Source organism: Morganella morganii (assembly GCF_019243775.1).
In the GTDB taxonomy this organism is placed as follows: domain Bacteria; phylum Pseudomonadota; class Gammaproteobacteria; order Enterobacterales; family Enterobacteriaceae; genus Morganella; species Morganella morganii.
Map to the genome: position 1 here is coordinate 1 of NZ_CP069157.1, position 115,343 is coordinate 115,343.

The window sequence follows — 115,343 nt, forward strand, 5'->3', positions numbered from 1 at the left end:
GGAGTTCACCGTGTCTCTTTCGCTTTGGCAGCAATGTCTTGCCCGTTTGCAGGATGAATTACCTGCCACAGAATTCAGTATGTGGATACGCCCCCTTCAGGCTGAGCTGAGTGATGACACTCTGGCGCTCTATGCCCCAAACCGGTTTGTGCTCGACTGGGTACGGGAGAAGTACATTAATAACATTAATGCGCTCCTGTCCGATTTCTGCGGCAACGAAATTCCGCAACTGCGCTTTGAGGTCGGTAATAAGCCGGCCGGCGCTGTCAGCACACCGGAAAGAAGTATTCCCCCGTCACGGACGATGAAACAGCCGCCTTCGCGGGAAAAAGCCCCCGCACTGCGCCCGAGCTGGCATGATAACAGCGCGGAACCGGATGTGGCTTACCGTTCCAACGTTAACCCGAAGCACACCTTTGACAGCTTTGTGGAAGGTAAATCGAACCAGCTGGCGCGCGCAGCCGCCCGTCAGGTGGCGGATAACCCGGGTGGCGCATACAACCCGCTATTCTTATACGGCGGAACCGGTCTGGGTAAGACCCACTTATTACATGCCGTCGGCAACAGCATTATGGAAAGCAAAGCCAACGCCAAAGTGGTCTATATGCACTCAGAACGTTTTGTGCAGGATATGGTCAAAGCCTTACAGAACAACGCGATTGAAGAGTTCAAACGTTACTACCGTTCTGTCGATGCCTTACTGATAGATGATATTCAGTTCTTTGCTAACAAAGAGCGTTCTCAGGAAGAATTTTTTCATACCTTCAATGCCTTACTCGAAGGTAATCAGCAGATAATCCTGACCTCCGACCGCTACCCGAAAGAAATTAACGGGGTGGAAGATCGCCTGAAATCGCGGTTCGGCTGGGGATTAACCGTTGCCATTGAACCGCCGGAACTGGAAACGCGGGTCGCCATCCTGATGAAAAAAGCCGATGAAAACAACATCCGCCTGCCGGATGAAGTGGCTTTCTTTATTGCGAAACGTCTGCGCTCCAATGTCCGTGAACTGGAAGGTGCACTGAACCGGGTGATTGCCAACGCCAACTTTACCGGGCGGGCGATTACCATCGATTTTGTGCGTGAAGCACTGCGGGATCTGTTAGCACTGCAGGAGAAACTGGTCACCATCGATAATATTCAGAAAACTGTTGCTGAGTATTATAAAATTAAAGTGGCTGATCTGCTCTCCAAACGCCGTTCGCGCTCTGTCGCCCGGCCGCGCCAGATGGCGATGGCACTGGCAAAAGAGCTGACAAACCACAGTTTGCCAGAAATCGGGGATGCTTTTGGCGGCCGTGACCACACGACCGTTCTGCACGCCTGCCGTAAGATCGAGCAGCTGCGTGAGGAAAGCCACGACATCAAAGAAGATTTTTCTAACTTAATCCGGACATTATCATCATAGCGCTATGAAATTTATCATTGAACGTGAGCAATTGTTAAAACCCTTACAACAGGTCAGCAGTCCGTTGGGCGGTCGCCCGACCCTACCGATTCTGGGTAACTTACTGCTGAAAGTCTCTGATGGCGTACTGCATCTCACAGGGACAGACCTTGAGATGGAAATGATGGCCGCCGTTCCGCTGGACCAGCCGCATGAAAACGGCGAAACCACGGTACCGGCCCGGAAGTTCCTGGATATCTGGAGGGGTCTGCCGGACGGCGCGCAAATCAGTGTTGAGCTTGACGGTGACCGTCTTCTGGTCCGCTCCGGGCGCAGCCGCTTCTCGCTGTCCACTTTACCGGCCTCGGATTTCCCGAATCTGGATGACTGGCAGAGTGATGTCACTTTCTCTCTGCCGCAGGCAACATTGAAACGCCTGATTGAATCCACCCAGTTCTCCATGGCACATCAGGATGTCCGCTATTACTTAAACGGCATGCTGTTTGAAACCAGCGGCTCTGTGCTGCGTACTGTCGCCACAGACGGGCACCGCCTGGCGGTCTGCTCGCTGGATATCGGACAGGAACTGCCGGACCATTCGGTGATCGTGCCGCGTAAAGGGGTTATCGAACTGATGCGCCTGCTCGACGGCGGCGATGCCCTGCTGAAACTCGAAATCGGCAGCAACAACATCCGCGCCCATGTCGGCGGGTTTATTTTCACCTCCAAACTGGTGGATGGCCGCTTCCCGGACTACCGCCGTGTCCTGCCGAAGAACCCGGACAAAACGCTGACGGCAAATTGTGATATGCTGAAGCAGGCTTTTTCCCGTGCGGCGATTTTATCGAACGAGAAATTCCGCGGCGTGCGGATTTACCTGAGCAACAATCAGCTCAGAATTACCGCCAATAACCCGGAGCAGGAAGAAGCCGAAGAGATCGTGGATGTCACCTATGACGGAACGGACATGGAAATCGGGTTCAACGTCAGCTATGTCCTTGATGTTCTTAACACACTGAAATGCGAAGATGTCTCGGTGAAACTGACCGATGCCACCTCCAGCGTGCAGATTGAAGATGACGCCAGTGATGCAGCCGCTTACGTTGTGATGCCGATGCGCCTGTAACACGATGATCCTCTCGCGTTTACTTATCCGTGATTTTCGCAATATCGAAAATGCGGATTTACCGCTGGCCACCGGGTTTAACTTTCTGGTCGGTCCGAACGGCAGCGGTAAAACCAGTGTTCTGGAAGCCATTTACACACTCGGCCACGGCCGGGCATTCCGCTCAGTACAGGCGGGGCGTGTTATCCGCCATGATAACGACGAATTTATCCTGCACGGCAAACTCGGGCAGGAACAGACAGACCGGGCCACCAGCGTCGGCCTGAGTAAAAACCGCCAGGGTGACAGCAAGGTCCGCATTGACGGCACTGACGGCCATAAAATTGCCGAGCTGGCAAAATTACTGCCGATGCAGCTTATCACCCCGGAAGGCTTTACCCTGCTCAACGGCGGGCCGAAATTCCGCCGGGCTTATATTGACTGGGGCTGTTTCCACAATGAACCGCAATTTTTTGCGCTGTGGAGTGATTTAAAACGTCTGGTGAGACAGCGCAATGCCGCCCTCCGCCAGGTATCGAATTACGGTCAGATCCGCCACTGGGATCAGCAGCTGATTCCGGTTGCTGAGCAGGTCAGTCAGTGGCGGGAGAATTATGTGACAGCGATTGCTCAGGATATTGAGCAGACCTGTCAGCAGTTTTTACCTGAATTTTCGCTGAGTGTCTCTTTCCAGCGCGGATGGGATAAAGAGACCGATTATTCAGAGCTTCTGCAGCGCCAGTTTGAACGGGACCGCGCACTGACCTACACCGCCTCCGGCCCGCATAAAGCGGATTTACGGATCAGAGCGGACGGGGTGCCGGTGGAAGATTTACTTTCACGTGGTCAGTTAAAACTGCTGATGTGCGCGCTGCGGTTAGCACAGGGTGAATATTTCACCCGTCAGAGCGGGCAGCAATGCCTGTATCTGCTTGATGATTTTGCCTCCGAACTGGATGCCGGGCGCCGTCTTTTACTGGCTCACCGGCTGAAAGCCACACAGGCACAGGTTTTTGTCAGTGCCATCACCCCTGAACAGGTCAGTGATATGGCGGATGAAAACAGTCGCCTCTTTGTCGTGGAAAAAGGTAAAATACAGGTTCAATAATCAGGATTAGATGAGCGGGAAACGTTGATGTCGAATACCTATGACTCCTCAAGTATCAAAGTATTAAAAGGGCTGGACGCGGTGCGTAAACGCCCGGGAATGTACATTGGTGATACCGATGACGGAACCGGTTTACACCACATGGTCTTCGAGGTTGTTGACAACGCTATCGACGAAGCCCTCGCCGGTTACTGTAAAGACATCATTGTGACCATTCACAATGATAATTCAGTCTCCGTACAGGATGACGGTCGCGGTATCCCGACCGGGATCCATGAAGAAGAAGGCGTCTCCGCCGCAGAAGTTATCATGACTGTTCTGCACGCCGGCGGGAAGTTCGATGATAACTCCTATAAAGTCTCAGGCGGCCTGCACGGCGTCGGGGTCTCTGTTGTTAACGCCCTGTCTGAAAAACTGGAACTGGTTATCCGCCGTGACGGCAAAGTTCACGAGCAGATCTACCGCCACGGTGAACCGCAGGATCGCCTGACTGTTGTCGGCGAAACTGACAAAACCGGGACACGCGTGCGTTTCTGGCCGAGCATGGACACCTTCAAAGGCGAGACTGAATTCCAGTACGACATTCTGGCAAAACGCCTGCGCGAACTCTCCTTCCTGAACTCCGGTGTATCGATCCGTCTGATCGATAAACGCGACGGCAAAGAAGATCACTTCCACTACGAAGGCGGTATCAAAGCGTTCGTGGAATATTTAAGCCGCGCCAAAACTTCGATTCATAACAACGTTTTCTATTTCTCCACTGAGAAAGACGATATCGGCGTGGAAATCTCCATGCAGTGGAATGACTCCTTCCAGGAAAACGTATACTGCTTCACCAACAACATTCCGCAGCGCGACGGTGGTGCTCACCTCGCCGGTTTCCGCGCCGCCATGACCCGTACCCTCAACAGCTATATTGAGAAAGAAGGGCTGAATAAAAAATCCAAAGTCAGCACCACCGGGGATGATGCCCGTGAAGGGCTGGTGGCGGTAATTTCCGTCAAAGTGCCGGATCCGAAATTCTCCTCTCAGACCAAAGACAAGCTGGTCTCTTCCGAAGTGAAAACGGCGGTTGAAACCCTGATGAACGAAAAGCTGTCTGAATATCTGGATGAGAACCCGAACGACACCAAAATCATTGTCGGCAAAATTATTGATGCCGCACGTGCCCGTGAAGCCGCACGCCGTGCCCGTGAAATGACCCGCCGTAAAGGCGCGCTGGATTTAGCCGGTCTGCCGGGTAAACTGGCGGACTGTCAGGAACGCGACCCGGCATTCTCCGAACTGTACTTAGTGGAAGGGGACTCTGCGGGCGGCTCTGCAAAACAGGGGCGTAACCGTAAGAACCAGGCTATCCTGCCGCTGAAAGGTAAAATCCTGAACGTTGAGAAGGCGCGTTTTGATAAAATGCTGGCTTCTCAGGAAGTTGCCACACTGATCACCGCACTCGGCTGCGGTATCGGCCGCGATGAATACAACCCGGATAAACTGCGCTATCACAGCATCATCATCATGACCGATGCCGACGTCGATGGTTCACACATCCGTACCCTGTTACTGACTTTCTTCTACCGTCAGATGCCGGAAATCATTGAGCGCGGTTATGTGTATATCGCACAGCCGCCGCTGTATAAAGTGAAAAAAGGCAAGCAGGAACAGTATATTAAAGATGACGAAGCGATGGAGCAGTATCAGGTCTCTATCGCACTGGATGGCGCGGCACTGTATGTAAACGAAAATGCAGCTCCGATTCAGGGCGAACATCTGGAAAAACTGCTGCACGAATACAACGGCGCACACAAAATTATCCGCCGTTTAGAGCGTCTCTATCCGCTGGCACTGTTAAACAGCCTGGTCTACCAGCCGAAACTGGAAGAATCCGCACTGCTGAACAAAACCGAGGTGGAAGCCTGGGCACAGAGCCTGACAGAGCGCCTGACCCGTCATGAAGAGCACGGCAGCACCTACAGCTACCGTATTGCGGAAAACAAAGAGCGCCAGCTGTTTGAGCCGGTACTGACTATCCGTACCCACGGTGTGGATACTGACTACAATCTGGATTTCGATTTTGTTCACGGCAGCGAATATGCCCGTATCTCCAAACTGGGTGAGCTTATCCGTGGTCTGATTGAAGAAGGTGCTTATGTTGTCCGTGGTGAACGCCGTCAGAACGTCAGCAACTTTGAGCAGGCACTGGACTGGCTGATGAAAGAATCACGCCGTGGTCTGGCTGTACAGCGCTATAAAGGGCTGGGTGAAATGAACCCGGAACAGCTGTGGGAAACCACCATGAACCCGGAAACCCGCCGTATGTTGCAGGTCACGGTAAAAGATGCAATTGCAACGGATCAGTTATTCACCACACTGATGGGTGATGATGTTGAACCGCGCCGTGCCTTTATCGAAGAGAATGCCCTGAAAGCGGCAAACATCGACGTATAATTTTTTCCTCTCTCTGAGACCCCATAAAGCCCGGTTTTCCGGGCTTTATTTTTTATCACCCCGTAAGATGCTTCAGATTCGTGGTGATAAGACCGACCATTCCCGAAACCAGTAACTGAATCGCCAGTGTAACCAGAATAATGCCGGAGATCCGCGCCAGGGTGTCCATCACCCCCGGGGATAAACGCCCGTGCAGCGGCCCGGTTGCGAGAAAAGTCAGCGCAATAGTGGGCAGCATCAGCAGGATCACAACAGAAAGCTGTATCAGCCCGGACAGGGAATCACTGTGTCCGGCCAGCGAAATCCCGACCGCTATCGTGCCGCCGCCCATCGACAGCGGAAAAAGCAGCGGTACCATTGCCAGCCGCATGATATCTTTCGGCGGGGTCACACTGACCGGAATATCACTGTGCTCCTCTTTCACCCCGCGGATAAGCATCGGCCATCCCTGTGCCAGTAACGCAATACCGCCGGTGACGGTCAGAGCATCCGCACTCAGCCCGAGAGCCGTCAGCAGCCAGTTCCCCAGCCAGATAACCACCAGCATGACCAGCGTGTATCCCGCCGCAATTTTCCAGGCAATTTGCCACAATATGTTCCGGTCAATCCGGCCAAGGATAATCGTGGCGGCGGTGATAGTTGCCGGGGGACTGAACAGCGACACAAAAGTCACATAATTAAGAAGAATATTATCGAGCCATTCATTCATCTTTCCGGCTCCGTTTCCGCAGATAACCGGCAAACAGACAGAGAATAAGGGCCCCGGCAATCACACTGACAGAAATAAATCCTCCGCTCAGCAACGTCACCACAAAACCAGCCAATACAGCGGTGACAAGGACAATCCCGGTCCCGGTAATGAGTTTTGATGCCCGGATAACTGCGCTCTGACGCCACGCCACCACCAGCACCATCAGATAGCACAGAAGAAACGTAAAACTGGCGACATTGGCCAGATCACTGAGATTCAGGAACAGCGCCAGCAGCAGTGTCAGCAGAATGAGCAGAATATTTACTGTTGTTCCCTGCCGGAATACCGTTTTGCCCCAGGAATCCGGCAGAATACCGGTGCTGCACATTCTGTCGGTGATATTGAAGGCGGAAAACAGGGTGGCATTAATGGCGGATGTTGTCGCCAGCAGCGCGGCGGCGGCCACAATCACAAAACCGGTTTTTCCCCATACGGGATAAGCCACCTGAGCCACAGCGGTATCCGCATAACGGACCAGTTGAGACGGCGAGAGATTACCGAGCAATACCAGCGCCAGGCTGATATACAGTACAATCGTGAATAAAATGGCGATCATAAATGCCCTCGGCATCACCCGGCCGGGGTCTGCCACTTTGTCTGAGGCATTTGCCATCATGCCGAACCCGGCATAGGCGAAAAACGTCAGCCCGACGGCGGAAAAAAGGGTATCTCCGGAAAACGAGCTGATATTCAGCAGTGTTGTATCCACAGTAAATACGCCCGTCGCCACCAGGGCGATAATAATCACCAGTTTGGTGCCTACCAGAAGGACTTCCACTTTACCGACAGCATGGCTGCCGGTGATATTCATCAGACCAACCGCGATGATAATAAACGCGGTATACACTTCCGGTAATAAGGCCGATTCATTTCCCTGATGAAAAAGCTGAACGGCGTAAGCCCCGAACGCCCTTGCCACCATCGCCACCGTCAGGATCAGCGTGACAAGATACAAAAAGGATAAGGCGATCGTCAGCACGGCGGGCAATGACAGCCGGAAGAAATCAATAATACCGCCCGGCGAGGGATAACAGGCGGATAACCGGGCATAGGCATAACCGGCAAATAACGCAACCAGACCGCCGCAGGCAAAGGCAATCCATGTTGCAGATTGCATAATCAGTGCCGTCTGCCCCAGCAGGGCAAAAATCCCGGCACCTACCATTGCGCCGATCCCCAGCGCAATAACCTGTAACAACGTTAACGGCTTTTCTGATGACACTGGCTTCATAACCCGCTCCTGAAATAAAACATGTGCTGCCGCTGGTGTTTATTTATATCTGATAACGCCCGGAAGCCCGGGCGTTATCGTTATCAGCGGGATCACCGGTAAAGGTTATATCCCAGTGCGGCGGCAACCGAAGCCACCATTTTCTGGCCTCTGACACTGTTTCCGTCATCATCCAGCGGCGGTGAAAATGCCGCTATCCCCATCACACCCGGTACCACTGCGAGGATCCCCCCCGCCGACCCCGCTTTTGCCCGGTAACCCGACTGTGTATGCCCAGTCACCGGAGCGGCCGTACAGCCCTTCCATGGTCATTTCTGCCAGGATAAACGGAGTATGTGCCGGGTTCAGCACCTGCTCACCGGTTACCGGGTTTTTGCCGTGTCCGGCCAGTGTCGCGCCCATTGTGGCCAGCTCTTTGGTGGTCAGCAGTGTGGAGCACTGGCGGGTATACACATCACAGGCCTCCATCGGGTCACAATAGAGGTTTTGAGCCGCGTAAAGCAGCCAGGATATGCCCCGGTTATGGAAATTGGTGGTCTGCTCTGACTGATTCAGTTCGTCCGACAGAGCAATATTCTCCGACCCGAGACGGCGCTGCATGGTCAGGATGCGCTGCCAGCGTTCATCGGCAGATTTTGCGGTGACCGCACTGACGGTCGCGATCGCACCGGCATTCACCAGCGGCGACAACGGCTTGTCGTTATGCAGCTCCAGCGCCATCACAGAGTTAAACGGCAGCCCGGTCGGATCCGCACCAATCTGATCCTGAACCGCCTGCGGGCCGATATCCTCCAGCGCCAGTGCCAGCGTGCAGACTTTGGAAATTGACTCGATGGCAAACCGGTAATCAGCATCACCGCTGCTGATAATATCGCCCTGAGCAGTGACTACCGCAACCGCCGCCAGGTCGGACGGGATATTAGCCAGGAACGGAATATAATCCGCATTCGCACCGCCGGGAGCCTGATGAAACTGCTGCCAGGCATTGGTCACTGCCTGTTTGATTGCTGTTAAATCTGTCATGATGCTTTTCCTTTGTTTTCCCATGTAAACGGTGCGAAATCACTGTCCGGATCACGCCAGCCGGGTTTACGGATCTGATAAACAACAAACGGAAGAAGAACGAACAGAACGGTCAGTCCGATCAGCGCCCCCACATACACTTCCGGGCTGCCGACCGCAATCTGAGCCGGCGGGATAAAGCTGAACAGAAACGCGGTTAATGAGCCGAGCAGCCCCATACCGCCGAGGATAATCATCCCCGCATTACCGCCCGGGATCCGGTACGGACGCGCACGCTGCGGCTGACTGAAGCGCAGGTAAATCGCGGCGCTGAACATCAGCATATACATAATCAGATAGAGAATAACCGTCAGCTGACTGAGGATCTGATAGGCCGCCTGCACGGACGGCAGCACCACAAACAGCACCGCCAGCAGAGAGACCAGCACAGCCTGTACCAGCAGGATATGTGTTGCCATCCCGTTCTTGTTGGTATGCTGGAACCAGTGCGGCAGATAGCCCGCTTTCGCCACTTCCAGAAGACCGGAGGACGGCCCGGCAACCCAGGTCACCACACTCGCCAGCACACCGATAGCCAGCATGACGGCGACAATCGGCCCCATCCACGGAATATGTGCCCATTTGAACATGTCATCGTAAGCCACCAGCAGACTCTGGGTCAGACTGATATCGGACTGAGGAATGATAAAGGCGATCGCCAGTGTGCCCAGCACAAAGATAGCCACCGTACCCGCCGCCGCCAGAATGATGGCTTTCGGGTAGTTTTTTGTCGGGTTATCAATGTCTTTTACGTGAATGGCGTTCATTTCCATACCTGCATAGAACAGGAAAATACTGGCCGCCAGCACAATGTTATCGAAGTTTGAGAAATCCGGCAGAACCTGATCCCACGCCAGGTCAATCTGCGGCGTCTGACCGCTGAACAGGTAGGAGAAACCAAGTACAATCAGAATGATCGCCGGAACAATCGTCCCGATAATCCCGCCCCATTTTGATACCCGGGCAAACGCGCCCACGCCTTTAAAGGCAATAAAGGTCGCCAGCCAGTAGATAAACAGGACAATACCTAGCACAAAGAATTTATTTGCCGCCAGCGCTTCATCGAATGTCTGATGCGGATCGATAAAGGCGAGTGATACCGCCCCGAATGTCAGCCCGGTCGGGAACCAGACCGTCACCTCAATCCACAGCATCGCCATCGCCAGAAACGCCAGACGCGGCCCGAACGCCTCGCCGACCCAGCGGAACACCCCGCCTTTCTCTGACCAGCCGGTGGCCAGTTCAGCAGCAACCAGTGATACCGGGATCAGGAAAAACACCGCAGCAAACAGATAATAGAAAATCGCACTGAGACCGTATTCCGCTTCGGCAGGCAAACCGCGCAGGCTCACCACCGCCACAATATTCATGACGATAAGTGTGCCGACAGTTAGTTTTGCTGCACCGGAAGACGGTTTTTTGGTTGAAGTATCAGTCATAAAAGCACCCCGGAGGATAATGAGTGAGATCCTCCGGCCGCTGATACCGGCCGGAGGTCATTGTATGAAAATTAACCGTGATGGAAGGTGGCTTTGGCAGTCGAGTTCACTACCGGATTTTGCCTGAAGTGATCGATAGCCCGCTTAATATCATCCAGCAGCAGTGCAGCCAGGTCGCGGCTGACGCCGTGACGGATCATAATGCGCTGAACAACGGTTTTCTCTCTGTCCGCCGGGAGCGGATAAGAGGCTATCAGCCAGCCGCGTGTGCGGATGCGGTCGGAAAGGTCATACAGATTGAACTGTGTCACGCCCGGTTTCAGCTTGTAAGCCACCGCCGGCAGTGCACCGCGGCCGTCATACACCAAGTCGAAAATCCCCAGCTTGTTCAGTTCATCCGCAAGCCATTGCGCAGTATCTGCACACGCCTGCTGAATTTTGGTATAACCGGCGCGTCCCAGACGCAGGAAATTATAATACTGTGCAATGATCTGCCCGCCGGGACGGGAAAAGTTCAGTGCAAATGTCGGCATATTGCCGCCGAGATAATCCACATTGAAAACCAGCTCTTCCGGCAGGTCTTCTTTGCTGCGCCAGACCACCCAGCCGACACCCAGCGGTGACAGGCCGTATTTGTGTCCGGAGCTGTTAATGGATTTCACCCGCTCAATCCGGAAATCCCACACCAGTTCCGGCTGGATAAACGGCGCGATAAACCCGCCGCTGGCACCATCAACATGCAGCGGAATATCAAGGCCGGTATCCCGTTGTATTGCATCAAGTTCTTTTGCCAGTTCCGCCACCGGTTCATAAATCCCGGTAAACGTGACCCCCAGTGTCGCCACCACACCGATGGTGTTTTCATCGCAATATTTGCGCAGGTCAGACGGCTGCATACCGAGGGCATCACCTTCCAGTGGGATCTGCCGCAGTTCCACATCAAAATAGCGGGCAAATTTTTCCCAGCACACCTGTACCGGGCCGGTTACCAGGTTTGGCTTACCGGTCTCTTTCCCCTGTTTTTCTCGGTTTTTACGCCAGCGCCATTTCATTGCCAGCCCGCCGAGCATTGCCGCCTCACTGGAGCCGGTGGTAGAGCAGCCGATAGTTTCCTGTGCCTGCGGGGAATTCCACAGGTCGGCAATAATATGCACACAGCGGCTTTCAATTTCTGCAGTTTGCGGATATTCGTCTTTGTCGATCATGTTTTTATCGACACTGTCGGTCATCAGCTGTTTGACTTCATCCTCAACCCATGTTGTACAAAATGTCGCCAGATTCTGACGGGAGTTACCATCCAGCAGTAATTCGTCACGGACCACGCTGTAAATAATTCGCGGGTCACTGCTGTCGTCCGGCATTTTGTATTTAGGGAGTTTTGCATCCGAGTCCGTTGATGCGTAAATATCAATAAATTCTGAACTATTTTTACCTTTCACTGCATGAAGAGACATAAAACCTCCTTCTCAGATCACTTATTGATAGTTAAAATTAATTAACGCTGCTGTCATTCTGAACACGGGAATTTACGGAAAAACAGGATATCTCCTGCCGAAAATGTGCATTCAGTGAAGCAACCTAAGTATATTAGCTTATGAAATGCGCAATTTTCAAACCCGTAAAACAGGTTAATAATTATGTTTTCTTATGTGATCTGATTTAACCATTGCGATAATAAATAAATTTCGTTAATAAAAAACCGGATTAACACAAAAGAAACATTTATTTATTTCGTTACGGTTTTGTGAAACCCGGATCTGTTTATATAAGAAACTTACAGACTAAAATTAACGAAAGAAGAATGAATGACAGGAAAAAGCGGGTGGTACGAAAGATCAGAAATCAGCGCCTTTTTTTATTACCCGAATCAAGCCATTTTTACAGCGCCGGGAACAGCAGACAAAAAAAACAGGAAAGGGACAGATACAGCGGGTGATTTAAAACATACAACTAAATATAAACATTAAGTCAGTCTCTCCGGCTGCTGACGCGGATTTTAATTCTCAGAAAGATTAAATAGCTGCTATAAAACAGCACCGGGGATATACAACATATTATGTGTACAGTTTTAACAATAAAATAAAAACGGGACAGGAACGAAATGTTACCGGTGCATTTTGCGCAAATAACAAACAATAAACGGAGTGTATCAATAATTCCGGTAATATAGACCTGACAGACATTTTTCAGCTGCAGAAAACACACACATCCGGTTATTTAACCGGTTCAGTCAGTGAGAAGATGCAGATTCTGCAAAAAAAGCAAAACACAAACAAAAAAAATGACCCATGCGAAAAAATCAACACATGGGCCTGCTTTATTATCTGTATTTAGATTATTGTCGTTATTTCAGTAAAATATTCAGCATTCTGCGTAACGGCTCTGCGGCACCCCACAGAAGCTGGTCACCCACAGTAAACGCAGATATATAATCCGGTCCCATATTCAGTTTACGGATGCGCCCGACCGGCGTTTTCAGTGTGCCGGTAACCGCCGCCGGGGTCAGCTCACGCACGGTAATATCGCGATCATTCGGCACCACACGAACCCACTCATTATGAGCTGCCAGCAGAGACTCAATCTCCGCAACCGGCAGATCTTTCTTCAGTTTCAGGGTAAATGCCTGGCTGTGGCAGCGCAGAGCGCCTATACGGACACACAGGCCATCCACCGGAATAATATTCTGGCCGCGTGACAGGATTTTGTTGGTTTCCGCCTGCCCTTTCCACTCTTCGCGGCTCTGGCCGTTATCCAGCTGCTTATCAATCCACGGGATCAGGCTCCCGGCCAGCGGTACACCGAACTGTTCCGCCGGTAATGCACCACTGCGGGTAAATTCAGTGATTTTGCGTTCAATATCCAGAATCGCGGAGGCCGGGTCCTGTAACTCTTTCACCACATGGGCATTCAGTGCCCCCATCTGCACCAGCAGTTCACGCATATGACGCGCACCGGCACCGGATGCCGCCTGGTAGGTCGCCACAGAGGCCCACTCCACCAAATCAGCCTCAAACAGGCCGCCCAGGGACATCAGCATCAGGCTGACCGTACAGTTACCGCCGACAAATGTTTTAATGCCGCGGTTCAGCCCTTCTTCTATATGCTTACCGTTCACCGGGTCGAGAATAATAATGGCGTCATCATTCATCCGCAGTGCTGATGCCGCATCAATCCAGTAGCCGTCCCAGCCGCTCTGACGCAGCTTCGGATAGACATCATTGGTGTAATCGCCGCCCTGGCAGCTGATAATAATGTCGAGCGCGCGCAGTGCATCAATATCAAATGCATCCTGTAACGTGCTGCAGTGTCCGCCAAATGACGGCGCTTCCCCGCCGCTCTGCGAGGTTGAGAAAAATACCGGACGGATCCCGTCAAAATCCCGCTCTTCTGTCATGCGCTGCATCAGCACAGACCCCACCATCCCGCGCCAGCCGACAAATCCCACATTTTTCATCGTGATGTTTCCTTTTATTCTCATCTGAACTGCGTTTGCAATACTCTTAACCTGACAAAATATAGATAACGGTGCAAGTGAATTTATTGATGATCCCCCGCTGTTCAGAAGCGGGACTTATATCAGACGACGGGTTCTCATCCGGCCGCCGGTGCTTTATGCTGGGGATAACACAACAGTGATCAGAACAGGGCGGAATCATCATGTATTACGGTTTTGATATGGGCGGGACAAAAATTGAGCTTGCCGTTTTTAATGAAGCACTGGAACCGGTCTGGCAAAAGCGTATTGCGACACCGAAAGAGAGCTACGCCGCGCTGCTTGAAGCACTCAGACAACTGACAGAACAGGCGGATAGCGAACTCGGATGCAAAGGAAAAATCGGCATCGGCGTTCCCGGCATTGTGAATCATGAAAAAGGAACGGTGTTTACCACCAATGTGCCTGCCGCTCAGTATCAGCCGCTGCGTCATGATCTGGAAACCATATTGCAGCGCCCGGTAAAAATTGAAAATGACGCCAACTGCTTTGCACTCTCCGAAGCCTGGGATCCGGCATTCCGCCACTATCCGACAGTACTGGGGCTGATCCTCGGTACCGGTGTCGGCGGCGGCTTTGTGATTAACGGCACCGTGTTACCGGGGAAAAACGGGATCGCCGGTGAAATCGGCCACATCAATATGACGCTGGAAGGGGATAAGCTTCTCGGGCATCAGGTTCCGGAGACCCTCTGCGGCTGCGGAAAAACCGGCTGTTTTGAAACTTATCTTTCCGGCCCCGGATTTGAGCGGATTTTCACGGCATTTTACTGCGAAAAGCTCAGTGCAGTTGATATTATCGCCCGTTACTACGACGGTGATCATAATGCAAAACTGCACGTTGAGCGGTATATGTCGCTGCTCGCGCACTATCTGGGAAATGTGCTGAGTGTCTTTGATCCTGATTTGCTGGTGATCGGCGGCGGATTATCACAGTTTGAGGATATTTACCGCCTGCTGCCGGAATACCTGCCGCAGTATATCTATGGCGTTGCCTCACTGCCCGCCATTCATAAAGCCCGCTACGGAGATTCCGGCGGCGCCGGGGCGCAGCCTGTCTCAATTTTTCCGGCTGATAAACCTTTATTTACCGCCTGCGGTGCGGGCGGTAAATAATAAAAAGAATATCGGCTAACTCTTATATTCTTTTCCCGGAAAAAGACTACATTAGCGATATTAAAAACCGGCTGAATCCGTAAAAATATCGTGTTTATACATAGGATATTATTATATCTGCCTTGTATTACATCAGCCTGAGGGAAATTGCGTATTTTTGTGATTTTTTATCTGTTATAAAGGCTAATGTCATGAATTTTATCAACCACACTATTTTTCCGGCGCTGAATTATGACAGCGATAATCAGCAACATGATACATTTCATATCGTTGCATCACGTATTACCTATGATATCCGGATAAATAACCGTGACGGACAGAGCCAGCTTGTTATTTCCCCGGAACAATCCCTGCTGAATTATACGGATGTCAGCTACAATGAAATGGTTGATACCAGTATTGAATACGAAAGTGATTTAGCCCCTTATAAACCAAAAACTGATATTGTCATTAACGCCACAGCATTTGTCCCGGAAAATAATCCGGTTCCGGTTTTTGATGTCGGTATTCAGATCGGAAAATATCAGAAAGTCCTGCGCATATTCGGTCCCCGTTACTGGGTAAAGGAGGATGACGAGTGGTTTCTCACAGAATCTGAACCGATCAGTTATCTTGATATCCGTTATGAGCATGCCTCCGGCGGTACATACAGCGCCGGTGATACGGTTTTTACCTCTCCGGCAAACCCGGTTGGTATGGGCTGGTATCCGGCGGAATTTCTGGCTCAGTGTGATAAAACACAGTTACCGACGCATCAGATAGAATCCCCGGATATCCCGGCAGAGCATATCAGTCAGATACTCCGCCCGGACGGTTTCGGTTTTTTTCGGCCGGACCTGGCAGGGACGGGCAGAGTACGCCGGGGATAATGACCCGGTGTCATCACACCCGCCGCAGACACCGGATAACCTCAATTACTGGTGTGGTGCCCACCCGACACCGTCGTTGTGGACATGAACCTGAGAAAAGTGTTCTGCACTTACCGTATCGCTCTGCCGGAATCACTGAATATCGCCGAAATGACGCTGCGCCACATTCCGGATCATCCGGCCAGATAACCGGTACACATTTACCTTAAAAATGCCGCCATTGTCTTGACTGAAAATTACGGTTAAGTAATGATTTAAAAATTCCGAAACTGAGATTTATTTAAATTTAAAATTCCTATCCGATATAAAAAACGAATAACATAAAAACCGTTGTCACATCAATAAAAAAGAACAACCATAATATTAATTTAATAATTAAAGATCGCTTAAATTGTTTCATTTTCATGACAAAAAATAATTTTTAAAAATAAAAAAATCTATATTTCCCGGTCAATTGCTAATATATTAGCCAAAAAATAAAACAACCATTCTGTACTGTTTTTTTACAGTGCGGAGGGCTATTTGTTAATTATTTTATATCACCCGGGGTTATCATGAAAAACAACATGCCTGTCACACAGCATGAATACTCGCTTAACGATAATGCAATATTAATGTCAACCACTGACACTCAGAGCCATATAACCTATGCAAACTCTGCATTTATTACCGCAAGCGGGTTTGAGGAAGGGCAATTAACCGGACAGCCTCATAATATTATCCGCCACCCGGACATGCCCCCGGCAGCCTTTGCCGATATGTGGTATACCCTGCAGCAGGGTGACAGCTGGACAGGTATTATCAAGAACCGCTGCCGTAACGGCGACCATTACTGGGTGCGGGCAAATGTCACCCCGGTCTGGCACGATAAAAAACTGACAGGCTATATTTCTGTCCGGACAGTACCAACCCGTGATGAAATAAAAAAAAAGCGCCTCACTTTACAGCAGGTTAAAGAGTAATAAATTAAACGGATATCGTCTTTTTAAAGGTATTATTATCCGCAAAGGTAAACTGGCATTTTTATCATTACTGAAATGGTTGCCGGTCGGGCAGCGGATTAATTATTCCTTATTAACTGTAATGTTATTAACCCTGGCTCTGGTATTTTCACCGTTAAATCCGTTTATTCAGGCGGGCGGTGTGGCGGCTTTATTTATTCTGCTGTCGGTTTACCTTCAGTCACAAGTCTCTCAGCCGGTTAAATTACTGCTGTCACAGATGAAAAAAGTCGTTTCCGGACGGAAACCGGATCCGGTGCATATGGACAGGGTTGATGAGATCGGATTACTGATGCGCCTGGTGAATCAATCCGGGTTTAATCTGAACTCGCTGGTGGATGATGTCAGCACACAGGTTGCCGGGATCCGCGCTATCAACCAGCGGGTTTCACAGGAAACCACCGCGCTGCATACCCGCTCTGAAGAGGCATCCGCCCATCTGCAGCAAACCGCAGTCGCCATTGAGGAAATCAGCAGTGCGGTGCAGCAGACTGCCGAGAGTGTTTATCTGACGATGAATATCGCCGGTAATGCGAGTAACAGCGCAACACAAAGCAACGAAACTATGCAGAAAACCATCGATATGATGCATACCATTTCTGCGGATAATAATCAGATTGTTGATATCATCGGTGTGATTGACCGTATTGCTTTTCAGACTAACATTCTGGCGCTGAATGCGTCGGTGGAAGCCGCCCGTGCAGGGGATGCCGGACGGGGCTTTTCTGTTGTGGCCGCAGAGGTGCGCAACCTGGCGCTGCATTCCGCCTCTGCCGCCAAAGAGATAAAAACCCTGATTGAGAAAAACGCGGCCAATGTCCGCACCGGCGTGACAATGGCAGAGCAGACCGAAACCCAGCTCGGGGAAATGGTCACCGATGTGCTGAAAATGTCATCCATGATCAATGAAATCGGTCTTGCCACCAAAGAACAGACTCAGGCACTGGAACTTATCAATGAATCCGTCGCCCGTATCGGCACCATGACCGGCAACAATACTGAAATGGTCAATAATGTCACCGGTGCCACCTCTGAACTGACACGGCGCTCCTCGCGATTACAGCAGGCAATTCAGGTTTTCGGCAATCATGCCTGAGCTGATGCGGCAAACCGCGCAACCCGTTTACCGGTGTTTAATGCCGGTTTGCTGTGTGACTGAGCAGCGGCGTGATCCGTCAGGCGGAAATCCCGTGTCCGTGACTGTAAATCCGCAACCTGAGCCTTAAGCGCATCAGAAGAACCGGCAAGCTCATCGGCGATCATCACACTGCCCTGAGTTGCCTGTTCCAGCTCGGAAAGGGCCGTTGCTATCTGCTCAATCCCCTGCTGCTGCTGTTGTGTGGAAACAGAGATCTGCGCCATCAGGCCGTTTACCCGCTCCGCACCCTCAACAATCTTATTCATATTCACTTCGGCGCGGTGAACAATATCCTCTCCCTGCTTAACATTATCGGTTGTCACCGCAATCAGGGATTTAATATTTTTCGCTGATTCTGAACTGCGGTGAGCCAGATTTCTGACCTCACCGGCCACAACAGTAAACCCTCTGCCGTGCTCACCGGCACGGGCGGCCTCTACAGCGGCATTCAGCGCCAGAATGTTGGTCTGGAAGGCAATGGAATCAATCAGGGTGATAATTTCAGTCATCTTATTGGTGCATTCATTAATAGAATGCATATTGGTGGCCACTTCCTCCATCAGCTTACCGCCATGTCCGGCAAACACCGTTGCTTCCTGTGCATGCTCACTGACCAGCACCGTATTCTCCGCATTATTTTTAGTCCCGGCGGCAATCTCCTCCATATTGGCCGCTGTTTCCACCAGCATGGCTGATTGCTGCTCCGTCTTGGCAGACAGCTCAAAACTGCGCATTGCCAGTTGCTCAGACAACACAGATGCAGAATCTGATGAGCTGCGAATTTCACTGACCAGCAGAGAAAGGCTTTCCGCCAGCTGATTCACCCCGGGGATCAGGCGTCCGGCACAGTTATTACCAAATACCGGGATCCGCACCGACAAGTTACCGGCGTTAACCTCATCAATACTGTTTTTCACGGCATTGATCGGCATAACCAGATACTTCGTAATGTAAAACCATGAGCAGGCGAACGTAAAAACACTAACAATATTAAGCATTACTAATTTAATTAGTGCGGACAGGGGCAAGAGAAAGATAATATTAATTGTAGTGAAATTACAGATGAGAAAGACGACAATGACGGTTCTTATACTGATATGTTTAAGCATAACTTACTCCAGTATTGGTATTTTGCGATATTTTTAGTGCCTGAATCTTAATTTATTTTTTCTTTTGGCTTTCTATATAATTGGTTATTAAAGAAATAAATTCAAATTCTATTACTGATAAGTAAGTGAACCTAATCACATTTAGTTTATAAATATGATTATTAGTCAAATAATGATGTTGTTTTTCTTAAGGATGAGAATGGCGGGATAGAAAAAGCCCGGCGTGTATCACGGTGATACGCGCCGGGCTTTACTAATTAATTATCTGAAACTAAATCAGGCTCAGCTTATTCAACCGTCACTGATTTCGCCAGGTTACGCGGCTGATCCACATCAGTACCTTTAATTAAGGCAACGTGATAAGAGAGCAGTTGTAACGGGATGGTGTAGAAGATTGGAGCAATAAGCTCTTCCACATACGGCAGCGGAATAATTTTCATATTTTCGCTGTCGCTGAAACCGGCGTCTTTATCTGCGAAGACATACAGCAGACCACCACGGGCACGGACTTCTTCAATGTTGGATTTCAGTTTTTCCAGCAGTTCGTTGTTTGGTGCCACGATAATGACCGGCATATCCGCGTCAATCAGTGCCAGCGGACCGTGTTTTAATTCACCGGCGGCATAGGCTTCTGCGTGGATATAGGAGATCTCTTTGAGTTTCAGCGCGCCTTCCACCGCGATCGGGAACTGATCCCCGCGGCCCAGGAACAGTGCGTGGCTCTTGTCTGAGAAATCTTCCGCCAGCTGCTCAATGACTTTATCCTGAGACAGCATACTCTCAATACGGCTCGGCAGCGCATGCAGTGCAGTCACAATACTGTGCTCCAGCGCTTCACCTTTGCCTTTCAGGCGGCCGAGGTAAGCCACCAGCATCAGCAGAACAGTCAGCTGAGTAGTGAATGCCTTGGTGGAGGCCACACCGATTTCAGTCCCGGCTTTGGTCATCACAGCAAAATCAGATTCACGCACCAGTGATGAACCGGCAACGTTACAGATAGCCAGAGAAGTCAGATAGCCCAGCTCTTTACCCAGACGCAGTGCCGCCAGGGTATCTGCGGTTTCACCGGATTGTGAAATGGTGATCAGCAGGCTGTTCTTACGGCAGGCCGGTTTGCGGTAACGGAATTCAGAGGCGATTTCCACATCACACGGAATACCTGCCAGAGCTTCAAACCAGTAGCGGGAGACCATCCCGGCGTTGAATGACGTACCGCAGGCAACAATCTGGATATGCTCAATACCGGACAGCACATCACGGGCTTTTTCACCCAGCTCGCTGAATTCGACCGTTTCATTGCGCAGACGCCCTTCCATCGTGTTTTTGATGGCCAGCGGCTGCTCATAGATCTCTTTCTGCATATAATGACGGTAAATACCTTTATCACCGGCATCATACTGAACGTTGGATTCAATCACATCGCGTTCTGCTTCATCACCATTGCGGTCAAAAATATGAACATGACGGCGGGTAATTTCGACGATATCCCCTTCTTCCAGGTAGATAAAGCGGCGGGTAACCGGCAGCAGCGCCAGCTGATCAGAGGCGAGGAAGTTTTCACCGACACCCAGGCCGACCACCAGCGGGCTGCCTGAACGGGCAGCAACCAGCAGTTCCGGTGTGCGGGAATCCATAATCACCGTACCGTATGCACCGCGCAGTTGCGGGATAGCGCGCTGTACGGCTTCACGCAGCGTACCGCCCTGTGAATGTTCCCAGTTCACCAGGTGTGCGATAACTTCAGTGTCAGTGTCGGAAGTGAACTGATAGCCGCGGCCTTTCAGTAATTCCCGTAATTCACTGTAGTTTTCAATAATACCGTTATGAACAACGGCGATATTTCCGGAAACATGCGGGTGTGCGTTGCGTTCCAGAGGCTCGCCATGCGTTGCCCAGCGTGTGTGCGCGATACCGGTGCCGCCGGAAACCGGCGTTTTTTCTGCTTCTTCCGCCAGCATTTTCACTTTACCGACTTCACGCAGGCGGGTCAGGTGCCCTTCGCTGTCCACAACCGCCATACCGGCAGAGTCATACCCGCGGTATTCCAGACGACGAAGCCCTTCTAACAGAATTTCAGCGATATCACGTTGTGCTACTGCACCAACAATTCCACACATAGTTGTAAATTCCTGATTTAACGATGTCCTGCCTGATTGTTTTTACGGCGTTGCCGTGTCCCCGGGCTGTGTAGATATGGGGTTATTATTGTATTTACTTTTTCATTTTTACCGGACGTTTCCAGCCGGAAATCTGGGTTTGTCTGACCCGGCTTATCACCAGTTCATTATCACCCACATCTTTTGTTACGGTTGTACCGGCACCGACGGTCGCGCCTTTCCCGATAGTGACCGGTGCCACCAGCTGAGTATCAGAGCCGACAAAAACATCATCGCCGATTACCGTTTTGAATTTGTTTGCACCATCATAGTTACAGGTGATGGTTCCGGCACCGATATTCACATCGTTACCGATTTCCGCATCCCCCAGGTAGCTGAGATGTCCGGCTTTGGAGCCGACGCCGAGTGTCGCTTTCTTCATTTCAACAAAGTTGCCGACATGGGCTTTGTCTGCCAGCACAGAGCCGGGACGCAGACGGGCAAACGGACCAACAGTACAGTCGCGGGCCATTTCAGATGATTCCACCACGGTATACGGGCTGAGCACCGAGCCATCACCGATAACGCAATCTTTCAGCACACAACCGGCGCCAATTACCACATTATTACCGAGAGTCACATTGCCTTCGATAATGACATTCACGTCAATGATGACATCTTTGCCGTGTGTCAGAGTGCCGCGCAGGTCAAAACGCGCCGGATCCAGAATCATCACACCTTCGAGCAACAGACGATCAGCCTGTTCACGCTGATAAATACGCTCCAGCGCCGCGAGCTGAAGGCGGTTATTCACCCCTTCCATTTCACTCAGTTTTTCCGGATGAGCCGTCTCAATACGACGTCCTTCCTGATGCGCAATGGCAATAATATCGGTGATATAAAATTCACCCTGCGCATTATTGTTGTTCAGTTTTGCTAACCAGCGTTTGAGATCACCACCATTGGCAACCAGAATACCGGTATTGATTTCTTTGATTTTCTGCTGCTCTTCAGAGGCATCTTTCTGTTCGATAATCCCGGTCACCAGTCCGTTTTCACGGATGATGCGGCCGTAACCCGCCGGGTTATCCAGGATCACCGTCAGCAGGCCAATGCCGCCTTCCGGTTTGACCGCCATCAGGCGTTCCAGGGTTTCAGCCGCGATCAGCGGAACATCGCCGTACAGCATCAGAATATCTTCGTCATCGGCAAAGTGAGGTGCAGCCTGCTGCATCGCATGCCCGGTTCCCAGTTGTTCTGCCTGTAAAACCCAGTTCAGATTCTGATCCGACAGCGTATTCTGTAATAAATCACCGCCGTGTCCGTAAACCAGATGCACATTCTGTGCGCCCAGTGAAAGGGCAGTATCAATCACATGCTGAACCATCGGTTTACCCGCCAGGTGATGTAACACCTTCGGCAGCGCGGAGTACATCCGGGTACCTTTACCCGCAGCGAGAATTACCACACTTTTAGCATTCGTAGACATAAGAAATCTGATCGCTCCTCTTTTAGAGTGCCAAGTAAACCTGTTTACACACGAAAATACCACATATTTCGCAACGCAAAAAAGCCAGTCAGCGGATACTGACTGGCTTTTATATTTTAACTGCCTCGGTTACATCATCTTCTTGGCTAATTCGTCAATTACACGTAATTTTGCAATTGCTTTTGCCAGTTCGGCTGATGCCTGAGCATAATCCACGTCACCATGTGCTTTCCGGATGTTTTCTTCCGCGCGGCGTTTTGATTCCATCGCCAGTGCAGCATCCAGATCGTTTGCACGGATAGCCGTGTCCGCAAGTACGATAACGCCGTTTGGCTGTACTTCGAGCATTCCGCCTGAAAGGTAGATAAGCTCTTCTTCGCCAAATTGCTTAACAATCCGTACCATGCCCGGTTTTATGGCAGTCAGCAGCGGGGTATGCATCGGGTAAATACCCAGCTCACCTTCACTGCCTGTCACCTGAATCTTCTGGACTAAGCCCTTAAACAGTTGTTTTTCGGCACTTACTACCGTCAGGTGAAACGTCATTGCAGACATATCAGCCTCCTGTCAACCGGATTAAATCTTCTTCGCTTTTTCCACAGCTTCTTCGATGGTACCAACCATGTAGAACGCCTGCTCCGGCAGATGATCGTAATCACCTTCCAGGATACCTTTAAAGCCACGGATAGTGTCTTTCAGGGAAACGAACTTACCCGGTGAACCGGTGAAGACTTCTGCCACGAAGAACGGCTGAGACAGGAAGCGCTGGATTTTACGGGCACGTGCAACAACCAGTTTATCTTCTTCTGACAGCTCATCCATCCCGAGGATTGCGATGATATCTTTCAGTTCCTGATAACGCTGGAGGATTGACTGTACGCCACGGGCAACATCGTAGTGCTCCTGACCAACAACGAGCGGGTCAAGCTGACGGCTGGTGGAATCCAGCGGGTCAACCGCAGGGTAGATACCCAGAGACGCAATCTGACGGCTCAGAACGACGGTCGCATCAAGGTGGGCGAACGTGGTTGCAGGAGACGGGTCAGTTAAGTCATCCGCAGGGACGTAAACGGCCTGTACAGACGTGATAGAGCCTGTTTTGGTCGATGTGATACGTTCCTGAAGCACACCCATTTCTTCCGCCAGTGTCGGCTGGTAACCTACCGCTGAAGGCATACGGCCTAACAGCGCGGATACTTCAGTACCGGCCAGGGTATAACGGTAGATGTTATCAACGAACAGCAGTACATCGCGGCCTTCATCACGGAATTTTTCCGCCATGGTCAGACCGGTCAGAGCAACGCGCAGACGGTTTCCCGGTGGCTCGTTCATCTGGCCGTACACGAGTGATACTTTGTCCAGAACGTTGGAGTCTGTCATTTCATGATAGAAGTCGTTACCTTCACGGGTACGCTCACCGACCCCTGCGAATACAGAGTAACCGGAGTGCTCGATCGCGATGTTACGGATCAGTTCCATCATGTTTACGGTTTTACCCACACCCGCACCACCGAACAGACCGACTTTACCACCCTTCGCGAACGGGCAGATCAGGTCCATTACTTTGATACCTGTTTCCAGCAGTTCCTGGGAGTTAGACAGTTCTTCGTATGTTGGTGCAGCACGGTGAATAGACCATTTTTCTTCTGCGCCGATGTCACCTTTCATATCGATCGGATCACCCAGAACGTTCATGATACGTCCTAAGGTTTTCACGCCGACAGGGACTTCGATCGGGTGGCCTAAATCGGTTACTTCCAGATTACGGCTCAGACCATCAGATGTACCCATAGCGATACAACGGACAACCCCGCCGCCTAACTGCTGCTGAACTTCCAGCACCAGTTTTTCTTTACCATTTGTTACCTCAAGCGCATCGTACACTTTCGGTACTGCATCCTGAGGAAATTCGACGTCCACAACGGCGCCGATAACCTGGATGATTTTTCCAGTAGCCATCTTGAATCCTCTACGTAATTCGTAAAACCCGGGTGTTAAACCGCGGCAGCACCGGACACAATCTCGGTGAGTTCTTGTGTAATGCTTGCCTGACGCGCTTTGTTGTAAACTAAATTCAGCTCTTTGATCATGTTACCGCCGTTATCAGTTGCAGCTTTCATTGCAACCATACGGGCGGCCTGCTCACTGGCCAGGTTTTCCACAACGCCCTGGTATACCAGCGCTTCGATGTAGCGCCGTAAAAGGGAATCCAGTAACGCTTTAGGATCAGGTTCGTATAAATAATCCCAGGTTTTCTTCTTCAGGTTTTCGTCATCGCTTGGCGGTAACGGCAGAACCTGAACAATGGTCGGAACCTGAGACATGGTATTCACAAACCGGTTAGTTACAATGTACAGCTTGTCAAGACGACCTTCGTCGTAGGCCTGAAGCATGACTTTTACCGAACCGATAAGGTCAGCCAGCGACGGGTCATCCCCCATGCCGGTTACCTGAGCAACCACATTCCCGCCCACAGAGGAGAAGAATGATGTTGCTTTGGACCCGATCAGAGCCAGATCAGTCTGAACACCTTTGTCAGACCAGTCTTTCATTTCGACAATCAGCTTCTTGAACAGGTTAATGTTCAAACCACCACACAAACCACGGTCGGTAGAAACAACCAGGTACCCGACACGCTTAACCTCGCGTTCTTCGAGGTATGGATGTTTATATTCCAGATTACCTAATGCAATGTGACCAATCACACTGCGGATGGTCTCTGCATAAGGACGGCTGGCCGCCATGCGGTCCTGCGTTTTACGCATTTTGGACGCCGCGACCATTTCCATCGCTTTAGTGATCTTCTGCGTATTTTGTACGCTGGCGATCTTAGAACGTATCTCTTTTGCGCCGGCCATTTGCTCTCCTCATGAACCAGACGGCCTGTACTGTTCACACAGGCCGTTTAGTATTACCAGGACTGAGTCGCCTTGAAGGTATCGAGCACGTTTTTCAACTTCGCTTCGATATCATCGTTATAGCTACCCGTCTGGTCGATTTCTTTCAGAAGATCAGCATGTTCACGAGTGGCGTAGCCAATCAGAGCAGCTTCAAACGGCACGACTTTCGAAATTTCGATATCTTCCAGGTAACCACGCTCAGCTGCATACAGTGACAGAGACTGTTGTGCCACTGACATTGGTGCATACTGTTTCTGTTTCAGCAACTCGGTAACTTTCTGACCGTGGTCAAGCTGTTTACGGGTTGCATCATCAAGGTCAGATGCGAACTGTGAGAACGCCGCCAGTTCACGATACTGTGCCAGAGCGGTACGGATACCACCGGACAGTTTTTTCATGATCTTGGTCTGTGCTGCACCACCCACACGGGATACGGAGATCCCCGGGTTAACCGCAGGACGGATACCGGCGTTGAACAGCGCGGATTCCAGGAAGATCTGACCATCAGTGATGGAGATAACGTTAGTCGGAACGAACGCTGATACGTCCCCTGCCTGAGTTTCGATGATTGGCAGCGCGGTCAGAGAACCGGTTTTGCCTTTCACTTCACCCTTGGTAAACGCTTCCACATATTCCGCGTTAACACGCGCAGCACGTTCCAGCAGACGGGAATGCAGATAGAAAACGTCACCGGGATATGCTTCACGTCCAGGCGGACGACGGAGCAGCAGGGAGATCTGACGGTAAGCAACCGCTTGTTTTGACAGGTCATCATAAATGATTAACGCGTCTTCACCGCGGTCACGGAAGTATTCACCCATTGCACAACCGGAATACGGAGCCAGATATTGCAGTGCCGCAGATTCAGACGCACTCGCGACCACAACGATTGTGTTGGCCAGCGCATTGTGCTCTTCTAATTTACGGACAACGTTAGCAATAGTGGACGCTTTCTGACCAATTGCGACGTAAATACATTTGATGCCGGAATCACGCTGGTTGATGATTGCATCGATTGCCAGTGCGGTTTTACCGGTCTGACGGTCACCGATAATCAGCTCACGCTGACCACGGCCGATTGGAATCATCGCATCGACAGACTTATAACCGGTCTGTACAGGCTGATCAACGGACTGACGGTCGATAACACCCGGTGCGATAACTTCGACAGGTGAGAAACCATCGTGCTCAACCTGGCCTTTACCATCGATAGGCTCACCCAGGGTGTTGACCACACGGCCTAACAGGCCACGGCCAACCGGCACTTCCAGAATACGACCGGTACATTTGACTTTCATGCCTTCTGCCAGGTCGGCATAAGGACCCATCACAACCGCACCAACAGAGTCGCGCTCCAGGTTCAGTGCGATAGCATAACGGTTGCCCGGCAGAGAGATCATCTCACCCTGCATAACTTCGGCTAAACCGTGGATACGAATGATACCGTCGTTGACGGAGACAATCGTACCTTCGTTGTGAGCTTCACTCACGACATTGAACTGAGCAATGCGCTGCTTGATCAGTTCGCTGATTTCGGTGGAATTCAGTTGCATATGCTCCAGTCCCCTTAAGACTGCAAGACGTCGGTTAAACGCTCGAGTCGATTGCGAATGCTGTTGTCGATGACAAGGTCACCGGCGCGCAATACAAACCCCGCGATAACTGACTTATCAATTTTGCAATTCAGCTTAACTTTGCGTGACAGACGTTTTTCCATCGCTGCAGAAATTTTCGCCAGCTGCTGTTCATTGAGTTCGCCGGCTGAAGTGACTTCAACCTCAACAGTTGACTCCAGCGCAGCCCGCAGTGTTGCGAACTGACGGCTAACTTCCGGCAGGGTCACTAAGCGACCATTCTCAGCCATGATACGAACCAGGTTCTGAACATGCTCGTCAATCTGCTCACCGCAAACAGTGATAAACGCCTGAGCCAGGGTTTCCGGAGCAAAAGAACCGGAAATCAGATCGTCGATCTGCTCATTGCGTGTCACTTCAGCGGCAAATGCCAGCATATCCTGCCATTTTTCAACGGCCCGGTTTTCCACAGCAAAGTCAAAAGCTGCTTTGGCGTAGGGGCGAGCTACAGTAACGATTTCTGACATGCCCCACCCTCCTTACAGTTCAGCGACAAGTTTATCAACGATGTCGCTGTTAGCAGCTTCATCCACGGAACGTTCAATAATTTTCTCGGCACCCGCGACAGCTAAAATGGCGACCTGTTTACGTAACTCTTCACGAGCACGTTTGCGTTCGGCGTCAATTTCCGCCTGCGCCTGTGCTATGATTTTGCTACGCTCAACTTCCGCTTCTGCTTTTGCCTCATCGATGATCTGAGCGCGTTGTTTATTCGCTTGATCGATCAGGGCAGATGCTTCCGCTTTCGCTTTTTTCATTTGGTCGGTCGCATTGGCTTGCGCTAAGTCCAGGTCCTTTTTAGCACGTTCTGCGGAAGATAAACCGTCAGCAATTTCTTTCTGACGTTTTTCAATGGCCGCCATGATCGGTGGCCATACATACTTCATACAGAACAAAACAAACAGGACAAACGCGATGGCCTGGCCGAGGATTGTTGCGTTAAGATTCACAGCACAATACCTCTTTATCTAATTGAGTTGATGTAAATATCCGGGAGTGGCCGTATCACTACGCAACCGCAAACATTACATACAAGCCCAGACCCACAGCAATCATCGGGATGGCGTCAACCAGACCCATTACGATGAAGAACTGAGTACGCAGCAGAGGGATTAAATCCGGCTGGCGTGCAGCGCCTTCTAAAAATTTCCCACCGAGGATGCCGATACCGATCGCAGCACCGATAGCCGCCAGGCCCATCATTACAGCGGCAGCCATGTACAGCAGATCCATATTCAGGTTTTCCATGACAGTCTCCAGTTTGTTTCAGTTAAATCACAGTTATTGGTAATAAAATTAATGCTCTTCAGACGCCATCGACAGATAGACGATCGTCAGAACCATGAAAATAAAGGCTTGTAACGTAATAATCAGTATGTGGAAAATCGCCCACGGAAGGCTCAGTAACCATTGTGACCACCACGGTAGCAGACCTGCAATAAGAATGAAGATCAGCTCACCTGCATACATGTTCCCAAACAGTCGCAGACCGAGGGAAACAGGTTTTGACAGCAGGCTTACCCCTTCCAGAATCAGGTTGACAGGAATGAATAACGGATGATTAAAAGGCTGTAATGTCAGCTCTTTTGCAAATCCTTTCACGCCTTTCATCTTGAAGCTGTAAAAGAGGATAAGAACGAATACACCAATCGCCATCGACAGTGTGATACTTACGTCTGCGGTCGGAACGATACGCAGCGCAGGTAAACCGAGGATGTGTTCACCGATATACGGAATGAAGTCGATTGGTAATAAGTCCAGTGCGTTCATCAGCAGCACCCACACGAACACAGTTAATGCGAGAGGTGCAATAACCTTGCTCTTGCCGTGATACATATCACGGACGTTGCTGTCAACGAAGCCGATAAGCATTTCTACCGCAGTCTGAAATTTCCCGGGAACGCCACTTGTCGCTTTCTTTGCCACCCTTCTGAAAAGCCATAAAAAGAAAATACCTAATACGACTGAGAAGAAAAGGGAGTCAATGTTCAGCGTCCAAAAAGATGGAGTCGCGTTCGCATGGGGATTGACCAACTCGAAAGTATTCAGGTCCAGCTGAAGGTTATTCAGGTGGCCACCGATATACTCTTTTGTGGTTAAACTTTCTCCTGATGCAGACATGATGCCTCTTACCCTTTGTTGTTAAAACCGCTAACCGCTTAGCACGGCCGGTGCGATAATCTGCACGAAAAGCACCGCTAAATAGGTCAAGACCAGTGGTGCAACTGCCGCTTTAAACACTCCTAAAGCAATCATCAGTATCGCTATCGCGAAGATAACTTTAAACCCTTCCCCTACCACAAAAAACCATGCAATCCGGTACGACTGCGGTTCCTCATGCGCTTTCTGCCGGTTACTGATCAGCAAAAAAATCGCATTCGGTATCCATGCGGCAACTCCCCCGGCCAGCGCGGAAGCACCCCACTCGATACTTTTTATGCAAAAAAGCGCACTAAGAACAACAAACGTCATAAACTGCAAAAACAACAGTTTTTTGGTCAATTTTCCGTTGAAAAGGGAGACAGACATGACATTTAGTTTCTCCGTGTGCACCTTCCGGGGTCAGGCTTACTGAATGATGTATAAAACTGCCTTTGAGCGAGAGTGTCAAGAGACAAAAACGTGCAAATTATACGGGCAGCCAGATTGTTTTCAATCAATAAGTAGCGAAAAAGTGAATAAAAATTTAATTTCTTTGCCGCCGCCACAAATCGTACAAAAAATAGAGTCTACCCTACCTCGGAATACGACGTGCAACTCATTTCTGAAACGTGACAAAAATCACATAACATAAAATACATTAGTTGAATTAACATTTTATAGCGATCAGCGGTTGTAAAAATAGCAATATCTATCAACCAGTTAATTAAAAAAATAAACATTTAACTGATATTTACAGATTAATTTTAAATAAAATAAATAATTTTGAAATAATGCGTTATCAGTAAAAACGATCCGGCATGAAATTTTTCGCAGATAAACTTACCGGAAAGTAACCAATCTGCCGTTGTCACTTTGTAACGGCCCCGTTACGCATTTTATTTTCGTCTCCGGCAAAACAAAGGGACGGTGCAGAAAATGCGCTGACTCCGTCCCCTTAAAAATATTTCTGTTTTTTGACGTACAGCAAACTCAATTTGCTTTAAGAATCACCAGATGGCGCTGCTCGTCAAGTTGCGGCACGACCAGTTTTTCAACACTGACGAGAGAAATCCCCTCCGGTAACCGGGTTAATTCCTCTTCCGGCACACTGCCTTTCAGTGCAAAAAAGCGCCCGGTTTCCGGTACCGGCAGGTGATGACACCAGCTGAGCATATCATCCAGTGATGCAAATGCACGACTGATAACCCCGTCAAATGGTTCGCCCTGATACTCTTCCACGCGGCTCTGAACCGGTTCGATGTTGCTCAGCCCCAGTTCATGCTGTACCTGTTTCAGGAAGCGTACACGCTTACCCAGGCTGTCGAGCAGGACAAAGTGAGAGTCCGGGCGGACAATCGCCAGCGGCACGCCGGGAAGCCCGGGGCCGGTGCCGACATCAATAAACCGGCGGCCGGTCAGATGCGGTTCGACCACGATACTGTCCATGATATGACGCACCAGCATCTGTTCCGGCTGGCGGACAGACGTCAGGTTATAGGCTTTGTTCCATTTGTGAAGCATCTCCACATAACCGGTCAGTTGTTGTTTCTGCTGATCGGTCAGCCGGATATCCGCACTGCGCAGCAGCGCGGAAAGTTGTTGCTGTAAATCACTCATCCGTTACGCACTCCGCCGCAGAAGGCCCTGCTTTTTCAGCCAAACCAGCAGGATAGAGATAGCAGCTGGTGTGATACCGGAGATCCGCGATGCCTGGCCGATAGAGGTCGGTTTGTGGTCGTTGAGTTTTGCCACCACTTCGTTGGAAAGCCCGCTCACCTGTTTGTAATCGAGATCAACAGGCAGTGTGGCGTTCTCATTACGAAGCTGGCGCTGAATTTCGTCCTGCTGACGGGAGATATACCCTTCGTATTTCACCTGAATTTCCACCTGCTGTGCCGCTGCCGGTGAATTAACCCCCGGCGCGAAATCACTCAGGGTCATCAGACGGTTATAGTCCATTTCCGGACGGCGCAGAAGATCTTCCCCGGTCGCTTCTTTGGAGAGAGGAGTGTTCAGGATCGCGTTGATCTCTTTCACGCTTTCGGACTGCGGGTGGACGCGGATATCTCTCAGGCGCTGACGCTCTTTCTCGATCAGCTCCATTTTTTCACTGAAGTGTGCCCAGCGCGCGTCATCCACCAGCCCCAGTTTACGGCCGGTTTCTGTCAGACGGGTATCTGCGTTGTCTTCACGCAGCATCAGACGGTATTCCGCCCGTGAGGTAAACATCCGGTACGGTTCTTTGGTGCCGAGTGTGCACAGGTCGTCCACCAGCACGCCGATATACGCCTGATCACGGCGCGGGAACCAGCCTTCCTGATCGGCAGAATAGCGGGCGGCGTTCAGACCGGCCAGCAGCCCCTGGGCAGCCGCTTCTTCATAACCGGTGGTACCGTTGATTTGTCCGGCAAAGAACAGGCCGTGCAGGTATTTGCTTTCCAGGGTCTGTTTCAGGTCGCGCGGGTCAAAGAAATCATACTCGATAGCATAACCGGGACGCACAATACGCGCGTTTTCCATGCCTTTCATCGAGTGAACAATCTGCATCTGCACATCAAACGGTAAGCTGGTGGAGATACCGTTCGGGTAAATTTCATTGCTGGTCAGCCCTTCCGGCTCCAGGAAGATCTGATGCTGATTACGATCCGCAAAGCGCATCACTTTGTCTTCAATGGACGGGCAGTAACGCGGGCCGATCCCTTCTATCACACCGGCATACATCGGGCTGCGATCGAGGTTATTGCGGATCACTTCATGGGTTCTTTCATTGGTGTACGTGATATGGCACGGCATCTGTTCAGGATGCTCATCCGCACTGCCCATGAAGGAGAATACCGGCATCGGGTTGTCACCGAATTGTGGTGTCAGCTGAGTAAAATCGATGGTCCGGGCGTCAATACGCGGCGGTGTTCCTGTTTTCAGACGGCCGACACGCAGCGGCAGTTCCCGCAGACGGTGAGACAGTGAGACTGATGGCGGATCACCGGCACGGCCGCCGCTGTAGTTTTCCAGTCCGATATGAATTTTGCCGTCCAGGAATGTCCCGACAGTCAGTACAACCGATTTGGCTCTGAATTTCAGTCCCATCCGGGTTACTGCACCGGTAACGGTATCGTTTTCAACGATAAGATCTTCAACCGGCTGCTGGAAAATCATCAGGTTAGGCTGGTTTTCCAGTGCGGTGCGCACTGCCAGACGGTAAAGCACGCGGTCAGCCTGAGCACGGGTGGCATGAACTGCCGGTCCTTTGCTGGCGTTCAGGGTTCTGAACTGAATACCGGCACGGTCAGTGGCATGTGCCATCAGTCCGCCGAGTGCATCGATCTCTTTAACCAGATGTCCCTTACCAATCCCACCGATAGCAGGGTTGCAGGACATCTGACCCAGAGTGTCGATATTGTGAGTCAGTAAAAGTGTTTGACGGCCCATACGTGCCGCTGCCATTGCAGCTTCAGTACCGGCGTGGCCACCGCCGATAACAATGACGTCAAAATGATCCGGATAAAACATGTTAAACCTTCATTACAAAATGCAGTAGCGCATCGGGGGAGAGAATATAACTCAACTCTTGCCGTCTGACCATGAGCGGTAAAGACGCAGGTAATTATATAAAGATCTTTTTATTTAAAGATCTCTTTATTAGATCTTTTATTAGGATCGCGATCCTCTGTGGATAAGTGTTAAATCCCCATAAAGATCATAAAACTGTAAAGGATCATTTCCTGTGAAGTACCGTTGATCCTGTTCAGTATAAGCTGGGATCAAAACGGGTACTTATTCACAGGGCCTGACGGAGAGTGATCTTATACAGTGAATAACTACGGGTTGATCGCAAGTTGATCCCCGAGTTATCCACAGTTGATTGCTGTTTTTATCAGCAAATCAGAGTAAATTTTTCCATTCTTCGATCCAGATCTCAGCCGGATCTTCAGGAATCTCGTGTTTCTGAATATCTATTTCGAGTGACTGACCGATTTTTTTCGCACCCAGAGAGGTGAGCAGAGCGTCCAGTGTACGGACTGCACCACAGAAGGTGTCATATTCACTGCTGCCGATCCCGATAGCCCCGTAACGGACGGAACTGAGATCAGGCTGCTGCTCACGCAGGGCATCAGCGAACGGCTGTATATTTTCGGGGAGATCACCGGCACCGTGAGTGGAGGTGACAATTAACCAGGTACTGTCCTGCTGCGGTACGTCGTCCGCTTCCGGCCCGTGCTGCACATCTGTGGTAAAACCGGCGTTTTCCAGGATTTCGGCAACATGCTCGGCAACATATTCTGCGCTGCCCATGGTACTGCCGGTAATGAGAGTAACTGTGGTCATGGTGATCCCCTGCTGTAAAGAGCCGCTATTGTACGCTGTGAAACAGCTGGGATCTACCTGTGGATAATGTGGTTATAAGAATTTTTTCTTACGGGCGGATCGTTCGTATGATCGGGTTCTGTAAGGAGATCAGGGTTTCAGTGGACTGTATCTCATCAATACTCTGGATCTTGTTGATAAGTACGTCCTGCAGAGATTCTATCGTTTTGCACATCACCTTTATAAAGATGCTGTACTGCCCGGTGGTGTAATAGACTTCCACCACTTCATCCAGCTTATCGAGTTTCTTGAGAGCGGCCGGGTAATCTTTGGCACTTTTCAGGATGATGCCGATAAAGCAGGTCACATCAAACCCCAGCTGTTTTTCACTGATATCCACCCGGGTGCCGGTGATGATACCCGCCTGCTTCATTTTCTCTACCCGGACATGGATCGTACCGGGACTGACGGCAAATTTTTTCGCTAATTCCGCGTAAGGTGTGCGGGCATTCGCCATTAAAGCGTGAAGTATGTCACGGTCCAGATTGTCGATCTGATAAATTTCGGCCATTTTATGTCCCTTAAATTAACGAATATTCATTTTTAGTATCATAAAAATGAATTTTATAAATAGCAAAGGGTATTTTTGATAAAGGATATTGAATTTATACCCCATTCTGTTGCTTAATCTATTTCACAGGCAATACATGTTCCGCATATCAAGGATTATTATCATGGAAAAATCATTCATCCGACAGCAGCAGCAAATCAGCTTCGTGAAGTCTTACTTCTCACGTCTGCTGGAAAAACAACTGGGCCTTATTGAAGTCCAGGGGCCAATCTTAAGCCGCGTGGGTGATGGTACTCAGGATAATTTATCCGGCAGCGAGAAAGCGGTTCAGGTGAAAGTTAAATCATTGCCGGGCTCAACCTTTGAAGTCGTGCATTCACTGGCTAAATGGAAACGCAAAACCTTAGGGCGTTTTGATTTTCAGCCGGGCCAGGGTCTGTACACCGACATGAAAGCGTTGCGTCCTGATGAGGATCGCTTAACCCCAATCCATTCTGTCTATGTTGATCAGTGGGACTGGGAAAAAGTGATGGCAGATGAGGAGCGTACGCTGCCTTATCTGAAGCAGACAGTGAGTAAAATATATCAGACAATAAAAGAAACAGAACTTGCAGTAAGTAAGGAATTTGGTCTGACACCGTTCCTGCCGGACCAAATTCATTTTATTCACTCTGAAGAGCTGCTTGCACGCTACCCGGACCTGGATGCCAAAGGCCGTGAGCGCGCCATCGCGAAAGAACTGGGTGCCGTCTTCTTAATCGGCATCGGCGGTAAATTATCTCATGGTGAGTCCCATGATGTCCGTGCACCGGATTATGATGACTGGACCACTGAGAACAGTGACGGCTACAAAGGGCTGAACGGGGACATCCTCGTGTGGAACCCGGTACTGCAGGATGCGTTCGAGTTATCCTCAATGGGGATCCGTGTCGACCCGGTCACCCTGGCGCGTCAGCTGGACCTGACCGGTCAGCAGGTGCGGATGGAGCTGGACTGGCACAAATCGCTGGCAGCCGGTGAAATGCCGCAGACTATCGGCGGCGGGATCGGCCAGTCACGTCTGGTGATGTTACTGCTCCAGCGCAGCCATATCGGCCAGGTACAATGCAGTGTGTGGGCACCGGAAGTGCGCGAAACCATCACTGATATGCTGTAATACACTGTTGTACGGTGAGCCCGGAGGCTCACCGCCTGAAACGGCGCAACAGACGATTTTTTAAGCCGGTATCAAAACGCCAGATGTGATCAAAAATCCGCATGATACCGGGCTTTCCGTAATGGGACAGGGCTACCGCATGGAAGCGGTGTTTTCCCTGCTGCTGCGAACGTTTAACCATCTTCACCACCTCATCCGGCAGCCGCTGGGCAATAAAGTCAGACATCACCACCACATCCGCATCACGCCACTGCGGCGTTTCCAGTCGTTTTGCCGCTTCTGTCAGACAGGATGCCAGGTCTGTTCCGCCTTTAAAACTCTGAAGCAGAAAGCGGGTCATCTGCTCGATGCCGTCCGGGCCGAGAAAATCATAATGCACCTGTTCAGTGGAAAAGAGCATGACATGGCACTGCCGGTTATCGGCCATAGCGATTTTGACCAGCGCGAGACAAAATGCTTTGGCGCAGCGCTCATTAAAACCGCCCATCGAGCCGGAAGTATCGATACAGATAATGAAGGGACCGCGCGGCTGTTTTTCATCTTTATGATGAACGATAGGCCGCATCACCTGCCGTTCCTGCCAGTGATCGCCCTGTAACCGGTAGGTGTATAACTGTTTCTCGGCCAGCTTCCGGTAAAATTCCAGCTCCAGACCGCTGATGCCGAGTAACGCCAGCTCGGCGGGCAGAAGACGCAGCACATCATCACTCAGTCCGACCCCGCTGACCTCTTCCGGGGTCTGATCCGGCACCAGCTCGGTAATGGTGACCGGCTCTGTCACCGCACTGTCCTGAGGAACGGATTTTGCCGTCTGGCTGCGCCCCAGCAGTGAGGCCAGTTTTTCCAGTTCCGGCTGGGATTTTAAAAATTCGCTGTAACGCAGCAGGAGATCGTCCGCCGGCCGGGGATTTCAGTGATCCTTTGGCCAGATCCCATAACTTACCGGAAGCCTGCTCATTTTCACTGATCAGCGGATCAAGATTGCCGCTCAGCGCCAGGTGCTGCTGAAGTTCGGCGAGGAGCTGTTCTTTTTCCTGCTCCAGGATTTCTTTATGATAGGTGGTGACCTGTAAAATCAGGCTGAGACGCCAGCGCTGATTGAATAATATCTGATGGGAGGTGGTTTCCTGCTCATCTCTGTGCAGGCGGTGTGCTTCCGGCGAGAACGGCGAGTGTATGTCCTCCAGCGCTTTGAGGATCTCCGGCAGCAGGCGGTAAAATTCTGTCCGGTCTGCAGCGGTGCTTTTCTGGTAAAGACGGAATTCATCTGCCAGAGCGGCCGGAACCAGCGCCTCTTTCACCCGTTCTTCCAGTGATTTCCGCCATGACGGCATATCAGTCAGCACCGCACGGCGTAACCGCGGGTGCTTTTCGAAAAACCAGGCCAGTTGCGGAGCGGCCAGCAGTGTCAGCAGGATCTCCTCAATGAGTTCCCCTTCATTAACTGCCAGCGCCAGATCCAGTGCTGAAAGACTTAACACGGGGTGCTGCTCATTTGCTGAGTCAGTTTATCGAGGCGCTCTGTCACCGGCAGAAAGCTTTCCTCTATCTGTGCAATCCAGTCATCACTGACAAACAGGGCGGGCTGATGCTGTGCAAACAGCTGGCGCTGCTGTACCAGTGTCTGGCGTATCGCTGAAAGCTTATCCAGCCAGATTTGCTTCTGCGCCTCTGTCATCCGGCTTTCGGTACCCGCCGGGAACAGGGTGCTGCTGCGCAGACTGACATCACGCAGTTCCAGAAGGCCGTTATCATTCACTGCGGCGGATACAGACTGGGTAAAGCCGATACCGTTGAGTTTTGCCGCAATGTTCCCACCTTTATCAAAGACGCCTTTATCAAAAAAGGTATCAAAGGCACTGCGTTCAATAGTCACATGAGTGACTGTCATATCATGTAATGTCAGCGGGTTATGCAGAAAAAGGGTGACCGGGCCGGGCGGCAGCGTATCCGGCAGAGCGTAACTGACTTTGCGCCCGAAACGGGCACTGCTGCGGATCACACTGAAGGCATCCCGCTGTTGCTGAGTCTGCGTTTCCAGGATCCATTCCTGATAGTATTTTTCCAGTTTCAGCAGCAGGCTGCGTTGTTGATAGGCCTGCTCACACATCAGTTGTGTCAGCAGTAGCGGAACGGATTTCAGTGAGGCGGAATCATGCCACAGGCAATCTTTCAGCAAAATCAGGTCAAGAGGTGTGATACTGCTGTGGTCGTTGAAAAACGCACTGGCCTGTAACAGCCGCAGTGCCTTTTTCCAGCGCCGGTCTGAGATATACGGTGCGTTATCCAGCCGCTCAATCTGCTGACGCAGCTGATAAATCAGTTCAAATATCTGATCGGTCAGCACAACACGGTCAATTTCTTCCTGCCACTGATGGTATTCCTCATCGGTTACCTGCAGATGCGCGGGGATCTGTTCATCCGATGCCCCCGGTGTGCTGATAAGCATGGCGCGGAAGCTCTGTTTTTCCTGAAGTTTATCCAGCCATAAACGGATCAGCATCCGGTCATAGAGTGCTTCCAGGCTGCTGTCATCGTCCGGCAGTTCGTTGGAGGCGGCCACCAGCAGCCGCATCGGGATAGCATTTTCGCTGTCGCCGTTGCGGTATTTGCGTTCGTTAATCGCGGTCAGCAGGGTGTTGAGGATTGCGGGACCCGCTTTCCAGATTTCGTCGAGAAACACGATTTCCGCATCCGGCAGATATCCCTGCGTGATGCGCTGGTATTTCCCTTCATCTTTCAGTGCTGCAATCGAGAGCGGACCGAAGATCTCCTCCGGGGTGGAGAAGCGGGTCATCAGATACTCAAAGGCACGGGCGTCACTGAAAATCAGTTTCATGCGCCGTGCTATCATACTTTTGGCAATTCCCGGCGGGCCGAGCAGAAAAACACTTTCCCCGCTGAGGGTGGCCAGCAAGCAGAGCCGGATGGCGTGCTGTCGTTCATACAGCCCGGATTCCAGGTGGCGGCTCAGCCGGGCAATACGTTCAGAACGTTGCATGGGACTCCCGTGAATTTACTGATGCAGTTTCTGCGTTTATAAACCAAAAAAGCTACCGCGTTTACTGCGTGAAATCACGTTTCTTCTGCTTTTTGCGCAAATGGTGATAAAAAAATTGCCGGGGATACCGGCAATGCTGTTAATCAGTAAAACAAAACATCAGTCAAACCGGACATCAATCACCTGATAGAAACTGTTGGCGGTATCCGCGATTTCCCATACACCGTAAATAACCTGATAGCCGCTCCGTTCCGGAATGGTGCACTGATGTGTCACTGTCTGCGGCGGAACCTGATTTTTATCGTCATAACTACAGAATGGTTCGGGTTCAAATGATGCCCGGGTCAGCGGGGTTCCCGGCTGCCAGTCCGGCCTGGTGATGTAGTAACGCCAGTTACGGGTTTTGTGGGCGGCTGTTATTTTCCAGGTGAACATGGCGGTTCCCGGTTTTACCGTTATCTGATGCCAGTTATCACCGGGGGTATCGAGTGGCAGAAAACGCTCAATACCACCGCTGGCAAGCCGGCCGTCCGGCGGGAATTTTCCGTCCGGAAATCCGGAGAATGTTTCAATACTTTGTGGTTCCCATTGGGCGGAGCCACACATTGCAGCGGGATTTTTACCGTCACGGCAATTTGCTGCCCGTGAGGCCGGTTCAGTGATATAGCCGTGAGCAAACGCCTGAGAAGTCAGTAAACAGAAAAGTATGCCGGCAAATGCCGTTTTTTTCATCATAAGAAGATCTCCGGTATGAGAGGGGAAAATCAACATAACAACACCGGGATATGTTTTGCGATGTCATAACTTATTAGTGGTGTAACAGAGTGATAAAAAATCCGGGATATCCGGGGGGAGAACCGGTGATTTCAGGGGGGAAGTTGCCGGATAACCGGTATTTTTCTGCCGGTATAATTGAATCCATTCAGCTATAACTCATTCAATCAGTTAGCTTTTTCATTTAACATATTCTTAAGCGAAACGTTTCGATCACCATCACATTTTTTATGGATGAACATTGAGTTTTCCCGTATTTTTCCTACCATAGTTTAAAAGCGAAACGTTTCGCTCAGGAGGATTTTATGAAGAAAGGGGCTTTACTGAACGGTGATGTCTCCGCGGTTATCGCGCGTCTGGGTCATACCGACCATATTACTGTTGCTGATGCCGGGCTGCCAATCCCGCCCGCCACGCCACGTATTGATCTGGCATTAACACAGGGTGTGCCTGATTTTATGTCGGTGTTTAAAGTCATCACGCAGGAGATGCAGGTGGAAGCCGCACTGATGGCGGAAGATATCCAGACACATAACAGTGAGCTGCACGATGCTATCGTGGCACATCTGAAAGCACTGGAATTACAGCAGGGTAATGTGATTCAGATTCAGTATGTGACTCACGCCTCTTTCAAGTTACAGACACAAAACAGCCGTGCCGTGATCCGGACCGGTGAGTGCACACCATTTGCCAATGTGATGCTGTTCTCCGGCGTGACATTCTGAGGTGTTTATGGAACCGTTACTTGAACTCAAAGGTATCGATAAAGCTTTCCCGGGTGTGAAAGCCTTATCCGGTGCTGCCCTGCGGGTTTATCCCGGCAGAGTGATGGCGCTGGTCGGAGAGAACGGCGCCGGTAAATCCACCATGATGAAAGTGCTGACCGGGATCTACAAAAAAGATGCCGGTCAGATTCTGTTTCTGGGGCAGGAGCGTCAGTTTACGGGGCCGAAATCGTCTCAGGAAGCCGGTATCGGGATTATTCATCAGGAACTGAACCTGATCCCGGAACTGACGATTGCAGAAAACATTTTCCTCGGCCGCGAGTTTACCGGCCGTTTCGGTAACATTGACTGGAAAAAAATGTATGCCGAAGCGGATAAATTACTGGCCCGTCTGAATCTCACTTACAGCAGCCACCGGCTGGTGGCTGAATTGTCTATCGGCGATCAGCAGATGGTGGAAATCGCCAAGGTGCTCAGTTTTGAGTCAAAAGTCATCATTATGGATGAACCGACAGATGCCCTGACAGACACCGAAACCGAATCCCTCTTTAGTGTGATCCGCGAACTGCGCGAGCAGGGCTGCGGGATTGTCTATATATCCCACCGTCTGAAAGAGATTTTTGAGATTTGTGATGATGTGACGGTGTTCCGCGACGGACAGTTTATCGGTGAAAAACCGGTGTCTGACCTGACGGAGGATAGCCTGATCGAAATGATGGTCGGGCGTAAACTGGAAGATCAGTATCCGCGTCTGACTCTGCCGCGCGGCAAAGAGAAGCTGGTGGTAAAAAACCTGTGCGGCCGCGATGTGCATGATGTCAGTTTCACGCTGCATGAGAATGAAATTCTCGGTGTTTCCGGGCTGATGGGCGCCGGGCGTACCGAACTGATGAAAATCATTTACGGTGCGATGGCAAAAACCGGCGGAACGGTTGAAATGGACGGTAAAGCCTGCCAGATAAACTCACCGAAAGCCGGGCTGGATAACGGCATCGTGTATATTTCCGAAGACCGCAAACGCGATGGTCTGGTGCTGGGGATGTCAGTAAAAGAGAACATGTCTCTGACGGCGCTGCCGTATTTCAGCAGCAAGACCGGACGCCTTAATCATAAAGAAGAGCATCTGACTGTCAGCGATTTTATTCAGCTGTTCAATATCAAAACCCCGGGCATGGATCAGATAATCGGGTTCTTATCCGGCGGTAATCAGCAGAAAGTGGCAATTGCACGCGGTCTGATGACGCGGCCGAAAGTTCTGATCCTCGATGAACCGACACGCGGTGTGGATGTCGGGGCGAAGAAAGAGATTTATCAGCTGATCAACAAATTTAAACAGGAAGGCCTGAGTATCATCCTTATTTCATCGGAAATGCCGGAAGTGATGGGGATGAGTGACCGGATTCTGGTCATGCACGAAGGACGGATAAGCGGGGAGTTTGCCGCGGAAAACGTCACTCAGGAAGCATTAATGGCCGCCGCAGTCGGCAAACAATATGGCGCAGGGCAGGAGTAAGATATGCGTACAGATTCAACCCCGGCGTCAAAACGCTGGTTTTCCAAAGAATGGCTGCTTGAGCAGAAATCACTGATCGCGCTGCTGATCCTGATTGTGATTGTCTCCATGATCAGCCCGAACTTTTTTACCCTGAATAACCTGTTCAATATTCTCCAGCAGACCTCTGTTAACGCCATTATGGCGGTGGGTATGACACTGGTGATCCTGACCTCCGGGATTGACCTGTCTGTCGGTTCTCTGCTGGCACTGACCGGTGCGGTGGCGGCCTCCATGGTGGGCGCGGATGTTAACGCCATTGTTGCTGTTGCGGGTGCGCTGGCACTGGGTGCGGCTATCGGTGGTGTGACCGGGGTGATTGTCGCGAAAGGGAAAGTGCAGGCTTTTATCGCCACGCTGGTGATGATGCTGTTACTGCGCGGTGTGACCCGTGTGTATACCGACGGCAGCCCGATCAGCACCGGATTCAGTGATAACGCCGATGTGTTCAGCTGGTTTGGTATCGGCCGTCTGTTTGGTATTCCGGCACCGGTCTGGCTGATGATTGTCGTTTTCGCGGCGGCCTGGTATCTGCTGCATCATACCCGCCTGGGCCGTTATATCTACGCGCTGGGCGGTAATGAATCCGCCACCCGCCTGTCCGGTATTAATGTCGATAAAATCAAAATCATTGTTTACGCCCTCTGTGGTCTGCTGGCGGCATTAGCCAGTGTGATTGAAGTAGCGCGTTTATCGTCCGCACAGCCGATGGCCGGTAACGGTTATGAGCTGGATGCGATTGCGGCGGTGGTACTCGGCGGCACCAGTCTCGCCGGGGGTAAAGGCCGTATTATGGGCACCCTGATCGGGGCGCTGATTTTAGGTTTTCTGAACAACGCGCTGAATCTGCTGGGGATCTCCTCCAACTACCAGATGATTGTTAAAGCGGTTGTGATTTTGCTGGCTGTACTCGTTGATAACAAAAGCAGTAAATAATCCACTTACCCGAATCCTGCAAGGAACAGAAACATGAAACTGAAAAAGATTGCGACCCTTTTCTCCGTTGTTGCACTGAGCGCCACTATCAGCGCCAATGCACTGGCAAAAGAGTCCATTGCCCTGGTGATCTCCACACTGAACAACCCGTTCTTTGTCACCATGAAAGACAGTGCGCAGAAAGAAGCGGATAAACTCGGTTACGACCTGGTGGTTCTGGATTCCATGGATAACCCGGCGAAAGAACTGGCTAACGTGCAGGATCTGACCGTGAAAGGCACCAAACTGATGCTGATTAACCCGACAGACTCTGATGCGGTCGGTAACGCGGTGATCCTGGCCAACAAAGCCAATATCCCGGTTATCACCCTGGACCGTGTTGCCAATAAAGGTGAAGTGGTCAGCCACGTTGCCTCTGATAACGTTCTCGGCGGCAAACTGGCCGGTGATTATATTGCCCGTAAAACCGGTGCGGATGCCAAAGTTATCCAGCTGGAAGGTATCACCGGGACTTCTGCTTCCCGTGAGCGCGGCGAAGGTTTCAAACAGGCGGTTGCCGAGCATAAAATGAATGTGCTGGCCAGCCAGCCGGCAGATTTCGATCGTACCAAAGGTCTGAACGTTATGCAGAACCTGCTGACTGCACATCCGGCTGTTCAGGCAGTATTTGCCCAGAACGATGAAATGGCATTAGGTGCGCAGCGTGCATTGCAGACTGCAGGCCGTGATGATGTGCTGGTGGTCGGCTTCGACGGTACAGCTGACGGCATCAAAGCTGTAAAAGGCGGCAAACTGGGTGCAACCGTGGCACAGCGTCCTGACCAGATCGGTATCATTGGTATTCAGACAGCCGATAAAGTACTGAAAGGCGAAAAAATCGACAAAACCATTCCGGTTGAGTTAGAACTGATTGTAAAAGACTAACGATATCAGCCTCCCCGGTACACCGTACCGGGGAGTATTGTCAGTAATTAAGGAAATAAAGGTAATGACAACATCCCGTCTGACCGTTCTCGGCAGTATTAATGTCGATCATATTATGAATATTGCACAGTTCCCGGCACCCGGCGAAACGGTGATCGGTAAGCAATATCAGACAGCCTTCGGCGGCAAAGGCGCGAATCAGGCGGTGGCCTGCGGACGCAGCGGTGCTGATATTACCTTTATTGCCTGTGTGGGGGATGATGCCATCGGTGCGGAAATCCTGGCGCAGCTGCAGCGTGACCGTATTCACACCGCCGCAGTCAGCGTGGTACCGGAAGCGGCTACCGGTGTGGCGATGATTTTTGTGAATGAAGACGGTGAAAACGTCATCGGCATCAGTGCCGGTGCCAATGCCGCGCTGACACCGGCACATTTTGCGCCTTATAAAGGGCTCGTTGAGCAATCCGATGCCCTGCTGATGCAGCTGGAGTCCCCGCTGGAAACGGTGATTGCCGCCGCACAGGCTGCAAAAAATCATCAGACCAGAGTGATCCTCAATCCGGCCCCGGCGCGGGAATTACCGGACAGCCTGCTGACGCTGGTGGATGTTATCACCCCGAATGAAACCGAAGCGGAAAAGCTGACCGGTATTTCTGTCAGTGATGAAACCGGCGCAGCCAGAGCGGCGCAGGTACTGCATGATAAAGGTATCGGACAGGTACTGATCACCCTGGGCAGCCGCGGTGTCTGGCTGAGCGTCAACGGTGAAGGCCGCCGGATCCCGGGCTTTAAAGTTAATGCGGTGGACACTATCGCAGCCGGCGATACCTTTAACGGCGCGTATGTCACGGCGCTGCTGGAAGGAAAACCGGCAGATGAAGCGGTGCGTTTTGCCCATGCCGCTGCCGCAATTGCTGTCACCCGCCGGGGTGCACAGCCATCGGTGCCGTGGCGCCGTGAAATTGATGCATTCCTTGCGGAGCGTGGTTAAGACTGTGGCGACGATGAAAGATGTGGCGCGGCTGGCGGGGGTATCCACCTCGACAGTCTCACATGTCATCAACAATAACCGTTTTGTCAGTGACGGCGTGCGCAAGAAAGTAAATGATGCTATTGCCGAGCTGAACTATGCGCCGTCTGCACTTGCGCGCAGCCTGAAAATGAACCGCACAAACACCATCGGAATGCTGGTGACCACCAGTAATAACCCGTTTTATGCGGAAGTCGTCCGCGGCGTGGAGCGCAGTTGCTACGAGCGCGGCTACAGCCTGATCCTCTGTAATACCGAAGGGGATCACAAACGGATGAACAGCAGTCTGGAAACGCTGCTGCAAAAGCGGGTGGATGGCCTGCTGCTGATGTGTACTGAGATAAAAGGCCCGTCAGCGGAGGTGTTCAGCCGCTATCCCCGTCTGCCGATGGTGATGATGGACTGGTCGCCGTTTGCGTTCGGCGGGGATGTGATTCAGGACAACTCTTTTCTCGGCGGCGAAATTGCCACCAATCATCTGATCGAAAACGGTTTTACCCGGATTGCCTGTATTGCCGGGCCACTGGATAAATCACCGGCCAAATCCCGTCTGGACGGTTTTTACCGCGCAATGGCGCAGGCCGGGCTGGATGTGCCGCCGGAGTATGTACTGGAAAGTGATTTTGAATTCAGCGGTGGTTTCAGTGCCATGAATCAGCTGCTTTCTCTGCCGGTGCCTCCGCAGGCGGTATTTGCCGGTAACGATGCGATGGCGGTCGGTGCTTATCAGGCTATCTGGCAGAAAGGGTTGCGTATTCCGCAGGATATTGCGGTTGTCGGTTATGATGATATCGACCTGGCTGCATTTCTCACCCCGCCGCTGACCACCATTCACCAGCCGAAAGATGAGCTGGGCAAACTGGCGGTGGATAAGCTGCTGCGCCGCATGGATGATGCAGACGCGCCTTCTGATTTACTGGTGCTGACCCCGGCACTGATAAACCGGGGATCTGTTATCTGCGGTTAATGTGAGGCCGGGCTGTCTGAGGAGCGGGTTTTCTTCTTAATCATATTCCGCCCGTCAGTCCGGCTCAGGAACAGGAACACAAACGCCGACAGAATCGTCATCATCCCGACCGTCACAAAGGTCGCGTGGAAATTATCAACGATTGACCCCCAATCCTGAGACTCAAAATAGCGTAATACAGACGCACTCACCGCTATCCCGAAACTGATGGAAAGCTGCTGGGTCACAGCCAGCACACTGTTACCGGAACTGGCATTGTGCTCAGTCAGATCTGCGAGGGTAATGGTATTCATCGCGGTGAACTGAGTGGACATCGCCATGCCGAGAATAAACAGCGGCAGCACCAGTAGATAAATCGACATTCCCGGTGACTGGAAATAGAAAGAAGAAATGATTGCGCCGATCACCAGTGTTATGGCAAATAATGTCAGGCGATAACCGTAGCGGCGCAGAATCTGCGTGACCGCCGATTTTGCCAGAATAGAGCCGATCGCCGTCGGTGCCATCATCATCCCCGCCACCACAGCGGGATAACCAAAACCGACCTGTAACATCAGCGGCATCAGAAACGGAATACAGCCGGTGCCGAGGCGTGTGGCAACGTTACCGGCGATCCCGACACTGAATGTCCGCGTGCGGAACAGACTCAGCGGAATAATCGGCGCAGAAATACGGCGGGCGTGCAGGGCATAGAAAGTCAGCAGCGCAAAACCGCTGCCCATCACCAGGAATGGGGTCGCCGCTGCCAGAGCATTATCCCCGAACAGATCCAGACTGACAGAAACAGAGACCAGCCCGGCACCGAGCAGGGCAAAGCCTAATGTATCAAAGCGGCGTTTCGGCATGGTGAAATCAGGCATATGGCGGATGGCGTAAATAATCCCCAGAATCCCGATAGGTATATTAATGATAAAAATCCAGTGCCAGGTGGCGTAAGTCACCAGGATCCCGCCAAGCAGCGGCCCCAGCACCGGGCCGACCAATCCCGGAATGGTGACAAAGTTGAGAATCGGCAGCAGTTCGCTGCGCGGATAAGCCCGCAGCAGCGCCAGCCGTGCCACCGGCATCATCATTGCCCCGCCTATCCCCTGAATAATCCGCGACACCACCAGAAATGGCAGGTTGGGTGAAAAGGCACATAATAAAGAGCCGAGGGAAAACAGAATCACCGCGATAATAAACACTCTGCGGGTACCGAAGCGGTCGGCCAGCCAGCCGCTGACCGGGATCAGCAGCGCCACTGTCAGTGTGTAACTGATAACAGCGGACTGCATCGCCAGCGGAGAGTGGTTCAGGCTTCTGGCAATATCCGGCAGAGCGGTGTTCAGAATGGTGGCATCGAGCGCCTGCATAAAGAACGCCATTGCGGCAATCCACGGCAGACCCGCCATATTCCGGGCTGTTTTAAACATGTTTTCCCTTAATGCATTATCTCTGAATAGTCAGTAGTGTAACTATTACATATTCACACTTTACTCAACAACACCTGACATGCCTGACGGGCGCGTTCTCCGTTCCCGTCGATAATGGCATCCACAATCTCCTTGTGGAGATCAATCTCAATAACCTGATTGGTGGTGATGGATTCAAAAAAGTTGTGATACACAAAATCAAATAAATTGGCGAAAGAGGAAAAGAACGGATTTCCGCACGCCTGGTAAATAAGGTGGTGGAAGCGGTGATCAACGGCTATCCATTTATCCCGCTCAAAATGGGCGGATAATAAGGTCATCTCTTTTAACAGAAACGAAAGTGACTGTTTCTGATCTTTTCCGGCATTCATGGCGGCCAGTGCGCAGGCCTGGGGTTCAATCGCGGCGCGCAGCTCGCGGAAATACGTCAGTACCTGCCGGTGGTCTCCGCTGCTCAGCCACCACTTAATAAAGTCATGGTCGAGAAAATTCCAGCTTATCACCGGCATCACCCGGGTGCCGATGCGCGGGCGCGGTAAAACCATTCCTTTCGCCGCCAGCATTTTTACTGCCTCACGGACAGCGGTCCGGCTTACCCCGAACTGCTCCGCCAACTCAATCTCTCCCGGCAAAATAGATTCCGGCGGATACTTGCCGGATAAAATCTGCTGTCCCAGTTTTTCAGCCAGAAGATAAGACAGGTTCTTTTGTGACGCATTGAGTTGTTCTGAAAACTGCATTCTGATTCCTTGGTGTGATGCATTAACAAAGCGGGATAATGATATATAAGAAGCATTATGGGCATATTAATGACAAAACAGGCGAATAAAAGCTCAAATATACCTGTTTTGTCTAAAAAAAAACGCGAACAAACATTTTTTTTCAAATAAACACTTGCGTGATCTCAGCGAGTGTCTATAATGCGCCCTCACTGACACGGAACAACACGCTGAGAAGCGCGCCGACAGTAGAGAAAAGCGAAAAAAGTTGAAAAACAACGCTTGACTCGAAGGGGCTGGAAACGTAATATACGCAGCCTCGCAACAACGCAGAAGACCGGCAACGGCAGCGAAGGTTGCAACTGCTCTTTAACAATTTATCAGACAATCTGTGTGGGCACTCGCAGGACATATCACAAAAAATATATTTTTGAGAAGTCTTGAAGAGTGACCAATACAGCAGCTTAGTAATAAGCAGCAGTAAACAGTTTAATTCTTTGAGCATCAGACACTTTTAATTGAAGAGTTTGATCATGGCTCAGATTGAACGCTGGCGGCAGGCCTAACACATGCAAGTCGGGCGGTAACAGGGGGAAGCTTGCTTCTCTGCTGACGAGCGGCGGACGGGTGAGTAATGTATGGGGGATCTGCCTGATGGCGGGGGATAACTACTGGAAACGGTAGCTAATACCGCATAATGTCTTCGGACCAAAGCGGGGGACCTCCGGGCCTCGCGCCATCAGATGAACCCATATGGATTAGCTAGTAGGTGAGGTAACGGCTTACCTAGGCGACGATCCCTAGCTGGTCTGAGAGGATGATCAGCCACACTGGGACTGAGACACGGCCCAGACTCCTACGGGAGGCAGCAGTGGGGAATATTGCACAATGGGCGCAAGCCTGATGCAGCCATGCCGCGTGTATGAAGAAGGCCTTCGGGTTGTAAAGTACTTTCAGTCGGGAGGAAGGTGTCAAGGTTAATAACCTTGGCAATTGACGTTACCGACAGAAGAAGCACCGGCTAACTCCGTGCCAGCAGCCGCGGTAATACGGAGGGTGCAAGCGTTAATCGGAATTACTGGGCGTAAAGCGCACGCAGGCGGTTGATTGAGTCAGATGTGAAATCCCCGGGCTTAACCCGGGAATTGCATCTGATACTGGTCAGCTAGAGTCTTGTAGAGGGGGGGAGAATTCCATGTGTAGCGGTGAAATGCGTAGAGATGTGAAAGGAATACCGGTGGCGAAGGCGGCCCCCGGACAAAGACTGACGCTCAGGTGCGAAAGCGTGGGGAGCAAACAGGATTAGATACCCTGGTAGTCCACGCTGTAAACGATGTCGACTTGGAGGTTGTGCCCTTGAGGCGTGGCTTCCGGAGCTAACGCGTTAAGTCGACCGCCTGGGGAGTACGGCCGCAAGGTTAAAACTCAAATGAATTGACGGGGCCCCGCACAAGCGGTGGAGCATGTGGTTTAATTCGATGCAACGCGAAGAACCTTACCTACTCTTGACATCCAGAGAACTTAGCAGAGATGCTTTGGTGCCTTCGGGAACTCTGAGACAGGTGCTGCATGGCTGTCGTCAGCTCGTGTTGTGAAATGTTGGGTTAAGTCCCGCAACGAGCGCAACCCTTATCCTTTGTTGCCAGCGCGTGATGGCGGGAACTCAAAGGAGACTGCCGGTGATAAACCGGAGGAAGGTGGGGATGACGTCAAGTCATCATGGCCCTTACGAGTAGGGCTACACACGTGCTACAATGGCGTATACAAAGGGAAGCGACCCCGCGAGGGCAAGCGGAACTCATAAAAGTACGTCGTAGTCCGGATTGGAGTCTGCAACTCGACTCCATGAAGTCGGAATCGCTAGTAATCGTAGATCGGAATGCTACGGTGAATACGTTCGGGCCTTGTACACACCGCCCGTCACACCATGGGAGTGGGTTGCAAAAGAAGGTAGGTAGCTTAACCTCCGGGAGGGCGCTTACCACTTTGTGATTCATGACTGGGGTGAAGTCGTAACAAGGTAACCGTAGGGGAACCTGCGGTTGGATCACCTCCTTACCTAGTTGATACTGAATGTGAGTGTTCACACAGATTGTCTGATAGAAAATGAGCAGAGAGCGTCTGCGAAGCTGACTAATGTCCCCTTCGTCTAGAGGCCCAGGACACCGCCCTTTCACGGCGGTAACAGGGGTTCGAATCCCCTAGGGGACGCCAGTCTGCGCGGATGAGTGAAAGTCATCTGCAAATAATGATTAAGCTGATTCAAGAGTCAGCTTAACAATTATGCTCTTTAACAATCCGGAACAAGCTGAAAAATTGAAACAATCAATATTATCACCGAGGTAATATTGATGAGTCTCTCAGCCGAACGACACTGAATGTGCTTCTTTATGAAACACCTTCGGGTTGTGAGGTTAAGCGAATAAGCGTACACGGTGGATGCCTAGGCAGTCAGAGGCGATGAAGGACGTGCTAATCTGCGATAAGCGCCGGTAAGGTGATATGAACCGTTATAACCGGCGATTTCCGAATGGGGAAACCCAGTGCAATTCGTTGCACTATCATTACCTGAATACATAGGGTAATGAAGCGAACCGGGAGAACTGAAACATCTAAGTACCCCGAGGAAAAGAAATCAAACGAGATTCCCCCAGTAGCGGCGAGCGAACGGGGAGCAGCCCAGGACCTTAATCAGCATCAGTGTTAAGAGAACAGTCTGGAAAGGCTGGCCACAGCAGGTGATAGCCCTGTATCTGAAAGCACTGGTGTTGTGAGTCCGATGAGTAAGGCGGGACACGTGTTATCCTGTCTGAATACGGGGGGACCATCCTCCAAGGCTAAATACTCCTGACTGACCGATAGTGAACCAGTACCGTGAGGGAAAGGCGAAAAGAACCCCGGACGAGGGGAGTGAAAAAGAACCTGAAACCGTGTACGTACAAGCAGTGGGAGCACCCTTCGGGGTGTGACTGCGTACCTTTTGTATAATGGGTCAGCGACTTATATTCTGTAGCAAGGTTAACCGGATAGGGGAGCCGCAGGGAAACCGAGTCTTAACTGGGCGAATTAGTTGCAGGGTATAGACCCGAAACCCGGTGATCTAGCCATGGGCAGGTTGAAGGTTGGGTAACACTAACTGGAGGACCGAACCGACTAATGTTGAAAAATTAGCGGATGACTTGTGGCTGGGGGTGAAAGGCCAATCAAACCGGGAGATAGCTGGTTCTCCCCGAAAGCTATTTAGGTAGCGCCTCGTGAACTCATCTCCGGGGGTAGAGCACTGTTTCGGCTAGGGGGTCATCCCGACTTACCAACCCGATGCAAACTGCGAATACCGGAGAATGTTATCACGGGAGACACACGGCGGGTGCTAACGTTCGTCGTGAAGAGGGAAACAACCCAGACCGCCGGCTAAGGTCCGAAAGTCATAATTAAGTGGGAAACGAAGTGGGAAGGCTCAGACAGCCAGGATGTTGGCTTAGAAGCAGCCATCATTTAAAGAAAGCGTAATAGCTCACTGGTCGAGTCGGCCTGCGCGGAAGATGTAACGGGGCTAAATTATGCACCGAAGCCGCGGCAGCGATATGTAAATATTGTCGGGTAGGGGAGCGTTCTGTAAGCCTGTGAAGGTGACCTGTGAGGGTTGCTGGAGGTATCAGAAGTGCGAATGCTGACATAAGTAACGATAATGCGGGTGAAAAACCCGCACGCCGGAAGACCAAGGGTTCCTGTCCAACGTTAATCGGGGCAGGGTGAGTCGACCCCTAAGGCGAGGCTGAAAAGCGTAGTCGATGGGCAACGGGTTAATATTCCCGTACTGGTGGTAACTGCGAAGGGGGGACGGAGAAAGCTAAATCATCCGGCGACGGTTGTCCCGGTTTAAGCGTGCAGGTGGACTGACCAGGCAAATCCGGTCGGTTGTTAACACTGAGGCGTGACGACGAGCCACTACGGTGGTGAAGTGATTGATGCTCTGCTTCCGGGAAAAGCCTCTAAGCTCCAGGTTACCATTAATCGTACCCCGAACCGACACAGGTGGTCAGGTAGAGAATACTCAGGCGCTTGAGAGAACTCGGGTGAAGGAACTAGGCAAAATGGTGCCGTAACTTCGGGAGAAGGCACGCTGGCACTAGGTGAAGTGGTTTACCCACGGAGCTGAAGCCAGCCGCAGATACCAGCTGGCTGCAACTGTTTATTAAAAACACAGCACTGTGCAAACACGAAAGTGGACGTATACGGTGTGACGCCTGCCCGGTGCCGGAAGGTTAATTGATGAGGTCAGCCGCAAGGCGAAGCTTCTGATCGAAGCCCCGGTAAACGGCGGCCGTAACTATAACGGTCCTAAGGTAGCGAAATTCCTTGTCGGGTAAGTTCCGACCTGCACGAATGGCGTAATGATGGCCAGGCTGTCTCCACCGAGACTCAGTGAAATTGAACTCGCTGTGAAGATGCAGTGTACCCGCGGCAAGACGGAAAGACCCCGTGAACCTTTACTATAGCTTGACACTGAACATTGAGCCTTGATGTGTAGGATAGGTGGGAGGCAATGAAGTGTGGACGCCAGTCTGCACGGAGCCATCCTTGAAATACCACCCTTTAACGTTTGATGTTCTAACCCGGGTCCATAATCTGGATCGGGGACCGTGTCTGGTGGGTAGTTTGACTGGGGCGGTCTCCTCCCAAAGAGTAACGGAGGAGCACGAAGGTTGGCTAAGCATGGTCGGACATCATGCGGTTAGTGCAAAGGCATAAGCCAGCTTGACTGCGAGAGTGACGGCTCGAGCAGGTACGAAAGTAGGTCTTAGTGATCCGGTGGTTCTGAATGGAAGGGCCATCGCTCAACGGATAAAAGGTACTCCGGGGATAACAGGCTGATACCGCCCAAGAGTTCATATCGACGGCGGTGTTTGGCACCTCGATGTCGGCTCATCACATCCTGGGGCTGAAGTAGGTCCCAAGGGTATGGCTGTTCGCCATTTAAAGTGGTACGCGAGCTGGGTTTAGAACGTCGTGAGACAGTTCGGTCCCTATCTGCCGTGGGCGCTGGAAGATTGAGAGGGGTTGCTCCTAGTACGAGAGGACCGGAGTGAACGCACCACTGGTGTACGGGTTGTGATGCCAATTGCATTGCCCGGTAGCTAAGTGCGGAAGAGATAACCGCTGAAAGCATCTAAGCGGGAAACTTGCCTCGAGATGAGTCTTCCCTGATTCTTTAAGAATCCTGAAGGAACGTTTGAGACTAAGACGTTGATAGGCTGGGTGTGTAAGCGCAGCGATGCGTTGAGCTGACCAGTACTAATGAACCGGGAGGCTTAACCTGACAACACCGAAGGTGTTTTGAGTTGAGAGACGATTAGAGAGATTTTTCAGCACAGTGAAGAGGCAGAAGTCATTCACTGTGAAAGCTTGTTTTGGATTGAAATGAATTTGCCTGGCGGCCGTAGCGCGGTGGTCCCACCTGACCCCATGCCGAACTCAGAAGTGAAACGCCGTAGCGCCGATGGTAGTGTGGGGTCTCCCCATGTGAGAGTAGGGAACCGCCAGGTTATTATTAAGTGAGGGTGCAGAACTGCATCAGTCACACAGAGATACGCGGAGCGGTAGTTCAGTTGGTTAGAATACCTGCCTGTCACGCAGGGGGTCGCGGGTTCGAGTCCCGTCCGTTCCGCCAACAAACATTAACCCCGATAGGAAACTATCGGGGTTTTGTTTTTTGTATGAAATAAATTCACCTTGCTGTTTTTTCCTCGACAGAACCTCTCTTTTTCGTTAGTTTTGGATGTCCGGATGTCTAAAATAACAAGGAGAGCCCGCCGCTATGCCAATCCGTATCCCTGATGAACTTCCTGCTGTCACTGATCTGCGTGATGAAAATATCTTTGTGATGACATCATCACGGGCACAATTTCAGGATATACGGCCACTGAAAGTGCTGTTTTTAAATCTGATGCCCAAGAAGATTGAAACAGAACTGCAATTTCTGCGTCTGCTCTCCAACACACCGCTTCAGGTTGATATTCAGCTGCTGCGTATCAGTCACCATGAATCAAAGAACACACCCAAGGCGCATCTGGATGCCTTTTATTGTGACTTTGATGATATAAAAGAACAGAATTTTGATGGTCTGGTGATCACCGGTGCACCACTCGGTCTGGTTGAATTTCAGGATGTGGATTACTGGCCGGAACTGGATGAGATTATCCGCTGGTCACAGACACATGTTACATCAACACTTTTTGTCTGCTGGGCGGTACAGGCGGGGCTGAACACGCTTTACAATATCCCGAAACAAACGCTGCCGGAAAAAATCTCCGGGGTGTATACCCACACTACACTTATGCCGCATGCGCTGCTGACCAGGGGGTTTGACGGGCAGTTTTCTGCGCCTCACTCCCGCTATGCGGCATTTCCTGAAGCGATGATCCGTGAAAACACCGATCTTGATATCCTGGCCGCTTCTGAAGAAGCCGGAGCCTATCTGTTTGCCAGTAAAGACAAGCGTCAGGTCTATGTGACCGGCCATGCGGAATATGACGCGGATACATTGGCGGGAGAATATCAGCGTGACTCGGATGCGGGGCTGGATCCTGCTATCCCGGTGAACTATTTTCCGGATAACGACCCGTCGAAAACACCGGTATCCAGCTGGCGCGGACATGGTCATCTGCTTTATGCTAACTGGCTGAATTATTGTGTTTATCAGATAACACCGTATGACCTGAGTGTGATGAATCCGACGGCGGACTGATAAAAAAAAGCCACCGCGAACGGTGGCAAAAGGCAGACTTAATTCACGATGTCTTATGCAGCGGCACCGGCCACAGCTTGCGCCGCCAGTGCAGTAATACGATCATAGTCTCCGCCACAGAGTGCATCTTCCGGCACCAGCCATGAGCCGCCGACACAGGCCACACTGCTGAGCGCGAGATAATCCCGGTAGTTATTCAGGGAGATCCCGCCGGTCGGGCAGAAACGGATATCCGGGAAAGGGCCGGAGATAGCTTTCAGCGCTTTCACTCCACCGTTTGCTTCTGCCGGGAAGAATTTAAAATTTTTCAGTCCGTAAGCTATACCAGCCATCAGCTCGGAAACGGTGGCGATCCCCGGGATCAGCGGAATGGAGCCCTGATCGGCTGCCTGTAACAGAGATTCTGTCAGACCGGGGCTGATAGCAAACTGTGCACCGGCGTCAGTGACGGCTTTCAGTTGCTCCGGATTAATCACGGTACCCGCACCGACAATCGCTTCCGGCACTTCTTCCGCAATGGCGCGGATAGCTTCAATTGCACACTCTGTACGCAGTGTGACTTCCAGAACGCGGATCCCGCCTGCGACCAGTGCACGGGCCAGCGGTACTGCCTGATGCAGCTCACGGATAACAATGACAGGCACAACCGGTCCTGCATTTAAAACGGATTGCGCACTTAACATCTGATCATTCATCGTCATTCTCACTTTTATAAAAACGGATACAGCAGGCGCCTTCTTCCGCACCTGAGAGTTGCGTGCGTAATGCACTGAATAATTCACGGCCTGAGCCGTCCCGCTCTGCGCTGAGGTCAGGAATGACACTTTCACGTTCTGCCAGAACAGCCTCATCAACAAGCAGCATCAGCTCGCCGGTCTGCCCGTTCACCCGGATCATATCGCCGTCGCGGACTTTGGTCAGCAGCCCGCCGGTATACGCTTCCGGGGTAACGTGAATAGCGGAAGGCACTTTGCCGGATGCACCGGACAAACGGCCGTCGGTGACCAGGGCCACCCGGTAGCCTTTATCCATCAGCACGCCCAGCGGCGGCATCAGTTTGTGCAGTTCCGGCATCCCGTTGGCCTGCGGCCCCTGGAAACGCACTACCACAACACAATCTTTGTTCAGTTTTCCGGCCTCAAACGCGGGCACAATATCATGCTGGCTGTTAAACACGATGGCCGGGGCTTCAATAATCTGGTTATCGGCAGGAACAGCTGAGGTTTTCATCACCGCACGTCCGAGATTTCCAGTCAGTACTTTGGTGCCGCCGTGAGACGAAAACGGTGTATTTCCGGATGCAATCACACTGTCATCAAGCGAGCTGAGCGCGCCTTCCCGCCATTTCAGTTCACCGTTATCCAGCCACGGCTCCTGTGTATAACGGGATAAGCCGAAACCGGCGACAGTATGAACATCTTCATGCAGCAGCCCCAGGCTGAGCAGCTCACGGATAATCAGCTGTAACCCGCCTGCGGCATGAAACTGGTTGATATCTGCCGGGCCATTCGGGTAGATCCGGCTGAGCAGCGGGATAATGTCCGACAGCTCAGAAAAATCATCCCAGTTGATGATGATCCCGGCTGCAGCGGCCATTGCGATAAGGTGCATGGTCAGATTGGTGGAACCCCCTGTTGCCAGCAAACCGACTATGCCGTTAACGATGACTTTTTCATCCACCAGTTGCCCGACCGGCAGATAATTGCCGCTGTTTTCAGTAAAGCGGACAACCTGGCAGGCAGCGGCATCCGTCAGTGCGGTACGCAGCGGGGTATCAGGATGAACAAAGGACGCGCCCGGCAGATGCAGCCCCATGATTTCCATCACCATCTGATTGGAATTGGCGGTGCCGTAAAAGGTACAGGTTCCGGCTGAATGATAAGAGGCCGCTTCTGCATCCAGCAGTGCCCGGCGATCAACTTTTCCTTCAGCAAATAACTGACGGACATGTACTTTTTCTTTATTCGGCAGACCGCTGGTCATAGGACCCGCCGGAATAAATACGGACGGCAGATGCCCGAAAGAGAGTGCCGCCATCATCATCCCCGGGACGATTTTATCGCAGATCCCGAGGTAAAGTGCGCCGTCAAACATATTGTGGGAAAGCCCGACAGCGGCAGACATGGCAATCACATCACGGCTCAGCAGGGACAGCTCCATACCATCCTGCCCCTGGGTCACGCCGTCACACATGGCGGGAACCCCGCCGGCAACCTGGCCGATGGCACCCACGCTGTGCAGTGCAGCTTTAATTTGTGCCGGATAAAATTCATACGGCTTATGTGCCGACAACATGTCATTGTAAGCAGTGATGATTGCAATATCATTATGCGCCATATTGCGTAACTGTTGTTTCTCATCCGGCTGGCAGGCGGCAAAGCCATGCGCCAGGTTACCGCAGGCAAGCTGGGCACGATGAACGGTTTTACTGCGTGCGGCGCTGATTTTTTCCAGATACCGGGCACGGGATACACGGGAACGCGCCGTAATACGGGCGGTAATTTCTGAAAGTCGCGGATGAACCGGCGGGTACGCAGAATGTGTCATAGTCATGGCTCCGTGCTGATTATCTGCCTGCTGCAGTATCATTAATTCGTTTGTTACCGGTAACATTGGCATAGATCAGCAACGGATTGCAACTTTTATGAGCAATTCTCTTTCCTGAATATGATCCACCTCAAATTTAGCTGAAACGAGAAAGCTTTCGGCGCGGATCGAATAATCAGAAAAAGAGGGTTGAGTACCTCTGCGGATCACAGCAACATGAAAAACGCTCAGGTTGCACGTTAATGCACTCAGGGAAAGTTGTGGTAGTATAGACGTTCAGACGGCTATTTAAACGGGCATTGCAGAGCGGAGTCAGATAAATGGATAATAAATTCAGTGTATTAAAAAAATCGCTTAATCAACGGATCCTGATTCTTGATGGTGCGATGGGAACAATGATCCAGCGCTATGCACTGAACGAAAAGGAATACCGCGGTGAGCGTTTTGCTGACTGGCCGGTGGATCTGAAAGGAAATAACGATCTGTTATCCATTACGCAGCCGGATATTATCCGCGAGATCCATCACGCCTATCTGGGAGCCGGCGCGGATATTATTGAAACCAACAGTTTTAACTCCACGGTTATTTCCATGGCGGATTATCAGATGGAGTCCCTGTCTGATGAAATCAATGAAGCTGCCGCGAAACTGGCGCGGGAATGTGCCGATGAATGGACGCGCAAAACGCCGGAGAAACCCCGCTATGTGGCCGGGATTCTGGGGCCGACCAACCGGACGGCGTCAATCTCCCCCGATGTGAATGATCCGGCTTACCGCAATGTATCCTATGATGCGCTGGTTGAGGCATACCGCAGCTCTGTGCGGGCACTGGTCCGCGGCGGGGCTGATATCATTATGATCGAAACAATCTTCGATACCCTGAATGCCAAGGCGGCGATTTACGCTGTTGAAACCGAGTTTGAGGCGCTGGGGATTAAATTGCCGGTGATGCTTTCCGGTACGATCACTGATGCCTCCGGCCGGACACTGACCGGTCAGACAACTGAAGCCTTTTATAACTCCATGAGACACATCCGCCCGATCTCTTTCGGGCTGAACTGTGCGCTGGGGCCTGCTGAACTGCGCCAGTATGTGGCGGAGCTGTCCCGTATCGCGGATTGTTATGTCAGTACTCACCCGAATGCCGGTCTGCCGAATGCGTTCGGCGGTTATGACCTGGATGCCGCCAATATGGCGGGCTATATCAGTGAGTGGGCACAGTCCGGTTTGCTGAATATTGTCGGTGGCTGCTGCGGCACCACGCCTGACCATATCCGTGCAATCGCGCAGGCGGTAGCGGATATTCCGCCGCGTGTTATTCCTGATCGCCCTGTGGCCTGCCGTCTGGCGGGGCTGGAGCCGCTGACCATCGATGAGAATTCCCTGTTCGTCAACGTGGGGGAGAGAACCAATATCACCGGCTCCGCACGGTTTAAGCGGCTGATTAAAGAAGGTAATTACCAGGAAGCATTGGATATTGCCCGTAACCAGGTGGAGAACGGCGCACAGATTATTGATATCAACATGGATGAGGGCATGCTGGATTCACAGGCGGCCATGGTGCGTTTCCTGAATATGATTTCCGGTGAGCCGGATATTGCCCGCGTACCGATTATGATCGACTCCTCAAAATGGGAGGTGATCGAGGCCGGGCTGAAATGTATCCAGGGTAAAGGCATTGTGAACTCGATTTCCCTGAAAGAGGGAGAGGCAGCCTTTATCGATCATGCCAAAAAAGTGCTGCGTTACGGCGCTGCCGTGATTGTGATGGCCTTTGATGAAACCGGCCAGGCGGATACCCGGCAGCGCAAGACAGAAATTTGTCAGCGGGCTTACCGCATTCTGACTGAGCAGGTGGGATTCCCGCCGGAAGATATTATTTTTGACCCGAATATTTTTGCGGTGGCAACCGGTATTCCTGAGCATAACAATTATGCCGTTGATTTTATTGAAGCCTGTAAGGATATCAAAGCGACACTGCCCCATGCACTGATCTCCGGCGGGGTCTCCAACGTCTCTTTCTCGTTCCGCGGAAATGATCCGGTACGGGAAGCGATTCACGCCGTTTTCCTCTATTACGCTATCCGTAACGGCATGGATATGGGGATTGTGAATGCCGGGCAACTGGCCATTTATGATGATTTACCGGCTGCACTGCGTGATGCGGTGGAAGATGTGATCCTGAACCGCCGCGAGGATGCCACTGACCGGCTGCTGGCGCTGGCAGAAGAATATCGCGGCAGCAAAGGGGAAAATGATCAGCCGCAGCTCGCGGAATGGCGCGGGTGGGATGTGGAAAAGCGTCTGGAATATGCACTGGTGAAAGGGATCACGGAATTTATTGTTGAGGATACCGAAGCCGCCCGTCTGCGGGCTGACAGCCCGATTGAAGTGATCGAAGGCCCGCTGATGAACGGCATGAATGTGGTCGGTGATCTGTTCAGTGAGGGAAAAATGTTTCTGCCGCAGGTGGTGAAATCCGCGCGGGTGATGAAACAGGCGGTGGCGTATCTGGAACCTTATATTCAGGCAGCGAAAACCAGCGGCTCCAGTGCCGGGAAAGTCCTGCTGGCGACAGTCAAAGGCGATGTGCATGATATCGGCAAGAATATCGTCGGCGTGGTATTGCAGTGTAATAACTATGAAATTATCGATCTCGGGGTGATGGTGCCCTGTGAAACAATTCTCCGCACGGCTATTGAGGAAAAAGTCGATATTATCGGGCTGTCCGGGCTTATCACGCCGTCACTGGATGAAATGGTACATGTAGCCAAAGAGATGGAGCGTCAGGGATTTTCCCTGCCGCTGCTGATCGGCGGTGCCACCACATCCAAAGCTCATACGGCGGTGAAAATTGAACCGAATTACAGCGGCCCGGTAACCTATGTACAGAATGCCTCACGGACGGTCGGGGTCGTGGCGGCGTTATTGTCAGATAAACAACGGGATGAATTTGTTGCCCGCACCCGTAAAGAATATGAGGTTGTCCGCGACCAGTATGCCCGCCGTCAGCCGCGCTCAGCACCGGTGACACTCGCACAGGCGCGGGCAAATGCGTTTGCGGCGGACTGGGATAATTATACGCCGCCGCGCCCGGCATTTACCGGCGTGAAAACCGTCACTGCACCGATTTCGGTACTGCGCCGTTATATTGACTGGACACCTTTCTTTATGACCTGGTCGCTGGCCGGAAAATACCCGCGTATTCTGGAAGATGATGTCGTTGGTGAAGAAGCCCGCCGCCTGTTTAAAGAGGCAAACGCGATGCTGGATGAGCTGGACAGAACCGGCGCACTGACACCGCGTGGCGTGGCGGGGATTTTCCCGGCTAACCGGATCGGCGATGATATTGCGGTTTACCGTGACGAATCCCGCGAAGAGGTGCTGTTATACAGTTGTCATCTGCGCCAGCAGACACAGAAGAAAGATGATTTCCCGAATGCCTGCCTGGCGGATTTTGTCGCACCACCGGGAATTCCGGATTATCTCGGAGCCTTTGCTGTCACCGGCGGGCTGGAGGAGGATACACTGGCAGCTCAGTTTGATGCGGCACACGATGATTACAATAAAATCATGGTGAAAGCCCTCGCTGACCGGCTGGCGGAAGGGTTTGCGGAGTATCTGCATGAGCAGGTGCGTAAAACTATCTGGGGCTACAGTCCGGATGAAAACCTGGATAATGACTCGCTGATCCGCGAAAACTACCAGGGGATCCGCCCCGCACCCGGCTACCCGGCCTGTCCGGAACATACGGAGAAAAGCAAAATCTGGGAACTGCTGGATGTTGAAAGACATACCGGCATGCGGCTGACGGAATCTTATGCTATGTGGCCGGGGGCATCGGTATCCGGCTGGTATTTCAGTCATCCGCAGAGCCGCTATTTTGCGGTGGCTCAGATCCAGAGAGATCAGATTGAGGATTATGCCGCCCGCAAAGGTATGCCGGTGAAAGAGCTTGAGCGCTGGCTGGCCCCGAACCTGGGGTATAATCCGGAAGACTGAGTATTATCGCATGTCAGTCTCCTGTCCCGGTTTGCGTTAACCACCGGGTACTGTTCTGCGTATAGTGAATTCCGCTGTATCACTGTACGCCATTATCAGAACAGAAGGAGAACCGTATGAATTCAGTATTTATCATTGCTGACGGCCGGGCCGGGGAGGTGATATGACACTCCCCGTTTTCAGGCCGTTAATTATATCTGCCACTTTTGTATTATGCAGCGCATTCGCCGGTAACTGCCGGGCGGAGACTGATCTGCCATGCACTATGACCCTGCAACACAGAGCCATCATGCTGGATGGCGCGACGTGCATCAGCAAAAAGCGGTTACCGGGCTGCCCTGTGCTATGCCAGCCGTCAGAGGTGCAGGAAAAAAACGTTCAGGTTACCTGTTTTCGTCCCGGAGAGCCTTTACCTTTTGACAGAACTGCAGATGTCACTGTCCCGGTGGTCTGTGAAATCATACTCCCTGTAGATATTTCACCGGACACCACACCATAATCTGAAATAAAACAGGATAACCGGCCGGGATCCTTTCAATCGTTTTCTCAATTATCACGCAATGTGACAGCCTGCTCTTGTCATTGTTTTTTTCATCCCCATTTATAGATAAGTAATTTTCCCGTACTATGGCTGACAACAGCCGTGACCGGGCATATCAGATTCAGCCATAAAAGGGAGTGATGAGACAATGTACCGTTTCTATATTCAGGATGCTTTACCTGCCGGGTGCCTGCCCGCGTATTCGCTGCCGAAAGCAGATCAGCCTCATTATTATGAATTGGATGAGAGTATCCTCAACGCTGCACTGAATATCATGCAGATCACGGATATCCTGGATACCGATGATGTGCTGGATGATGACTGTTTTAACCGAATCTGGCTGAAAAGCGAGCTGACACCCGCCCGGGCGTCAGAGGTCTATCACTTCTTATATCAGCAGCAACTGCCGGAACCGGTACCGTCACCGGATGAAATCGCCGCCTTTAAACAGGCGAGAGCCGATGAACTGGCGCTGCTGAGCCGGCGCAGCCCGAAAGAGGGGTATGTGCCTGTCCATAAATTTGCCACACAGGATGCCTGGCGGATCATGCCGGAAGAATGCCTGCTTATTGCCGGTGTTCTGACTGATCACATGCTGGAAGATAACAATATGGTGGTCAGTAATATCGCATCACTGTGCAAAATCAGTCACAAAACACTGGAATATGCCCTGAGAGGCTGGCGTGAGTTTAATTTATTCGCGGCAGAACACGGCGGTTATCAGGTTTGCTGATGATTCAGTAATTTTTGTTACGCAAGAATAACACCAGATATGAATTGTTACTTCTGAAACTGGTAAATAAAATTAATTGCTATTGAAGCAATAATACATAATTAGCAATTAAAATCAGTATAAATAACTTTGATGGTTATTGATAAAAATTGTTTATATTGTTTTGTGCAAATATGAATTTTATTAATGGAAAGACCGGCGGGTTACCGTATAATTTTTCATGAGGGATATGATTAATAGTGATAAATAATTCATTGTCACTTATATTTCCTCCCGTGGTCGTCTTACTCTTCTTCATATTGGGAGCTTTCAATATCGTTATACAGCGGACAGTATACGGTATGCATGTATCGGCAATACTCGTCACTTGTGTTTCATGTTGATCTCTGTTTCGTGTGATTAATCGCCTGACGCTGACCACGTCAGGTGTTTTTTTATCTGAAAAGGCGGGGGTCAGAACAGATCGCGGTGAAGGGCGCGGATGATATCTTCGGCATCATTGCCGGGAACCAGCAGGCACATATTGTGTCCGCTTGCACCATAACTGATCATGCGGATGTTAAACGGCTCAAGGGCGCTGAAAATCGTTTTGCCCAAGCCGTGTGCACGGGTCAGTTCATTACCGATAACCGCGACCAGTGCCAGATTCTGCTCCACTTCAATACGGCACAGTGCAGACAACTCGGCGGTCAGCTCATCACTGAGCAATGTTCCGTTAGTGTGTGTGGAACCGACGGTATCCAGCGTCAGGGCGATACTGACTTCTGACGTGGTGATCACATCCACGGAAATATTATGGCGGGAGAGAATCGTGAAGATTTCCGCCAGAAAGCCGCGCGCATGCAGCATTTTCAGGCTGTGCAGTGTCAGCAGGGTTTGCTGGCGGCGTAATGTCAGGGCGCGGAACAGCGGCGGATTCGGGTCATTATCACACACCAGTGTGCCGCCCGCGCCGCTCTCTTTGCTGGAGCCGACAAACACCGGGATTCCGCTGCGCACGGCAGGCAGCAAAGTGGCCGGATGCAGGATTTTTGCCCCGAAGTTCGCCATTTCCGCCGCTTCATCAAAGGTAATATGATCAATCGGATAGGCATCCGGGACAATGCGCGGATCCGTGGTGTAGATCCCCGGCACATCCGTCCAGATATCCACACGCTGGCAGCCGAGCGCTTCCGCCAGCAGTGCCGCAGTGTAATCACTGCCGCCGCGTCCGAGCGTGGTGGTGCGCCCTGCGGCTTCGCAGCCGATAAATCCCTGGGTGATAACCGGGCCCTGTGACAGACGCGGGGCAAGGAGCTGATCACAGCGCGTGCGCAGCACAGCGGTATCCGGTTCAGCCCGGCCGAAGCAGTCATTTGTCTGCATGACCTCACGGACATCAAACCATTGCGCCTGTGCGCCCTGCTCCCGGAGCACTTCGGTAAACAGCAGCGTCGACATAATCTCACCATGACTGACAATCTCATCCACCAGAGCGCTGGAGGTTGCCAGTGCCGCTGCATCCGATAAAGTGGTGATATTGCCCAGCAGGCGGTCAATCTCATTGTGCACCGCCGCGTTCTCCGGCAGACGGGACAGGATTTCATATTGTGTGTCACGAACCTGTTTCAGACATTTTTCACGTTGCGCGCGCGGGCATCCCTGAGCTAATTCGATTAATGCATTGGTGATCCCGGCGGAGGCGGATAACACCACCAGTGCCACACCGGGGGTCTGCAGAACGACCCCGGCACTTTTCTGCATGGCGTCATAATTTGCCACACTGGTACCACCGAATTTTGCAATGACCTGCTGAGCAGGCGCGGAAGATACTGACGCCATAATGAATTCCCTTATCCCGTAAAGTGAAAAATGTGAGCTGTGTTACACTGATAGAATTATCGGGATTGCCGGAATGAGTCAATATTGATTAACGGATAATCAATATCTTTCATAATGACAGGCAAATTATCGTTTTTTGCGATATTCCGTTCCGGCGCTGGTTTTGTTTCTGTTTTTTTGAGCAATATCACGGAATGACAGATGCATAACACCTTTATCGTCAGGACAGAGTACACTTTGTTGACACGATTCAGTTTTGGTTTTCAATGAAAAGAGAGCTGCAATGAAAAATATTAACCCCACTGATACTGCGGCCTGGAAGGCGCTGGAACAGCATTACGACACAATGAAAACTGTGCATCTCCGCGACTTATTTGCGCAGGATAACGACCGGTTCAGCCGTTTTTCTGCCACGTTCGGCGAAGAAATGCTGGTGGATTATTCCAAAAACCGTATCACACAGGAAACCCTTGATAAGCTGCTGGCACTGGCTGAAGAGTGTGATGTGCGTGGGGCCGTCTGCAGTATGTTTTCCGGTGAGAAGATCAACCGGACAGAAAACCGTGCGGTTCTGCACACCGCGCTGCGCCACCGTGACAATACTCCGGTGATGACTGACGGGCAGGATGTGATGCCGGAGGTTCGCGCCGTGCTGGAAAAAATGCGCGTGTTCAGTGAGCGGATCATCAGCGGGGAGTGGAAAGGCTATACCGGCAGGCCGATTACCGATGTGGTGAATATCGGTATCGGCGGCTCTGATCTCGGCCCTTATATGGTGACAGAGGCGCTGCGTCCGTATAAAAATCATCTGGGCATGCATTTTGTCTCTAATGTTGACGGTACTCATATCGCCGAAACCCTGAAAGCGCTGGATCCGGAAACCACACTGTTTCTGATCGCCTCCAAAACTTTTACCACCCAGGAAACCATGACTAACGCCCATTCCGCGCGTGACTGGTTCCTGGCGGCGGCCAAAGACCCGGCGCATGTGGCGAAGCACTTTGCCGCGCTGTCCACTAATGCGGATGCAGTAGCTGAGTTTGGTATTGATACCGCCAATATGTTTGAGTTCTGGGACTGGGTCGGCGGGCGCTATTCCCTGTGGTCGGCGATTGGTCTGTCTATCGTGCTCTCTGTCGGTTATGACAACTTCACGCAGTTGCTCGATGGTGCGTATGCCATGGACAAGCACTTCACCGAAACTGAATTCTCACAGAATATTCCGGTGCTGCTGGCGCTGATTGGTCTGTGGTACAACAATTTCTTCGGTGCGGAAACAGAAGCAATTCTGCCTTATGATCAGTACATGCACCGCTTTGCGGCCTATTTCCAGCAGGGCAATATGGAGTCCAACGGGAAATATGTGGATCGTAACGGTAAGGTGGTTTCTCATCAGACCGGTCCGGTTATCTGGGGTGAGCCCGGCACCAACGGGCAGCATGCGTTTTATCAGCTGATCCATCAGGGTACCAAACTGATCCCGTGTGATTTTATCGCACCGGCTCAGAGCCATAATCCGCTGGGGGATCATCACAGTAAACTGCTGTCGAATTTCTTCGCGCAGACCGAAGCACTGGCCTTCGGCAAAACCCGTGAACAGGTGGATGCGGAGTTTGCCGCACAGGGCAAAAATCCGGTTGAAATGGATTATGTCGCGCCGTTTAAAGTCTTTGAGGGTAACCGCCCGACCAACTCCATCCTGCTGAAATCCATTACTCCGTTCAGCCTCGGGGCTCTGATCGCCATGTATGAGCATAAGATTTTTGTTCAGGGCGTGATTATGAATATCTATACGTTTGATCAGTGGGGCGTCGAACTGGGCAAACAGCTGGCAAACCGCATTCTGCCGGAACTGGCGGGTGACAAGCCGGTTGAGAGCCACGACAGCTCAACCAACGGCCTGATTAACCGGTTTAAAAACTGGCGTTAGTGCTGAATTTACTTTAACCGTGCGTTTTATAAACAAAGCCGCTCTGCACAATGCAGAGCGGCTTTATTTTTAGCAAAAAATTTTCAGTAACGCGCTCATTTCCTGCCGGGTTTTGTTAAAGTGTATCAGAACGCATATTATGCCCCTGATAACCGGATACATTCATGACACAAACAGTGATAACACCCCCCATCCGCTGGTTTGATAATGCGGAAATGATCCCCGCCGGGGTGCTGGACTGGTTATCAGAATTAGGGTCAATGACGCGGCGCTTTGAACAGCACTGCAATGAAGTGACGGTAAAACCGTATTGTGAAAAATATATCTCCCGTGAAGCGCTGACTGAAGAAGAGCAGATGCATCTGCCCGGCAGTGCACGCTACTGGTTACGGGAGGTGGTGTTATATGGTGACGGGGTTCCCTGGCTGACCGGCCGGACAGTGGTACCGGAGGAGACGCTGACAGGGGAAGAGCAGCAGTTACTGAAAATGGGAAATGTGCCGCTCGGGCGCTATCTCTTTACCAGCGGTTGTCTGACGCGGGATTATATCCGCTTCGGGCTGTCAGAAACGCACTGGGCGCGCTGTTCGCGGCTGTGCCTGGCCGGTAAACCGCTTCTGCTGACTGAAGTTTTTCTGCCGGCCTCTCCGGCATACCCCGCATAAGTGAATATCTCGGAGAAGAATAACGTGGAACGAAGCATGGTACGCAGCAAGTGGCAGGCATACAGCCGTCTGATGCGGACAGACCGCCCGATTGGCTCACTGTTACTGCTCTGGCCGACCTACTGGGCGTTATGGATAGCGGCCCGGGGTGTCCCGGACTGGCATATTCTGATCATCTTTACCATTGGCGTGTTCAGTATGCGTGCCGCCGGCTGTGTGATTAATGATTTCGCCGACCGGAAATTTGACGGCTCGGTGGAACGCACCAAAAACCGTCCGCTGCCGCGCGGTGATGTCACGGAAAAAGAAGCCAAAATTCTGTTTGCGGTACTGGTGCTGGTGTCATTCGGACTGGTACTGACGCTCAATACGATGACCATCTGGCTGTCAGTCGCCGGGCTGGCGCTGGCCTGGGTGTATCCGTTTGTGAAGCGGGTCAGCCATCTGCCGCAGGTGGTGCTCGGCGCGGCTTTCGGCTGGTCGATTCCGATGGCGTTTGCGGCGGTCAGTGAATCGCTGCCGGCAGAGTGCTGGCTGCTGTTTGCGGTCAATATTGTCTGGTCTGTGATTTATGATACCCAGTACGCGATGGTGGATCGCAATGATGACCTGAAAATCGGCGTGAAATCCACGGCTATCCTGTTCGGGCGCTTTGATAAGATGATTATCGGCATATTGCAGCTGATGATGATTCTGATGCTGTTATGGATAGGGCTGATGGTTAATCTGTCCGGGATCTTCTACTGGTCTCTGCTGCTGGCCGGGGCGTTATTTGTCTATCAGCAGCGGCTGATGGCCGATCGCGAACGCGACCCGTGTTTTCAGGCCTTTATGAATAATAACTATGTCGGGTTTATTCTGTTTCTCGGCATGCTGGTCAGTTATCTGTAAGTGCAGATAACCGGCAATAAAAAAGGAGACTGGTTATCCGGTCTCCTTTTTTTGTTCTCAGCGTCAGTCAGACGGATTACTGTCGTCACTTTTTGCCGGTACAGCTTCTTCCGGCTCCAGGCTGACACTTTCGATAGTCAGACGGACTTCCGGTGACATCAGCTCCGCCAGCACGTTGTAGAACTCTCCGGCGTTGGCTTCAATCACATCATCATTGTCATTGATATAGCCCTCTTCACGCAGTGTGCCGACCAGGGTGGCAAACACGGCTTTGTCGAAGAATTCCGGTGCGTTGATACCGTGCAGAACCGACAGGCGCTGTGCCAGCATCCGGCTCTCTTTTTCCAGTGCCGAACGGCTGATTTCCGGGGTGGCATTCAGCAGCGACAGGGTGATCGCATAACGCTGTAATGTCTCGCGGATCCCGGCTGCCAGCAGCTGTAACGGACGGATACGGGCCGGGTTAATGACCAGCATATTATCATCACGGCGGCAGATTAATTGCTGACGACACAGTTCATCAATGATGGTATCGAGGATCGCCGGCAGCTCTTCCTGACTGTAACGCATAAACAGTTCGGCTTTCAGCAGCGGATAGATCATCCCGACATGTTCACGCAGAGTATCGGTGCTGACGCGGCGGTGATGGATCAGGATACTGGTCACCAGAGACGGCAGTACCAGCATATGCAGAATGTTATTCCGGTAGTAGGTCATCAGTACCGCATTTTCACGCGGCAGAATGATGATATCCCCTAGGCTGTCTTTCTCAACCTCGAACTTGTTCATCTGCAATGCGTGTTCCAGCAGTTCTTCCGCACTCTTCGCCGGGGTGGTGCTGTCCGGGGAATACGGCACATTGCGCAGCAGCTGGAGATAGCAGTCGAGCTGTTCGATCAGCTGTTCGCGGGTCAGTGCGCGCTGACGGGAAGCCAGCAGAGCCGTGGTACACAGGTTGATAGCATTCGCGGCGGCGGCATTATTGATGCTCACCATAATGTTATCAGCCAGAGATGTGGCGGTTGGTGTCAGCCAGGACGGACGCTGCGGCTCGACAGGATCGATCGCCTCACGCCATTCCGGTACCTGTTTTGTCAGGTATTGTGACAGCGGAATCGGCTGCCCGAAGTTCACATAACCCTGGCCGAGGTTGCGCAGTTTGCGCAGGCCGCGCACCATCTGCATAAAACCTTCTTTTTGCTTGGTGGCACCGCGCAGCTCTTTGGCGTAAGTACCCACTTCCATCACATGCTCATAGCCGATATAGACCGGCACCAGGGTGATAGGTCGCGAGTCACCGCGCAGCATAGCCTGAAGCGTCATCGATAATGTGCCGGTTTTTGGCTCCAGCAGACGCCCGGTACGGGAACGGCCGCCTTCGACAAAGTACTCGATGGAATAACCGCGTGAGAAGAGCTCACTCAGGTATTCACGGAAAACGGTGGAGTACAGTTTGTTGCCCTTGAAGCTGCGGCGGATAAAGAAAGCACCGAGGCGGCGGAAAATCGGTCCCGCCGGCCAGAAATTGAGGTTAATCCCGGCGGCGATATGCGGCGGTACCAGCCCCTGATGATAGAGCACATAGGAGAGCAGCAGGTAGTCCATGTGGCTGCGGTGGCAGGGCACATACACTATCTCATGGCCGTCCTGTGCCAGCTGGCGCACCCGCTCCGCATTATGGACATTCAGTCCCTGATAGAGGCGGTTCCAGGTCCAGCCGAGAACGCGATCAGCCACGCGCAGAGCGTCATAGGTGAAGTTAGCGGCCACTTCGTTCATCATGGAAACGGCATTCTGACGCGCTTTTTCAATGGTGATTTTTTTGGCTTTCGCTTCATCTTCAACGGCTTTTTCAATCGCTTTGGATTTCAGCAGCTTATTGAACAACTCCTGACGCACCGGCAGTTTCGGGCCGATAGCGGCCATACGCTGGCGCGAGAAGTGAATACGGGCGACACGGGCCAGTTTATTAGCGATAATAGTGTCGGTACCGTGTTCAGAGGCCATTGCGCCCATGGACACCGGCTGTGAGAAACGGACAAAACTGTCGCGTCCCAGCCAGAGCACGGCGAAAAATTTCTGGATCCCGTTTAACAGACGCAGATGCGGCACACCGTGGTGTCCCTCGCGGCCCGGTGAACGACCGAACATCACAGAGACCGGCAGCATCTGAATATCCAGCGCCGGATTATTGCGGTGCAGATCCAGATAGGCGTGGAAAATATGGACGGAATCCTTACGCGGATTCAGGGCGTAATAACGGAACACACGCGGGCCGTCATCGATAAAGACATAGCCCGGTAATGTGGTATTACCGATGACATTATCTTCCAGCGGATCCGGCATGCCCTGTGCGAGACACTGACGGCGCAGTGTCAGCAGGTCCGCCTTAGAGTGATAAGGAAGAACATAGAGTGTCGGACGTTGTGTATCCAGCCCCAGCTCATTGACCGGATCCGTCGGGATCGGCTTGCTTTTTACCAATAGTTTTAATGGTAAATTCAATACGTTATAGTATATTTTACGCCAAAGTGACATAAATGTATGAAGCCTCTTGTTGACAATTCGCGTTCAGCATACCAGAAAGGCGGAGCCAGATCTGTGTTGCGGCAGCAATAAAATCGCGGAAAAATAGCGGCGATCAGTCAGATAATCATATTATTTACAGTGACAGAAATGAAAAAAAATACCGGATTTATACGATTAATTAAAGCGGCGGGTTATTCAAAGAAAGGACTCATTGCGGCATGGAAAAATGAAGCCGCTATCCGTCAGGAATTGCTGGCGCTGATCCCGGCCGTCATTATTGCCTTTGCTTTCTCTTTTACGGCGGTTGAACGGGTGCTGCTGATTGGTTCTGTGGTGCTGGTAGTGGTGATTGAGCTTATCAACAGCGCTATTGAGGCTGTGGTTGACCGTATCGGTACGGAATATCATGAACTGTCCGGCCGGGCCAAAGATATGGGGTCCGCCGCAGTATTTATCGCCACATTACTGGGGCTGTTTGTCTGGATTATGCTGTTTACCAGCTGGTTCCTGCGTCTTTAACAGACGATTTTTTGTGAAACCTGCGGCGTAACACGTATTTTCCTCATGTTATGGTTCCCAATCCCGGAATACCTGTATATACTCACAGTCTGACTGTATAAACAAACAGGGGGCGAAATGAAAGCACTGACGGCACGGCAGCAACAGGTTTATGACCTTGTTCGTGACCATATTTCGCAGACGGGCATGCCACCGACGCGTGCAGAAATTGCGGCACGCCTGGGTTTTCGCTCTCCGAATGCGGCGGAAGAGCACCTGAAAGCCCTGGCGCGTAAAGGCGTCATTGAGATTGTCTCCGGGGCCTCCCGGGGGATCCGTCTGCTTCTGGAAGAAGAAGAGGATGAAGGTTTACCACTAATAGGCCGTGTGGCCGCAGGTGAGCCTTTATTAGCACAGGAACATATAGAAAGCCGTTATCAGATTGACCCGATGCTGTTTAAACCAAGTGCAGATTTTCTGCTGCGGGTAAATGGTATGTCAATGAAAGATATCGGTATTATGGACGGTGACTTACTCGCGGTGCATAAAACCCAGGACGTGCATAATGGCCAGGTGGTGGTTGCCCGTATCGAAGATGAAGTGACAGTCAAACGGTTTAAGAAAGTGGGCAGCAAGATTGAGCTGCACGCTGAAAACGAAGAATTCAGCCCGATCGTGGTGGATTTACGGGAACAGAACTTTACTGTTGAAGGTCTGGCAGTGGGTGTGATCCGTAATAACGACTGGCACTGATTTCCGGGACAGCCGCCTGAAACGGTATCCGCTTAAAAACCACAGTACGCCGGAGACGGACACTGTGGTTTTTGTTTTTCAGCGTCCGCGTTTACGCGGTTCGTCATGTTCATGGTCATGCAGGCATTTATCTCTGCGGGTGCAGGATTCAATATCATAACAAGGGCGGCAGTATCCGTGCGCCTCAATCACACTGTGGCGGATATGAAATTGCGCGGCATCCGCCAACTGAGTGATTTGTGAATCAATCGCCTCTCCGTCCCGCTCTGTCACACTGTTACAGCGATCGCAGATAAACAGTACTGAAGTATGGCTGGGTTTATCAAAATGCGGACACATCACAAAGCTGTTGGTGGACTCAATTTTGTGGATAAATCCCTGCTCCAGCAGAAATTCCAGACCGCGGTAGATTGTCGGCGGTTTTGCCTGCGGCTCGGTTTCGCGCAGCAGATCCAGCAGCTCATAAGCACTGATGGCTCCGGGCTGGCCGGCAATCAGCTGCAGAATCGACTTTCGCTGAGACGTCATGCGCACACTGCGTGACAGACACAGTACTTCTGCTTTTTTTAATAAAGTCTGAATATCAACAGATTGCATGACATCACCTTCCGCTAATCAATAAATATATGAACAGCCCACTCTAACATGAATTCCGGCAGAATAACCGGTATCCGCGCTATTTTGTCAAAAAAGGGCTGCCAATTCAGGGCAAATTATGGTGAGCTGTTGGTGCAAACACATAAAAAGCACATGATAATAAAACGGAGTCCTGAATGAGTATCGAAACGGTTCGTGCCTGGTTCGGCACGCATGCCCCGGATGTTACGATTATTGAGACCACACAGCCGACTGCCACTGTCACTCAGGCAGCAGAAGTTCATGGTGTCCGCCCCGGTCAGATCTGCAAAACACTCTCTTTTAAGCTGACGGATGACAGCGCGATTCTGATTGTGATGGCAGGGGACGCCCGGCTGGATAATAAAAAATTCAAAACACAGTTCGGCTGCAAGGCCAAAATGCTGAATGCAGAGGAAGTGGTGCATTTCACCGGCCATCCGGTCGGGGGAGTCTGTCCGTTCGGGCTGCCGGTACCGCTGACCGTTTATGCGGATCATTCACTCCGTGAGTATGACACGGTATTACCTGCGGCGGGGTCGGCTAATTCCGCTGTCCGGCTGACACCTGCGCGGCTGGCGGAACTGACAAACGCACAGTGGCTGGATGTAACCACTCAGCCGGTATAAACAGACAGCACCGCATCAGCGGTGCTGTCACACACTCAGTGTTCCGGTGGCCGGGTCTCCGGCTCCGTATTTACACCGGCGTCGGTACTGCGGGGGATAACGTTATCATCATCCGGCAGGTGCTGGCGGGTAAAGAACAGCAGACTGTCTTCTATAAAGTAGTAAGGGGAGACGCCGAAGACCTGGGAGATCCTCAGAATAATTTCCAGTGAAATTTTTGTGCTGCCGATTTCGTAACGGGAGATTTGCTGTTGTGATACACCAATCAGATTGCCCAGTTCTGTTGATGTGACTCCGGTGATCCTGCGCATTTTGCGGATTTGCCCGCCGATAAGCTTGTACATCTCATTAATGCTGGTGTTCAGGTTATTATCTGTTTTATTACTCATTATCATCTGTCAGTCTGGTTAAACAATAATATATTAATGTTTGTCAAATTAAACTTATTCTTCATCACAACCCATTTCATCAAAAAAATAACTAACACTAATATTCAGGACGTCTGCAAGCATTAACAGTTTATCCAGAGGAATTAAGCTTGCTCCCGTTTCATAACGGGATAACTGCTGTTGTGAGATATTAATTTTTATTGAAAGCTCTTTACCTGTCAGACAGTTTTTCAGTCGCTGACATTTTATTTTGCCGCCAATAAACATTGCCAACTCATATTTATCATATATTGTCATAAATTATGAAGATAAACGGTTGTCATTAATAATGTTAAAATTTAACTTGACGTATTTATTTCCTCAAATAGTTTCTTTAAAAAGTATAATCGATACCCTTTTAATATGTAATAGATACAAAAAAGCAACAAATAATAAACAATAAAGACGAGAATACTACGTATTAACACTATAACCTCAGCGATTTCATGTTGTTACAAAGAATACCCGGTTTTTAACATCTTACATGAATGATGAGTAAGCGGAATATTCTGATATTTAGTCGGGATTATACCTAATATAAAGATATTGATGCTGATTTTGAGTTCAAAATGGGTGATTTAACTACCTTTTCATGCTTTAGCGGAATGACAGACAACCCGGAAGTGTGATTGTTGTCTTACAATATGGCTGAAGATAGTTTGTTAAATTCTCTGAGGGTATTATGAGAAAATACAAAGGTTAAAATATCTGAATATTTCCATAAAATACATAAAATCAGGCGATAATATTTGTCAGTAATTGTATTGATATGTGTTATTTTGTTTACTTATAAAATAAGTAATATTGGCGGAAATCTATTCCTTCATTAAATAAAAAATCCAGGTTGATTGTAATTTCACTATATAATGAAATATACAGCATTGTTTTTTCTTTTAATTCACAGGTTTAGTTATAAGTGATGGTTGTAAAAAACAACAATTACGTGTATTTTTTGCTGTCGTCAGGTGATGAGTGAAATTTAACGGTATGCGGAATTTATTGCTTTTATTGTTAGTTATCGTGTTATTGGGACCATTGGGTATTGATCTTTATTTACCGGCTATTCCGGCAATTGCAAAAGGCCTGGGCAGCAGTGAGTCATTGATTCAGTCAACTATCTCGTTGTTTATTCTTGTATTAGGCGCAGGTCAGCTGATTTCCGGTCACCTGGTGGATAAATTCGGCCGCAGACCGATGGCGATGGTGGGCATGGTATTGTATATCGCCGGTTCCCTGACTGCTGCCTTTGCGGTGACTCCGGGGATGTTTATCGCTTCCCGGTTAATTCAGGGAGCGGGTGTCTGCTGTACCTCAGTGGTTGCTTTTACCTGTGTCCGCGATTGCTTTAACGGCAACGAAGCGGCACGTGCTTTCGGCTTTTTAAACGGGACATTAAATATTGTTCCGGCGCTGGCGCCGCTGCTGGGCGGTATTATGGCGGAATATTACGGTTGGCGGCTGCCTTTTGGCTTCCTGGCGCTGTATGCTTTTATTCTGCTGATTCTGACGGCTAAATATCTGCCGGAAACCCGGCCGGAAAGCAGTGCTCAGCATAAAGAGAACCCGCTGAAGAGCCTCGTTTCTGTGTTGTTCAGCAAGCGGTTTTTGATCTTTTCCCTGGTGAATGCCGGGACAATGGGAATGGTATTAACGTATGTTTCCCTGGCTCCGGCGGTACTGATGGGCGACGCGGCACTCAGCCCGTTACAGTTTTCGGTTGTGTTCGGCGCTAACGGATTTTGGATTATGGGGATCAGTATGATCGCCAACCGGGTGATCCGCAGAGCCGGACGGCCTGTTTGTCTGGTTTCCGGTGGTGTACTGATGGTGTTGGGGTGCATTGCGCTGGCACTGAGCCCGGTACTGTTCTCCGCACAAATACAGAATCACTGGCTGATCTATATGCTGCCGGTGGCCGCAGCCTGTGCCGGGCTGGCCTTTATTATGGGACCGGCAACCAGCTATGCCCTGGAGCCTTATTCTGATAACGCCGGTGTTGCCTCTGCACTGGTGGGGTTTATGCAGATGGCGGGCGGCGCAGTGCTGACGTTGGTTGCTATCGCATCACCCTTACCGCCGAAAACTGCACTGGCCGTCACTATGCTGTGCGGCGCCCTGCTGGCATGGAATGCGTACCGGGTGAGTAAAAAGGAACAGCGGCAGGCGTGATGCAGAAAGCGGAGATATCATACCTCTGTGATATACTCCGCCTTTGTTTTTCTTTCTGACTGATGTACTGAGATCCCGGATACACCATGCACCAAAACACACCAACAGAAAAAACCACTGAAAACCAGCAGTTACGCACTACTGGCGGCTATAAGAACCTTAACCGTTTCTCCGTTGCGCCCATGCTGGATGGGATTTACTGCTCATAAATATCAATAAGATATGGATTTGTGGGGTGCTATTGGTGTGCTATGTTTTAATGTAAGCTTCTATGTTTAACTTGACATAATGGATGAATAGCGTCTACTATTACATAAACTCATCTACCACGTGTAGAAAGAGCGTACGAACCCGGTGCATAGTAATATGTATCGGGTTCAGCTTTTTAAGATGTTGCTCGTTCCATGCTGTTTCTCAGAGACCTTTCTTTGCTGCTATAAGTTACAGTGTATGCAGTCTTAAGGAGCCAATAGTCTCTACGTTCTGAGAGGATCACAACATACTTTGCGGATTCGTGCCAAATAACCACTTCTCTAGTGCTTTTTCTTGCTTCTTCCCAACAATGCACATCACAGTGTTGATGATTTTGGATCATCCATGAGATCCATTTAATCCTTTTGCATCGTTCTAAATCAGGGATTCTATCTTGTTCTTGTCTATTATCAGAACCTTCCGATGTTAGATGCCAAAAACCGAATTCTTTATTTTTATATTCAGGTGAATATCTTGGCCTTACAGGTAATCCTCTAAATGTTATTCCAGAATTTAGGATATCTTCTTCAAAGTGACTATAAACAGATTCAATAAAATTAGAGAAATCGCCTTGAAACTCAATTAAATCTGGTAGATAGTCCATTATCTAGGCTCCCAAACAAATACATTAAACTTACGTTCAGTAGGTAATGTACTACGAAGAAGTTCTTTATTTGTATGATGTTTAATGCGATTTATTAATTTAATTTTCCCTTCATTTTGATGGAGGCCTCGATGTATATAACCAATTGCTCCAATGAACAAATCTGTTAATTGCAATATTTCTAGTTCATTAGACCTGACATGTTGTATTCTTTCTATTGACTCATGATTGTAATCATATTGATTGTTGTGCAGTATATTTTTTAATGATTCAATTTTTTCGATGCCAAGAGTATCTTTAATGTCTAAATATATTCGATATTTATGGTTACTTTCAATAATGTTTTTCAATACATAAAAAAACATTTTATAGTAAAATGTATTATGGTCTTGATTAAATCTTTGATGATCTAAATTTGATTTGTTAGGAACAACTACACACCTAAATCTTAATGCAGGATTTCCAAAAAAATAATCAACTAAGGCGAGATAAAAATCAATTTTTGAATTGGATACTTTAGTCCATTTTATTTCAAAAAATGGATTTAAGTTGAACTTGACCTTTAACTGACGAATATCTCGCCCTATCTTTTTTGTTACTGTGTCTGGACACCAAGTAGCGCCAAGTACCATTGCTGTTTGATGATCATTCAAGAGATGACAGGATTCATCACAATAAACATTAAATGCTCTGGTGTCCAAAGTATGCTCCAAAAAAGATTAATATTTTCGTAGTATACTATAAAATCTAATCTCAGGATGAACTGTGAAAAAATACAGTGGTTTTGTGGGGGAAGCAACCCCAGTCAAGTAAGTTTCTGTAATTCATTTTTGGCCTTGGCTCTCTCTGATTCAATCCATTCTGCCAGGTCGCTAATGTGTACCATCCGGATCGATTTCTGGCTGGTGGTGTCCCGGTAAACCGGAAATGGCAGCTCGCCTAAATTCGCTTTTTTATCTGCGTATGACTCGGTCATATTCAGAAATTTCTTTGCAACTACTGCCAGCGGGATCTGAGATGTTTCAAACTCCGCCATTAACAGAAATACGGTATTCATAATCTTCTCTCCACACATCGCCGTATACGATTAGAGGTTTTTAGGTCTAACCCACATACAGATCGGGCCGTCTTCATTGCCTGCTATCCAGACGATAAACCATCCATCACCATCGGGTTTTGTTGGTTCCCACGCTGAAACATTGGTATCACCTTCTTCAAAGTAGCTGAACCACACCGGGTGGAAGTTATCAATGTCGTCACGACAATACACCGCCAGGCATTCAAGATTGTTTTCATCGCACCACTGCTCTATTTCCTGATTCGATTCCAAACAAGGAACATTCGGATGAACCCAGTAACCATCAGGATCACGTCCTGGTTTTATGTATGAAATAGTTTTTTGTTGTTTACCAGAAGTTAGCATTTCAAACCGCGCCATAAACTGGTGATATGCCTGCGGTGGTGTCAGTGGCTGGATGATGATGTCATCATGCGGCGGAGCTGAATCCAGCATCGGTCAGTGGCTGCAGGGGTCTATTTCAAAGTCCCGCTTTTCGGTCGCCAGCATGACCAGATCTGCATAGTGAACATCAACTGTCATTACCGGCGGCAGTCCGAACTTCTCACGGATAACCGCTTCAATGCGTTTTTCCACGGCCTTGTAATCCGGAAGCATGGCTTTCAGCGGCGAGGCTATATCACCCATGTATGCTTCGGTGGCATCATGCAGCAGGGCTTCCAGTGCATATTCCGGCGGTACAATCTGGCTGATATATACAGAGTGCTGAGCCACGGAATAGAAACTCTCCAGTTGCCCGGCAAAGCGGCATTCATTCGACAGGCCACGCGCGATATCTTCGATACAGATCTGATCCGGAGTGATATTGGTGAAATCAATATGTTTTCCGGTACTGGTTGCTATATATGACATTTATCTCTCCACACAATTTAGGTAATAAAAAGCCATTATTTTTTAGTGTATATTTCTTTTTGTCAGAGTATCTTGTGCGGCTTTTGTTATTGCATTCGTTGTTGCTTCTTTGCCGGAAATATATTCACTAACTCTTTCTAAGAAATATTTAGTAAGAGGTTGTTCTTCATTAATATTAAGTTCATTCTGTACATCAACGTTAATAGTGGGTGGGGGGCCTAATGCCACAGTAATAATCATTTTAACGCTTTGTTTTTTTTGTTCAGGCATGGGGGCCTCTTTGTAATAAAGATTCTATATTTTATTAAACTAACTTATTCTCTGGTGTTGGCAGTAGAAATGCCGCCGGTTAAAGCGGCATAAAATAATTAAGCTTTGAATTTACCGATATAGGTTTGAATTTCGGTTTCTTCGAATTTATCAGCCAGCAGATCACGGAATTCCTGGGCGATTTGTTCTTCCAGTTTTTCCAACTGAACAATACGCAGTACCAGCACAGGTACATCACCACCGGTCAGAACGCTGTAACGCAGTTTGATAGCACGTTCAGACAGTTCATCGTATGGTGTGCAGGTAAACTGAAATACAGCAGGCATGATGTCACGGCTTTTTGCTTCCACGCTTTCCATTACGGAACGGCTGGCGCCAAAATCACGGTCTTCATGATCTGCGGAGCGGCTTGCTTCAATCGTGATTTTGCGTACGGCATTGATTGCTTGTTTAATATCGATGACATTACCTTCTGCATCAAACGCCATCAGGTTATCGCGCCAGTCTTCCAGCCATTCTGCCAGTTCTTTTTGACCCTGACGGCGACCGTTAACATTCAGCAGTGATGCAAAAGGCGCAGTCTTTTTCAGTGATACAGTGGCTGTATTATCAGCATGCCCGGGTTCACCGATGGTCCCGATATTGAAGATGGTTTTTGCGGCCATTTCATCAGCATCAATAAAACAGCTGACACCTTCCTCAATACCGTGTTGCAGGGAATATTTCACAAAATCAGCGATACTGGTTGTATCCATCGCACCACGGAAGCGGTAGCGGCCTTCCTGCAATTGTTCCAGGCTTTTAACATTGAAATCACTCGGTAAAACCACAGCAGGGCAGAGGGATTTATTTACAGCATCCAGACTTAATGAAGCAACAGCCATATTCTGAATCTGAGAAATAGCAGTTCCGTCTAAATTAGACATAAAAAGACTCCTGTTTAATTAAAAACATAAAAAGTAAATGGAATGGTTTATTTAAAAAAAGGAAATTACTTAACGGCTTTTAATTTCCCGTCGACACTTCCGTCAATACCAAATAATTGCCCCTGGTCTTCCGGCAGAATAGTCAGTTTCCCGCCTTTACCAACCCACATCGGTGTTTCGGTTGTATCCTCTTCCGATTTTTTACCGCGCTTAGTCGGGGTAATCATTTTCAGTTTGTGAGATATTTTCACACGGTCTTCATCTGACTGAGTGAATTTAAAAATCACATGTACTTCACCGGTACCGCCGTTCTTATTGGTACCGAAAGCGACTTCGTTCAGTGCAGCAGAAAGTTTGTTTTCAAACACACCGGCGTCTAACTCGGAGAGAAAGTCCGGTACACTGGTCATGCGGTTATTCTCGCTCATTGCGTTTTTCCTTTTGTTGTCTCTTCACACAAAGATAAGTCCACCAGCGGCAAGGCAAGGTATCTATCCGGCAGGACGATTTACGCCGGTGGACTTATGTTTGTAAAAAAATGGCGGCCGGCTGGTGGACTGCACCGTGGTATGCACGGCCGCTAATGGTATTGCATGGTTATTGTTGTGGGGTCGTTTACTCTTCACACAGTTATTCAGATACGCAGCCGTTACTGCGGTTGCACTGTTAAAGCACAGCGGTCTTCCCACTTTGCGATATCTTCATCATAACGAGCCAGAGCACGCTCGTGATCACGGATTGCTCTTTCGCGTTCTGTACGGAGTGATTGCAGTTTGTGAAGCGCCTGGGCTTTTTCGGTGATCCACGCGGCAACATCGTCTGCTGACATATTGTTAGTGGTGATGATTGGTTCGGTTTGCATTTGGTTATCCTCGTGGTATCCACAACTTTTAAAAATATTAGTAACACCGTTAAGTTGTAATGTAAGTTGTCGTAGTTATGTTGTCAACAACTTTTTGTGGTTTGATTTATTTTGACTGAAGGTAAAGGATATAAAAAAAGATGGAGGATCCATGGAAAATCTAAAGGTTTCTTATAATTACAAGAAAAACAGAGATAAATTATTTGCTAACTTAATCAGTATTATTGACGGGATATTGTCGGATGGTGTACTTCAAGATGATGAAATTCTGTATTTAAGTACTTGGTTGCTAGAAGCTGATGCAATAGCTGACAATGATATTGTTAAGTTATTAGTTATGCGAATCAATAGGATACTTGAAGACGGTATTATTACAGAGGATGAGCGCTCAGAGCTTAAAGAGGAGCTTGCGAGTATACAGAAAAACTTGATGGATCTTCCAAGTTTAGATCTGTATTCAAAAGAGTCAGATATTAACCTCCTAATTGGCCTATGCAAGGGGCTTATAGCAGACCGGAAGTTATTGGAACATGAGGTGAGGTATCTTAATTGGTGGCTCACCGTTAACGGGGCGTTGAAAAATAATTACCCAGGAAAACACCTGTATGAATGTGTCACTGAGGTTTTGGCCGATGGCGTAATAACCAAAGATGAAAGTGAGTTTTTGTATAATGAATTAGTAGCTTTCACTGGTTGTGATGTTGAGCTTGGGGTCGTTGATGGTATGACCACAAAACTGCCAACTGATCACATCGAACCATCAATGATAAATTCTTCAACATTCTGTTTAACAGGGAAATTTTTATCAGGAAAGCGCGCCGATATTGCAGAGAAAATAAAAAAACATGGTGGTGTAATTGATAAATCTGTCAGGCAAAGAACAAATTTTCTTGTTGTAGGCACTTTATCATCCCGTGATTGGGTTTACTCCAGCTTTGGGCGAAAAATAGAACAAACGCTGGAGTGGAAGACAAGCGGAATATCAGATATAAAAATTATCACCGAAGATCAGTTGATGACCGTACTACCAGCGTCTTGATGACCAAAAAACCCTACCTATAACGTGTATTCTTGCCCTGGTGTGGTCATAATTAAGCACTTCATCAGGGTATTCTTCTGAATTAAAGCTACGGACAATGAGTCCGCCATCCGGCAAACCAACCAATATTTTAACACGAAGCAATACCCCATCTCTGATGGCATAGAGGTCGCCGTCTTTTATCCTTTTATTTGTGATATCAACTGCAACCATATCCCCGCTGTTTAATACTGGGTAGAGGCTGTTACCTATTATTTTTACTAGGCGAGCATTCTCAGCGTTAACTCCGTAACGATTTAGCTCTTCTCTGCGGAATGGGTATGTTCCTATCCCTGTTTCTATAATTTCAGCATTGGCGCCGCAGCCGGCGGATAAATCTATATCCAAAATAGGAATACTCACAAATTCATATGGGTCATCAGGAACATCATCCCAATCTTTAATTGCCAGATCTACAATTTTAGCGTTTTCATCCTGGGCACCAAATTGTAACCAGTGCGCGGATACATTCAACGCTCTGGCCATATCAGCTATTTTTCTTGGTGACGAAGTTTTTCCCGCCTCAATCTTTCCGATAGATTGCTGCGATACACCAACTATGTCGGCCAATTCTTGCTGGCTTAACCCTGCTTTAATCCTCGCTTCTGCGAGTCGTTTTGCAATGCTCATCACAACTCCCTTATTTACCCCCTTTAAGATTACAACTTTTTGTTTTAACCATCCAACACCGAAAGGTTGTTAAGTGATGGCTTGTTGTGTATATTAAGGTTGTTATTAACTACTTAATGGTGTTACTTATGGCGAAACCAGATGCAAGACCTGTAGCCGCGCTTAAGAAAGCGGTTATAGCTGCTGGTGGGCAAACTGAATTGGCTCGCCAACTATCAGAAATGTCAGGGAAAAATATTAAACAGCAACAAATATGGAATTGGATTAACAGGGAAAAACAAACACCTGCGTCCAAAGTTGTTTTTGTGGAAAAGGCGTCAGGTGTTGCGAGATGCGAACTTCGACCTGACTTGTACGCGGATTAATTCTGCCATACGGATAGTCATCCGTTAACTACAACCCAATCTGAAAGTGAGTAGGCAATGAGAACATTAACGGTGCTTAATAAAAGTGAGAAGACATTCAGTTGCGTCAATTACGTCAGGAATACTGATGTCGTAGGCAAAACAGCCGGAGTCCATAATTTTGCGACCCTGCCGCCAAACAGCAAAGTATCTTTCTATGGCTGCGTTATATTTTTCCTGCTTTTTGCCGGAAAAATGAATGCTGAGAGCGTAAAAGTCAGGGTCGTTTCTGACATTAATATTTCCGGTCCTGTATTGCCTGAGGTTCTTTCTGAGCGTCAGTTCCATGGGATCGGAAATAAGATTGAACTCCTTCCTTTTGTCCCGTTTTTTGGCGAGGTAATGACCAGCCCAGACACCGAGACCGAAAGAAGTAATAGCCCAGCAAGCAGTCCAGACCAAAGTAATCAGGCGCGGGTTAGTGTTGAAAATCAGAACGAACTCACTCCAGAAGCTGCTGAGCATTTCGAATTACTCCTTTGGTTGATGTTATTTCAGTTTTTGGTGCTGTTCCCGCTCGGGATTTATTTCAGCATGTGTATCAGTCCGAGAATATTAGCAAAGCGCAGACGCTGGATGAGGTTTCATCAATTAAAAGCAAACCGGTTTCACAGAAAAAATCCCGGCAAAATTTACCGGATGCCCCGCAAAACATTCTGTCAGTGGCTTTGGTTCTGACAATAAAACACAGGATAGCAGCAATGAAAAATAAATTACCGGAAGAAATTCCAATTGTGGATCTTAAACAACGGGTTTCTGACTTTGTGGAAAGTTACCCAGGCGGTCATGAAGCCCTGGCGGCCATTCTGAATATCAGATTACCCGCGTTCCGTAATCGCTTTAACGAAAAAAACGGTACCGGTTATTTCACGCTGGGTCAGCTTGAAATACTGGAAGACCTGTCAGAAGAGAAATTTTTAGCTGATTACTTCAATGAGCGTATAGGCCGTGTTTCATACCAAAAGCCGGATGCCGGGGCACTTGACAGTGTTGAACTGCATGATCTGCGTATGCGGGTAGACCAGAGAAAGGCCGCGCTGAGCATGTGTATCGGGGAATCAATTTCGAATGACGGGTATATCGATGAAAAAGAAGCTATTGAGATTATCAGGAAACATAACCGGTGCATTGCCGCAGAAACTGAATACAGGCATTCGCTTATCGAAATTTACCGGAAGATTTACCGGAAGAAAGGGTGAAGCCGAAGGTATACGGCCTCCGGCTTCGGTCGCGCTATATCAATTTGTGTGAAGAGATAAACGCATGAGCAGATTAACTCATTTGGCAGGCTTTGCGCAACTCCGCGTTGCTCCTGTGAAGGGAGGTAAAGACCCTGCCGCATTTGTTTATACGGTAAGAGTACCGGAAGGTTTCACGGAAACAAACTACCAGTTTGTGAAGTGGGCGGTAGGTGATTTTAACCGTCAGGGTAAGACAGCAGGAGCCACAGCATGAAAGAAACAGCTGACAATCTGGATCGGTATTACACCGATCACCGGGGGCGGAAAGTTCACGTTGTCCGGTTTGACCGGCAAAACAGCCGGGTGATTTTCATGCGTGAGGGCTATGAGTATCCGTGTTTTGAACCTCTGAAAACCTTTCAGGAGCGGTATACACGCGTGGATGAGGTGAAACCATGAAAAGTGTGTTTGAAATCGTTCAGGCAATGTCCGGTCAGAAAAACGTTATTGTGATACCGGTGCCGTTCCTGGAGTTTTTTGCCGGTGATCAGCAGGCCCATGCATTAGGTGCTGTCCTGAATCAGCTGGTGTTCTGGTCCGGCGTTTCTTCCAGTGCCGGTGATGGCTGGTTCTACAAAAGTCATGAGGAGCTGGCTGATGAAATTAAGGGATTATCCGGAGAAGAACAGGCCCGTCGCCTGGTTAATAAGCTGCGCACGAAATATTTTCCGGGAATTATTGAGACGAAAGCAAAGAAAGTTAACGGCACCCCGGTAACGCACTATCGTATTGATGGGGAAGCCCTTTTACTGAAAATATTCCCTGATAAAACCGAAACATCGAAATCGACGAATGGAAACGTCGAAAGTGCGGAATCCAAACGTCGAAACTGCGGAATGGAAAACGCAGAAATGCAGGTTCCTGGAAACGTCGAAAGTGAGGTTTCCTATCTTTATACAGATCTTAAAACAGATCATAACTTACAGATCAATACTGACTCTTCGTCGCAGAATTCTGACGAATCCAGCGACAACCCTCTTAATGATTTTTTAACACGTAATCCTGATGCCGCTATCTACAGCGCTAATGGTCAGAAATGGGGGACACAGGATGATCTGGACTGCGCAAAATGGATTTCTGAGCGCCGCAAAGGGGTATTCGCAGAGCTCGGCCTGAAAGAGCCAAAAGAGCCTAATTTTACCGAATGGGCGAATGATGTCCGCCTCATGCGTCAGATTGACGGGCATTCGCACCGTGAAATTTGCGCCCTGTACAAGCGTGTGGCTGCTGATAATTTCTGGCGTAAGAATATTCAGAGTACCCGTTCACTCCGTGACAGCTGGGATGATTTAACCCTTCGCCTGGCCGAAACACAGCAATTAAAACCGTCTGTCGATATCGTGGCCCGCGAGAACGCATATACCCGCATTATCTGCAGTCGCTCAAAACCACAGACCAGAACTGAAGAAATTGCCCGCGATTTGGCAGGCAAGGCAGGGTTGCGCGGAATGAAGGAATTTGATGCCCGCCGTGCATGGGTTGGTATCTGGTCACAGGCCACAGAGCAGGCCGCAAAAGAACGGGAGGCAGCATGAACATGCGCTCAGAAAGCAAAGAGATTTACGGCGTGAGTGTGTTCCCGGTGCTGGCCGTCCTGCATCAGACCCGCCGGTGGTGGGTACTGCGTGACCTGAAAGACCACTGGAACAGCCGCCATAAAGTGAACAGTATTTGCCGCCGCCATGGCTGGGATGACCTCATTCGGTTCCAAAATATCGAGCGGCAGTATTTCATGACCCGCGCCACAGCTAAACGCTACCAGAGTGAGGGGGTTATCTGATGGCCGGATATGCAAGTAAAACAGCCCCTGAACACAAGGATAGCTGGCAAACTCCCGAATGGCTTTTCACGGCTCTGGATCTGGAGTTCGGATTTTATCTGGATGCCGCAGCGAGTGATATCAATGCACTTTGTTCCCGGTACCTGACTGAACAGGATGACGCTCTCAAATCGGAGTGGGTCAGTTATGGTGCTATCTGGTGCAACCCTCCATTCAGCAACATCCGTCCATGGGTGGAAAAGGCTGCCGAACAGTCACGCATGCAGAATCAGCCTGTCGTGATGCTGGTACCGGAAGATATGTCTGTTGGCTGGTTTCTGGAGGCGTTGAAAACGGTTGATGAAGTACGGGTTATTACCGGTGGACGTATCAATTTCGTTAATCCCGTCACCGGCGAGGAGAAAAAGGGTAACAGCAAGGGCTCCATGTTTCTTATCTGGCGTCCGTTTATTACCCCGCGCCGGGTGGTCAATACCACCCTGAAACAGGAGCTGGAAGCTATCGGGAATCAGTATCTGTCGGAGGTATCAGCATGATGCTTTATACCCGAATTGCGGAGGATATCCCGGCTGGTACGGAGCTCACTATCCCGGACATCATGGAAAAATACGGAGTCTCTTACACAAAAACCCAGTCGGCGACGCGTGTGTTAGAAAAAATCAATGCTGTTGATGTGGTTCACCGCAGAAAAGGCAGCCAGACCATATTCAGAGTGGTGCCGGATGCGCCGGTATTAGTCAGAAACTATGAAAGCAAAGTATCAGCGAAGCGGGACACTTTCAAAAAAAAAGAAGAATCCATTCGGAAGAAATAAACCCTGCGGGCAGGATGTAGCCGAGCGGGAATTTGTATCCGTACATAACAGACTATTTTCGGTATTAGCAGCGAAACGCCGTGAAATGAAGAAAAACAGCGGGGGGGGGGTGAGTAAGCAGATCAGAAAAATGCAGAAACTTAAACCGTGCCCGTTTTGCGGATGTGCTGATATCACGATACACCGCCCCAGCAGCCACGGGCTGACATTGTACGGTATTGCCTGTGATGGATGCGGTGTGCGGATGAAACGTTTTGATGAAGCTGAGGCGATCTCGGCCTGGAACCGGAGGGGTGATGATATTTGATCTTAAATTACCGCACTGGCAGTCACTGGACACCTGTCCATTCTGTGGTGGTAATGCTGAATTATCTTCGGATGGTGACGGGGTGTATGCAGGATGTTCACAGAAAGAATGTTTCATTCATCCAATCACGCTTACATACCCGACAAAACGCCAGGCAATCAGAGCCTGGAATGTGCGCCATAACCATCGAGGAAGTGATGAGTCGTAAATGTATGTTTTGTGGTGGGGAAACTGATTTGCTTTGTGATGGCGTGATTTGCTACATCGGAAAAAGAAGTGATGACGGCACTTTATCTGGCTTCTCAGCGGCTTATACGTGTGATGCTCCTATGTGTGCATCATGTTCAACATTTCACGGAAACCTGCACTGGCGCAAAGGCAATACTGGCGGGTTCGATTCACTGGATTACTGCCCTGTTTGTGTGCGTCAGGAAATCGGATTTGGACGTAAATTTATTTTTGACGAGATAGGTCAGGTGAAAATTCATCGGCAGGCGCACTATGCAAAATTTAAATCAAGAAAGGGCAATCATCTGCTGTCGCTCACCGGTGGCGGACAGATCTGCCTTGATATTTAACCGGAGTGAAAAAGTTGCTGGTGGTAAATCAGTGGTGACGATCGCCCCCTATGTGAGACGCGCAGTATACGGCTGCGCTTAATGAGTGGAGAGATAACGATGAGCAATCTGATTATTGTCGATGGTATTAATGTGCGCCGGGATATGGCTGGTCGCTATTGCCTGAATGATTTGCATCGGGCCGCTGGTGGAGAGGAAAGACATAAGCCGCCTTACTGGCTGAGAAATGCACAGACAGAGCAACTTATTGCCGAGTTGCAAATCTGCGACTCGGGTACACAGCCGGTAAATGTGCTGCGTGGTGGCACTGAACAGGGCACCTACGTGTGCAAAGAACTGGTTTATGCCTATGCGATGTGGATCAGTCCTTCATTCAATCTGAAAGTGATCCGCACGTTCGATGTGGTGGCCGGAACACAGCAGGCGATACAGCTGGCTGATAAGGTTCAGGCCGGAGCTATCCTGCTGGAGTCTATGGCGAAAACACTGAATCTGTCGAATTCGTCAAAGCTTGGCGGGTATCAGAAACTGCAAAAGATGGCCGGTCTTCCTGATCTGGCTCCGTCCTATACGATTGATGCACCGGCGGGCGCAGTGGATGGTTCCAGCAGACCGACAACCTCCCTGACAACACTACTGAGAAACCACAATGCCGCATTATCTGCGAACAGAGCGTATAAACGCCTTGCTGAACTGGGGATTGTGGAACAGAAAGCCCGTCCGGGTTCGAAGGGAACACAAAAACTGTTCTGGTCTGTCACATCAAAGGGGCTTCTGTACGGCAAAAATATCACATCTCCGGCGAACCCGAGGGAAACGCAGCCGCATTTCTTTGAGAGCAAATCAGCGGAACTGCTGGCACTGATGATGACCCCGGCGGTGGCCTGATGAATTACCTGTTAACCGGCTTTGTTCAGAAAGATACCCGGATCCTGATGTTTAATCCCGGTGCTGAGATTTGCAACTTCCGGAACGGTGCCCGTTATGTTGTCAGTGCAGCTCCCCGTTCAATGGATGGCATTCCGTCCGGCCGCGTTCCGGCAGATGCGCAGCCGCTGCTGACAGATGAGCGGGTGCTTCGTTTCCTGGATAATCCAGCCGTGATAAAAGCCGCCGGCGGACTATCCGGATCCCGTCACTACGTTAAATCAGTTGGCTACTGCCAGATTAACGATCCGGAAAACCCCTATCACCACCACGAACTGACCATGACCCGCCACAAAGATGGTTTTATCCGGACATGCTGGCACCATGACAACATCTTGCGGGCGGGTGATGTCCACCAGCAGCAGGCGGACGAAATTCTGTTACACAACCAACGGGCGTTTGTGGCACGCAGCATCTTTACCGATCTGCGGCTGCCAGCTGGTCATTTTCTTAATCCTTCCGATTTGTTCACCTGGTCGGTGATGCGCCGCGTCAGTGATCATCTTCCGGCCTTTATCAGTTCCTACATTCTGATGCAGAAACCGGAGGAAGAGATAACCGGCACCATGACAGAGCATTCCATTGTTCATCAACCGCGCTCACACAGCCGGATTGTTCATGACATCGTTGAGCAGATAAAGCCGGTCGTTGTTCCTGAGATAGAACCGGAGCCGCCAGCAAGTTTTATGCGGATCCCGAAGTTAAAGCGCTGGGAGAGTCTGAAATACCTACAGTGGGTGAAAAGCCAGCCGTGTTGTGTGTGCGGCCAGCAGGCGGACGACCCGCATCACATCATCGGTCACGGTACCGGCGGCACAGGTACAAAAGCACACGACATTTTTACTATCCCGCTGTGCCGGGTTCACCACGACGAGTTACACCGGGATCCGGCAGCATGGGAAGAAAAGCACGGCAGTCAGCTGGAGTTGTTATTTAAGTTTATGAACCGGTCATACGGGATCGGTGTTTTTGGTTAATGCGCTGTACGGAGCGCGGAGAGATAAACGATGATTGAGCACGATTTGCAGTACCTGCGGGATATGGCGACTATCGCAATGACTGACCACAGCAGCAGAACCAAAGGCCAGCTTGAAGCATTTGAGGGATTTGTATTGGGAAACACAACGCGCTACCCACGTAAAAAGCCCCGTGATATTACCGTGAACGGCAGAAAGGTAAGCCGTGAAACCGATGCGGTATCCTGCTGGTCAACACACTATTCCGTGTTACCGATGCCACCTATTGACCGGGTGGACTATCAGAACTGTTCCTGGCGGCGGGCAATTATGGAACTGGATGAGGCTGAGCAGTCCTGGCTGCTGTATTGCTATGGTAAAGAATTGAAGTTCTCACACCAGACGGCTATCACCGCCTATGTATGGAGCGAAATGCAGGAACGGATTAAAGGCCGCCGGGTGTCGAAGAAAGTAAAAGAACGACTCAGGGCGCTGGTATGGCTGGCAGTGCAGGACTACACCCTGAACAAAGACGGGTATTACTATCAGTCTGAACTGGCTGAGCTGGTGGGAGTAACTGCAAAAAATTGGAATAATAACTACAAAACACACTGGCAGGAGCTGCTGCTGATTTGTAAAACCCTGGACTGTGGCTCATTGCGAAAAATGAGAAACAACAGAGTGGAAATATGGCGCAAAAATACAGCAAAAACTTGCAAAAGTAGATAAATTAGGCCATATTTGATGGTAATTTGATATGTTGTCATAATTGTATATAAACCTCGCAATCGCGGGGTTTTTTATCGCCTGTAACCAGCTGATTTTTCTTAACTCTGTCAGGGAACCAGAATTGATATATTTACATACGGGGAAATCCCGCATGTATCTAACGCATCGATATTGTTCCGACATCGGAATTCCGATAACGAGGTAATCATGCTTGATGAGTTTGATGGCTTCGATGAGTTCGAAGGTTTTTAGCTTACAGGCTCAACCATCCGGAATTTCAGGATAGTTCACGCGTTCGGTTATTCCGGACAACAGGATACTTGCTGTGAAGCTCTGGTAGCGCAGGGCAGTCCGGCTGAACTAAGTCAGCCCCTCATTTCAGACACAAAAAAAGCCGGTTAACCCTAACCGGCTTCAACTACAGTTTTAAGTGGTATTAACGCGTTAAGTCGCGTAAGCACAATAATATAGAGTAATTTTACTCAAGTGCAATATTAAATGTTCATTTTGTGATGTCGCCATGTGCGGCCTTTTTCCGTTTACACCGCCACAGTATCAATCACCTCGTTATCACTTAACACAAGAGCTGTGTGCGGCTTTCTGATATCTACAAAAAGGTATTGAGATGATTAACATGAAAGATAAATTTATGTGCATATCTATCCGTCAGGATGGCTATGAAATGTTCTCTAATGGCGGGTGGGCGAGCTATAACAAAGACGGGAAAATTACAGATAGCTGCGGCGATGTTAATTCGTTTCCGGCAATCCTGAACGTTTCCGTCGCTGGGAAGAAAGAATTCGATACCGATAAAACACTGGAACGGCGGGTTGCCGATCTGGAAGAAAGGCTGACCGCCGAACAGGAAGTAGCCAGCCTTCAAGATCGAATTAGTGAGGTTATTCGTTCTTCATTTCGAAAGTTTCAATAGAAGAAAGTATTTCCAGGTAAGAGCCTGTCGTTTAAACAGGTGATTTGCATTACTCAGCGAATTTCAAGGCAACCCTTCGGAATAAAGAAAAATATGCTATGCATAATTTAACCATTACCGGAGTGTTTTGGTCTGACATCCTATATGTGAAAGAATCGTCATGATTATCAGGATGATACACTATTCCTTCTTCACTTAACTCAATTTCAATTTCCGCTGACTTAATAGAGTTGACCAAATCAATGATCTTGGCTGTTTTATCAGCTGGTATCTCAGCGTGAAGTAATTTGTGTGCAAATTGATTTCGAATCTGATTCAGTTCAAATAAAGCGTCATATGCTGCCCTGGGCATTCCAAGGCGCTGAGATAGTTTATTTTTATGTTCGAATGTCATTCTGAAACTGACGTCATCAGGGTTGTCTGGCTTATTTGCGAATAAGTCACACACATCAAGTCTTCCGGATATAAATGCTTCAAGGAAGCTTTCACAGGTCAGATGCAGGGTGAGTACCGAAATAAGAGGCGCCTCAGATCGGCATATGGTCACTATGGACTCTATAGTTTTATCAGAATCAAACAATCGGTCAAAAATATCAGTATTCATTTTTTCCTCGTGGACTTTTTATGAAAATTGAAAATGATGCATTGGTTATTCAGGATAAGACCAATAAAACAGTATGCGTGGTTGGTCGATTACCGGCAGTAAACAATATAACAGACAGCGCTCGGCATGGTGGTGATATAGATTTGAGCGCGTGTAAAAACAGTAATGATAAAACTGAAATCGGCGATACATGGTCACACCACGATCATCCTCTGCTTGATCTGTGGGATTCATTTAGCGAACAGCAAAAATCGGCCATAACGCAGGTGATTTTGTCATATCGTGCAGAACTGTTCGATCTGGAATGCCAGATAGACGAAAGCAACATATAAATAACAGTTCGGTCGCTCCGGCGGCCTTTTTTATTGCCTGCAACAATAAGAGCATTGGAATACGACAGGCTCATTACCTAATCCGTATTCGGCCACAGTGCTCTTCTTATTGCTTTCCCGCCGCTGGTGGGATTATCCGAATAATGCCGCAGCCACCTCATTTTAACCTGTTTAAAACATATAACCCGGTTGCGGCATTACCCCTATCACTCAACATACGGAACACTCCGCAGGGGGTGGATATGCGCATGCCTGACAAATATTCCAGCCCTACAGCATACGCCTGGGGACTTATAACCTCTGCTTTTGGCATTTTATCTCTGGATCAGTGGGCCATTGTTGCCGGGATCATCTGTACCGTCGGTACGTTCCTGGTGAACTGGTATTACAAACGGAAGGAATTCCAGTTGAAAGCAGGTGAACATCATGAATAACCGATTATTTAAAAAAGTCATGGCCGCTTGTGCCGCCGGGGCGATTGCCGGTGCGCTGGTGCTGATCCCCGCGTATGAGGGTGTTGAGTACAAACCTTACCGTGATGTGGCCGGAGTGCTTACCGTATGTTATGGCCATACCGGCAGTGATATTCAGCCCGGCAAGTTGTACACGGATGCTGAATGTAAGGCGCTGCTGCATGACGACCTGACGAAAGTCCGGCGCGCGATTGACCCGATGATCAAAGTACCGATTGATGACAATACCCGGGCGGCCATCTATTCATTTGCATATAACACCGGAACCGGTGCGTTCTCGCGTTCGACAATGCTGCGGAAACTCAATGCCGGTGATATCGCGGGTGCCTGTGACGAAATGAAACGCTGGACATTTGCCGGTGGTAAGCAGTGGCAGGGTCTGATTAACCGGCGCGAAACGGAGAACGCGGTATGCCACGGAACCCTTTAACACTGATCATCATTGCTATCATCCTGCTGACTACTGCTCTGTTGGCGGGTTGTTATCTGTATTCACTCCCGAATCACTGTAAGCCGCTGCCGGGCAATTCGCTGGATGGTGTGATCCATTATGAGTGTGAAGCGCTATGAACTGGAAAGAGGCGGTAATTGCCGCGCTGTTTATTGTTGCCGCCTGGTGGGTATATGACACCTACCGGGATAACCAGCAGTTGAAGGTCGATAACGCAGCCCTGAGTGGTCAGCTTGCAGAGCAGATAGCGGAGAATGAAAAATATCAGGAACGCACACAGAAGCTTCATGAACTGGACACCAGACACACACAGGAACTGGCAAATGCAAAAACTGAAATTGACCGGCTGCGTATTGCTGCTGACCGTAACCCTGAGCGGGTGTACATCAAAGCCAGTTGTCCTAAAACCGGCAGCGTTACCGCCACCGGCATGGATGATGCAGCCACCGCCCGACCTGATGACGCCGCTGTCAGAAATTATTGGTTACTCAGAGAGCGAATCGCAGAGTCAAAGCAGATGATCCTGGGATTACAGGAATATATAAATACTCAGTGCCTCGCTAAATAGCGGGGCTTTTATCACCAGAGGGAAAACTATGTTTAAACATGAATTAGGTCAGGTTGTGCAGGTCACCATCAGCGGTGAAGAAGGTCATGTGAAAGCCCGTGCTGAATATCATAACGGTCCGAATCAGTATCTCATTCATTATCTGGCAGCGGATGGACGTGGGACTGACGGCTGGTTTGAGGAAGGTGAGCTGTCCCCGGCAGAACAACAATAACCCATCACAAAGCCTGCTCACTGAGTGGGCTTTTTAATTGGTTACGGAGAAATTAGCGTGAACCTTATAACTCATTGTTTATACGTGTGTTTGTGAAAAGGTACTCCCGGAGGGGTACCCTTACCACGGGGCGGCGGCATCGCGGGAAACGGCTCATTTTCGGATTTCCATGCTGTCAGCAGCAGGTCAGTTAATTCATTGATACTATTGATAAAAAATAACACTGAGGTGACAAAACCGGTTTTGGTCTGTCACCTGAGTGCTGTTTATCCTTTTGATTAACAACAATAAATAAGGAATCCACCTGACAGTGTGAGGTGACAATGTCTAATATCAGCAATCTCGGGGACGCGTATCACTGGAGTGTTGCAAAGATTGCTGAAGCGTTCGGACTGAACCGGGGTACGGTTAAAAAGCGGCTGCTCGATGCAAATGTGGCGATAGCGGGAACAGTACGAGGCAATCCGGTGTATGCCCTCCGCGATGTCGGTCCGGTCATATTCGGTGCTGACACAGAGAAAGATCCGTCCGGTATTCAGGATCCGGACAAAATGTTCCCGAAAGACCGTAAAGACTGGTTCCAGTCTGAAAACGAACGCATCAAACTTGAAACCTCGCTGCGCCAGCTGATACCTGCTGAAGAATCTCACCGTGAGATGGCGACCATCATCAAAGCGATAGCCCAGGTGCTGGACACCTGGCCTGACCGACTGGAGCGTGACCACGGCTGGCAGCCTGAGCAAATCACACAGGCACAGGATGTGGTGGATGAACTCCGCGATCTGCTGGCGATGGAGGTGGAAAACGCAGAGGAAGAAAACGGATGAGTACAGGTTATGCATCGGCAGCGGAAATGCGCCGGGATGTCTCTGTGCTGCTGCGTCCGCCGCGCCGGATGCCGGTGGCGGAGGCCGTTAAAAAATACATGCGGGTGCCGATGGGCGGCGGCAGTGCGGTGCAGTGGGAAGACACCCTGACGCCGTACATTATTGAGCCTATGAACTGCCTGACATCCCGGAAATATGATGCGGTGATCTTTGTCGGTCCGGCGCGTACCGGTAAAACCGTGGGGCTTATCGACGGCTGGATTGTCTACACGATAGTCTGTGATCCGGCTGATTTTCTGCTGATTCAGATGACGGAAGAAAAAGCCCGTGAGCATTCGAAAAAGCGCCTCGACCGGACATTCCGTGCGAGTCCGGAAGTAGCTAAACGGCTGAGCCCGCGCACCAATGACAATAACGTGCATGACAAAACATTCCGCGCCGGTAACTACCTGAAAATCGGCTGGCCGTCCGTCAATATCATGTCCTCATCGGATTACCGGTTTGTGGCACTGACGGACTATGACCGGTTTCCGGAAGATATCGACGGCGAGGGGGATGCATTCTCTCTGGCATCAAAACGTACCACAACATTTATGTCCGCCGGGATGACGCTGGTGGAAAGTTCACCCGGACGGGAAATTACTGATCAGAAATGGACGCCGTCATCACCCCATGAAGCACCGCCGACCACCGGTATTTTATCGCTGTACAACCGTGGCGACAGGCAGCGCTGGTACTGGCCGTGTCCGCACTGCGGAGAATACTTTCAGCCGGTGTTTGATGCGGTGGCCGGTTACCGGGATGACCCGGATCCGGTGACAGCCAGTGAGGCGGCTTATATTGAGTGCCCGCACTGCACCGGACACATTTCCGGCAGCGAAAAGCGGAAGCTGAATAATCGCGGTGTCTGGCTGAAAGACGGCCAGGATATTGACCGGTACGGCAACATTACCGGCGATGCCCGCCGCTCCCGTATCGCGTCATTCTGGATGGAGGGACCGGCTGCCGCCTATCAGACGCTGTCCCAGCTCGTTTATAAATATCTCACCGCCGAACAGGAATATGAGCTCACCCTGAGCGAAGAAACCCTGAAAACGGTGATCAATACGGACTGGGGGCTGCCGTACCGGCCGAAACATACTCAGGATCAGCGCAGGGCAGAAGAACTGCTGGCGCGGGCTGAGGATCTCGGGATCCGCTGTGTGCCGGAAGGTGTCCGCTTTCTGGTGGCAACCGTCGACGTGCAGGCCGGGAAAAACCGCCGGTTTGTGGTTCAGGTCACCGGCTACGGTGAAAAAGGTGAACGCTGGATTGTGGACAGGTTTGATATCACCCAATCCCTGCGGACGGACGGCAACGGCGAGTGTGTCCGTATTCATCCCGGTGCCTATCCGGAGGACTGGAAGCTGCTGATAACAGATGTGCTGGATAAAACATATCCGTTGTCCGGACATCCGGCGATCAGAATGCCCGTCATGATGCTGGGGGTGGATACCGGCGGTGAAAGCGGTGTTACTGATAACGCGTATGCTTTCTGGCGGCAGTGCCGCCGTGACGGCATCAGCCGCAAAGTGTTTCTGTTCAAGGGGGGCAGCTGTACCGGCGCAAAACTGATCACCAAATCCTATCCGGATAACACCGGACGCTCTGACCGGCAGGCGAAAGCCGCCGGGGATGTGCCGTTATATCTGCTGCAGACTGACAACCTGAAAGACCGGGTGGCTGCTGCACTGAGCCGTGATATGCCGGGCCCGAATTATGTGCATTTTCCGGACTGGCTGGATGACTCTTTCTATGACGAACTGACCTATGAGGAGCGGCTGACCAGCGGTAAATGGGAAAAGCCCGGCGGGGCGCAAACGAAGCCTTTGACCTGATGGTGTACGCCCATGCACTGGTGATCATAAAGGGGTACGAGAAAATCAAATGGGATAAACCGCCGCCCTGGGCACGGTTACCCGATATTCCTGTTATTCCGCCTGAAAACACTGACTCCCCCGACAATATCACCCTTATTTCAACAACCGGATCCACGAAACCGAAGAAACCGAAAAAACGGAAAGCATCGGCGTGGGCCCCTGTTTCATCATCCGGAGGTGGCTGGATATGACCATAGAAGAGATTGACGACATGATCCGGCAGTACGCGGAAGCGGAACGCGCTGTATTGCAGGGCAGAAGCATCACGATGAACGGTCAGAGCATGTCGATGGAAAGCCTGAGCGAAATCCGCAAAGGGCGGGAATACTGGGAGCGCCGCCGCAGCGGTTTGTTATCGTCCCGCTCCGGCAGGCCGGGTTATAAACTGGCGAGGTTTCCGCGATGAAGCTGATCGACAGTGCTATCGGCCTGATTGCGCCGGGCTGGCAGGCGTCCCGGATGCGGTCCCGCCTGCAGATAAAAGCCTATGAGGCCGCGATGCCGACCCGTACCCACCGCGCGCGGCGGGAATCCCGTAACGCGAATCAGCTGGTGAAATCCGGCGGCCGGTCACTGCGCGAGCAGGCCCGGTTTCTGGATGACAACCACGACCTTGTGATCGGTCTGCTGGATAAGCTGGAAGAGCGGGTGATTGGTGCGAAAGGCATTATTGTTGAGCCGCAGCCGCTGCTGCGCGGCGGTGAACTGGCAGATGATCTGGCAAAACAGATCCGTGCGGCCTGGTCGGAATGGTCTGTCAGTCCGGATGTGACCGGTCAGTATACCCGTCCGGTACTTGAACGGCTGATGGCGCGTACCTGGCTGCGTGACGGAGAGGTATTCGGTCAGATGGTGTCCGGACGGGCCAAAGGTCTGAGGCGGGAAAACGGGGTGCATTTCTGGATTGAGGCGCTGGAGCCGGACTTTGTGCCGCTGAATCTGGATGTGCCGGGCAGCAATATCTGCCAGGGTGTGAAACTCAATGAGTGGGGGCGGCCTGTCAGTTACAACGTGTATAAAAATATGCCGTCAGCCCTGTACCGGTCGCAGGATCTGAAAACCATCGACGCTGAAAACATGCTGCACCTGAAGTTTACCCGCCGCCTGCATCAGCTGCGCGGGCACAGTCTGTTGTCCGGTATTCTGATCCGCCTGAGTGCCCTGAAAGATTATGAGGACGCGGAACTCACCGCTGCCCGTATCGCTGCATCACTCGGGATGTACATCAAAAAAGGGGATATCTATAACGGCGATGATGCATCAGAGGACAGGGAACTGAACATCGAGCCGGGCATTATCTTCGATGAACTGGCACCCGGTGAGGATATCGGCATGGTCAAATCTGACCGCCCGAACCCGAACCTGCAATCCTTCCGTAATGGTCAGCTGCGTGCAGTAGCCGCCGGCAGCCGCGGCAGTTATTCCAGTATTTCACGTGATTATGACGGCACTTACAGCGCCCAGCGCCAGGAGCTGGTGGAGTCTTTTGAGGGCTACGGCATTTTACAGGATGCGTTTGTGGCCGCAGTGACCCGCCCGATGTACCGCAGCTGGCTGACAATGGCCGTGGCGGAGGGGGTGATTGATGTACCGCCGGATGTTGATCCCGCTTCTTTAATGAATGCGGTTTACAGCGGCCCGGTGATGCCGTGGATTGACCCGCTGAAAGAGGCCAAAGCCTGGCAGGTGCTGCTGCGCGGCGGCGGGGCAACCGAAGGGGAATGGGTTCGGGCCAGAGGCTCCAGCCCTGCTGATACAAAACGCCGCCGTAAAGCGGAAATTGATGAAAACAGAAAGCTGGGGCTGGTGTTTGACACCGATCCGGCGAATGACAAAGGAACACCTGACGATGCCAAATCCCGGGACGATGACGAGTAACCCGAAAGCATCCGCACCGGTTAAAAGCTGGTTCCGCATGAAAGCCGCGGCGGATACCCAATCGGCGGACATTTATATCTATGACGAGATCGGCGGCTGGGGGATCTCGGCAAAGCAGTTTTCAAAAGAGCTGCTGGCGCTGGGGGATGTCAGTCAGATTAACCTGCATATTCACTCCCCCGGCGGCGAAGTGTTTGACGGGATCGCCATTTATAACCAGCTGAAAGGCCATGATGCAAAGATCACCGTTTATATCGACGGGCTGGCGGCCTCAATGGCCTCTGTTATTGCCATGGTCGGTGACACTGTGATTATGCCGGAAAACGCCATGATGATGATCCACAAACCGTGGGGAATTGCCTGGGGGGATGCGGATGAAATGCGGGATTACGCCGACCTGCTGGATAAGCTGGAAAATGTGCTGATCCCGGCGTATGTCGCCAAAACCGGCAAAACGGCGGAAGAGATTGCCGCCATGTTAGAAGAGGAAACCTGGATGAACGGCGATGAATGTCTGTCACACGGGTTTGCTGATCAGCTTACTGACCCGGTACAGGCGATGGCCTGTATCACATCCAAACGTATCGAGGACTTTACTGCTATGCCACAGGCTATTAAAAACCAGGTATCACCGAAAAATACCGCTCAGACCACACCGGTTTCCGTGCCGGACCCGGTACCGGTGACGCAGCCCGCCGCAACCGTGACTCAGCCTCAGCCGGTCGCGCAGCCGGATAATGCAGATGTACAGAATCAGATCCGCGCTCAGGAACAAGCCCGTCTGAACGGCATTAAGGACTTGTTCGCCATGTTCGGCGGCAAACATAATGATCTGATGGTGGATTGCGTGACTGACACGCAGTGCTCACTGGAAGACGCCCGTGCGAAACTGCTGGAAAAACTGGGGGCAGAATCCACACCAAGCAACAAAAATAATGCTCATATCTACGCAGGTAACGGTAATTTCACCGGTGACGGCATCCGTGCATCGGTCATGACCCGTGCCGGGCACGAAGAAGCACAGCCGGATAACCCGTATAACAGCATGACACTGCGTGAACTGGCGCGTATGTCGCTGACGGAGCGCGGTATTGGTATCAGCACCCTGAACCCGATGCAGATGGTCGCTGCGGCATTCACACACAGCACTTCGGATTTCGGCAATATCCTGATGGATGTGGCTTATAAATCCCTGCTGACGGGCTGGGAAGAGGCGGAAGAAACCTATGATAAGTGGACGAAGAAAGGTCAGCTCAGCGACTTTAAAACCGCTCACCGTGTCGGCCTCGGTGGTTTTCCGTCACTGCGTCAGGTGCGCGAAGGGGCAGAATATAAATACGTCACCACAGGTGACAAGGGGCAGACCATTGCGCTGGCAACGTACGGGGAACTGTTCAGTATCACCCGCCAGGCCATCATCAACGATGATATGAATGCGCTGACCGATATCCCGAACAAACTCGGCCGGGCCGCAAAAGCCACCATTGGTGACCTGGTGTATGCCGTGCTGACAGATAACGGGAAACTGAGTGACGGCAAAGCCCTGTTCAGTGCTGATCATAAAAATACGCTGTCCGGCGGCATGGATGTGGAAACCATCAGCAAAGGCCGCACGCTGATGCGCCAGCAGAAAGAGGGCGAACGTACGCTGAATATCCGCCCGGCCTTTATGCTGGTACCGGCGGCACTGGAAACACACGCACTTCAGGTTGTCGGTTCCGGCAGCGTGAAAGGGGCGGATGTGAATGCCAATATCATTAACCCGATCCGCAATATTGCGGAAATTATCACTGAGCCGCGTCTGGACGATAACAGTGAAAAAGACTGGTACATGGCTGCTTCTCAGGGCAGTGACACCATTGAAGTTGCCTACCTGAACGGTATCGATACCCCGTACATCGATCAGCAGGAAGGGTTCACCTCCGACGGCGTGACCACGAAAATCCGTATTGATGCCGGCGTGGCACCGCTGGATTATCGCGGAATGATCCAGGTGAAAGGCCGGTAATCCGGCTGAGAATCACATCATGAACGCCCGTGAGGGCTTTTTTTATACCTGAAATCCGGCACCTGCGGGTGCCGCGGAGACGATTATGGCTAAGAATTATCAGCAGCAGGGAATGACCATCGCGATTGTTAACAGCGGAACCAAATCCGTTACCAGCGGTTCACTGGTACAGGTTGGCTCACTGGCCGCGGTGGCAATTACAGACATTGCCGCCGGTGCAACCGGTGACGGATTTGCCGAAGGGGTTTTCCGGCTGCCTAAAAAAAACGGGCTGGTGCTTAAAGCGGGGGCGGCGGCTTCCGTTAAAGACGGTCAGTTGGTGGATACCGGCGGCGTGGTGATCGGCGTAGCCTGGGAGGATGCGGCTGCCGGTGACGCAGATGCCGCTGTGAAGATTAACGTCTTCCCGCCGGCGGCACAGGGATAACGCTATGACCCCGTTTCAGCAGATGAAGTCCCGGATGGATGCACTGACAGCGGAAAAAATGGGGGAAGTCATTTATCTGAATGATCAGCCTGTCTGTGCTGTTGAGTTTCATTTTCTTCCGGAAATGGGACCGGTCAGCGGTGACGGGGTCAGTTATGTGATTTTCACACCGGGGGTCACGCCGCGCCGGAAAGATCGGATTGTTACCGGCATCACTGAGTTCATCATCACCAGAGTACAGCGCTATAACGGTAAACCCCATATTTTTATCGAGAGTGAATAATATGGATGGTATTCAGCAGGCGATTAATAACCTGAACACAATCAGCGGCACGGCGGTACCGGTCGCCACAGCTCAGGCCGTAAACCGGGTTGCAGTCCGTGCGATAGGGCGCAGTGTCAAAAGGGTATCAGGCGAAACGCAACTGCAGCAGAAGCTGATCCGTCAGCGTGTCCGTCTGCGCAGGGCAAGCAGTAAACAGTCTGTGCCCCGTGCGCGGTTACTTGTGAACAGAGGTAATCTCCCGGCCATTGCACTCGGCACAGCTAAGGTTCAGTTGTCACGCAAACGGCGTGATAAACACGGACGCGGCAGTGTACTGAAAATCGGGCGGTTTAAGTTTGAGGATGCGTTTATTCAGCAACTGGCAAACGGTCGCTGGCATGTTATGCAGCGCACCGGTAACTCACGTTATCCGATTGATGTGGTGAAGATCCCCCTGGTAACCCCGCTGACACAGGCATTTACGGATGAAACAGAATCACTTCTTAAATCCGATATGCCGAAAGAACTCGGGCAGGCACTGAAAAATCAGCTCCGGCTGTATATCAAAGCGAGGCTCCCCTGATGCATAAACATTCCGCTATCCGGCTGACGGTGGCTGATGCCCTGCGGGCACACCTCGGGGAAACTCAGGTATATGACGGTCGCCCGGTATTTCTTGAGGAGTCTGAACTCCCGGTTGTCGCGGTGTATCTCACTGACGCTTCGCCGACGGATGATGTTGTGGATGAAGACCAGTGGCAGGCCGTTCTGCATATTGAGGTTTTCCTGAAAGCGAGTAATCCGGACTCAAAACTGGACGAATGGATGGAAGACAAAATTTATCCCGCCATGCAATCCGTACCGGCACTGGCCGGACTTATCGAAACCATGTCAGCGGCAGGCTACGACTATCAGCGCGATGATGAAATGTGCCTGTGGGGCTCAGCCGATCTGACATATCACCTGACGTATTCAATGTAAGGAAAAATTATGCCTTTACCTCCTAATCCGCTGGCTCCTGTCAAAGGCGCCGGCACAACGCTGTGGATTTATACCGGCAAAGACGACCCGACCAAAAACCCGCTGGCAGACGAAGGCTGGACGCGCCTGGCGAAAATCAAAGAGCTTCAGCCGGGTGAAATCAGCGCTGACAGTTACGACGATACCTATCTGGATGATGAGGACGCCGACTGGAAAGCAACCGCTCAGGGTGAAAAGTCAGCCGGTGAAGCCAATATCACGCTGGCCTGGAAACCCGGCGAGCAGGGACAGAAAGACCTGGTCAGCTGGTTTGATACCGGTGATGTCCGTTATTACAAAATCCGCTATCCGAACGGCGCGGTTGATCTGTTCAAAGGATGGGTCAGCAGCCTGGGTAAATCGGTACCGGCAAAAGAGGTGATCACCCGTACCATCAAAATCACCAACTCCGGCCGCCCGGCACTGGCGGAAGAAATGAAACCGGCTGAAGGTGAAACCCGTTCAGTACCAAAAAGTAAAGAGACATCAGGAGAATAACGAATGAACTTTCTGCAACAGAAGGAATTTACGTATAACGGCGAATCACTGATGCTGAGCGAGTTGTCAGCCCTGCAACGTGTGGAATATTTCGATCACCTGGTGACACAGACCGAAAAAGAAGCGCCGGCAGAGGATGTGCAGAGCCTGAAACGCACTGCTGTTTATGTGCGTATGAATATCGAATCAAACGCGTTTCTGGTAGCACGCTCTCTGTTCAATGTGGGTAATACAGCGGGTAAACAGGTTGATGAGATCCGCGCTGATATTCTCAGCACCTGGCCGCCGGTCGCGCTGGAGCAGGCGGCAAAACTGGTACTTGAACTCAGTGATATGCAGGTCAAAACCACAGACGGTGAAAGTGCTGAACCGGTCGCAGATCCGGAACCGGCAGAAAAGTAATCGCCCGTGAGCGTCAGTTTATCCTGCGCCTCGCTCATGAATTTAAACGGGCGGACTGGCGCAGGATGCTGGCGGATATGACGGCAACAGAGCTGGGGGACTGGTACACCTATTTCGGGGTAACGCCATTCACCCATCAGCTGATTGATCTGGAGTTCGCCGCACTCAGTAACACCGTGGTGTCGCTGGTGGGCGGCAGCAAAGACCTGTCGCTGAATGATTTTCTGTTACTGAAACACAGCGAAGAAACCGGTGAGACTGACGACTCACTGTTAATGACAGCAGGCGAGGGGATCGCCGGGGGAGTACGTTATGAGCCAGCAGATAGCTGATCTGGTCATTAATCTCAGAGCGGACAGCACCACATTCACTGAGCAGGTTGGACGCGTCGAGCGTCAGTTGCTGCAGGCCGCCGCCAGTGCGGATGCGTCAGCTGAGCGTATGCGTAAATTTGCCGAAGGGCAGTCAGCAGCGGTTAACCAGGCAGCGAACAGCACACAGGCCACACTGAAAACGCTGGATGAGTCTCAGATATTCAGTGCTGATAAGTTTGTTCAGAAATGGAAAGCCGCGGCGCGTGAAATTGACAGCATGCACCGCCGGATGAATGAACAGATCAATAACAGCAGGCAGAAAGATTCGGCCGGTCGGGATCTGGCGCGGCAGCAGGATGCCATGACCGAAAGCTTTTTCCGTCAGATTGATGCGGTAAAGAAGACCGGCAGCGGGCTTGAACAACTGGCCGTCATTCAGTCGAAACTGAACCAGGCGCAGCGTGCCGGAACCATATCACAGCAGGATTATCTGACCCTGATCTCATCCGTCACGCAGCGCACAACAGAGTTACGCCGTGCGGATGAAAACCTGACACAGCAGAAAACCCGGTTTATTCAGCGCCTGAAAGAACAGGTAGCCACACAGAACCTGTCCCGCAAAGAAATGCTGCGTTACCAGGCTGCACAGCTGGGCGTCAGTTCATCAGCGGATATCTATATCAATAAACTCCGTGACAGCAACAAAGAAACGGAGAAGTTTAAAGGCAATAATAAGATCCTGTCCGAAGGCCTGCGCAGCCTTGCCGGTCATATGGGGATGAGCAAGTTCACCTACTTTGGCGGTATGGGGGCGGTAGTCGGTGGAATAGCTGCGGTTGGTAAAGCAGCCTGGAATGCTGAGCAGGAAGTGACGCTGCTCAACCGTCAGCTGATCGCCACCGGTAATTATGCCGGTAAAACATCGGCACAGCTTCGCCTGATGGCAGATCAGATGTCCGGTGGCTGGATAACCAGGTCGGATATGACTGCTGCGCTTACAAGTGCAGTCGGTTCCGGTTATTTCTTCGGTGACCAGGTATCACTTGTGGCCAAAGCAGCTGCACAGATGAAACAGGCCACCGGGCAGTCGGTGGATGAAACAGTTAATCAGTTCAAACGGCTTAAGGATGATCCGGTCAACGCGATTATGGAAATGGATAAATCCATGCACCTGCTGACCGCATCCGAGTATGAACATATAGCTGCATTGGAAAGATCCGGAAAAACCCGTGAGGCGTCAGAATATGCCATTACCAAACTGGCAGAGGTTACCAACCGTCGCACTATTGAGATGAGTGAGGATGTGGGTATCCTTGAACGGGCATGGAATAACCTTACAACAAGCATAAAAGAAGCCGGTGATGAACTGGCGAAAATTTGGAGGGCACCTACTGAAGCGGAAAAGTTGGCTAGTGTGAATGAACAGATCGCATCTCTTGAAAACGGTGATGGGTGGATGACCGACTCCGCTCGTAAGAGTAGTTTGGAAACATTAAGAAAGAACAAGGCCGAACTTGATTTCGCCGTTAAATCCCAGCAGGGGTATCTGGATAATAAAAATAAAATTATCCAGGCCAATGACCGAGAAAAGAAAAGCCAGCAGGATCTCAATAAGTACATTGAGGCGAGCCTCTCTCAGGCAGAAAAAAGAACGCGGGAGCACGAAAAGTTAAACCGTGAAATTGCTGCCAATGCAAAGGCTGCAAAAGATACCGCCTCTGCATCTGACAGTGAAAAAATCAGGCTATGGACACCTGATGAAATAGCGAAAGCCAGAGCTGGTATTGATAAAAAATATGCCGACCCTAAGACGCCAAATAAACGCGATTATCGTGTTGATGAAGGAACAAAAGCAGAAGAAACGGCCTTAAAAGAGCAAATTGCACTTGAATCAAAATTGCGCGTGCTCAGAGAGCACAAATCTGTTACGGATGTAATCAGTGCTGAACGTAAAAAGCTTTGGGAAACCGAGGCTCAGATTGCCATTACTGAAGAGGCCAGAGGTAAGCGCCAGTTAACCAAACAGGAGCAGACGTTGCTGGCAAATAAAGCGGCAGTACTGGCTCAGCATGAGAAATTGGCACTGCTTGGTGATGAAGTTGTCGCCCAGGAACGCCTGAATAAACTTCAGGATCAGGCTGATAAATACGTTAAGCAGCAGACTGAAAAGCAAAATGCAATCCGCGATACTATCGGCAAATCTTCGCGCGAAGCGCAGCAGGCTCTGGAGAGGTCGCAAATCCTCTCCGCTCATCAGGACAATCCGCGGCTGAATGAAATGCTGGCGGCTCAGGCAGCAACGTATGCATCGGAAGAGGAAAAGCGAGCTAACTGGCTGGCCGGAGCACAAACCGCCTGGGGGGGATTACCGTGATGCCGCACTGGATTCAAATGCGCAGATCCAGAATGCGACTATGGCGGCACTGAACGGATTCTCAACTGAGCTGACATCTGTTCTGACAACCGGTAAGGCTAACTTCCGGGAGTTCACCACATCTATACTGAAAATGCTGACAGAGATTTTTGTTAAAAAATCGATTGTTATGGGAATGGATGCGATGGGGTTTAATTTTACCCCAAATGCCAAAGGGGGCGTTTATAGCTCTCCGTCACTGAGTGCGTACAGTGGCCAGGTGGTACATACCCCGACAATGTTTGCCTTTGCAAAAGGTGCTGGTGTTATGGGGGAAGCCGGACCAGAGGGGATTTTTCCGCTGCGCCGTGGTCTGGACGGAAAACTGGGTGTAGTGGCGAAAATGGCTGGTGGAGGTGATGGTGTAGTTCAGCATTTTAATATCACCATTCAAAATGACGGCAGCAACGGGCAGATGGGCCCGCAGGCGACACAGCAAATCCTGAAGCTGGTTGAGCAAAAAACCAAGCAGGTTATTGCATCTGAACGTCGTCCGGGCGGAGCAATGGGGTAACAATGGAAACATTCACCTGGAAAGTAAAACCCGGCATGAACATTGAGAGCGAGCCCCGTGTTCGCTCTGTTCGCTTTGGTGACGGGTACGAGCAACGTCGTCCTGATGGTTTTAATATCAACCTTGAAAAATACAGCATTTCATTATCACCAAGGAATGCTGATGCACAGGTTATCAGGACTTTTCTGGAAAAACATGCAGGTGTGACAGCATTTTTCTGGAAACCCCCTCATCAAACGCACCCAATCACGGTATTATGTCGAAAATGGTCAGTTTCAGTAGGGGCGATCAGAACTGAGATTACTGCTGAGTTCGAGCAAACTATTGCATAAAAAGAGGGCGCATGACTAATCAGTCAGATTTTTTAATGTTATATGGGTATTTTGTAATTTTACTTGTTATTGGGGTTGTTATTTATAAAAGGTCTGGATTTTTGAAAATGGCTATAATCTGCTGTTTATTGCCAGCAATATCATTTTTTATAATACAATACACGTATGAAATAAATTATAAAATGTTTGACGTAATCGGGCGGTTTGATGCATATAACCCGCTGCTTATGGCTTATTTACCACTTCCAATTGGTTTTATAGTCGCATTTCTGCTAAAGAAGAAAAAGAACAAAAATAACGTCAAATAAGTAACCCGCTCCGGCGGGTTTTTTTATACCTGAAATTCAGTTTTATCCACCTGTGCACCACATGCACACACGCTTTTAAACATCGAACCGATATTTAGGAATGAGCCTTTGAGGGGATCAGTTATAGCTGATGCTGCTTCGATGGGCTGATCTCCTATGTGGCAAAGGTTCATTACCTAAATAAGGAAAGCATCATGATTAAAATCATACCCATGAAGTATGACGAATCCCTGATCCCGTTTAATGGTGATTGCTGGGTGAATGCAACAGTGGCAGCAAAATATTTTGATAAAAGAGCTCTTGATTGGCTGCGACTGGATTCAACCAAAGAATACGCAAAAGAAATTGGTCAGGAGCTTGATATTGAAGCTATAAATTTAAAAGGTGAGATTTCTCACCTTTTAGTGCGTGTGGAGAGGGGACGCAATGGCGGCACCTGGATTCACCCGGAACTGGTCATTGAGTTTGCCCGCTGGTTATCACCAAAGTTCGCCCGTGCCTGTGACCGGCATATAAAAAATATGCTGATGGCGCAGAATATGACACTGACGGAAGATCAGGTTATCGGCCTGCTGACATACAAAGACGCCACTGAGTGGGAAAAGCGTTTTCAGGAGCCCTATTATCGCGCACTGTCAAAAATGGCCGGTGTTCCTTACTTTGGTCATGTCGGCGGGTGCCCGTCACTCTTCGGGATGATCACGGCGAAGTGGGTATACGGCGTTGCATTACCTGATTATGTATACGAATCGGTAAAAGAAAGTCGGTCTGCGCGTGAGAAAATTCACCAGTACCTCAAGGCAGATGCCTTACGGAAAGTTGAAGAGCAAATGGTGGCGGTGACCAATATCGCCAACAGCTCAGCAGACTATAAGGATTTTGATGCCCGGTGTATGGCCGCATTTGATGTTAAAGGGCAGATGCAGCTGCTTTATCCGGTGACGGGAAATAATTCACAGATTACCCGGTTACAGTAGCGGGAGGCGCAATGCAGAACATCTCTCCGGAAATGCGGATTGCAGTTACTGAGCTGGCTTCCGACCCCGAAATTGAACTGTTTGAAATCGACCTTACTCATATCGGCGGTATCCGGTGCCGGTTTTATAACGGCATGAATGGTCAGCGAAAGCCGCTTATCTGGCAAAAACAGGTTTATGATCCCTATCCTGTCAGTGGTGAGGGGTTCACCTACAGCGGAAAAGGCCCGTCAGGACGACCGACGATTACACTGTCCAACCTGTTCGGCCTCATCACCGGTATTGTCAGTCAGCTGGATGGGGCCGGTGGCGGTTATGTGATCCGCCGGGTGGTTAAATCCCGGTTCCTCGATGCAGATAACTTTGAGGGCGGAAATCCGGATGCTGATCCGTCACAGGAAATTATCAGCCGCTGGGTTATTGAACAGGTCACCAGTCTGAATAATAAAACAGCTTCCTTCATGCTGGCCGCACCCAGTGAGACAGACGGCGCAATGCTGCCGTGCCGGGTTATTTTGTCGGACGTGTGTCCGTGGGGGTACCGGTCTGCCGAATGTGGTTACGCGGGTCCGCCGGTCGCTGATGAATGGGGTAAACCAACCAGTGACCCGGCAAAGGACAAATGCGGCAAACGACTGCCGGACTGCAAACTCCGCAACAACCAGTCACGCATCGGGGCATTTGTCTCCACTTCCCGTCTCAGCAAATAGCATTTCAGAGGGTTTCTATGATTAAACACGCCATTCTGGCGCACGCTCAGGCGGATGCGCCCCGGGAATCGTGCGGCCTGATTATCCGTAATGAGCAGGGGGAGCAGTATCTGCCGTGCCGGAATCAGTCTCCGGATCCTGAACACCATTTTACTGTCGGGTTTGACGATTTTATCCGTGCCGGTGAGCAGGGCGAGGTTGTGGCTGTGGTTCACAGTCACCCGGGCGGCCAGCCGTATCTGAGCAGTGCGGACAGGGCCATGCAGATAAACAGCGGACTGCCGTGGCTGCTGGTCTGTGACGAAAAAATCCACCGCTATGAACCGGTGCCGCCTCTGCTGGGCCGCCAGTTTGTGCACGGCGTGACCGACTGCTACAGCCTGTTCCGGGATGCGTATCACCTGACAGGCATTAACCTGCCGGATTTTGAACGGCATGATGACTGGTGGCGGCATGGTGAAGAACTCTACCTGGACAATATGGAGAGCAACGGTTTTGTCCGGGTGAAAAAAGATATTCAGCCGGGGGATGTGATCCTGTTCTGCTACGCCAGTTCCCGGGCGAATCACGCCGCCGTTTATCTCGGCGCACAGACCATTCTCCACCACATACCCAATCAACTCAGTAAGCGCGAGGCATATAACCCACGATGGCAACGAATGACTCACTCGATCTGGCGTTACCGCCACTGGCAACCTTCCGGCTTTACGGGGATTTGCAACGATTTGGACGCCGCTTTGATCTGAGTGTCAGAACGGCTGCTGAAGGTATTCATGGGCTTCTGCTCCAGCTCCCGCAGTTACGGCAGCGTATCCGTGACGGCTGGTACCAGATACGGATCGCCGGCAGTGATGTTTCCCCGGATGAAATTCACCGGCGCTTTAATGAGCCGCTTCCCCGGAATGCGGTCGTTCACATCGTCCCGCGTATCGGGGGGGGCTAAGAACGGAGGTGTGTTTCAGTTTATCGCCGGTGCTGCTGTGCTGGCAATCGGATGGTGGAACCCCGGCGGCTGGGCTATCGGTGGTGCGCTGATGTCGGCCGGTGCAGCCATGATGCTGGGCGGTGTGGCACAGATGCTGACACCGGTAGCGAAACAGCCGGATATGTCGCGGGGTGAGGAAGAGAAGGGTAATACCTATTTCAGTAACCTCGAAAATACTGTGGCACAGGGCGTGGCCGTACCTGTGGCCTACGGGCGGATTATGTGCGGGTCGCGGGTGATTTCACAGTCCATTGAGATTATGGATGACAGCGACGGTACTAATATTGATGCCGGTAAACACGGCGGGTAAGTGAGGTAACAGATGGGAAAGGGCGGCGGCGGGCAGCGTACACCGTATGAGGCACCGAATGATTTAAGTTCACGGCAGAAAATATCCCTGATTGACCTGATAAGTGAGGGTCCGATTGAGGGGCCGGAAGAAATTAACAATGTGGTGAATGATTTGTCCTGCGTGTATCTGGATGATACGCCTGTCATTGACGGATCCGGAAACAGTACAGTAAACGGACTGACGGCGCAGTGGCGCGCAGGAACACTGGAGCAGCCGGGACTATACGGCTTTACTTCATCAGCCAATGAGGAACCGGTTGGTATCGAGGTAAAATACAATGTCCCGGTCACCCGGACAATCACCTCACCGTATATCGACCGCCTGCGGCTGACGTTCGGGACACAGTCCCTGGTGGAATCCAAAGACAACGGCGACAGGGTGCCGACATCGGTGCAACTGGAAATTCAGATCCAGCGCGGCAGTGTCTGGTCAACGGAAAAAGTGGTTACCATCACCGGTAAGCGCAGCAACTCCCCTTACCTGATGGCGGTCATTCTGGATAACTTACCGCCGTCCCCGTTCAGTGTCCGGATGCGCCGGTTAACGCCGGACAGCACCACGGATAAAATTCAGAACAATACGGTCTGGTCGAGTTATTCAGAGCTTATTGATATTAACCAGACTTACCCCGGCTCCGCGGTCGCCGGACTGACATTTGAAAGTGAGCAGTTCGGTAATAAATTCCCGCGCCGTAACTATCTTATTAAGGGCCGTATTATCCAGGTACCGGGCAACTACAACCCGGATACACGGGTGTATTCCGGTATATGGGACGGCACCTTTAAACCTGCATGGTCGGATAACCCTGCGTGGGTGCTGTGGGATTTGCTGACACATCCGCGCTATGGCATGGGGCAGCGCCTGAAAATAGCCGAAGTGGATAAATTCGCTTTGTATATGATCGGGCAGTACTGCGATCAGGAGGTGGATGACGGTTTCGGCGGTAAAGAGCCGCGCGTCCGCTGTAATGCCTATATTACCGATCTGCGTAAAGCCTATGATGTGATCAGTGAGCTGTGTTCCTCAATGCGGATTATGCCGGTGTGGAACGGTCAGGTTCTGACATTTGTGCAGGACCGCCCGTCTGATTCCGTGTGGCCATACACTAACGCTAACGTTGCAGACGGGGTGTTTGAATACAGTTTCAGTCCTGTAAAGGCACGTCATAACGTGGTTGAGGTTCGCTTCATTGATCCGGATAACGGCTGGAAAACCAGTGTGGAGCAGGTGTCTGATGATGTTTCTGTGGCAAAGAACGGCCGGAATGTACTGCGTGTGGATGCCTTTGGCTGTACCAGCCGCGGCCAGGCACATCGTCACGGCCTGTGGATACTGATGACAGAAAAACTTGAGACACAGACTGTCGAATTCAGAATTGGTGCAGAAGGATTACGCCATACGCCCGGTGATATTTTCGAGATTGCGGATAACGACTGGGTGGATATGCAGATCGGCGGTCGCATTCTGTCTGCTGACCCGGAAAAGAAAACGCTGCTGCTTGACCGCAACATAGAAAAACCGGCCAAAGGTGATGCGCATGTTATTGTCACTGATGGTTCCGGCCTGCCGAAAACCATCAAAGTGACCGGCTATCCGGCTACGAATCAGATTACCCTCGATGTGATGCCGGAAGGTATACCACAACATTCTGTCTGGACGCTCTCCCTGCCGTCACTGCGCCGCCGGTTATTCCGGGCGGTGTCACTGGCGGATAACAGTGACGGAACCTTTATTGTTACTGCGGTTCAGCATGCGCCGGAAAAAGAAGCCATTGTGGATAAGGGGGCGGTATTTGAACCAAAGCCGGATACACCTCTTGGTGGTTTTATTCCCCCGGTTGAAAATCTTACTGTGGAAATAAGCAGTGATAATGAGGCATGGCAGGCAGCTGCATCATGGAACTCACCCTATGCCCTGCGCGGTGTTGAATATCTGCTGAAGCTGACCATCGGCGACCGTGTTGCCGGAACGGCGGTAACGAAAGAATCGTTTTACCAGTTCAGTGGTATGCCGCAGGGTAATTATGTGCTGACAGTCACCCCGCAGAATGACAGAGGGCAGAAAGGGGAACCGGCCAGTACATCATTTTCCGTCAATCCGCCGCTGCCACCGTCTTATATTGAAGTTGAACCCGGCTATTTCAGTCTCGGTATTGTTCCGCGTTCCGGCGGACAGAACAGCCTGCGGGCGCAATATGAGTTTTGGTTTTCAGATAAACAGGTAGCCGATATCCGCGATGTTGAATCTGTGGCCGCTTATCTGGGTAACGGCACTATGTGGATTGTGCAGGGACGTAATATGAAAGCAGGTCACCGCTATTATGTGTATGTCCGCAGCGTAAACGTGGTCGGAAAATCGATATTTGTTGAGGCCAGTGGTATTCCGGAAAGTAATGCCGATGAAATCCTCGACGCTGTGCAAAAAGAGCTCGAAGACTCAGCCATCATCAAAGACCTGCAGTCGCAGGCTGACGATAATTTTGAGGCCATTATCAACAACGCCAACAACGCTTACGGCCAGTGGGGCTACTGGCAGCGCGAAAACGGCGCGATGAAAGCAGAAATCATCGAAGTCCGCAACTACACGGTCACGGAAACAACTGCACTTGCAGAGAAACTGGATGCGGTACAGGTTAAAGCTGAAGATGGTCTGGCGCTGGCGCAGAACTCCATCCGCGCGCAGTGGGATATGGCATCCGGTCAGGCATCGGTGGTCCACGATATGAAAGTCCGGATCCGTTATAACGGTGAGGATTATTCCGCCGGTATGGTTATCGGGGCTGAGCTGAAAGGTGGTCAGGTGAACACGCTTATCGGGTTTAACGCGCAGCAGTTTGCGTTTTATAACCCGGTAAACGGGAAAATGGATCTGTTCATGTATGCCAAAGGCGGGCAGATGTTTATTCGTGAGGCTTTCATCGGTGATGCGACAATCACATCAGCCAAAATAGCGGATGTTCTTCAGACCGCTAACTTCAGCCATGAACAGAAAATCGGCTGGCAGATGAACATGCGCACCGGAGAGGAGATTAAGTACGGGAATGATGCTCAGGGTTATTGGGTTGAAACAAACGTATTAAAACGCCTGTTTGACAAGAATGGCACGATGCGTATCAGAATGGGGATGTGGTAATGGGGATAGGGCTGGAAATTTACGATAAAAAAGGAAGGCTTATCATTGATTCTGAATCAATAATCCCGCGCTTTTTGGGAAAATTTGAACTGCCGTTAAATCGGTACGGAACCTTAACTATCCCCGAAATTCTGTTTGGCGGCGAGGTGGTTTGTCATTTCTGGATTACTTTCAGAAGCAGACAGAGTGGCGGCTACATGAAAGCATTTCCGAATGAAAGAACTGAGTGGACAGTTACCGGAGATACCATTAAATACAGTTCTGATTTTAATGTGTATCGATGGGAAAATGACGGAGCCGGAGGTGGCCAGACACAGACGTATGATTCTTTTCACCATTACGTGATTGTATGGGCGTTGTGACATGATTGGATATGAAGCGATTACAAAAGACAGAAAAATTCAGATAAATGACAGGCTGGAGACAATGTGCGTGATCCGTGAGGTAAGACCGGATGAAGAATATGAGGTAAAGGAGGATACATCTAATTATGTCATTGTGCATGCGCTGAATAAGAAGTGGTATGTTGCGCCGATTAGTCATGTAACCATTCCGGTGCATGGCGTGGGACTGGAGATATTCAACGCAGATGGCAGGTGTATGTTTTCCAGCTCAGTCCGGCTTGTGCCATTTGTTTCCTGGTATGACGTGAACATGAATACGGCAGGCAGGGGGCAAATTACTGTCAGGGGAAAAGCAGGCCATCGATACGGTTACATTCCGTTGCGGTCAATGGGGTATATCTGGAACAGAAACAAACAATCATATATTGATCCGACGACCTTTGATGAGGTATGGGAGTGGGATGTTTATTCTGAAAAATATGAACTGATAAATGATGTTGGCGGACTGACGTTTAAATACGCTTACGATATGACCGGCAGGATGGACGGATATACCAGCCCGCCTCCTGACAGGGAAGGTTCCGGACTGATGCAGCAGGGCTGGATGATAGATGTCTCTATGCTTGAGGTCTGACATATAGCCCAATTCAAATAACCGCTCCGGCGGTTTTTTTTTCGTCTGAAATTTAAGGAAACCCCATGATTTATACAGACGGCACCGTAGCCATTAAAGCCGGTTCACCGATTGTGACCGGCACCGGTACACAGTGGAAAAAGAACATTCACGGCGTGGCACCCGGCCAGCTTATCAGCATCGAGAACGGTACGACACCTGTCAGTATGATGATCCGCGCGGTAAACAGTGATACCGAACTGGCGTTGTCATTCAATGCTCCGGTAACACTCAGCGGCGCGAAATACTCTATCGCCACCACGGTACCGGACACCATTTCAGATGCGGCCCGTACCATGTCAGCCAATCAGGGCTATATTGTGTATTTTCTCCAGGCCATGCAGCAGTGGATGACAGACACCGGACAAGTGGAAATTGAGTTGCCGAACGGGCAGAAGGTGACACTGGAGGATGTAAAAGGGCTGGCTTCGAGGGAATGGGTCGGGGAGATGCTGTATAAGCCAAATTCCGCTGTTACCCGCGTACAAAGTCCGAACAAAAGGAATGTTGTTCAGCTGGAAGACAGGGGAACAGTCGGTTTTAAAGACACCGTCACAGATAGATATCGTTTTGCGTTGATTTCGGATGGCTCCACCCGCTGCTTTAGTGACGGAGAATATACCGGACTGGATTTAGTAAAGATCGATGGCCGCTATGTGCGACTGGAGACAAATCCTCATGCGGGTACAGCATCAATGCTTAGCATTGTGTATCGGCAGGCTAACGGCGAAAACCAGCACATTGTGACGATACCATATGACACCGGCGTAGTTGCGACTCGCTCCTGGATTCAGCAGGCAACCGGATGGGGGTCAGTATACGCGGACTATCCTCCGTATATGACAAATTTCACTAACACCAATTTGCCTAATGGTATGTATAGATTTGACCAGAACAGTCAAAATCCCCCTTCTGTCATAGGAGACAGATTTGGAAGCGTTATAACCACCAGGTATTCCGGAGATATTGGACAAAGGATAGTCCTTCCCAACTACGGTGCGACGCACATGGCGATACATCGGTATACTGGTTCTGCATGGGAATCGGTAAGGGTGTTGACATCCAATATGTATATCGTAGACGGTAGCGGATATTATAAAAAATCGTCGCCAATCGTTCAGATTTACCCTGATGGCCATTACGAGACCAATGATGAATCCGAAGGTGCAGAAGTCCGCCGTACCGGCACCGGCCAGTATCACATCACCGGTATACTCGGTTATAACTCAGATGGCGCATGGGGTGTAAACGGTGGTATCTCAGTACCGAAAGACAATAACGGCCTTGAGCTGGTTTATGTCGATGACAGGGTGCAGAGTGACGGCAGCCTGATTATTGAAACCTATCACCGTCAGCATGCGCATTTACCGGAACGTTTCCAGAACTGGCGACTGAAAGAGGTCACGCCGGAAGGTGAGCGCATCTTCTATCAGGACGGTGAACCATGTGATCTGCCGAAATCCACCCGCCTCGATGTTCGTGTCGAAATGCCGCAGGGCTCTGTGTGGAATGTGAAGCAGCGTGAACTGGCTGAACAGATGGAGCGGGAACGGGCAGAGCGTGAAGCGCAGGAAGCAGCAGAGCAGGCTGGAGACACAGAGGAATAAAGCAAAGCCGCACTGGTAGATGTCCGGCGCGGCAATCCGGACAGGCCGTTCTGTGCCAATAACAGACCTTCAAGCTCGCAATAAATGATAAGTGCAATTTTGCTAAAATATGAAGCAAAATCGAGAAAATTACTACAAGTCCGGCTCCATTGCCTCATTACCTAACTATGACTGGAGGTCTGTGATAATTGATATAGCCCCATCGTTATAACCCACTAAATCGCCACCATCTATAAATTTTTCCAAAAAAGCAAACAATTGATCTATGGGGATAGACCACATTTTTTTTATCTCAGTTAGGAAAAAACCAAATTCATCATCTGGGCAACGGTAATTTGTGGTAGGCCCATATAAAAATAAGAATTTAAAACAGTTTAGAACTTCTAAAAAATCGCTAATGAAAAAATGCGATTTTTCAAACATAAGGTGAACTCTTGGTATGCCTTTGTGGTTAGATTCCTCAAAATAAATTAGCTTTTGATTACCATCAACAACG

The 115,343-nt window shown here is 50.4% G+C and carries 107 protein-coding genes, 2 tRNA genes, 3 rRNA genes and 8 pseudogenes (1 of these 120 running past the window's edge); 75 read left to right on the top strand and 45 right to left on the bottom strand.

What is annotated here, in order from left to right; all coding sequences use genetic code 11:
* Window positions 1-10 precede the first annotated feature (10 nt).
* The 4 genes from dnaA to gyrB are packed head-to-tail and all read left to right on the top strand — an operon-like array spanning window position 11 to window position 6,042.
* Window positions 11-1,408, top strand: a complete 1,398-nt coding sequence (dnaA, locus tag JL661_RS00005) for a chromosomal replication initiator protein DnaA (protein WP_015422366.1) — start codon at window positions 11-13, stop codon at window positions 1,406-1,408.
* A 4-nt stretch (window positions 1,409-1,412) separates the two neighbouring features.
* Window positions 1,413-2,513: a DNA polymerase III subunit beta gene (dnaN, locus tag JL661_RS00010; protein ID WP_004236713.1), complete on the top strand. Its 1,101-nt coding sequence runs from the start codon at window positions 1,413-1,415 to the stop codon at window positions 2,511-2,513.
* Between the two features lie 4 nt (window positions 2,514-2,517).
* Complete coding sequence (gene recF, locus JL661_RS00015) at window positions 2,518-3,600, top strand: DNA replication/repair protein RecF (protein WP_004236714.1); 1,083 nt, start codon at window positions 2,518-2,520, stop codon at window positions 3,598-3,600.
* A gap of 27 nt (window positions 3,601-3,627) precedes the next feature.
* Window positions 3,628-6,042: a DNA topoisomerase (ATP-hydrolyzing) subunit B gene (gene gyrB / locus JL661_RS00020; RefSeq protein WP_004236715.1), complete on the top strand. Its 2,415-nt coding sequence runs from the start codon at window positions 3,628-3,630 to the stop codon at window positions 6,040-6,042.
* 55 nt (window positions 6,043-6,097) lie between these two features.
* On the opposite strand, the gene JL661_RS00025 is transcribed toward gyrB, so the two are convergent.
* The 5 genes and pseudogenes from JL661_RS00025 to gad all read right to left on the bottom strand — a co-directional run bounded on the left by JL661_RS00025 (window position 6,098) and on the right by gad (window position 11,979).
* A complete protein-coding gene (locus tag JL661_RS00025) occupies window positions 6,098-6,751 on the bottom strand; it encodes a MarC family protein (RefSeq protein WP_004236716.1) in 654 nt (217 codons plus the stop codon).
* Window positions 6,744-8,024 (bottom strand): APC family permease, encoded by a 1,281-nt coding sequence (locus tag JL661_RS00030; protein ID WP_036417477.1) that lies wholly within the window; start codon window positions 8,022-8,024, stop codon window positions 6,744-6,746. Before JL661_RS00030 ends, JL661_RS00025 begins: the two co-directional genes overlap by 8 nt.
* Before the next feature lie 92 nt (window positions 8,025-8,116).
* Window positions 8,117-9,047 (bottom strand): annotated as a pseudogene (gene glsA, locus JL661_RS00035) (glutaminase A).
* A complete protein-coding gene (gene gadC, locus JL661_RS00040) occupies window positions 9,044-10,525 on the bottom strand; it encodes a glutamine/gamma-aminobutyrate antiporter GadC (protein ID WP_004240194.1) in 1,482 nt (493 codons plus the stop codon). The pseudogene glsA and the gene gadC overlap by 4 nt, the downstream one beginning before the upstream one ends.
* A gap of 71 nt (window positions 10,526-10,596) precedes the next feature.
* Window positions 10,597-11,979, bottom strand: a complete 1,383-nt coding sequence (gene gad / locus JL661_RS00045; RefSeq protein ID WP_004236721.1) for a glutamate decarboxylase — start codon at window positions 11,977-11,979, stop codon at window positions 10,597-10,599.
* Between the two features lie 351 nt (window positions 11,980-12,330).
* On the opposite strand from gad, the gene JL661_RS00050 reads away from it, so the two are divergent.
* Window positions 12,331-12,492 (top strand): hypothetical protein, encoded by a 162-nt coding sequence (locus JL661_RS00050; RefSeq protein ID WP_218480995.1) that lies wholly within the window; start codon window positions 12,331-12,333, stop codon window positions 12,490-12,492.
* A 377-nt stretch (window positions 12,493-12,869) separates the two neighbouring features.
* Here the strand turns inward: JL661_RS00050 and asd are convergent, their stop codons facing one another.
* Window positions 12,870-13,979: an aspartate-semialdehyde dehydrogenase gene (gene asd, locus JL661_RS00055; RefSeq protein WP_062773478.1), complete on the bottom strand. Its 1,110-nt coding sequence runs from the start codon at window positions 13,977-13,979 to the stop codon at window positions 12,870-12,872.
* Between the two features lie 203 nt (window positions 13,980-14,182).
* On the opposite strand from asd, the pseudogene nagK reads away from it, so the two are divergent.
* The 3 genes and pseudogenes from nagK (at window position 14,183) to JL661_RS00070 (ending at window position 18,099) form a co-directional block, all read left to right on the top strand.
* Window positions 14,183-15,093 (top strand): annotated as a pseudogene (gene nagK, locus JL661_RS00060) (N-acetylglucosamine kinase).
* 231 nt (window positions 15,094-15,324) lie between these two features.
* Window positions 15,325-16,002: a DUF2169 domain-containing protein gene (locus JL661_RS00065; protein ID WP_218480997.1), complete on the top strand. Its 678-nt coding sequence runs from the start codon at window positions 15,325-15,327 to the stop codon at window positions 16,000-16,002.
* A gap of 554 nt (window positions 16,003-16,556) precedes the next feature.
* Window positions 16,557-18,099, top strand: a pseudogene (locus JL661_RS00070) (methyl-accepting chemotaxis protein).
* Here JL661_RS00070 and JL661_RS00075 read toward each other — a convergent pair.
* The 16 genes from JL661_RS00075 to asnC all read right to left on the bottom strand — a co-directional run bounded on the left by JL661_RS00075 (window position 18,090) and on the right by asnC (window position 34,387).
* Complete coding sequence (locus JL661_RS00075; protein WP_225310096.1) at window positions 18,090-19,250, bottom strand: methyl-accepting chemotaxis protein; 1,161 nt, start codon at window positions 19,248-19,250, stop codon at window positions 18,090-18,092. The pseudogene JL661_RS00070 and the gene JL661_RS00075 overlap by 10 nt on opposite strands.
* 287 nt (window positions 19,251-19,537) lie before the next feature.
* On the bottom strand, window positions 19,538-21,367 hold the full coding sequence (glmS, locus tag JL661_RS00080) for a glutamine--fructose-6-phosphate transaminase (isomerizing) (RefSeq protein ID WP_004236729.1): 1,830 nt from the start codon (window positions 21,365-21,367) through the stop codon (window positions 19,538-19,540).
* Between the two features lie 94 nt (window positions 21,368-21,461).
* Window positions 21,462-22,835: a bifunctional UDP-N-acetylglucosamine diphosphorylase/glucosamine-1-phosphate N-acetyltransferase GlmU gene (gene glmU / locus JL661_RS00085; protein ID WP_004236730.1), complete on the bottom strand. Its 1,374-nt coding sequence runs from the start codon at window positions 22,833-22,835 to the stop codon at window positions 21,462-21,464.
* Between the two features lie 129 nt (window positions 22,836-22,964).
* Complete coding sequence (locus JL661_RS00090; protein ID WP_004236731.1) at window positions 22,965-23,390, bottom strand: F0F1 ATP synthase subunit epsilon; 426 nt, start codon at window positions 23,388-23,390, stop codon at window positions 22,965-22,967.
* 21 nt (window positions 23,391-23,411) lie between these two features.
* On the bottom strand, window positions 23,412-24,794 hold the full coding sequence (gene atpD / locus JL661_RS00095; RefSeq protein WP_004236732.1) for a F0F1 ATP synthase subunit beta: 1,383 nt from the start codon (window positions 24,792-24,794) through the stop codon (window positions 23,412-23,414).
* Window positions 24,795-24,829: 35 nt separating this feature from the next.
* Complete coding sequence (atpG, locus tag JL661_RS00100; protein WP_004240209.1) at window positions 24,830-25,693, bottom strand: F0F1 ATP synthase subunit gamma; 864 nt, start codon at window positions 25,691-25,693, stop codon at window positions 24,830-24,832.
* 53 nt (window positions 25,694-25,746) lie between these two features.
* Window positions 25,747-27,288 (bottom strand): F0F1 ATP synthase subunit alpha, encoded by a 1,542-nt coding sequence (gene atpA / locus JL661_RS00105; RefSeq protein ID WP_004236735.1) that lies wholly within the window; start codon window positions 27,286-27,288, stop codon window positions 25,747-25,749.
* Window positions 27,289-27,302: 14 nt separating this feature from the next.
* Complete coding sequence (gene atpH / locus JL661_RS00110) at window positions 27,303-27,836, bottom strand: F0F1 ATP synthase subunit delta (protein ID WP_004236736.1); 534 nt, start codon at window positions 27,834-27,836, stop codon at window positions 27,303-27,305.
* A 12-nt stretch (window positions 27,837-27,848) separates the two neighbouring features.
* Entirely contained in the window at window positions 27,849-28,319 is a 471-nt protein-coding gene (atpF, locus tag JL661_RS00115; protein ID WP_004240211.1) for a F0F1 ATP synthase subunit B, read from the bottom strand.
* A 58-nt stretch (window positions 28,320-28,377) separates the two neighbouring features.
* Entirely contained in the window at window positions 28,378-28,617 is a 240-nt protein-coding gene (atpE, locus tag JL661_RS00120) for a F0F1 ATP synthase subunit C (protein WP_000429386.1), read from the bottom strand.
* Between the two features lie 48 nt (window positions 28,618-28,665).
* A complete protein-coding gene (atpB, locus tag JL661_RS00125) occupies window positions 28,666-29,490 on the bottom strand; it encodes a F0F1 ATP synthase subunit A (protein ID WP_004236738.1) in 825 nt (274 codons plus the stop codon).
* A gap of 30 nt (window positions 29,491-29,520) precedes the next feature.
* Window positions 29,521-29,898: a F0F1 ATP synthase subunit I gene (gene atpI / locus JL661_RS00130; protein WP_004236739.1), complete on the bottom strand. Its 378-nt coding sequence runs from the start codon at window positions 29,896-29,898 to the stop codon at window positions 29,521-29,523.
* Window positions 29,899-30,501: 603 nt separating this feature from the next.
* Window positions 30,502-31,128: a 16S rRNA (guanine(527)-N(7))-methyltransferase RsmG gene (gene rsmG, locus JL661_RS00135; RefSeq protein ID WP_004236740.1), complete on the bottom strand. Its 627-nt coding sequence runs from the start codon at window positions 31,126-31,128 to the stop codon at window positions 30,502-30,504.
* 3 nt (window positions 31,129-31,131) lie between these two features.
* Window positions 31,132-33,021: a tRNA uridine-5-carboxymethylaminomethyl(34) synthesis enzyme MnmG gene (mnmG, locus tag JL661_RS00140; protein WP_062773488.1), complete on the bottom strand. Its 1,890-nt coding sequence runs from the start codon at window positions 33,019-33,021 to the stop codon at window positions 31,132-31,134.
* A 372-nt stretch (window positions 33,022-33,393) separates the two neighbouring features.
* A complete protein-coding gene (mioC, locus tag JL661_RS00145; protein WP_004240215.1) occupies window positions 33,394-33,837 on the bottom strand; it encodes an FMN-binding protein MioC in 444 nt (147 codons plus the stop codon).
* 88 nt (window positions 33,838-33,925) lie between these two features.
* Window positions 33,926-34,387, bottom strand: coding sequence for a transcriptional regulator AsnC (asnC, locus tag JL661_RS00150; protein ID WP_004240216.1), 462 nt, complete (start codon window positions 34,385-34,387; stop codon window positions 33,926-33,928).
* Between the two features lie 163 nt (window positions 34,388-34,550).
* On the opposite strand from asnC, the gene asnA reads away from it, so the two are divergent.
* Complete coding sequence (asnA, locus tag JL661_RS00155; RefSeq protein WP_004240217.1) at window positions 34,551-35,543, top strand: aspartate--ammonia ligase; 993 nt, start codon at window positions 34,551-34,553, stop codon at window positions 35,541-35,543.
* 28 nt (window positions 35,544-35,571) lie between these two features.
* Here the strand turns inward: asnA and viaA are convergent.
* The 3 genes and pseudogenes from viaA to JL661_RS00170 all read right to left on the bottom strand — a co-directional run bounded on the left by viaA (window position 35,572) and on the right by JL661_RS00170 (window position 39,279).
* Window positions 35,572-37,024 (bottom strand): annotated as a pseudogene (viaA, locus tag JL661_RS00160) (ATPase RavA stimulator ViaA).
* On the bottom strand, window positions 37,018-38,544 hold the full coding sequence (ravA, locus tag JL661_RS00165; RefSeq protein WP_004236747.1) for an ATPase RavA: 1,527 nt from the start codon (window positions 38,542-38,544) through the stop codon (window positions 37,018-37,020). Before ravA ends, viaA begins: the two are co-directional and overlap by 7 nt.
* A 159-nt stretch (window positions 38,545-38,703) precedes the next feature.
* Window positions 38,704-39,279, bottom strand: coding sequence for a lytic polysaccharide monooxygenase (locus JL661_RS00170; protein WP_004236748.1), 576 nt, complete (start codon window positions 39,277-39,279; stop codon window positions 38,704-38,706).
* A gap of 344 nt (window positions 39,280-39,623) precedes the next feature.
* Between JL661_RS00170 and rbsD the strand changes: the two genes are divergently transcribed.
* The 6 genes from rbsD to rbsR all read left to right on the top strand — a co-directional run bounded on the left by rbsD (window position 39,624) and on the right by rbsR (window position 45,452).
* Window positions 39,624-40,043 carry a D-ribose pyranase gene (gene rbsD / locus JL661_RS00175; RefSeq protein ID WP_004236749.1) on the top strand — a complete coding sequence of 140 codons (420 nt, stop codon included), beginning with the start codon at window positions 39,624-39,626 and terminating at the stop codon, window positions 40,041-40,043.
* A 7-nt stretch (window positions 40,044-40,050) separates the two neighbouring features.
* Complete coding sequence (rbsA, locus tag JL661_RS00180; RefSeq protein ID WP_004236750.1) at window positions 40,051-41,556, top strand: ribose ABC transporter ATP-binding protein RbsA; 1,506 nt, start codon at window positions 40,051-40,053, stop codon at window positions 41,554-41,556.
* A gap of 3 nt (window positions 41,557-41,559) precedes the next feature.
* Entirely contained in the window at window positions 41,560-42,531 is a 972-nt protein-coding gene (gene rbsC / locus JL661_RS00185) for a ribose ABC transporter permease (protein WP_004236751.1), read from the top strand.
* A gap of 33 nt (window positions 42,532-42,564) precedes the next feature.
* The gene (rbsB, locus tag JL661_RS00190) at window positions 42,565-43,455 is read left to right on the top strand and encodes a ribose ABC transporter substrate-binding protein RbsB (protein WP_024473730.1); all 891 of its coding nucleotides are present in this window, start codon (window positions 42,565-42,567) and stop codon (window positions 43,453-43,455) included.
* Window positions 43,456-43,519: 64 nt separating this feature from the next.
* Window positions 43,520-44,446, top strand: coding sequence for a ribokinase (gene rbsK / locus JL661_RS00195; RefSeq protein WP_046024833.1), 927 nt, complete (start codon window positions 43,520-43,522; stop codon window positions 44,444-44,446).
* A gap of 4 nt (window positions 44,447-44,450) precedes the next feature.
* On the top strand, window positions 44,451-45,452 hold the full coding sequence (gene rbsR, locus JL661_RS00200) for a ribose operon transcriptional repressor RbsR (protein ID WP_368733986.1): 1,002 nt from the start codon (window positions 44,451-44,453) through the stop codon (window positions 45,450-45,452).
* On the opposite strand, the gene mdtD is transcribed toward rbsR, so the two are convergent.
* Window positions 45,449-46,864 (bottom strand): multidrug transporter subunit MdtD, encoded by a 1,416-nt coding sequence (gene mdtD / locus JL661_RS00205; RefSeq protein WP_062773491.1) that lies wholly within the window; start codon window positions 46,862-46,864, stop codon window positions 45,449-45,451. The genes rbsR and mdtD overlap by 4 nt on opposite strands.
* A gap of 53 nt (window positions 46,865-46,917) precedes the next feature.
* Window positions 46,918-47,604, bottom strand: a complete 687-nt coding sequence (locus JL661_RS00210; RefSeq protein WP_036413354.1) for a FadR/GntR family transcriptional regulator — start codon at window positions 47,602-47,604, stop codon at window positions 46,918-46,920.
* 494 nt (window positions 47,605-48,098) lie between these two features.
* Here JL661_RS00210 and JL661_RS00215 point away from each other — a divergent pair.
* From JL661_RS00215 to metA, 6 genes are all read left to right on the top strand, one after another.
* A 16S ribosomal RNA gene (locus JL661_RS00215) occupies window positions 48,099-49,641 on the top strand.
* Window positions 49,642-49,721: 80 nt separating this feature from the next.
* Window positions 49,722-49,797, top strand: a tRNA-Glu gene (locus JL661_RS00220).
* A 198-nt stretch (window positions 49,798-49,995) separates the two neighbouring features.
* Window positions 49,996-52,903: ribosomal RNA gene (locus JL661_RS00225) — 23S ribosomal RNA — on the top strand.
* Between the two features lie 110 nt (window positions 52,904-53,013).
* Window positions 53,014-53,129, top strand: a 5S ribosomal RNA gene (gene rrf / locus JL661_RS00230).
* The 16S, 23S and 5S rRNA genes sit together here with 2 tRNA genes alongside, the layout of an rRNA operon.
* A 48-nt stretch (window positions 53,130-53,177) precedes the next feature.
* Window positions 53,178-53,254: transfer RNA gene (locus tag JL661_RS00235), tRNA-Asp, on the top strand.
* A 147-nt stretch (window positions 53,255-53,401) separates the two neighbouring features.
* Window positions 53,402-54,331: a homoserine O-acetyltransferase MetA gene (metA, locus tag JL661_RS00240; RefSeq protein WP_004238285.1), complete on the top strand. Its 930-nt coding sequence runs from the start codon at window positions 53,402-53,404 to the stop codon at window positions 54,329-54,331.
* Window positions 54,332-54,384: 53 nt separating this feature from the next.
* Here the strand turns inward: metA and JL661_RS00245 are convergent, their stop codons facing one another.
* Both JL661_RS00245 and edd read right to left on the bottom strand, forming a co-directional pair.
* The gene (locus tag JL661_RS00245; RefSeq protein ID WP_004238284.1) at window positions 54,385-55,026 is read right to left on the bottom strand and encodes a bifunctional 4-hydroxy-2-oxoglutarate aldolase/2-dehydro-3-deoxy-phosphogluconate aldolase; all 642 of its coding nucleotides are present in this window, start codon (window positions 55,024-55,026) and stop codon (window positions 54,385-54,387) included.
* The gene (gene edd, locus JL661_RS00250; RefSeq protein ID WP_062773581.1) at window positions 55,019-56,884 is read right to left on the bottom strand and encodes a phosphogluconate dehydratase; all 1,866 of its coding nucleotides are present in this window, start codon (window positions 56,882-56,884) and stop codon (window positions 55,019-55,021) included. Before edd ends, JL661_RS00245 begins: the two co-directional genes overlap by 8 nt.
* A gap of 314 nt (window positions 56,885-57,198) precedes the next feature.
* Between edd and metH the strand changes: the two genes are divergently transcribed.
* Window positions 57,199-60,879 carry a methionine synthase gene (gene metH / locus JL661_RS00255; RefSeq protein WP_062773516.1) on the top strand — a complete coding sequence of 1,227 codons (3,681 nt, stop codon included), beginning with the start codon at window positions 57,199-57,201 and terminating at the stop codon, window positions 60,877-60,879.
* Window positions 60,880-61,568: 689 nt separating this feature from the next.
* Window positions 61,569-62,153 carry a hypothetical protein gene (locus JL661_RS00260; RefSeq protein WP_004238280.1) on the top strand — a complete coding sequence of 195 codons (585 nt, stop codon included), beginning with the start codon at window positions 61,569-61,571 and terminating at the stop codon, window positions 62,151-62,153.
* Between the two features lie 453 nt (window positions 62,154-62,606).
* Here the strand turns inward: JL661_RS00260 and lysC are convergent, their stop codons facing one another.
* Window positions 62,607-63,974 (bottom strand): lysine-sensitive aspartokinase 3, encoded by a 1,368-nt coding sequence (gene lysC, locus JL661_RS00265; protein WP_004238279.1) that lies wholly within the window; start codon window positions 63,972-63,974, stop codon window positions 62,607-62,609.
* A 283-nt stretch (window positions 63,975-64,257) separates the two neighbouring features.
* Here lysC and pgi point away from each other — a divergent pair, with 283 nt between their 5' ends.
* From pgi to ubiA, 3 genes are all read left to right on the top strand, one after another.
* On the top strand, window positions 64,258-65,904 hold the full coding sequence (pgi, locus tag JL661_RS00270) for a glucose-6-phosphate isomerase (protein WP_032099143.1): 1,647 nt from the start codon (window positions 64,258-64,260) through the stop codon (window positions 65,902-65,904).
* A 164-nt stretch (window positions 65,905-66,068) separates the two neighbouring features.
* On the top strand, window positions 66,069-66,569 hold the full coding sequence (gene ubiC, locus JL661_RS00275) for a chorismate lyase (protein ID WP_004241531.1): 501 nt from the start codon (window positions 66,069-66,071) through the stop codon (window positions 66,567-66,569).
* Between the two features lie 36 nt (window positions 66,570-66,605).
* Window positions 66,606-67,460: a 4-hydroxybenzoate octaprenyltransferase gene (gene ubiA, locus JL661_RS00280; protein WP_024475152.1), complete on the top strand. Its 855-nt coding sequence runs from the start codon at window positions 66,606-66,608 to the stop codon at window positions 67,458-67,460.
* A gap of 63 nt (window positions 67,461-67,523) precedes the next feature.
* Here the strand turns inward: ubiA and plsB are convergent, their stop codons facing one another.
* Window positions 67,524-69,998, bottom strand: a complete 2,475-nt coding sequence (gene plsB, locus JL661_RS00285) for a glycerol-3-phosphate 1-O-acyltransferase PlsB (protein WP_015422417.1) — start codon at window positions 69,996-69,998, stop codon at window positions 67,524-67,526.
* 138 nt (window positions 69,999-70,136) lie between these two features.
* Between plsB and JL661_RS00290 the strand changes: the two genes are divergently transcribed.
* Together JL661_RS00290 and lexA are read left to right on the top strand one after the other, a co-directional pair.
* On the top strand, window positions 70,137-70,508 hold the full coding sequence (locus tag JL661_RS00290; protein WP_004238271.1) for a diacylglycerol kinase: 372 nt from the start codon (window positions 70,137-70,139) through the stop codon (window positions 70,506-70,508).
* A 117-nt stretch (window positions 70,509-70,625) separates the two neighbouring features.
* A complete protein-coding gene (gene lexA, locus JL661_RS00295; protein WP_004238270.1) occupies window positions 70,626-71,240 on the top strand; it encodes a transcriptional repressor LexA in 615 nt (204 codons plus the stop codon).
* A 78-nt stretch (window positions 71,241-71,318) separates the two neighbouring features.
* On the opposite strand, the gene zur is transcribed toward lexA, so the two are convergent.
* On the bottom strand, window positions 71,319-71,837 hold the full coding sequence (gene zur / locus JL661_RS00300) for a zinc uptake transcriptional repressor Zur (protein ID WP_049245999.1): 519 nt from the start codon (window positions 71,835-71,837) through the stop codon (window positions 71,319-71,321).
* Window positions 71,838-72,013: 176 nt separating this feature from the next.
* Between zur and JL661_RS00305 the strand changes: the two genes are divergently transcribed.
* Window positions 72,014-72,484, top strand: coding sequence for a YbaK/EbsC family protein (locus tag JL661_RS00305; RefSeq protein WP_004238268.1), 471 nt, complete (start codon window positions 72,014-72,016; stop codon window positions 72,482-72,484).
* Between the two features lie 35 nt (window positions 72,485-72,519).
* Here the strand turns inward: JL661_RS00305 and JL661_RS00310 are convergent, their stop codons facing one another.
* Entirely contained in the window at window positions 72,520-72,873 is a 354-nt protein-coding gene (locus JL661_RS00310; RefSeq protein WP_004241537.1) for a helix-turn-helix domain-containing protein, read from the bottom strand.
* Between the two features lie 54 nt (window positions 72,874-72,927).
* Window positions 72,928-73,140, bottom strand: coding sequence for a helix-turn-helix domain-containing protein (locus JL661_RS00315; RefSeq protein ID WP_004241538.1), 213 nt, complete (start codon window positions 73,138-73,140; stop codon window positions 72,928-72,930).
* A gap of 759 nt (window positions 73,141-73,899) precedes the next feature.
* On the opposite strand from JL661_RS00315, the gene JL661_RS00320 reads away from it, so the two are divergent.
* A complete protein-coding gene (locus JL661_RS00320; RefSeq protein ID WP_036418970.1) occupies window positions 73,900-75,081 on the top strand; it encodes a multidrug effflux MFS transporter in 1,182 nt (393 codons plus the stop codon).
* A gap of 385 nt (window positions 75,082-75,466) precedes the next feature.
* Here JL661_RS00320 and JL661_RS00325 read toward each other — a convergent pair whose 3' ends face one another.
* The 8 genes and pseudogenes from JL661_RS00325 to JL661_RS00360 all read right to left on the bottom strand — a co-directional run bounded on the left by JL661_RS00325 (window position 75,467) and on the right by JL661_RS00360 (window position 79,925).
* Complete coding sequence (locus JL661_RS00325; protein ID WP_073970200.1) at window positions 75,467-75,937, bottom strand: oxidoreductase; 471 nt, start codon at window positions 75,935-75,937, stop codon at window positions 75,467-75,469.
* A complete protein-coding gene (locus tag JL661_RS00330) occupies window positions 75,937-76,638 on the bottom strand; it encodes a DUF3800 domain-containing protein (protein WP_062773583.1) in 702 nt (233 codons plus the stop codon). The genes JL661_RS00325 and JL661_RS00330 overlap by 1 nt, the downstream gene beginning before the upstream one ends.
* Window positions 76,639-76,742: 104 nt before the next feature.
* Complete coding sequence (locus tag JL661_RS00335) at window positions 76,743-76,994, bottom strand: pyocin activator PrtN family protein (RefSeq protein WP_062773519.1); 252 nt, start codon at window positions 76,992-76,994, stop codon at window positions 76,743-76,745.
* 357 nt (window positions 76,995-77,351) lie between these two features.
* Window positions 77,352-77,867: pseudogene (locus JL661_RS00340) on the bottom strand (YfbR-like 5'-deoxynucleotidase); the annotation flags it as partial.
* A 42-nt stretch (window positions 77,868-77,909) separates the two neighbouring features.
* Window positions 77,910-78,137: a hypothetical protein gene (locus JL661_RS00345; protein ID WP_062773522.1), complete on the bottom strand. Its 228-nt coding sequence runs from the start codon at window positions 78,135-78,137 to the stop codon at window positions 77,910-77,912.
* A 98-nt stretch (window positions 78,138-78,235) separates the two neighbouring features.
* Window positions 78,236-79,063 carry a YfdQ family protein gene (locus tag JL661_RS00350; protein WP_062773524.1) on the bottom strand — a complete coding sequence of 276 codons (828 nt, stop codon included), beginning with the start codon at window positions 79,061-79,063 and terminating at the stop codon, window positions 78,236-78,238.
* Window positions 79,064-79,128: 65 nt separating this feature from the next.
* Entirely contained in the window at window positions 79,129-79,491 is a 363-nt protein-coding gene (locus JL661_RS00355) for a hypothetical protein (protein WP_062773527.1), read from the bottom strand.
* A gap of 221 nt (window positions 79,492-79,712) precedes the next feature.
* Window positions 79,713-79,925, bottom strand: a complete 213-nt coding sequence (locus JL661_RS00360; protein ID WP_062773530.1) for a hypothetical protein — start codon at window positions 79,923-79,925, stop codon at window positions 79,713-79,715.
* Between the two features lie 151 nt (window positions 79,926-80,076).
* Here JL661_RS00360 and JL661_RS00365 point away from each other — a divergent pair, with 151 nt between their 5' ends.
* Complete coding sequence (locus JL661_RS00365) at window positions 80,077-80,964, top strand: BRCT domain-containing protein (RefSeq protein WP_062773533.1); 888 nt, start codon at window positions 80,077-80,079, stop codon at window positions 80,962-80,964.
* On the opposite strand, the gene JL661_RS00370 is transcribed toward JL661_RS00365, so the two are convergent.
* Window positions 80,950-81,636 (bottom strand): XRE family transcriptional regulator, encoded by a 687-nt coding sequence (locus JL661_RS00370; protein WP_062773535.1) that lies wholly within the window; start codon window positions 81,634-81,636, stop codon window positions 80,950-80,952. The two genes, JL661_RS00365 and JL661_RS00370, sit on opposite strands and share 15 nt — an antisense overlap.
* A 125-nt stretch (window positions 81,637-81,761) precedes the next feature.
* On the opposite strand from JL661_RS00370, the gene JL661_RS00375 reads away from it, so the two are divergent.
* The 15 genes from JL661_RS00375 (at window position 81,762) to JL661_RS00445 (ending at window position 90,300) form a co-directional block, all read left to right on the top strand.
* Entirely contained in the window at window positions 81,762-81,998 is a 237-nt protein-coding gene (locus tag JL661_RS00375; protein ID WP_024475202.1) for a transcriptional regulator, read from the top strand.
* A gap of 57 nt (window positions 81,999-82,055) precedes the next feature.
* Window positions 82,056-82,715: a hypothetical protein gene (locus tag JL661_RS00380; protein WP_150974899.1), complete on the top strand. Its 660-nt coding sequence runs from the start codon at window positions 82,056-82,058 to the stop codon at window positions 82,713-82,715.
* A gap of 23 nt (window positions 82,716-82,738) precedes the next feature.
* Complete coding sequence (locus tag JL661_RS00385; protein WP_150974898.1) at window positions 82,739-83,236, top strand: YmfL family putative regulatory protein; 498 nt, start codon at window positions 82,739-82,741, stop codon at window positions 83,234-83,236.
* 64 nt (window positions 83,237-83,300) lie between these two features.
* Window positions 83,301-83,492: a hypothetical protein gene (locus JL661_RS00390; protein ID WP_062773544.1), complete on the top strand. Its 192-nt coding sequence runs from the start codon at window positions 83,301-83,303 to the stop codon at window positions 83,490-83,492.
* Complete coding sequence (locus JL661_RS00395; protein ID WP_046024011.1) at window positions 83,489-83,677, top strand: DUF4222 domain-containing protein; 189 nt, start codon at window positions 83,489-83,491, stop codon at window positions 83,675-83,677. The genes JL661_RS00390 and JL661_RS00395 overlap by 4 nt, the downstream gene beginning before the upstream one ends.
* Complete coding sequence (locus JL661_RS00400) at window positions 83,674-84,813, top strand: hypothetical protein (RefSeq protein ID WP_062773547.1); 1,140 nt, start codon at window positions 83,674-83,676, stop codon at window positions 84,811-84,813. Before JL661_RS00395 ends, JL661_RS00400 begins: the two co-directional genes overlap by 4 nt.
* Window positions 84,810-85,058, top strand: coding sequence for a hypothetical protein (locus JL661_RS00405; protein WP_062773550.1), 249 nt, complete (start codon window positions 84,810-84,812; stop codon window positions 85,056-85,058). The genes JL661_RS00400 and JL661_RS00405 overlap by 4 nt, the downstream gene beginning before the upstream one ends.
* Window positions 85,058-85,594 carry a phage N-6-adenine-methyltransferase gene (locus JL661_RS00410; RefSeq protein ID WP_062773553.1) on the top strand — a complete coding sequence of 179 codons (537 nt, stop codon included), beginning with the start codon at window positions 85,058-85,060 and terminating at the stop codon, window positions 85,592-85,594. The genes JL661_RS00405 and JL661_RS00410 overlap by 1 nt, the downstream gene beginning before the upstream one ends.
* A complete protein-coding gene (locus tag JL661_RS00415; protein WP_218480998.1) occupies window positions 85,591-85,872 on the top strand; it encodes a hypothetical protein in 282 nt (93 codons plus the stop codon). Before JL661_RS00410 ends, JL661_RS00415 begins: the two co-directional genes overlap by 4 nt.
* 130 nt (window positions 85,873-86,002) lie before the next feature.
* Window positions 86,003-86,179: a Lar family restriction alleviation protein gene (locus JL661_RS18610; RefSeq protein WP_115072164.1), complete on the top strand. Its 177-nt coding sequence runs from the start codon at window positions 86,003-86,005 to the stop codon at window positions 86,177-86,179.
* Between the two features lie 86 nt (window positions 86,180-86,265).
* On the top strand, window positions 86,266-86,757 hold the full coding sequence (locus JL661_RS00425) for a hypothetical protein (protein WP_150974897.1): 492 nt from the start codon (window positions 86,266-86,268) through the stop codon (window positions 86,755-86,757).
* A 99-nt stretch (window positions 86,758-86,856) separates the two neighbouring features.
* A complete protein-coding gene (locus JL661_RS00430; RefSeq protein ID WP_062773561.1) occupies window positions 86,857-87,645 on the top strand; it encodes a KilA-N domain-containing protein in 789 nt (262 codons plus the stop codon).
* Window positions 87,645-88,661 (top strand): DUF968 domain-containing protein, encoded by a 1,017-nt coding sequence (locus JL661_RS00435; protein WP_062773564.1) that lies wholly within the window; start codon window positions 87,645-87,647, stop codon window positions 88,659-88,661. Before JL661_RS00430 ends, JL661_RS00435 begins: the two co-directional genes overlap by 1 nt.
* 30 nt (window positions 88,662-88,691) lie before the next feature.
* The gene (locus JL661_RS00440; protein WP_062773569.1) at window positions 88,692-89,369 is read left to right on the top strand and encodes a bacteriophage antitermination protein Q; all 678 of its coding nucleotides are present in this window, start codon (window positions 88,692-88,694) and stop codon (window positions 89,367-89,369) included.
* Between the two features lie 634 nt (window positions 89,370-90,003).
* On the top strand, window positions 90,004-90,300 hold the full coding sequence (locus tag JL661_RS00445) for a hypothetical protein (RefSeq protein WP_150974950.1): 297 nt from the start codon (window positions 90,004-90,006) through the stop codon (window positions 90,298-90,300).
* A gap of 49 nt (window positions 90,301-90,349) precedes the next feature.
* Here the strand turns inward: JL661_RS00445 and JL661_RS00450 are convergent, their stop codons facing one another.
* Window positions 90,350-90,904, bottom strand: a complete 555-nt coding sequence (locus tag JL661_RS00450; RefSeq protein WP_049246077.1) for a hypothetical protein — start codon at window positions 90,902-90,904, stop codon at window positions 90,350-90,352.
* 20 nt (window positions 90,905-90,924) lie between these two features.
* Here JL661_RS00450 and JL661_RS00455 point away from each other — a divergent pair, with 20 nt between their 5' ends.
* The 29 genes and pseudogenes from JL661_RS00455 to JL661_RS18220 all read left to right on the top strand — a co-directional run bounded on the left by JL661_RS00455 (window position 90,925) and on the right by JL661_RS18220 (window position 114,847).
* Entirely contained in the window at window positions 90,925-91,236 is a 312-nt protein-coding gene (locus JL661_RS00455) for a hypothetical protein (protein ID WP_062773576.1), read from the top strand.
* A gap of 242 nt (window positions 91,237-91,478) precedes the next feature.
* On the top strand, window positions 91,479-91,670 hold the full coding sequence (locus tag JL661_RS00460) for a phage holin family protein (protein ID WP_062773578.1): 192 nt from the start codon (window positions 91,479-91,481) through the stop codon (window positions 91,668-91,670).
* On the top strand, window positions 91,663-92,139 hold the full coding sequence (locus JL661_RS00465; RefSeq protein WP_151298199.1) for a lysozyme: 477 nt from the start codon (window positions 91,663-91,665) through the stop codon (window positions 92,137-92,139). The genes JL661_RS00460 and JL661_RS00465 overlap by 8 nt, the downstream gene beginning before the upstream one ends.
* Window positions 92,121-92,279, top strand: coding sequence for a hypothetical protein (locus JL661_RS00470; RefSeq protein WP_164091680.1), 159 nt, complete (start codon window positions 92,121-92,123; stop codon window positions 92,277-92,279). The genes JL661_RS00465 and JL661_RS00470 overlap by 19 nt, the downstream gene beginning before the upstream one ends.
* Window positions 92,276-92,728: a lysis protein gene (locus JL661_RS00475; RefSeq protein ID WP_062773665.1), complete on the top strand. Its 453-nt coding sequence runs from the start codon at window positions 92,276-92,278 to the stop codon at window positions 92,726-92,728. Before JL661_RS00470 ends, JL661_RS00475 begins: the two co-directional genes overlap by 4 nt.
* A 28-nt stretch (window positions 92,729-92,756) precedes the next feature.
* The gene (locus JL661_RS00480; protein WP_004242385.1) at window positions 92,757-92,942 is read left to right on the top strand and encodes a hypothetical protein; all 186 of its coding nucleotides are present in this window, start codon (window positions 92,757-92,759) and stop codon (window positions 92,940-92,942) included.
* Between the two features lie 323 nt (window positions 92,943-93,265).
* Entirely contained in the window at window positions 93,266-93,769 is a 504-nt protein-coding gene (locus tag JL661_RS00485) for a DUF1441 family protein (protein ID WP_024474667.1), read from the top strand.
* Window positions 93,766-95,879: pseudogene (locus tag JL661_RS00490) on the top strand (phage terminase large subunit family protein). Before JL661_RS00485 ends, JL661_RS00490 begins: the two are co-directional and overlap by 4 nt.
* Window positions 95,876-96,094 carry a DUF6148 family protein gene (locus JL661_RS00495; RefSeq protein WP_004242389.1) on the top strand — a complete coding sequence of 73 codons (219 nt, stop codon included), beginning with the start codon at window positions 95,876-95,878 and terminating at the stop codon, window positions 96,092-96,094. The pseudogene JL661_RS00490 and the gene JL661_RS00495 overlap by 4 nt, the downstream one beginning before the upstream one ends.
* Window positions 96,091-97,566 (top strand): phage portal protein, encoded by a 1,476-nt coding sequence (locus JL661_RS00500; RefSeq protein ID WP_151298198.1) that lies wholly within the window; start codon window positions 96,091-96,093, stop codon window positions 97,564-97,566. Before JL661_RS00495 ends, JL661_RS00500 begins: the two co-directional genes overlap by 4 nt.
* Window positions 97,538-99,574, top strand: coding sequence for a ClpP-like prohead protease/major capsid protein fusion protein (locus JL661_RS00505; protein WP_062773636.1), 2,037 nt, complete (start codon window positions 97,538-97,540; stop codon window positions 99,572-99,574). The genes JL661_RS00500 and JL661_RS00505 overlap by 29 nt, the downstream gene beginning before the upstream one ends.
* Before the next feature lie 85 nt (window positions 99,575-99,659).
* Window positions 99,660-100,001, top strand: a complete 342-nt coding sequence (locus JL661_RS00510) for a DUF2190 family protein (protein WP_024474671.1) — start codon at window positions 99,660-99,662, stop codon at window positions 99,999-100,001.
* 4 nt (window positions 100,002-100,005) lie between these two features.
* Complete coding sequence (locus tag JL661_RS00515; protein WP_062773633.1) at window positions 100,006-100,284, top strand: ATP-binding protein; 279 nt, start codon at window positions 100,006-100,008, stop codon at window positions 100,282-100,284.
* 1 nt (window position 100,285) lies between these two features.
* Window positions 100,286-100,849: a phage tail protein gene (locus tag JL661_RS00520; protein ID WP_024474672.1), complete on the top strand. Its 564-nt coding sequence runs from the start codon at window positions 100,286-100,288 to the stop codon at window positions 100,847-100,849.
* Window positions 100,849-101,247 carry a phage minor tail U family protein gene (locus JL661_RS00525; protein WP_004242399.1) on the top strand — a complete coding sequence of 133 codons (399 nt, stop codon included), beginning with the start codon at window positions 100,849-100,851 and terminating at the stop codon, window positions 101,245-101,247. The genes JL661_RS00520 and JL661_RS00525 overlap by 1 nt, the downstream gene beginning before the upstream one ends.
* A 9-nt stretch (window positions 101,248-101,256) precedes the next feature.
* Window positions 101,257-101,721 (top strand): annotated as a pseudogene (locus JL661_RS00530) (phage tail tube protein); the annotation flags it as partial.
* Between the two features lie 66 nt (window positions 101,722-101,787).
* A complete protein-coding gene (gene gpG / locus JL661_RS00535; protein WP_004242401.1) occupies window positions 101,788-102,186 on the top strand; it encodes a phage tail assembly chaperone G in 399 nt (132 codons plus the stop codon).
* A 65-nt stretch (window positions 102,187-102,251) separates the two neighbouring features.
* The gene (locus JL661_RS00540) at window positions 102,252-102,518 is read left to right on the top strand and encodes a phage tail assembly protein T (protein ID WP_004242403.1); all 267 of its coding nucleotides are present in this window, start codon (window positions 102,252-102,254) and stop codon (window positions 102,516-102,518) included.
* A complete protein-coding gene (locus JL661_RS00545; protein WP_218480999.1) occupies window positions 102,499-104,874 on the top strand; it encodes a phage tail length tape measure family protein in 2,376 nt (791 codons plus the stop codon). Before JL661_RS00540 ends, JL661_RS00545 begins: the two co-directional genes overlap by 20 nt.
* Window positions 104,875-104,914: 40 nt before the next feature.
* Window positions 104,915-105,427, top strand: a complete 513-nt coding sequence (locus JL661_RS00550) for a phage tail tape measure C-terminal domain-containing protein (RefSeq protein WP_247709716.1) — start codon at window positions 104,915-104,917, stop codon at window positions 105,425-105,427.
* Window positions 105,428-105,429: 2 nt separating this feature from the next.
* Complete coding sequence (locus JL661_RS00555) at window positions 105,430-105,759, top strand: phage tail protein (protein ID WP_004242405.1); 330 nt, start codon at window positions 105,430-105,432, stop codon at window positions 105,757-105,759.
* 502 nt (window positions 105,760-106,261) lie between these two features.
* Window positions 106,262-107,044: a KilA-N domain-containing protein gene (locus tag JL661_RS00560; RefSeq protein WP_004242407.1), complete on the top strand. Its 783-nt coding sequence runs from the start codon at window positions 106,262-106,264 to the stop codon at window positions 107,042-107,044.
* A gap of 11 nt (window positions 107,045-107,055) precedes the next feature.
* Window positions 107,056-107,754 (top strand): phage minor tail protein L, encoded by a 699-nt coding sequence (locus tag JL661_RS00565; protein ID WP_062773628.1) that lies wholly within the window; start codon window positions 107,056-107,058, stop codon window positions 107,752-107,754.
* Between the two features lie 17 nt (window positions 107,755-107,771).
* On the top strand, window positions 107,772-108,500 hold the full coding sequence (locus tag JL661_RS00570; protein WP_004242409.1) for a C40 family peptidase: 729 nt from the start codon (window positions 107,772-107,774) through the stop codon (window positions 108,498-108,500).
* Window positions 108,404-109,049, top strand: a pseudogene (locus JL661_RS00575) (tail assembly protein). Before JL661_RS00570 ends, JL661_RS00575 begins: the two are co-directional and overlap by 97 nt.
* A 12-nt stretch (window positions 109,050-109,061) precedes the next feature.
* Window positions 109,062-112,223: a TipJ family phage tail tip protein gene (locus JL661_RS00580; protein WP_205439564.1), complete on the top strand. Its 3,162-nt coding sequence runs from the start codon at window positions 109,062-109,064 to the stop codon at window positions 112,221-112,223.
* Window positions 112,223-112,585 carry a hypothetical protein gene (locus JL661_RS00585; protein ID WP_205814257.1) on the top strand — a complete coding sequence of 121 codons (363 nt, stop codon included), beginning with the start codon at window positions 112,223-112,225 and terminating at the stop codon, window positions 112,583-112,585. The genes JL661_RS00580 and JL661_RS00585 overlap by 1 nt, the downstream gene beginning before the upstream one ends.
* A 1-nt stretch (window position 112,586) precedes the next feature.
* Window positions 112,587-113,201 (top strand): DUF6453 family protein, encoded by a 615-nt coding sequence (locus JL661_RS00590; RefSeq protein WP_036421961.1) that lies wholly within the window; start codon window positions 112,587-112,589, stop codon window positions 113,199-113,201.
* 65 nt (window positions 113,202-113,266) lie between these two features.
* Window positions 113,267-114,847, top strand: a complete 1,581-nt coding sequence (locus tag JL661_RS18220; RefSeq protein ID WP_062773493.1) for a phage tail fiber protein — start codon at window positions 113,267-113,269, stop codon at window positions 114,845-114,847.
* A 165-nt stretch (window positions 114,848-115,012) separates the two neighbouring features.
* Here JL661_RS18220 and JL661_RS00600 read toward each other — a convergent pair whose 3' ends face one another.
* Window positions 115,013-115,343, bottom strand: partial view of a hypothetical protein gene (locus JL661_RS00600; protein WP_024475195.1) — the end only. Its footprint extends 614 nt past the window's final position; 331 of the gene's 945 nt are visible here — the last part of the coding sequence; its start codon lies beyond the right edge, outside the window — the gene reads right to left on this strand; its stop codon occupies window positions 115,013-115,015.

Excerpts from the sequence above, each read along its gene's own strand:
- dnaN (WP_004236713.1), top strand. The coding sequence starts at position 1,413 with ATGAAATTTATCATTGAACGTGAGCAATTGTTAAAACCCTTACAACAG.
- recF (WP_004236714.1), top strand. The coding sequence starts at position 2,518 with ATGATCCTCTCGCGTTTACTTATCCGTGATTTTCGCAATATCGAAAAT.
- gyrB (WP_004236715.1), top strand. The coding sequence starts at position 3,628 with ATGTCGAATACCTATGACTCCTCAAGTATCAAAGTATTAAAAGGGCTG.
- JL661_RS00025 (WP_004236716.1), bottom strand. The coding sequence starts at position 6,751 with ATGAATGAATGGCTCGATAATATTCTTCTTAATTATGTGACTTTTGTG.
- JL661_RS00030 (WP_036417477.1), bottom strand. The coding sequence starts at position 8,024 with ATGAAGCCAGTGTCATCAGAAAAGCCGTTAACGTTGTTACAGGTTATT.
- gadC (WP_004240194.1), bottom strand. The coding sequence starts at position 10,525 with ATGACTGATACTTCAACCAAAAAACCGTCTTCCGGTGCAGCAAAACTA.
- gad (WP_004236721.1), bottom strand. The coding sequence starts at position 11,979 with ATGTCTCTTCATGCAGTGAAAGGTAAAAATAGTTCAGAATTTATTGAT.
- JL661_RS00050 (WP_218480995.1), top strand. The coding sequence starts at position 12,331 with ATGACAGGAAAAAGCGGGTGGTACGAAAGATCAGAAATCAGCGCCTTT.
- asd (WP_062773478.1), bottom strand. The coding sequence starts at position 13,979 with ATGAAAAATGTGGGATTTGTCGGCTGGCGCGGGATGGTGGGGTCTGTG.
- JL661_RS00065 (WP_218480997.1), top strand. The coding sequence starts at position 15,325 with ATGAATTTTATCAACCACACTATTTTTCCGGCGCTGAATTATGACAGC.
- JL661_RS00075 (WP_225310096.1), bottom strand. The coding sequence starts at position 19,250 with ATGCTTAAACATATCAGTATAAGAACCGTCATTGTCGTCTTTCTCATC.
- glmS (WP_004236729.1), bottom strand. The coding sequence starts at position 21,367 with ATGTGTGGAATTGTTGGTGCAGTAGCACAACGTGATATCGCTGAAATT.
- glmU (WP_004236730.1), bottom strand. The coding sequence starts at position 22,835 with ATGTCTACGAATGCTAAAAGTGTGGTAATTCTCGCTGCGGGTAAAGGT.
- JL661_RS00090 (WP_004236731.1), bottom strand. The coding sequence starts at position 23,390 with ATGTCTGCAATGACGTTTCACCTGACGGTAGTAAGTGCCGAAAAACAA.
- atpD (WP_004236732.1), bottom strand. The coding sequence starts at position 24,794 with ATGGCTACTGGAAAAATCATCCAGGTTATCGGCGCCGTTGTGGACGTC.
- atpG (WP_004240209.1), bottom strand. The coding sequence starts at position 25,693 with ATGGCCGGCGCAAAAGAGATACGTTCTAAGATCGCCAGCGTACAAAAT.
- atpA (WP_004236735.1), bottom strand. The coding sequence starts at position 27,288 with ATGCAACTGAATTCCACCGAAATCAGCGAACTGATCAAGCAGCGCATT.
- atpH (WP_004236736.1), bottom strand. The coding sequence starts at position 27,836 with ATGTCAGAAATCGTTACTGTAGCTCGCCCCTACGCCAAAGCAGCTTTT.
- atpE (WP_000429386.1), bottom strand. The coding sequence starts at position 28,617 with ATGGAAAACCTGAATATGGATCTGCTGTACATGGCTGCCGCTGTAATG.
- atpB (WP_004236738.1), bottom strand. The coding sequence starts at position 29,490 with ATGTCTGCATCAGGAGAAAGTTTAACCACAAAAGAGTATATCGGTGGC.
- atpI (WP_004236739.1), bottom strand. The coding sequence starts at position 29,898 with ATGTCTGTCTCCCTTTTCAACGGAAAATTGACCAAAAAACTGTTGTTT.
- rsmG (WP_004236740.1), bottom strand. The coding sequence starts at position 31,128 with ATGAGTGATTTACAGCAACAACTTTCCGCGCTGCTGCGCAGTGCGGAT.
- mnmG (WP_062773488.1), bottom strand. The coding sequence starts at position 33,021 with ATGTTTTATCCGGATCATTTTGACGTCATTGTTATCGGCGGTGGCCAC.
- mioC (WP_004240215.1), bottom strand. The coding sequence starts at position 33,837 with ATGACCACAGTTACTCTCATTACCGGCAGTACCATGGGCAGCGCAGAA.
- asnC (WP_004240216.1), bottom strand. The coding sequence starts at position 34,387 with ATGGCCGAAATTTATCAGATCGACAATCTGGACCGTGACATACTTCAC.
- asnA (WP_004240217.1), top strand. The coding sequence starts at position 34,551 with ATGGAAAAATCATTCATCCGACAGCAGCAGCAAATCAGCTTCGTGAAG.
- ravA (WP_004236747.1), bottom strand. The coding sequence starts at position 38,544 with ATGCAACGTTCTGAACGTATTGCCCGGCTGAGCCGCCACCTGGAATCC.
- JL661_RS00170 (WP_004236748.1), bottom strand. The coding sequence starts at position 39,279 with ATGATGAAAAAAACGGCATTTGCCGGCATACTTTTCTGTTTACTGACT.
- rbsD (WP_004236749.1), top strand. The coding sequence starts at position 39,624 with ATGAAGAAAGGGGCTTTACTGAACGGTGATGTCTCCGCGGTTATCGCG.
- rbsA (WP_004236750.1), top strand. The coding sequence starts at position 40,051 with ATGGAACCGTTACTTGAACTCAAAGGTATCGATAAAGCTTTCCCGGGT.
- rbsC (WP_004236751.1), top strand. The coding sequence starts at position 41,560 with ATGCGTACAGATTCAACCCCGGCGTCAAAACGCTGGTTTTCCAAAGAA.
- rbsB (WP_024473730.1), top strand. The coding sequence starts at position 42,565 with ATGAAACTGAAAAAGATTGCGACCCTTTTCTCCGTTGTTGCACTGAGC.
- rbsK (WP_046024833.1), top strand. The coding sequence starts at position 43,520 with ATGACAACATCCCGTCTGACCGTTCTCGGCAGTATTAATGTCGATCAT.
- mdtD (WP_062773491.1), bottom strand. The coding sequence starts at position 46,864 with ATGTTTAAAACAGCCCGGAATATGGCGGGTCTGCCGTGGATTGCCGCA.
- JL661_RS00210 (WP_036413354.1), bottom strand. The coding sequence starts at position 47,604 with ATGCAGTTTTCAGAACAACTCAATGCGTCACAAAAGAACCTGTCTTAT.
- metA (WP_004238285.1), top strand. The coding sequence starts at position 53,402 with ATGCCAATCCGTATCCCTGATGAACTTCCTGCTGTCACTGATCTGCGT.
- JL661_RS00245 (WP_004238284.1), bottom strand. The coding sequence starts at position 55,026 with ATGAATGATCAGATGTTAAGTGCGCAATCCGTTTTAAATGCAGGACCG.
- edd (WP_062773581.1), bottom strand. The coding sequence starts at position 56,884 with ATGACTATGACACATTCTGCGTACCCGCCGGTTCATCCGCGACTTTCA.
- metH (WP_062773516.1), top strand. The coding sequence starts at position 57,199 with ATGGATAATAAATTCAGTGTATTAAAAAAATCGCTTAATCAACGGATC.
- JL661_RS00260 (WP_004238280.1), top strand. The coding sequence starts at position 61,569 with ATGTACCGTTTCTATATTCAGGATGCTTTACCTGCCGGGTGCCTGCCC.
- lysC (WP_004238279.1), bottom strand. The coding sequence starts at position 63,974 with ATGGCGTCAGTATCTTCCGCGCCTGCTCAGCAGGTCATTGCAAAATTC.
- pgi (WP_032099143.1), top strand. The coding sequence starts at position 64,258 with ATGAAAAATATTAACCCCACTGATACTGCGGCCTGGAAGGCGCTGGAA.
- ubiC (WP_004241531.1), top strand. The coding sequence starts at position 66,069 with ATGACACAAACAGTGATAACACCCCCCATCCGCTGGTTTGATAATGCG.
- ubiA (WP_024475152.1), top strand. The coding sequence starts at position 66,606 with ATGGTACGCAGCAAGTGGCAGGCATACAGCCGTCTGATGCGGACAGAC.
- plsB (WP_015422417.1), bottom strand. The coding sequence starts at position 69,998 with ATGTCACTTTGGCGTAAAATATACTATAACGTATTGAATTTACCATTA.
- JL661_RS00290 (WP_004238271.1), top strand. The coding sequence starts at position 70,137 with ATGAAAAAAAATACCGGATTTATACGATTAATTAAAGCGGCGGGTTAT.
- lexA (WP_004238270.1), top strand. The coding sequence starts at position 70,626 with ATGAAAGCACTGACGGCACGGCAGCAACAGGTTTATGACCTTGTTCGT.
- zur (WP_049245999.1), bottom strand. The coding sequence starts at position 71,837 with ATGCAATCTGTTGATATTCAGACTTTATTAAAAAAAGCAGAAGTACTG.
- JL661_RS00305 (WP_004238268.1), top strand. The coding sequence starts at position 72,014 with ATGAGTATCGAAACGGTTCGTGCCTGGTTCGGCACGCATGCCCCGGAT.
- JL661_RS00310 (WP_004241537.1), bottom strand. The coding sequence starts at position 72,873 with ATGAGTAATAAAACAGATAATAACCTGAACACCAGCATTAATGAGATG.
- JL661_RS00315 (WP_004241538.1), bottom strand. The coding sequence starts at position 73,140 with ATGTTTATTGGCGGCAAAATAAAATGTCAGCGACTGAAAAACTGTCTG.
- JL661_RS00320 (WP_036418970.1), top strand. The coding sequence starts at position 73,900 with ATGCGGAATTTATTGCTTTTATTGTTAGTTATCGTGTTATTGGGACCA.
- JL661_RS00325 (WP_073970200.1), bottom strand. The coding sequence starts at position 75,937 with ATGGACTATCTACCAGATTTAATTGAGTTTCAAGGCGATTTCTCTAAT.
- JL661_RS00335 (WP_062773519.1), bottom strand. The coding sequence starts at position 76,994 with ATGAATACCGTATTTCTGTTAATGGCGGAGTTTGAAACATCTCAGATC.
- JL661_RS00345 (WP_062773522.1), bottom strand. The coding sequence starts at position 78,137 with ATGCCTGAACAAAAAAAACAAAGCGTTAAAATGATTATTACTGTGGCA.
- JL661_RS00350 (WP_062773524.1), bottom strand. The coding sequence starts at position 79,063 with ATGTCTAATTTAGACGGAACTGCTATTTCTCAGATTCAGAATATGGCT.
- JL661_RS00355 (WP_062773527.1), bottom strand. The coding sequence starts at position 79,491 with ATGAGCGAGAATAACCGCATGACCAGTGTACCGGACTTTCTCTCCGAG.
- JL661_RS00360 (WP_062773530.1), bottom strand. The coding sequence starts at position 79,925 with ATGCAAACCGAACCAATCATCACCACTAACAATATGTCAGCAGACGAT.
- JL661_RS00365 (WP_062773533.1), top strand. The coding sequence starts at position 80,077 with ATGGAAAATCTAAAGGTTTCTTATAATTACAAGAAAAACAGAGATAAA.
- JL661_RS00375 (WP_024475202.1), top strand. The coding sequence starts at position 81,762 with ATGGCGAAACCAGATGCAAGACCTGTAGCCGCGCTTAAGAAAGCGGTT.
- JL661_RS00380 (WP_150974899.1), top strand. The coding sequence starts at position 82,056 with ATGAGAACATTAACGGTGCTTAATAAAAGTGAGAAGACATTCAGTTGC.
- JL661_RS00385 (WP_150974898.1), top strand. The coding sequence starts at position 82,739 with ATGAAAAATAAATTACCGGAAGAAATTCCAATTGTGGATCTTAAACAA.
- JL661_RS00390 (WP_062773544.1), top strand. The coding sequence starts at position 83,301 with ATGAGCAGATTAACTCATTTGGCAGGCTTTGCGCAACTCCGCGTTGCT.
- JL661_RS00395 (WP_046024011.1), top strand. The coding sequence starts at position 83,489 with ATGAAAGAAACAGCTGACAATCTGGATCGGTATTACACCGATCACCGG.
- JL661_RS00400 (WP_062773547.1), top strand. The coding sequence starts at position 83,674 with ATGAAAAGTGTGTTTGAAATCGTTCAGGCAATGTCCGGTCAGAAAAAC.
- JL661_RS00405 (WP_062773550.1), top strand. The coding sequence starts at position 84,810 with ATGAACATGCGCTCAGAAAGCAAAGAGATTTACGGCGTGAGTGTGTTC.
- JL661_RS00410 (WP_062773553.1), top strand. The coding sequence starts at position 85,058 with ATGGCCGGATATGCAAGTAAAACAGCCCCTGAACACAAGGATAGCTGG.
- JL661_RS00415 (WP_218480998.1), top strand. The coding sequence starts at position 85,591 with ATGATGCTTTATACCCGAATTGCGGAGGATATCCCGGCTGGTACGGAG.
- JL661_RS18610 (WP_115072164.1), top strand. The coding sequence starts at position 86,003 with ATGCAGAAACTTAAACCGTGCCCGTTTTGCGGATGTGCTGATATCACG.
- JL661_RS00425 (WP_150974897.1), top strand. The coding sequence starts at position 86,266 with ATGCAGGATGTTCACAGAAAGAATGTTTCATTCATCCAATCACGCTTA.
- JL661_RS00430 (WP_062773561.1), top strand. The coding sequence starts at position 86,857 with ATGAGCAATCTGATTATTGTCGATGGTATTAATGTGCGCCGGGATATG.
- JL661_RS00435 (WP_062773564.1), top strand. The coding sequence starts at position 87,645 with ATGAATTACCTGTTAACCGGCTTTGTTCAGAAAGATACCCGGATCCTG.
- JL661_RS00440 (WP_062773569.1), top strand. The coding sequence starts at position 88,692 with ATGATTGAGCACGATTTGCAGTACCTGCGGGATATGGCGACTATCGCA.
- JL661_RS00445 (WP_150974950.1), top strand. The coding sequence starts at position 90,004 with ATGAAAGATAAATTTATGTGCATATCTATCCGTCAGGATGGCTATGAA.
- JL661_RS00450 (WP_049246077.1), bottom strand. The coding sequence starts at position 90,904 with ATGAATACTGATATTTTTGACCGATTGTTTGATTCTGATAAAACTATA.
- JL661_RS00455 (WP_062773576.1), top strand. The coding sequence starts at position 90,925 with ATGAAAATTGAAAATGATGCATTGGTTATTCAGGATAAGACCAATAAA.
- JL661_RS00460 (WP_062773578.1), top strand. The coding sequence starts at position 91,479 with ATGCGCATGCCTGACAAATATTCCAGCCCTACAGCATACGCCTGGGGA.
- JL661_RS00465 (WP_151298199.1), top strand. The coding sequence starts at position 91,663 with ATGAATAACCGATTATTTAAAAAAGTCATGGCCGCTTGTGCCGCCGGG.
- JL661_RS00470 (WP_164091680.1), top strand. The coding sequence starts at position 92,121 with ATGCCACGGAACCCTTTAACACTGATCATCATTGCTATCATCCTGCTG.
- JL661_RS00475 (WP_062773665.1), top strand. The coding sequence starts at position 92,276 with ATGAACTGGAAAGAGGCGGTAATTGCCGCGCTGTTTATTGTTGCCGCC.
- JL661_RS00480 (WP_004242385.1), top strand. The coding sequence starts at position 92,757 with ATGTTTAAACATGAATTAGGTCAGGTTGTGCAGGTCACCATCAGCGGT.
- JL661_RS00485 (WP_024474667.1), top strand. The coding sequence starts at position 93,266 with ATGTCTAATATCAGCAATCTCGGGGACGCGTATCACTGGAGTGTTGCA.
- JL661_RS00495 (WP_004242389.1), top strand. The coding sequence starts at position 95,876 with ATGACCATAGAAGAGATTGACGACATGATCCGGCAGTACGCGGAAGCG.
- JL661_RS00500 (WP_151298198.1), top strand. The coding sequence starts at position 96,091 with ATGAAGCTGATCGACAGTGCTATCGGCCTGATTGCGCCGGGCTGGCAG.
- JL661_RS00505 (WP_062773636.1), top strand. The coding sequence starts at position 97,538 with ATGCCAAATCCCGGGACGATGACGAGTAACCCGAAAGCATCCGCACCG.
- JL661_RS00510 (WP_024474671.1), top strand. The coding sequence starts at position 99,660 with ATGGCTAAGAATTATCAGCAGCAGGGAATGACCATCGCGATTGTTAAC.
- JL661_RS00515 (WP_062773633.1), top strand. The coding sequence starts at position 100,006 with ATGACCCCGTTTCAGCAGATGAAGTCCCGGATGGATGCACTGACAGCG.
- JL661_RS00520 (WP_024474672.1), top strand. The coding sequence starts at position 100,286 with ATGGATGGTATTCAGCAGGCGATTAATAACCTGAACACAATCAGCGGC.
- JL661_RS00525 (WP_004242399.1), top strand. The coding sequence starts at position 100,849 with ATGCATAAACATTCCGCTATCCGGCTGACGGTGGCTGATGCCCTGCGG.
- gpG (WP_004242401.1), top strand. The coding sequence starts at position 101,788 with ATGAACTTTCTGCAACAGAAGGAATTTACGTATAACGGCGAATCACTG.
- JL661_RS00540 (WP_004242403.1), top strand. The coding sequence starts at position 102,252 with ATGCTGGCGGATATGACGGCAACAGAGCTGGGGGACTGGTACACCTAT.
- JL661_RS00545 (WP_218480999.1), top strand. The coding sequence starts at position 102,499 with ATGAGCCAGCAGATAGCTGATCTGGTCATTAATCTCAGAGCGGACAGC.
- JL661_RS00550 (WP_247709716.1), top strand. The coding sequence starts at position 104,915 with ATGGCGGCACTGAACGGATTCTCAACTGAGCTGACATCTGTTCTGACA.
- JL661_RS00555 (WP_004242405.1), top strand. The coding sequence starts at position 105,430 with ATGGAAACATTCACCTGGAAAGTAAAACCCGGCATGAACATTGAGAGC.
- JL661_RS00560 (WP_004242407.1), top strand. The coding sequence starts at position 106,262 with ATGATTAAAATCATACCCATGAAGTATGACGAATCCCTGATCCCGTTT.
- JL661_RS00565 (WP_062773628.1), top strand. The coding sequence starts at position 107,056 with ATGCAGAACATCTCTCCGGAAATGCGGATTGCAGTTACTGAGCTGGCT.
- JL661_RS00570 (WP_004242409.1), top strand. The coding sequence starts at position 107,772 with ATGATTAAACACGCCATTCTGGCGCACGCTCAGGCGGATGCGCCCCGG.
- JL661_RS00580 (WP_205439564.1), top strand. The coding sequence starts at position 109,062 with ATGGGAAAGGGCGGCGGCGGGCAGCGTACACCGTATGAGGCACCGAAT.
- JL661_RS00585 (WP_205814257.1), top strand. The coding sequence starts at position 112,223 with ATGGGGATAGGGCTGGAAATTTACGATAAAAAAGGAAGGCTTATCATT.
- JL661_RS00590 (WP_036421961.1), top strand. The coding sequence starts at position 112,587 with ATGATTGGATATGAAGCGATTACAAAAGACAGAAAAATTCAGATAAAT.
- JL661_RS18220 (WP_062773493.1), top strand. The coding sequence starts at position 113,267 with ATGATTTATACAGACGGCACCGTAGCCATTAAAGCCGGTTCACCGATT.